At 61.1% G+C, this 115,032-nt stretch carries 92 protein-coding genes; 32 read left to right on the top strand and 60 right to left on the bottom strand.

Going from position 1 to position 115,032, the window contains the following annotated elements; genetic code table 11:
- Positions 1 to 187 precede the first annotated feature (187 nt).
- The 3 genes from FSO04_RS11455 to FSO04_RS11445 all read left to right on the top strand — a co-directional run bounded on the left by FSO04_RS11455 (position 188) and on the right by FSO04_RS11445 (position 6,096).
- The gene (locus tag FSO04_RS11455; RefSeq protein WP_154559799.1) at positions 188 to 2,944 is read left to right on the top strand and encodes a winged helix-turn-helix domain-containing protein; all 2,757 of its coding nucleotides are present in this window, start codon (positions 188 to 190) and stop codon (positions 2,942 to 2,944) included.
- Between the two features lie 332 nt (positions 2,945 to 3,276).
- A complete protein-coding gene (locus FSO04_RS11450) occupies positions 3,277 to 5,574 on the top strand; it encodes a PAS domain-containing sensor histidine kinase (protein ID WP_154559798.1) in 2,298 nt (765 codons plus the stop codon).
- Between the two features lie 129 nt (positions 5,575 to 5,703).
- Entirely contained in the window at positions 5,704 to 6,096 is a 393-nt protein-coding gene (locus FSO04_RS11445; protein ID WP_154559797.1) for a DUF3331 domain-containing protein, read from the top strand.
- A 48-nt stretch (positions 6,097 to 6,144) separates the two neighbouring features.
- Here the strand turns inward: FSO04_RS11445 and FSO04_RS11440 are convergent, their stop codons facing one another.
- The 6 genes from FSO04_RS11440 to FSO04_RS11415 form a co-directional block, all read right to left on the bottom strand.
- The gene (locus FSO04_RS11440) at positions 6,145 to 7,614 is read right to left on the bottom strand and encodes an alginate export family protein (RefSeq protein WP_154559796.1); all 1,470 of its coding nucleotides are present in this window, start codon (positions 7,612 to 7,614) and stop codon (positions 6,145 to 6,147) included.
- Complete coding sequence (locus tag FSO04_RS11435) at positions 7,611 to 8,555, bottom strand: VOC family protein (protein ID WP_154559795.1); 945 nt, start codon at positions 8,553 to 8,555, stop codon at positions 7,611 to 7,613. The genes FSO04_RS11440 and FSO04_RS11435 overlap by 4 nt, the downstream gene beginning before the upstream one ends.
- A gap of 157 nt (positions 8,556 to 8,712) precedes the next feature.
- Positions 8,713 to 8,949 (bottom strand): DUF1427 family protein, encoded by a 237-nt coding sequence (locus FSO04_RS11430; RefSeq protein WP_154559794.1) that lies wholly within the window; start codon positions 8,947 to 8,949, stop codon positions 8,713 to 8,715.
- 45 nt (positions 8,950 to 8,994) lie between these two features.
- A complete protein-coding gene (locus tag FSO04_RS11425; protein WP_154559793.1) occupies positions 8,995 to 9,393 on the bottom strand; it encodes a DoxX family protein in 399 nt (132 codons plus the stop codon).
- Between the two features lie 13 nt (positions 9,394 to 9,406).
- The gene (locus FSO04_RS11420; RefSeq protein WP_154559792.1) at positions 9,407 to 11,284 is read right to left on the bottom strand and encodes an amidohydrolase; all 1,878 of its coding nucleotides are present in this window, start codon (positions 11,282 to 11,284) and stop codon (positions 9,407 to 9,409) included.
- 106 nt (positions 11,285 to 11,390) lie between these two features.
- Positions 11,391 to 12,026: a hydrolase gene (locus FSO04_RS11415; RefSeq protein WP_154559791.1), complete on the bottom strand. Its 636-nt coding sequence runs from the start codon at positions 12,024 to 12,026 to the stop codon at positions 11,391 to 11,393.
- Positions 12,027 to 12,526: 500 nt separating this feature from the next.
- On the opposite strand from FSO04_RS11415, the gene poxB (FSO04_RS11410) reads away from it, so the two are divergent.
- Complete coding sequence (poxB, locus tag FSO04_RS11410; RefSeq protein WP_154559790.1) at positions 12,527 to 14,248, top strand: ubiquinone-dependent pyruvate dehydrogenase; 1,722 nt, start codon at positions 12,527 to 12,529, stop codon at positions 14,246 to 14,248.
- A gap of 51 nt (positions 14,249 to 14,299) precedes the next feature.
- Entirely contained in the window at positions 14,300 to 15,574 is a 1,275-nt protein-coding gene (locus FSO04_RS11405; RefSeq protein ID WP_154559789.1) for an MFS transporter, read from the top strand.
- Between the two features lie 51 nt (positions 15,575 to 15,625).
- Here the strand turns inward: FSO04_RS11405 and FSO04_RS11400 are convergent, their stop codons facing one another.
- From FSO04_RS11400 to FSO04_RS11370, 7 genes are all read right to left on the bottom strand, one after another.
- Complete coding sequence (locus tag FSO04_RS11400) at positions 15,626 to 16,870, bottom strand: acyl-CoA dehydrogenase family protein (protein ID WP_154559788.1); 1,245 nt, start codon at positions 16,868 to 16,870, stop codon at positions 15,626 to 15,628.
- A 91-nt stretch (positions 16,871 to 16,961) separates the two neighbouring features.
- Positions 16,962 to 17,726, bottom strand: a complete 765-nt coding sequence (locus FSO04_RS11395; protein ID WP_168435645.1) for an SDR family oxidoreductase — start codon at positions 17,724 to 17,726, stop codon at positions 16,962 to 16,964.
- A gap of 42 nt (positions 17,727 to 17,768) precedes the next feature.
- Positions 17,769 to 18,788: a phosphotransferase gene (locus tag FSO04_RS11390; protein WP_154559786.1), complete on the bottom strand. Its 1,020-nt coding sequence runs from the start codon at positions 18,786 to 18,788 to the stop codon at positions 17,769 to 17,771.
- Positions 18,789 to 18,810: 22 nt separating this feature from the next.
- The gene (locus FSO04_RS11385) at positions 18,811 to 19,485 is read right to left on the bottom strand and encodes a histidine phosphatase family protein (protein WP_154559785.1); all 675 of its coding nucleotides are present in this window, start codon (positions 19,483 to 19,485) and stop codon (positions 18,811 to 18,813) included.
- A 140-nt stretch (positions 19,486 to 19,625) separates the two neighbouring features.
- The gene (locus tag FSO04_RS11380) at positions 19,626 to 20,525 is read right to left on the bottom strand and encodes a LysR family transcriptional regulator (RefSeq protein WP_154559784.1); all 900 of its coding nucleotides are present in this window, start codon (positions 20,523 to 20,525) and stop codon (positions 19,626 to 19,628) included.
- 238 nt (positions 20,526 to 20,763) lie between these two features.
- Positions 20,764 to 22,473, bottom strand: a complete 1,710-nt coding sequence (locus tag FSO04_RS11375) for a thiamine pyrophosphate-dependent enzyme (RefSeq protein WP_154559783.1) — start codon at positions 22,471 to 22,473, stop codon at positions 20,764 to 20,766.
- A 246-nt stretch (positions 22,474 to 22,719) separates the two neighbouring features.
- A complete protein-coding gene (locus FSO04_RS11370) occupies positions 22,720 to 25,821 on the bottom strand; it encodes an ATP-binding protein (RefSeq protein ID WP_166618171.1) in 3,102 nt (1,033 codons plus the stop codon).
- Between the two features lie 311 nt (positions 25,822 to 26,132).
- Between FSO04_RS11370 and FSO04_RS11365 the strand changes: the two genes are divergently transcribed.
- Positions 26,133 to 29,099 carry an ATP-binding protein gene (locus tag FSO04_RS11365; protein WP_154559781.1) on the top strand — a complete coding sequence of 989 codons (2,967 nt, stop codon included), beginning with the start codon at positions 26,133 to 26,135 and terminating at the stop codon, positions 29,097 to 29,099.
- Here the strand turns inward: FSO04_RS11365 and FSO04_RS11360 are convergent.
- The 10 genes from FSO04_RS11360 to FSO04_RS11315 all read right to left on the bottom strand — a co-directional run bounded on the left by FSO04_RS11360 (position 29,096) and on the right by FSO04_RS11315 (position 41,008).
- Positions 29,096 to 30,760, bottom strand: coding sequence for a LuxR C-terminal-related transcriptional regulator (locus FSO04_RS11360; RefSeq protein ID WP_154559780.1), 1,665 nt, complete (start codon positions 30,758 to 30,760; stop codon positions 29,096 to 29,098). The genes FSO04_RS11365 and FSO04_RS11360 overlap by 4 nt on opposite strands.
- Before the next feature lie 318 nt (positions 30,761 to 31,078).
- Positions 31,079 to 31,477: a DUF3331 domain-containing protein gene (locus FSO04_RS11355; protein ID WP_154559779.1), complete on the bottom strand. Its 399-nt coding sequence runs from the start codon at positions 31,475 to 31,477 to the stop codon at positions 31,079 to 31,081.
- Between the two features lie 2 nt (positions 31,478 to 31,479).
- Entirely contained in the window at positions 31,480 to 32,070 is a 591-nt protein-coding gene (locus FSO04_RS11350; RefSeq protein ID WP_325063520.1) for an AraC family transcriptional regulator, read from the bottom strand.
- A 114-nt stretch (positions 32,071 to 32,184) separates the two neighbouring features.
- Positions 32,185 to 32,589: a Ros/MucR family transcriptional regulator gene (locus FSO04_RS11345; RefSeq protein WP_168435644.1), complete on the bottom strand. Its 405-nt coding sequence runs from the start codon at positions 32,587 to 32,589 to the stop codon at positions 32,185 to 32,187.
- A 220-nt stretch (positions 32,590 to 32,809) separates the two neighbouring features.
- A complete protein-coding gene (locus FSO04_RS11340) occupies positions 32,810 to 34,387 on the bottom strand; it encodes an MdtP family multidrug efflux transporter outer membrane subunit (RefSeq protein WP_233464815.1) in 1,578 nt (525 codons plus the stop codon).
- A 6-nt stretch (positions 34,388 to 34,393) separates the two neighbouring features.
- Entirely contained in the window at positions 34,394 to 36,586 is a 2,193-nt protein-coding gene (locus FSO04_RS11335; protein WP_154559777.1) for an FUSC family protein, read from the bottom strand.
- Positions 36,583 to 37,674, bottom strand: coding sequence for a multidrug transporter subunit MdtN (gene mdtN, locus FSO04_RS11330; protein WP_154559776.1), 1,092 nt, complete (start codon positions 37,672 to 37,674; stop codon positions 36,583 to 36,585). Before mdtN ends, FSO04_RS11335 begins: the two co-directional genes overlap by 4 nt.
- A 48-nt stretch (positions 37,675 to 37,722) precedes the next feature.
- Positions 37,723 to 37,959: a YtcA family lipoprotein gene (locus tag FSO04_RS11325; RefSeq protein WP_154559775.1), complete on the bottom strand. Its 237-nt coding sequence runs from the start codon at positions 37,957 to 37,959 to the stop codon at positions 37,723 to 37,725.
- Between the two features lie 131 nt (positions 37,960 to 38,090).
- Positions 38,091 to 39,812 (bottom strand): ubiquinone-dependent pyruvate dehydrogenase, encoded by a 1,722-nt coding sequence (poxB, locus tag FSO04_RS11320; protein ID WP_154559774.1) that lies wholly within the window; start codon positions 39,810 to 39,812, stop codon positions 38,091 to 38,093.
- A gap of 329 nt (positions 39,813 to 40,141) precedes the next feature.
- Positions 40,142 to 41,008 carry a pirin family protein gene (locus FSO04_RS11315; RefSeq protein ID WP_154559773.1) on the bottom strand — a complete coding sequence of 289 codons (867 nt, stop codon included), beginning with the start codon at positions 41,006 to 41,008 and terminating at the stop codon, positions 40,142 to 40,144.
- A gap of 102 nt (positions 41,009 to 41,110) precedes the next feature.
- Between FSO04_RS11315 and FSO04_RS11310 the strand changes: the two genes are divergently transcribed.
- The gene (locus FSO04_RS11310; RefSeq protein WP_154559772.1) at positions 41,111 to 41,995 is read left to right on the top strand and encodes a LysR family transcriptional regulator; all 885 of its coding nucleotides are present in this window, start codon (positions 41,111 to 41,113) and stop codon (positions 41,993 to 41,995) included.
- A 102-nt stretch (positions 41,996 to 42,097) separates the two neighbouring features.
- On the opposite strand, the gene FSO04_RS11305 is transcribed toward FSO04_RS11310, so the two are convergent.
- On the bottom strand, positions 42,098 to 42,520 hold the full coding sequence (locus FSO04_RS11305; protein ID WP_154559771.1) for a DoxX family protein: 423 nt from the start codon (positions 42,518 to 42,520) through the stop codon (positions 42,098 to 42,100).
- 48 nt (positions 42,521 to 42,568) lie between these two features.
- Positions 42,569 to 43,267, bottom strand: coding sequence for a pirin family protein (locus FSO04_RS11300; protein WP_154559770.1), 699 nt, complete (start codon positions 43,265 to 43,267; stop codon positions 42,569 to 42,571).
- A gap of 189 nt (positions 43,268 to 43,456) precedes the next feature.
- Between FSO04_RS11300 and FSO04_RS11295 the strand changes: the two genes are divergently transcribed.
- Positions 43,457 to 44,383, top strand: coding sequence for a LysR substrate-binding domain-containing protein (locus FSO04_RS11295; RefSeq protein ID WP_154559769.1), 927 nt, complete (start codon positions 43,457 to 43,459; stop codon positions 44,381 to 44,383).
- Positions 44,384 to 44,421: 38 nt separating this feature from the next.
- On the opposite strand, the gene wrbA is transcribed toward FSO04_RS11295, so the two are convergent.
- The 4 genes from wrbA to FSO04_RS11275 form a co-directional block, all read right to left on the bottom strand.
- Complete coding sequence (gene wrbA, locus FSO04_RS11290) at positions 44,422 to 45,021, bottom strand: NAD(P)H:quinone oxidoreductase (RefSeq protein ID WP_154559768.1); 600 nt, start codon at positions 45,019 to 45,021, stop codon at positions 44,422 to 44,424.
- Between the two features lie 439 nt (positions 45,022 to 45,460).
- Positions 45,461 to 45,745, bottom strand: coding sequence for a DUF4148 domain-containing protein (locus FSO04_RS11285; protein WP_154559767.1), 285 nt, complete (start codon positions 45,743 to 45,745; stop codon positions 45,461 to 45,463).
- A 193-nt stretch (positions 45,746 to 45,938) separates the two neighbouring features.
- Positions 45,939 to 46,622 (bottom strand): TetR/AcrR family transcriptional regulator, encoded by a 684-nt coding sequence (locus FSO04_RS11280; protein ID WP_154559766.1) that lies wholly within the window; start codon positions 46,620 to 46,622, stop codon positions 45,939 to 45,941.
- 270 nt (positions 46,623 to 46,892) lie between these two features.
- Positions 46,893 to 47,900, bottom strand: coding sequence for a zinc-binding alcohol dehydrogenase family protein (locus tag FSO04_RS11275; protein ID WP_154559765.1), 1,008 nt, complete (start codon positions 47,898 to 47,900; stop codon positions 46,893 to 46,895).
- A gap of 329 nt (positions 47,901 to 48,229) precedes the next feature.
- Here FSO04_RS11275 and FSO04_RS11270 point away from each other — a divergent pair, with 329 nt between their 5' ends.
- From FSO04_RS11270 to FSO04_RS11245, 6 genes are all read left to right on the top strand, one after another.
- Positions 48,230 to 49,018, top strand: coding sequence for an enoyl-CoA hydratase/isomerase family protein (locus FSO04_RS11270; RefSeq protein ID WP_154559764.1), 789 nt, complete (start codon positions 48,230 to 48,232; stop codon positions 49,016 to 49,018).
- A 34-nt stretch (positions 49,019 to 49,052) separates the two neighbouring features.
- Entirely contained in the window at positions 49,053 to 50,714 is a 1,662-nt protein-coding gene (locus FSO04_RS11265) for an AMP-binding protein (protein WP_154559763.1), read from the top strand.
- A 68-nt stretch (positions 50,715 to 50,782) separates the two neighbouring features.
- Positions 50,783 to 51,148 carry a VOC family protein gene (locus tag FSO04_RS11260; RefSeq protein ID WP_154559762.1) on the top strand — a complete coding sequence of 122 codons (366 nt, stop codon included), beginning with the start codon at positions 50,783 to 50,785 and terminating at the stop codon, positions 51,146 to 51,148.
- 38 nt (positions 51,149 to 51,186) lie between these two features.
- On the top strand, positions 51,187 to 52,209 hold the full coding sequence (locus tag FSO04_RS11255; protein WP_154559761.1) for an LLM class flavin-dependent oxidoreductase: 1,023 nt from the start codon (positions 51,187 to 51,189) through the stop codon (positions 52,207 to 52,209).
- Positions 52,206 to 53,315 (top strand): flavin reductase, encoded by a 1,110-nt coding sequence (locus tag FSO04_RS11250; protein ID WP_154559760.1) that lies wholly within the window; start codon positions 52,206 to 52,208, stop codon positions 53,313 to 53,315. The genes FSO04_RS11255 and FSO04_RS11250 overlap by 4 nt, the downstream gene beginning before the upstream one ends.
- A gap of 51 nt (positions 53,316 to 53,366) precedes the next feature.
- Complete coding sequence (locus FSO04_RS11245; protein WP_154559759.1) at positions 53,367 to 54,233, top strand: alpha/beta fold hydrolase; 867 nt, start codon at positions 53,367 to 53,369, stop codon at positions 54,231 to 54,233.
- 104 nt (positions 54,234 to 54,337) lie between these two features.
- Here the strand turns inward: FSO04_RS11245 and FSO04_RS11240 are convergent, their stop codons facing one another.
- Positions 54,338 to 55,114 carry an IclR family transcriptional regulator gene (locus FSO04_RS11240; protein WP_154559758.1) on the bottom strand — a complete coding sequence of 259 codons (777 nt, stop codon included), beginning with the start codon at positions 55,112 to 55,114 and terminating at the stop codon, positions 54,338 to 54,340.
- Positions 55,115 to 55,400: 286 nt separating this feature from the next.
- Between FSO04_RS11240 and FSO04_RS11235 the strand changes: the two genes are divergently transcribed.
- The 6 genes from FSO04_RS11235 to FSO04_RS11210 all read left to right on the top strand — a co-directional run bounded on the left by FSO04_RS11235 (position 55,401) and on the right by FSO04_RS11210 (position 61,822).
- Positions 55,401 to 56,492, top strand: a complete 1,092-nt coding sequence (locus tag FSO04_RS11235; RefSeq protein ID WP_154559757.1) for a porin — start codon at positions 55,401 to 55,403, stop codon at positions 56,490 to 56,492.
- A 249-nt stretch (positions 56,493 to 56,741) separates the two neighbouring features.
- The gene (locus tag FSO04_RS11230) at positions 56,742 to 57,581 is read left to right on the top strand and encodes an aldo/keto reductase (RefSeq protein ID WP_154559756.1); all 840 of its coding nucleotides are present in this window, start codon (positions 56,742 to 56,744) and stop codon (positions 57,579 to 57,581) included.
- A gap of 544 nt (positions 57,582 to 58,125) precedes the next feature.
- Positions 58,126 to 59,049, top strand: a complete 924-nt coding sequence (locus FSO04_RS11225) for an amidohydrolase family protein (RefSeq protein ID WP_154559755.1) — start codon at positions 58,126 to 58,128, stop codon at positions 59,047 to 59,049.
- Between the two features lie 33 nt (positions 59,050 to 59,082).
- Positions 59,083 to 59,967: an intradiol ring-cleavage dioxygenase gene (locus FSO04_RS11220; RefSeq protein ID WP_154559754.1), complete on the top strand. Its 885-nt coding sequence runs from the start codon at positions 59,083 to 59,085 to the stop codon at positions 59,965 to 59,967.
- A gap of 27 nt (positions 59,968 to 59,994) precedes the next feature.
- Positions 59,995 to 61,068 carry a maleylacetate reductase gene (locus FSO04_RS11215; RefSeq protein ID WP_154559753.1) on the top strand — a complete coding sequence of 358 codons (1,074 nt, stop codon included), beginning with the start codon at positions 59,995 to 59,997 and terminating at the stop codon, positions 61,066 to 61,068.
- Positions 61,069 to 61,138: 70 nt separating this feature from the next.
- Positions 61,139 to 61,822 (top strand): TetR/AcrR family transcriptional regulator, encoded by a 684-nt coding sequence (locus FSO04_RS11210; protein WP_166618170.1) that lies wholly within the window; start codon positions 61,139 to 61,141, stop codon positions 61,820 to 61,822.
- A gap of 75 nt (positions 61,823 to 61,897) precedes the next feature.
- On the opposite strand, the gene FSO04_RS11205 is transcribed toward FSO04_RS11210, so the two are convergent.
- From FSO04_RS11205 to FSO04_RS11170, 8 genes are all read right to left on the bottom strand, one after another.
- Entirely contained in the window at positions 61,898 to 62,845 is a 948-nt protein-coding gene (locus FSO04_RS11205; protein WP_154559802.1) for a hydroxymethylglutaryl-CoA lyase, read from the bottom strand.
- Positions 62,846 to 63,039: 194 nt separating this feature from the next.
- Entirely contained in the window at positions 63,040 to 64,794 is a 1,755-nt protein-coding gene (locus FSO04_RS11200) for an FAD-dependent oxidoreductase (protein WP_154559751.1), read from the bottom strand.
- Positions 64,795 to 64,913: 119 nt separating this feature from the next.
- The gene (locus FSO04_RS11195; RefSeq protein ID WP_154559801.1) at positions 64,914 to 66,650 is read right to left on the bottom strand and encodes an AMP-binding protein; all 1,737 of its coding nucleotides are present in this window, start codon (positions 66,648 to 66,650) and stop codon (positions 64,914 to 64,916) included.
- A gap of 111 nt (positions 66,651 to 66,761) precedes the next feature.
- Positions 66,762 to 67,550, bottom strand: coding sequence for an enoyl-CoA hydratase/isomerase family protein (locus tag FSO04_RS11190; RefSeq protein ID WP_154559750.1), 789 nt, complete (start codon positions 67,548 to 67,550; stop codon positions 66,762 to 66,764).
- Positions 67,551 to 67,614: 64 nt separating this feature from the next.
- Positions 67,615 to 69,354 (bottom strand): CocE/NonD family hydrolase, encoded by a 1,740-nt coding sequence (locus tag FSO04_RS11185; protein WP_154559749.1) that lies wholly within the window; start codon positions 69,352 to 69,354, stop codon positions 67,615 to 67,617.
- A gap of 258 nt (positions 69,355 to 69,612) precedes the next feature.
- Positions 69,613 to 71,016 carry an MFS transporter gene (locus FSO04_RS11180; RefSeq protein WP_154559748.1) on the bottom strand — a complete coding sequence of 468 codons (1,404 nt, stop codon included), beginning with the start codon at positions 71,014 to 71,016 and terminating at the stop codon, positions 69,613 to 69,615.
- Between the two features lie 96 nt (positions 71,017 to 71,112).
- Complete coding sequence (locus FSO04_RS11175) at positions 71,113 to 72,213, bottom strand: porin (RefSeq protein ID WP_154559747.1); 1,101 nt, start codon at positions 72,211 to 72,213, stop codon at positions 71,113 to 71,115.
- A gap of 347 nt (positions 72,214 to 72,560) precedes the next feature.
- The gene (locus FSO04_RS11170) at positions 72,561 to 73,349 is read right to left on the bottom strand and encodes an enoyl-CoA hydratase/isomerase family protein (RefSeq protein ID WP_154559746.1); all 789 of its coding nucleotides are present in this window, start codon (positions 73,347 to 73,349) and stop codon (positions 72,561 to 72,563) included.
- A 488-nt stretch (positions 73,350 to 73,837) separates the two neighbouring features.
- Here FSO04_RS11170 and FSO04_RS11165 point away from each other — a divergent pair, with 488 nt between their 5' ends.
- The 3 genes from FSO04_RS11165 (at position 73,838) to FSO04_RS11155 (ending at position 77,014) form a co-directional block, all read left to right on the top strand.
- A complete protein-coding gene (locus tag FSO04_RS11165; RefSeq protein ID WP_154559745.1) occupies positions 73,838 to 74,596 on the top strand; it encodes a TetR/AcrR family transcriptional regulator in 759 nt (252 codons plus the stop codon).
- A 219-nt stretch (positions 74,597 to 74,815) separates the two neighbouring features.
- Positions 74,816 to 75,421, top strand: coding sequence for an FMN-dependent NADH-azoreductase (locus FSO04_RS11160; protein WP_154559744.1), 606 nt, complete (start codon positions 74,816 to 74,818; stop codon positions 75,419 to 75,421).
- A 120-nt stretch (positions 75,422 to 75,541) separates the two neighbouring features.
- Positions 75,542 to 77,014 (top strand): MFS transporter, encoded by a 1,473-nt coding sequence (locus tag FSO04_RS11155; RefSeq protein WP_154559743.1) that lies wholly within the window; start codon positions 75,542 to 75,544, stop codon positions 77,012 to 77,014.
- Positions 77,015 to 77,080: 66 nt separating this feature from the next.
- On the opposite strand, the gene FSO04_RS11150 is transcribed toward FSO04_RS11155, so the two are convergent.
- The gene (locus tag FSO04_RS11150; protein ID WP_154559742.1) at positions 77,081 to 77,785 is read right to left on the bottom strand and encodes a Crp/Fnr family transcriptional regulator; all 705 of its coding nucleotides are present in this window, start codon (positions 77,783 to 77,785) and stop codon (positions 77,081 to 77,083) included.
- Positions 77,786 to 77,996: 211 nt separating this feature from the next.
- On the opposite strand from FSO04_RS11150, the gene FSO04_RS11145 reads away from it, so the two are divergent.
- Positions 77,997 to 78,764 (top strand): class II aldolase/adducin family protein, encoded by a 768-nt coding sequence (locus FSO04_RS11145; protein WP_168435643.1) that lies wholly within the window; start codon positions 77,997 to 77,999, stop codon positions 78,762 to 78,764.
- A 138-nt stretch (positions 78,765 to 78,902) separates the two neighbouring features.
- Complete coding sequence (locus FSO04_RS11140) at positions 78,903 to 79,946, top strand: 2-dehydropantoate 2-reductase (protein ID WP_154559740.1); 1,044 nt, start codon at positions 78,903 to 78,905, stop codon at positions 79,944 to 79,946.
- 414 nt (positions 79,947 to 80,360) lie between these two features.
- Here the strand turns inward: FSO04_RS11140 and FSO04_RS11135 are convergent, their stop codons facing one another.
- The 6 genes from FSO04_RS11135 to FSO04_RS11110 form a co-directional block, all read right to left on the bottom strand.
- Positions 80,361 to 81,854 carry an aldehyde dehydrogenase family protein gene (locus FSO04_RS11135; protein ID WP_154559739.1) on the bottom strand — a complete coding sequence of 498 codons (1,494 nt, stop codon included), beginning with the start codon at positions 81,852 to 81,854 and terminating at the stop codon, positions 80,361 to 80,363.
- A 63-nt stretch (positions 81,855 to 81,917) separates the two neighbouring features.
- Positions 81,918 to 83,348, bottom strand: a complete 1,431-nt coding sequence (locus tag FSO04_RS11130) for an amidase family protein (protein ID WP_154559738.1) — start codon at positions 83,346 to 83,348, stop codon at positions 81,918 to 81,920.
- Between the two features lie 52 nt (positions 83,349 to 83,400).
- On the bottom strand, positions 83,401 to 83,781 hold the full coding sequence (locus FSO04_RS11125) for a cupin domain-containing protein (RefSeq protein ID WP_154559737.1): 381 nt from the start codon (positions 83,779 to 83,781) through the stop codon (positions 83,401 to 83,403).
- Between the two features lie 73 nt (positions 83,782 to 83,854).
- Positions 83,855 to 85,147, bottom strand: a complete 1,293-nt coding sequence (locus FSO04_RS11120) for an NAD(P)/FAD-dependent oxidoreductase (RefSeq protein ID WP_154559736.1) — start codon at positions 85,145 to 85,147, stop codon at positions 83,855 to 83,857.
- 57 nt (positions 85,148 to 85,204) lie between these two features.
- Entirely contained in the window at positions 85,205 to 86,743 is a 1,539-nt protein-coding gene (locus FSO04_RS11115; protein ID WP_154559735.1) for a DUF3138 family protein, read from the bottom strand.
- Between the two features lie 35 nt (positions 86,744 to 86,778).
- Positions 86,779 to 87,900, bottom strand: coding sequence for a polyamine ABC transporter substrate-binding protein (locus FSO04_RS11110; protein WP_154559734.1), 1,122 nt, complete (start codon positions 87,898 to 87,900; stop codon positions 86,779 to 86,781).
- A gap of 289 nt (positions 87,901 to 88,189) precedes the next feature.
- On the opposite strand from FSO04_RS11110, the gene FSO04_RS11105 reads away from it, so the two are divergent.
- Positions 88,190 to 89,032, top strand: coding sequence for a helix-turn-helix transcriptional regulator (locus FSO04_RS11105; protein ID WP_154559733.1), 843 nt, complete (start codon positions 88,190 to 88,192; stop codon positions 89,030 to 89,032).
- Positions 89,033 to 89,137: 105 nt separating this feature from the next.
- On the opposite strand, the gene FSO04_RS11100 is transcribed toward FSO04_RS11105, so the two are convergent.
- The gene (locus FSO04_RS11100; RefSeq protein WP_154559732.1) at positions 89,138 to 89,992 is read right to left on the bottom strand and encodes a LysR substrate-binding domain-containing protein; all 855 of its coding nucleotides are present in this window, start codon (positions 89,990 to 89,992) and stop codon (positions 89,138 to 89,140) included.
- A gap of 105 nt (positions 89,993 to 90,097) precedes the next feature.
- Between FSO04_RS11100 and FSO04_RS11095 the strand changes: the two genes are divergently transcribed.
- Positions 90,098 to 90,802, top strand: coding sequence for a haloacid dehalogenase type II (locus FSO04_RS11095; protein ID WP_154559731.1), 705 nt, complete (start codon positions 90,098 to 90,100; stop codon positions 90,800 to 90,802).
- Between the two features lie 83 nt (positions 90,803 to 90,885).
- On the opposite strand, the gene FSO04_RS11090 is transcribed toward FSO04_RS11095, so the two are convergent.
- Positions 90,886 to 92,007 carry a branched-chain amino acid ABC transporter substrate-binding protein gene (locus FSO04_RS11090; RefSeq protein ID WP_154559730.1) on the bottom strand — a complete coding sequence of 374 codons (1,122 nt, stop codon included), beginning with the start codon at positions 92,005 to 92,007 and terminating at the stop codon, positions 90,886 to 90,888.
- Positions 92,008 to 92,320: 313 nt separating this feature from the next.
- Entirely contained in the window at positions 92,321 to 93,724 is a 1,404-nt protein-coding gene (locus FSO04_RS11085) for an aminotransferase-like domain-containing protein (RefSeq protein WP_154559729.1), read from the bottom strand.
- 181 nt (positions 93,725 to 93,905) lie between these two features.
- Here FSO04_RS11085 and FSO04_RS11080 point away from each other — a divergent pair, with 181 nt between their 5' ends.
- The 3 genes from FSO04_RS11080 to FSO04_RS11070 all read left to right on the top strand — a co-directional run bounded on the left by FSO04_RS11080 (position 93,906) and on the right by FSO04_RS11070 (position 97,779).
- Positions 93,906 to 95,315, top strand: coding sequence for a glycerate kinase type-2 family protein (locus tag FSO04_RS11080; RefSeq protein ID WP_154559728.1), 1,410 nt, complete (start codon positions 93,906 to 93,908; stop codon positions 95,313 to 95,315).
- A 1-nt stretch (position 95,316) separates the two neighbouring features.
- Complete coding sequence (gene eno, locus FSO04_RS11075; RefSeq protein WP_154559727.1) at positions 95,317 to 96,591, top strand: phosphopyruvate hydratase; 1,275 nt, start codon at positions 95,317 to 95,319, stop codon at positions 96,589 to 96,591.
- Positions 96,592 to 96,657: 66 nt separating this feature from the next.
- Positions 96,658 to 97,779 carry a tyramine oxidase subunit B gene (locus FSO04_RS11070; RefSeq protein ID WP_154559726.1) on the top strand — a complete coding sequence of 374 codons (1,122 nt, stop codon included), beginning with the start codon at positions 96,658 to 96,660 and terminating at the stop codon, positions 97,777 to 97,779.
- A gap of 90 nt (positions 97,780 to 97,869) precedes the next feature.
- Here the strand turns inward: FSO04_RS11070 and FSO04_RS11065 are convergent, their stop codons facing one another.
- The 10 genes from FSO04_RS11065 to FSO04_RS11020 all read right to left on the bottom strand — a co-directional run bounded on the left by FSO04_RS11065 (position 97,870) and on the right by FSO04_RS11020 (position 109,293).
- A complete protein-coding gene (locus FSO04_RS11065; protein WP_154559725.1) occupies positions 97,870 to 99,093 on the bottom strand; it encodes a trans-sulfuration enzyme family protein in 1,224 nt (407 codons plus the stop codon).
- Complete coding sequence (locus tag FSO04_RS11060) at positions 99,062 to 100,501, bottom strand: aldehyde dehydrogenase family protein (protein ID WP_154559724.1); 1,440 nt, start codon at positions 100,499 to 100,501, stop codon at positions 99,062 to 99,064. The genes FSO04_RS11065 and FSO04_RS11060 overlap by 32 nt, the downstream gene beginning before the upstream one ends.
- Positions 100,502 to 100,592: 91 nt before the next feature.
- Positions 100,593 to 101,471 (bottom strand): PhzF family phenazine biosynthesis protein, encoded by an 879-nt coding sequence (locus FSO04_RS11055; RefSeq protein ID WP_154559723.1) that lies wholly within the window; start codon positions 101,469 to 101,471, stop codon positions 100,593 to 100,595.
- A 149-nt stretch (positions 101,472 to 101,620) separates the two neighbouring features.
- On the bottom strand, positions 101,621 to 102,937 hold the full coding sequence (locus FSO04_RS11050) for an MFS transporter (RefSeq protein WP_154559722.1): 1,317 nt from the start codon (positions 102,935 to 102,937) through the stop codon (positions 101,621 to 101,623).
- A 66-nt stretch (positions 102,938 to 103,003) separates the two neighbouring features.
- The gene (locus FSO04_RS11045; protein WP_154559721.1) at positions 103,004 to 104,485 is read right to left on the bottom strand and encodes an aldehyde dehydrogenase family protein; all 1,482 of its coding nucleotides are present in this window, start codon (positions 104,483 to 104,485) and stop codon (positions 103,004 to 103,006) included.
- Positions 104,486 to 104,574: 89 nt separating this feature from the next.
- The gene (locus FSO04_RS11040; protein WP_154559720.1) at positions 104,575 to 105,381 is read right to left on the bottom strand and encodes an aspartate dehydrogenase; all 807 of its coding nucleotides are present in this window, start codon (positions 105,379 to 105,381) and stop codon (positions 104,575 to 104,577) included.
- Between the two features lie 132 nt (positions 105,382 to 105,513).
- Positions 105,514 to 106,422 (bottom strand): LysR family transcriptional regulator, encoded by a 909-nt coding sequence (locus tag FSO04_RS11035; protein WP_154559719.1) that lies wholly within the window; start codon positions 106,420 to 106,422, stop codon positions 105,514 to 105,516.
- 5 nt (positions 106,423 to 106,427) lie between these two features.
- Positions 106,428 to 107,144: a transporter substrate-binding domain-containing protein gene (locus FSO04_RS11030; protein ID WP_154559718.1), complete on the bottom strand. Its 717-nt coding sequence runs from the start codon at positions 107,142 to 107,144 to the stop codon at positions 106,428 to 106,430.
- A gap of 60 nt (positions 107,145 to 107,204) precedes the next feature.
- Positions 107,205 to 108,065 carry a fumarylacetoacetate hydrolase family protein gene (locus tag FSO04_RS11025; protein WP_154559717.1) on the bottom strand — a complete coding sequence of 287 codons (861 nt, stop codon included), beginning with the start codon at positions 108,063 to 108,065 and terminating at the stop codon, positions 107,205 to 107,207.
- Between the two features lie 28 nt (positions 108,066 to 108,093).
- Positions 108,094 to 109,293, bottom strand: a complete 1,200-nt coding sequence (locus FSO04_RS11020) for a pyridoxal phosphate-dependent aminotransferase (RefSeq protein WP_154559716.1) — start codon at positions 109,291 to 109,293, stop codon at positions 108,094 to 108,096.
- A gap of 273 nt (positions 109,294 to 109,566) precedes the next feature.
- Between FSO04_RS11020 and FSO04_RS11015 the strand changes: the two genes are divergently transcribed.
- Positions 109,567 to 111,006, top strand: a complete 1,440-nt coding sequence (locus tag FSO04_RS11015; RefSeq protein ID WP_233464812.1) for an aminotransferase-like domain-containing protein — start codon at positions 109,567 to 109,569, stop codon at positions 111,004 to 111,006.
- A 279-nt stretch (positions 111,007 to 111,285) separates the two neighbouring features.
- Positions 111,286 to 111,552: a hypothetical protein gene (locus tag FSO04_RS11010; RefSeq protein ID WP_154559715.1), complete on the top strand. Its 267-nt coding sequence runs from the start codon at positions 111,286 to 111,288 to the stop codon at positions 111,550 to 111,552.
- A gap of 105 nt (positions 111,553 to 111,657) precedes the next feature.
- Here the strand turns inward: FSO04_RS11010 and FSO04_RS11005 are convergent, their stop codons facing one another.
- Together FSO04_RS11005 and FSO04_RS11000 are read right to left on the bottom strand one after the other, a co-directional pair.
- Complete coding sequence (locus FSO04_RS11005) at positions 111,658 to 113,892, bottom strand: S8 family serine peptidase (protein WP_154559714.1); 2,235 nt, start codon at positions 113,890 to 113,892, stop codon at positions 111,658 to 111,660.
- Between the two features lie 48 nt (positions 113,893 to 113,940).
- On the bottom strand, positions 113,941 to 115,032 hold a 1,092-nt coding region (locus FSO04_RS11000), incomplete at its 5' end, for a phosphatase PAP2 family protein (protein WP_154559713.1).

Raw genomic sequence — 115,032 nt, 5'->3', positions numbered from 1 at the left:
GGCCTGGGGCACGCTTCAATCTCAATCCGGTACACGTATGGTCGCCTGGCGCGACGCGACCTACCATCCCCCAGATTGGGGAGAGTTCCCCCTCCCCCGACCCGGGGGATGCGCTTCTATAAACGGGGGGTGGCGGCAAGCACGCCTCCCAACAATTGGCTGGCTCAATACAATGGGTGACTGAAACATGCGTGTGACTGGAGAGACATCCGCGAGCGGACTGCACCTTTTCCTGGCAACGAAGATCGTTCCGCCGCGCGTGCCGGTGGATCTCATCGCGCGTCCTCGGCTCGCTGGCCTCGCCGAGCGCGCCGCGAACAAACGTCTCACCGTGATCAAGGCGCCCGCCGGATTCGGCAAAACTTCGCTGGCGCTCAGCTGGCTCGACCGGTTGCGCGCGAACGGTGCATTAGTGGCGTGGCTGTCGCTCGACACAGAAGACGATGACCCCGCACGCTTCCTCAACTATCTGGCGCACGCGTTACGACACGCCTGCGACAAGGTCGGCGCCGCGGCGATCAGCCTGACTGCCGACGCCGCATTCGTCCCGTTACACGCCGTCGTTTCCACGCTGGTCAATGAGCTTGTCGAAGTCGATGATGAGGTCGTCCTGTTTCTTGACGACTATCACCAGGTGAGCCTGCCGGCCGTACACGACGCGATGTCGTTCCTGATCGAAAAGGCGCCGCCTCATGTGCATGTGATCCTCTGCAGTCGCACCGATCCGCCGCTGCCGCTCGCGAGGCTGAGAGCAGGCGACGATCTGCTGGAAATCGATGGGTCGGTGTTGCGTTTCGACTTCGACGAAACGAGGCGCTTTGTCGAACGCACATTGCCCGGCACGCTGAACGCTTCGTACATCCAGACGCTCTTTGCGGGCACGGAGGGCTGGGCTGCGGCGCTGCGCATCCAGATGTCCATGCTATCGCGCAAGGATGGCGAGGCGGTTCGGGAGCGTGATGCGCCATCCGGTACGTCGCGGCCGTTCGCCGCCTATATCGAGTACATGTTCGAGCGCCTGTCCCCCGACATGGTCAGGTTCATGCTGCGCACGTCGATACTCGACCGGTTGAGCGCGTCGCTCTGCGAGGCGGTAACCGGCCTGCGCGCAAGCCAGCCTATGCTGGACGAAATCGCCGGAGGCCAGTTGCTGTTGCAGGCGCTCGACTCCAACGGGCAATGGTTCCGCTATCACCCTCTGATGAGCGAATACTTGCGGGCCCAGCTCGAAGCACAGCACGCCGACGAGGTGGCGGAACTGCATTGCCGCGCGTGCGCGTGGTATGCCGATCAGGAACTGTGGACGGAGGCAGTCAAACACGCGATCGCCGCGGGTAGCACGGATAACGCGATTCGTCTGATGGAGCGGTGTGCGATGGCGCTGGTCAAGAAAGGCGACCTGCTCACGCTACTCGACTTGCAGCGCCGCTTTCCCGCCGGTCTGGCCGGCGCACAGGTGAAGGTTACGCTGGCGATCGCCTGGGGCATGGCGCTCGCCATGCATTTCGAAGAGGCGCTCGCGATGCAGGATGTAGTCGAACATAATCTCGCGTCCGACACTGGCGCCGAAGCCAAAGACATCCGGCGCGAATGCCAGGCGATCCGCTCGGTCGTCGCGGGACTGCAGGACGATCCCGAGCGCGCACTCGTTATCGCTGAACCATGCATCGAGCGGCCGACCACCGATATCTGGACTACCAATGTGGCGTCCAACGTCGTGCGCTTCGCCCATTGGAAGGCCGGCAATCTCGAAGCGCTTTACGCAACGCCGTGGATGGCCTACTCAGCCGAAGAAAATCGGCGCAATCTGTACTCCTCGGTCTACCGGCAGTGCCTGCTGGGACATGCGGAAATGCAACAGTTGCACTTCGGACTTGCCGAACGGTATTTCACGGAATCGATGCAACTGGCCGAACGCCACGCCGGTCCCGATTCGATCTCGGTGGCGCTATGCGCACCGATGATCGGCCAGATCTGGTACGAACAAGGCCGGCTGGACAAAGCTGAAACGCTGGTTGCCGGGCTGATGCCGGTCATTGACGTTGCGGTCCTGCTCGATAGCGTGTTGATTGCCTACCGCCTCCTTATCCGGATCGCCGCCGCGCGTTCGGACGTGAGGCGGGCGTACGCATTGCTCGATCGTGCCCAGGCGCTGAGTTGCGAACGTCAATGGGACCGCATGACCGCCGCCGCCCTGGTTGAACGCACACGGCTTTATCTTGCGGAAAGCAGGATGGTCGAGGCGGCTGCCTGCGTCGCGCAGCTCGATCAGATGGCGGACTCCAACGCCCATCCTTCGCGTTCCATCTCGCTCGAGATCGAGAACTATCGTGCATTCGGAGCGGCCGCCGTTGCCGCGGCCCAACAGAGGACCGAAGAAGCCACCGCGGTGCTGGGCGCCGCGCTGCAGAGCGCCGAACGACAACATGCAGATTTCCAGGCGATACGCCTGCGAACCATGCTTGCGCTGATCTGGCTGGCAGCGAGCGAACGTGCCCGTGCGATCAGGATCTTTCGCGAAGTCCTGAAGGTCGCCGCGCCCGCAGGCGTGTACCAGTCCATTCTCGACGTGGGGCCGGACATCGGATTGCTGCTGGACGCCGTTCGTGAAGACATCAGGCATACAGGGAACGCGGAACAGACGGCGCACTCAAACGAGCTGAGCGCCTACGTGGATCATCTGCTCGACGGCGCGCGGATTCTCTATCAGCCAGGCGGCCACCGTCGACGCGATATCGAGCGCGGGTCGCTAAGTTCAAGGGAGCGCGAAATCGTCGACCTGATTGCCCGCGGACGGTCGAACAAGGAAATCGCAAATGTGCTCGGAATTGGCGCTGAAACCGTCAAATCTCATCTGAAAAGCGTCTTCGTGAAACTCGGCGTCGACAAGCGCGCTCAAGCTGTTGCGCGTGCGCGAGACCTCGGTCTTGTGGGTTCAGACTAGCCGCATGCCGAAGTAGCGACATGAATATGTAATGGCGCCATCCGATGCGACGTTTTAAATTAATCTTTTTTCCCTTATCTTTTTCCTGAGCGGCCTGATCGGCAGTTCCTGAAAAGGCACCCATCCGCAATGGTATGACCTATCTCCATTGCCTCGTACTCGATTCGTGCCACAACGGTGCGCACGATCAGACCTCGCGGTACGACACGAAATAACCATCAACCCTCTCCGCTCGCTTTGCGAGTTAGTGAGCTTTTCGCTGGAAAATCCCGGCATTGATGTGAAAATGTGGAGTACCACTATCCAATACGTCGACGAACTTCGAGGTTGACATGCTTACCGTGTTGATACCACGCTCGTCCCGGGTTGCCGCCCTCAGCGTTGCCATAGCCGGCGCGTCAGGCGTGGCAGGCTTACTCGAACCGGTCACGGGCTGCCTCGGCCTCGTACTGGTTGTTCTGGTCGCGCACTTTTTCGACCGCAGCTTTGGGCGTCTCGCCGCGAGTTTCGTCTCGCTTGGGATCGCCGGAACGATGTTGACTGCCGGTCACCCTCCTCTATCCTCCGGCTCGATCGGCCGCTGCGCCGTCGCAATCGGCGCGGTATGGTTTTGTGCCGAGCTGGTCTCCCGACGCCCCCGGCACATCCAACGGCCAGACTCAACGGCCCACTCGAAGGATGATGATTTCGATCACAAGGTTCGACAGGCGCTGACGGCAAGCGAGTCGAGAGAGTTGATCCGTGAACGGGAAGCGCAACTGAACTGGCTGACCGAGAATGTTCCCAGCCTGCTCTGGCGGACGGACGCTCATGGCCGCCTGGAATATATGAACAGGCGCACTGAGGATTACACCGGCCTACGGTTCGAAGAGCTGAGAGCGCGCGGCTGGCTTGACCTGGTGCACCCGGACGACGCTCCATCAACCCTTGAGGTCTGGGAAGATTCCCTCGCTAGCGGGAGGCCCTACGACTCGGTCCATCGGTTGCGCGCGGCCGACAACACATATCGCTGGTTTCAATGCAAAGGCACGCCCATGCGCGATGCCAACGGCGATATCGTGAGTTGGTATGGACTTTCGACGGATATCCACGAGCGGCAGCTGGCTCAGGAGGTTCTTCGCACGGAAGAGCTTAATTTGCGAAGACTCGTCGACGTATTGCCCGCGATGATCTGGCGAGCCACGCCGGAAGGAAAAGTCGACAGATGGAGTCGGCAAATGCTCGCCTTCATGGGAAAGACCGAGCAAGAATTCGACGGAGAAATGTTGCTTCGTCTCATCCCGGAAGCAGACCGTCTTCGTGTCCGCTCGCGCTGGCGGCAAGCTGTCTACGAAGGTGTGTCGTATCAGGACACGTACCAGGTTGCAGGCGCCGATGGGACACTGCGCTGGTATCTCGCTCGCGGCGAACCGTTTCGCGACGAAAGCGGACAGATCCTGCACTGGTTCGGCGTATGTACGGACATCGACGATCTCAAACAAACGGAAGCCGCGCTCGAACAGCGGGAGCACCAGCTACACGAACTGATCGAGACCATTCCCGCCATGCTCTGGAGCAATGACCCACAAGGGGGGCTCACTTACATCAATCGGAAAATCGTCGAATTCGTTGGTCTGGATCTTTCGCAGCTCGCGGGCGCCGGCTATCAGAAGACCTGCCATCCTGACGACCTGAACACCATGATTCAAGCGTGGACACACTCGGTCGAGACTGGCGAACCGTACTGCCACACCGCCCGGCTTCGCCGAAAAGACGGGATTTACCGGTGGTACCAGCACACGGGTGAAGCAATGAGGGACGCCGACGGCAACATTGTTCAATGGTATGGACTCAGTCTTGATATTGACGAACGCAAGCGTGCAGAAGACCGGCTCAGGCACACTCAGGCTGAACTTGCGCGGGCAACCCAGATTGCCACGGTCGCCGAACTCTCCGCCTCCATCGCGCACGAGCTCAATCAACCCCTCACGTCCGTTATCGCCAATGCGCAGGCTTGCAATCGGTGGCTCGCAGCGTCCCCGCCCAATTTGAGCGAAGCCAGGACTTCCGCGGAAAGCGTCGTTCGAGATGCCCATTCCGCCGACGAGACGATGAAAAGCATCCGTGCGCTGTTCAAGAGCCAATCATTCCAGAAGCGCAAGCGTAACGTGAAAGACATGGTCCTCGAATCCGTGCGGCTGCTACGGGAAGACGAAACCCGGCAAACCGCCGACATCGACCTCGATTTGCCCGATGGCCTGCCGCCGGTGTTCGTCGACCAGATACAGATTCAGCAGGTCCTGATCAATCTGATCACGAACGGAATAGAGGCCACGGAAAACTCGGGGCGCACACCGAAGATTCTCATTACCGCAAAGGCGCTTCGCGACGGGTCCGTGCTACTCGAGGTGGCCGATAACGGTGTGGGCATCGTGGGTGGCGACAGCATATTCGACGCATTCGTCACGACCAAGAGCACGGGAATGGGTATCGGGCTTGCAGTGTCCCGCTCAATTATCGAAGCGCATGAAGGTCGTCTTACTGCCGCCAATAATCAGGGCTACGGATCGACTTTTAGCGTCGTCCTGCCAGTCCTGAGCGAAGAAGCCGTGTATCCGGACGTCGAGATCAGTGGAGCGGCCAGTCGCTGAGCGAGGCATGGTGCTGGAGGGCGAATGAGGGACGCCCTCCACAATCATGTAATTGCGGCCCGCCAGTCTGCTACCTATCATCCAGTCAAGGTCGAGGGTTAGCTCTAACGAGAATCGAGGAACCGCATCATGCAAGCTCCCTTTGAAACAGACAGAACGTGGCAGTCAACAATGGCGCTCCTCTCGAACGAAGGTGAAACACAGGCGCCTGTTGTGTCCAGTTGCTTCCGCCCGAAGGGCAGCGAAAGCGACTTCCGCAAATGCGTCATCCGGGTGCTGGAGCGTCGCGGGCGCACCTCGGCAACGGTCGCGTGGAGCGACGCGACATCCTGTTGCTACGGCGAACAGCATTGGCGGCGCTGCGTTGCGAAGAAAGCCGGGGTTTGCGCCCTGAGTGGCCAGGCCATCACAAGAGGCAATGCCGTGTATCGACCCAAGCGGGTTCAACCTACACCACTAAACATCGAAGCGATGATTCTGGCCACGGTCCTCGAAGCGGTCTCTCTGGACGAAGGCTTCTGACGGTTCAGATCCGGTCGAAGCGTTGAGCGGACCCGCTCCTGTCATCGGTCACCATCCGAACTTCGCTTCGATGCCGAGATAGTCCGCATTGCGCGCCCCTAACGCGCGGATCGAATCGCCAACTTCGAAGTGCACCGCTTCCAGCGCGAGCGCAACGTTCGGGCTGACGAGCCAGTCGGCGCGAATCTGCGCATACATCCCTGTCCACCGGGTTCCCTTCCCCGTCGTGCCAGGCACCACGGCCATCCCCTGACCGTAGATCGCATCGGCTGTCGTCGCGCGCCACTGGAAACCGAGTGCCGTCAGTAACGTGAGCTTCGGCGATACCTTGAGGGTGATCGACGGCTTCACGTGAATCAGGTTGCTGTAGCCGGCGTAGCCCGCGAGCGTGAAGTAGTAGCCGTTCGGAAACAACGGATTGAAGGTTTCGACGCGGCCATCGCCGGGATGCCGGTCGCCCGATGCGCCGTCGATCTGCAAACCGACACGCGGCGAGCCCGCCACCGTTGCGAGCGTATAGCCGCCCAGCACCCCGAACGCCCACGCGCCGATGGTGTCCTTGCCGACGTGCCCCGTCTGTACCATCGATTCGGCATCCCAATCGAACGGCGTAACCTTGCCCGCGTAACGCACGTCGAATACATCGCGATGCTCGGTGCCTGCCGCATCGAGAAAGCGTGCGTTGTCGCGGTTGTAGCGCGACCAGTACGCTGACAGATCGCCTGGCCCCGTGTTCGCACGTTCCACGCGCACACCACTGAACGTGAGATGCCGGTTCGACACGTCGTCGATGGCCGTGACGTCGCGATTCTGCACGGGCTGCGTCATATAGCCGATGAAGCGCCACTTGTCGATTTCATAGTCGGCCCACAGCGCATCGAACGCCTGACGCACGTTCGGCCCGTCGCGCACCGAGACGAACCGCTGCAAGTCGAACGCCATCTCCTGCCGGCCGACGCGCGCCTTGAACGTGCCGCTGCCTACGCCATAGACGAACGCGACGAACGCCTGCTCGATGTCGAGCGGATTCTTGTCGACGGGCGAAACAGCATCCTTGCCGAAGGGCCGGGCATCCTCGAGTTGGAAAAACGCCTGCACATGCATGCCGATGCGCGCATCGGCATGCACTTCGGCGCGCTGGATGACGTAGCTGTCGGGCCGCGCGGCGCCGAGCCCGAAGAGTGGCGCGTTGTTCAGTTCGAAGCGTTCACGCAGAGTCGCGCCGAGCGACAGATAGGTCGACGGATCGCTGCCGGGCGAGATGTACTTGAGCGCATCGAACGGCTCGCGCGGCACGCACGGATTGGCCAGCGCCGACCAGTCTTCCTGCCAGCGGTTGAACGATAGCGCCGACGGCCGCTTCGCGGTGCATTGAGGCGCAGCGGCCACGCCTGCAACCGCATCCGCTGCGTTATCGGCGGCGAACGCGTTCACGCCCTCTGCCCATCCGCACACCGCGAGCACGGCGCAGGCAGCCGCCTTCGACGCCGCGTGCCTCAGTGAGCGACGCTGCATCATTTCGCCAGCTCGTGAATCTCGGCGACGTAGCCGCCGGGAAACTCGACCATCGCCGTACGCCCTTCAACTGTCCTGTTCGCCGGCGACAACACCTTCACGCCGACGCCCTGCGCCTTCGCGAGCGTCGCGTCGAGATCGGCGACCAGATAGCCGGTGACTTCGCGGCCGAACGGATAAGGCAGCTTGCCGTCGGTCACGAACACGAGCATGGTGCCGAAGCCGGACGTGATGCGTACGCGCCGGATCGTCTCGCCGGGCCGGCCGATTTCGCCACCGTCCGCGTGACGGTTGTCGGACACGACCTTGCCGTGCGAAAAGCGTACAAAGCGCTTGATGAAGTTATCCGCGGATTGCGCGGACGCATAGACGCGATTGTCGGGGACCGTCTCCAGCGGATCATACGAAGGCGCCTTCGTATGCCAATACAGTTGCATGTTCAGGCCGCCCGGCCACTGGATTACCGCGTCCTTGCCGATCGGATCGTCGAACGTATCCACGATCACGTCCGCGCCCGCAGCGTGCGCGGCACGAACGGCCTTGTCCATGTCGGTGACGAGATAGCCCGTGCGCTCGCTGCCGAACGGATACGGTATCGGCGTCTGGAATGCAAACACCGACAGCATGCCGACAGGCGTGCGCACGTATTGCGAAGCGGTCTTGCTCGGCGTCGGCGTGACCGTGAACACGGCGCGCGGCGAAGCGGTGCCGCCGAACGTCGCGATAAAACTGTCGACGAACGCGTCGATGTCCTGGCTCGCCACATAAACATGCGTCGTATCGTATTGCGGACCGACCGACACGACCGGCAGGCTCTTGCCTATGTTCTGATGATCGGCCTCGGCGAAAGCCGGCGAGCCGCTCAACGCCATGCCGAGCGCCGTGACAGACACAATCGAAACGACAGCGGCCCGCAACACTCGAACCGTCTTGACGGTACTCATAAAAAACACTCCTGGCTGGTAAGGGATGCCGCAGCGTTGTGCGGCACAATCAGATTCCGACCTTTGGCGTGCCCGTCCTGCGCACCAGCACAGCGAGCACGCACAACGCGACGAGCGGCAGCGTGCGCAACATCCGGTTGTGCGCCGCCTGCCGCGCCTATCGATCCTCGTTGCATAGCGGAGTCGGCTTGGTGCTGGCGACAGGCGGTGCACCTTGCGTTTGCGCATCGGGCGTGCGTATGCGCGCCTGCACGAACGGAATCGCATGCTCGCCAATCACAATGCCAAGCAACCCCGCAAGCGCAATCAGCGGAGGCGCGGGCGATTGCACGCGCACAAGGAAATACAGCAGGCCGACCACGAGGCCCGCACCCAATGCAATCAGATATGACATGGTTCACTCCTCACGCGCCGCGGCAAACGCGCCGTGCGCTCAGGCTTACCGCTGCCCGGACTGGGGCCGCAGCGCAATCCGGTAGCGTCCCGCACCGCCGATCGCGATGGTTCCGAACATGATCAGCAGCATCCACGCGAATTGCGCCTGGGCCAGCGTCCATTCGCGATGCACGAGGCTCAGCGCGACCACGCAGACGAGCATGATCGGCAGCGCGGCAAGCCGCGTCGCGATGCCCGCGATCATCAGCAGCGGGCACACGACCTCCGCGAAGATCGCGCAGCCTAGCGTCAGCGTCTTGCCGAGATGCAACGGGTCTTCGATCGCCTCGAACTGACTCGCGTAGTGGATTGCCTTCGGCAGTCCATGCACGAGCAGCACGAGCACGCTCGCGGTGACGCGCAGAAACAGCAGCGCCACATCGGGAGTGAGAAAACGCTTCATCGCCTGCCTGCTCCTAGAACGCGAAACAACTGCAGCCGAGCGCGCCCCAGAACGCGTTCGCGTCGCCAGCGGGCACATTGCTGCGCCATGCCCACGCATGCGCGTGACGATGCACGCCGCACAGGTTCACGCACGCGTCGTTGCACGACTGCACGAGCGGCGCCGCGGGACGATAGCGCGCATAGCCGCCGTACTCCGCGACGGGCGACCACGTGGGGCTAACGGGCAGCGCCGGCGGGTCGAACGTTTCGAACTCTTCGGCCGCGTAGACAATCCGCCCATTGACCGCCGTCAGCACCGAGCTCAGATGCCTGATGCCGTCTTCTTCCATCGTGAAATAGTCGTCGCTCAGCACCACGAAATCGGCAAGCTGGCCAGGCACGAGCGCGCCCTTCTTCGTCTCTTCATTCGAGAACCATGCGCTACCCACCGTATAGCGGCGCAGTGCCTCCATGCGATCCAGCCGATCCTGCGCGGCGTACATCAGCGTGCCGCCCACCGTGCGCCCCGAAACAAGCCAGTACAGCGAAACGAACGGATTGAAGCTCGCGACGCGCGTCGCGTCCGTCCCCGCGCCGACCGGCAGCCCGGCCGCGAGCATCTTGCGCACAGGCGGCGTATGCGCGGCGGCTTCGGCGCCATAGCGGGAAATGAAGTATTCGCCCTGATACGCCATCCGGTGCTGGACGGCGATGCCGCCGCCCAGTGCGGCAATGCGGTCGATGTTGCGCGCCGAAATCGTTTCGCAGTGGTCGAAAAACCAGCGCAGGCCGCCGAACGGCGTATCCTGGTTGACACGCTCGAAGACGTTGAGGAAACGTTCGATCGATTCGTCGTAAGTTGCGTGCAGCCGGAACGGCCAGCGATTTTGCACGAGCAGCCGCACGACGGCTTCGAGTTCGCTTTCCATCACGTCCGGCAGGTCCGAACGCGGCTCCAGAAAATCTTCGAAGTCCGCGCCGGAGAACACGAGCATCTCGCCTGCGCCGTTCATCTTCAGGAAATCGTCGCCGTCACCCGGTTTGGTGACCTTGACCCACCTCGCGAAATCTTCGATTTCCTTTTTCGCGTTCTGCGTGAACAGGTTGTACGCGATTCGCACGGTCAGCTCGTTACGCTTCGCGAGTTCCATGATGACGGCGTAGTCGTCGGGATAAGACTGGTAGCCACCACCTGCGTCGATCGCGCTCGTCACGCCAAGGCGGTTGAGTTCGCGCATGAACTGACGCGACGAATTCAACTGGTCGTCGAACGGCAGCTTCGGCCCTTTTGCGAGCGTCGCGTACAGCAAGCCCGCGTTCGGACGCGCAATCAGCATGCCGGTCGGATTGCCGCGGCGGTCGTGCTGGATCTCGCCGCCCGGCGGATTCTGCGTATCACGGTCATAGCCGACCGCACGCAGCGCGGCGGCGTTCAGCAGCGCGCTGTCGTAAAGATGCAGGATGAAGACGGGCGTATCCGGCGCGATCGCGTTGATCTCCTCAAGCGTCGGCCCGCGTTTTTCCGCAAACTGAAATTCGTTCCATCCACCGATAACACGCACCCATTGCGGCGCGGGCGTGCGTGCGACCTGCGCGCGCAGCATCTCGAGCGCGTCGCGCAGCGAGGGCACACCATCCCAGCGCAGTTCAAGATTGAAATTCAACCCGCCGCGAATGATGTGAAGATGTGAATCGTTGAGACCGGGAACGACCGTGCGTCCCTTCAGATCGATGCGGCGCGTGGACTCGTTCGCCCATTGCATCATGTCGTGATCGTTGCCGCTCGCAACGATCTCGCCCTTCGCGATGGCCAGCGCCGTCACGAACGAACGCTTGTCGTCCTGCGTCGCAATCTTGCCGTTATAGATCACCAGGTCCGCAATGCGGCTGGGCTGAATCGGTGCGGTCATCGTCGCTCTCCGTGATGTTTGGTCAGACGCGTTTCACGCGCGGCGAAAGCGGCGGCGCGCGTGAAACGCATGGCGTGGAGGAATTTCGTTGCGCGCTCAGCCGGGATCAGCCCGCCTTGTTCCCGTGTTCGCCGAAAATCTGCTTCGCGTAGCGCACGCCGATGCCATACGCGGTGTGCGCCTTGAAGATCTCCATGCAGCCGTCGTAGGTTTCGCCGCGCGCCCAGTCGCGTTGCAGTTCGCACAGGAACTGCACGGACGTCATCGGCACCGCACCCGCCTGGACGACGCGTTGTACGGCGCGCTGATGAGCTTCTTCTGTGATGTCACCGCAGGCGTCCGTCGGCACGTAGATTTCGAAGCCTTCGGCGAGCATCTGCACGCTCGGGAAAGCAACGCACACTTCCGTCCACAGGCCCGCGATCACGATTTTCTTGCGGCCCGTCGCTTTGATCGCGTCGCGAAAACCCTTGTCTTCCCATGAGTTCATCGACGTGCGGTCGATTGGCGTTTTCTCCGGAAACACCGACTGCACTTCCGGCAGCAGATGGCCGCTAAAAGAGTCGGCCGCGACCGTCGTCAGAACGGTCGGCACCTTGAAGAGCTTCGCGCTCTTCGCGAGGATCTGGACGTTGTGCAGGATGGTCGTGCGCTCGTGCGAGTGCGTGCCGAAAAACATCTGCGGCTGATGATCAATAAGTGCGAGTGCGCACGTGTCGGGTGTCAACAGTTCATAGGCCATGAGTAGCTCCATTTTTCGAGAGTGCAAGAGACCCGCACGGTTGCACGAAGGCAGCCGCGCCGGCGTCCGGTTAGTGGATGAGTCGAGTCGATGCTGCATCGGCCAGACGGATGCGACCGGCTTCCTCAGGCAACTTGAGCGCGAGTTTCACCGTGCCGCACGGGCGTTACAGCCTGGGTCTAACGTCCACAGCCGCAACATAAAGCGTTGTTCCCGAATGGGACATTGCATGTTTATGTAGTGCGGTAGCTCGTGGCACGTTCGAGTGCCCGGCCTCATTGCCCGACATGCGTCGAGCGCTGATTGACTCGCTGCGCCGATACCAGCTTCATGTAATAGCCGCCTCCAGGGTAGCCAACTACCATCCGGAACGTCGCATAACGAAACAGACTTTCCATCGTCCCATTTCAATTGGACGACGCGCTCACGCGGGATGCGTTTCTTTCGTCTGACCAGACCGCATCCGATCCGTAGCAATTCTTAATCTATGGAGATGTGAAATGGCAACGATAGCTGCCGACTACATGGTAGGTGCACTGGTAAACGCGGGCGTAAAGCGTGTATTCGGTGTGGTGGGAGATTCGCTGAATGGCTTCACGGATTCCCTGCGCCGGGAAGGTTCCATTGAATGGGTTCACATGCGGCATGAGGAAAGCGCGGCTTTCGCCGCCGGCGCCGAGGCGCATCTCACGGGGCAACTCGCTGTCTGTTGCGGGAGCTGCGGCCCGGGAAACCTGCACCTCATCAACGGCTTGTTCGACTGCCAACGCAGCGGCGTTCCTGTTCTCGCTATCGCCGCACATATTCCAAGTTCGGAAATCGGCATCGACTATTTTCAGTCGACCCATCCCGAAGTGCTGTTCAAGGAATGTAGTCACTACGTCGAACTCGTCACCCACCCCGACCAGCTGCCGCAAATTCTGGGCCGTGCGATCCGGACGGCCGTTGCGCGTAAAGGCGTCGCTGTTGTCGTCATACCTGGCAACGTGGCACTTGGGCCGCTCACAAAACCTGTGCCGAACTGGAGCGCACCGTCCGCTCCAATGATTCGCCCGGCGGACGCCGACATCGCGAAACTCGCGCTTCTGTTGAACCAGTCGTCGCGCGTGACCTTGCTTTGTGGAGCGGGTTGCAAGGATTCGCACGCGGAAGTTGTAGAACTCGCCCGCAAGTTGCAAGCGCCGATCGTGCACTCGCTGCGAGGAAAGGAGTACATCGAATACGACAACCCGTTCGATGTGGGAATGACAGGTCTTGTCGGGTTCTCCTCCGGGTACTCCGCGATGAAGAGCTGCGACATGCTCCTGATGTTAGGCACCGACTTTCCTTATCGACAGTTCTATCCGGAGGGGGTGACGATCGCGCAAGTCGATACAAGGGCAGAAGCCCTCGGCAATCGATGCCCGATCAAGCTTGGCGTATTGGGAACGGTCAAGGATACGCTCAGCGAACTTCTTCCAATGATTCGGGAGAATACGGACAGCAGCTTCCTGAATCGTGCGCTCGACGACTATCGCAAGGCGCGCGCGAATCTGGATTCGCTCGCTGAGCAGGAACCGGGCAGCAGCATCATTCATCCGCAATACGTGACCCGGCTCGTCAGCGAACTCGCCAACGAGGATGCCATCTTCTCCTGCGACGTCGGCACCCCCATCGCATGGACAGCCCGATATCTGAAGATGAACGGCAAACGGCGACTGGTCGGTTCGTTCAATCATGGCTCGATGGCCAACTCGCTCCTGCACTCGATCGGCGCGCAGGCCGCTTTCAGGGACCGGCAGGTGATCTCAATGTCGGGCGACGGCGGCTTCACCATGATGATGGGTGAATTTCTCACGCTGATTCAGGCAGGCTTGCCGGTCAAAGTCGTCGTGCTCAACAACGGAACGCTGGGCTTCGTGGAAATGGAGATGAAGGCCAGTGGCTTCGTCGATACGGGCTGCGACCTGAAAAATCCGAACTTCGCTGCGATGGCCAACGCGATCGGAATCAAAGGCATACGCGTCGAGCACCCTGCAGAGCTGGAAGGCGCGCTAAGCGAAGCGTTCGCCCATCCGGGTCCGGCGCTCGTCGACGTAGTAAGCGCACGTCAGGAGCTCGTGGTGCCTCCCACGACCACCGCCGACCAGGCTTACCACTTCGGGCTGTTCATGCTTCGCGCCGTCATGGACGGTCGAGGCCAGCAGCTCATCGACCTCGCAAAGGTCAATCTGTTCCGGTAGTGCAGTCCGCAAGCGTATAGGGACCGTTATCCACGCAATGGGAATCGAACCATGTCCAGCAAAATCGTCAGCACTGTAGATGTTCCATCCGAGCGCGAGCCCATCCACATGGGTTTCGTCATCGCCTGGCTTTTCTGTGCCGCGTTCTACTTCATGCAGTACATGCTGCGTTCCGCGCCGGGCGTGATGGTGCCCGAGTTGAGTGCGGCGTTCGCGCGCGATGCACTGGGCGTGGGCACGCTTGTCGGCCTGTACTACTACACCTATGCGCTGTTCTCGATCCTTTGCGGTGCACTACTCGATCGGCTCGGCGGCAAGGCGGTCATTCCGGCCGGCATCGTTCTCGTTGCTGTGGGGGCGGTCCTGTTCGGCCTGGGCAGCGTGGAGGCCGCGCAGGTCGGCCGCCTGCTGCAAGGCGCGGGTTCGGCGTGTGGCTTTATCGGCGCGGTGTATCTCGCCACGCACGGCTTTCCTCCCCGCTCTCTTGCGACGGCGGTAGGGTTCACTCAATGCTTCGGCATGCTGGGCGGATCCGCGGGTCAGTTCGCCGTTGCGCCGCTCATTCACGGCCTCATCACATGGCAGCAGTTCTGGTGGCTGTCCGGCCTCGTGATCTTTGTGATCGCGGTACTGGTGCTATTCGTGACGCCGGCAGGCCATGACGACAGCCCGGCCAGCCAGGGCTCGTGGATGAAGATGTTCGCGCCGTACAAGCAGGTGCTCACGAATCCGCAGTCCTACCTTTGCGGTTTCTGCGCCGGCCTGTTGTTCCTGCCGACTACGATTGGCGACATGATCTGGGGCATTCCATTCCTGCACAACGGTCTCGACGTCAGCTATGGAGAGGCCGTCAATCGCGCGAGCATGGTGCCGCTCGGCTGGGTGATCGGCTGCCCTCTGCTAGGCTACCTGTCCGATCGTCTGGGCCGCCGCAAGCCGGTGTTGATCGGCGGTGCACTGCTGATGCTCGTGTCGGGCACCGGCATTTTCTATCTGCCGGCCGGCGTGGCGCCGCCTTACGTGCTCGGCCTGCTGCTCGGCATCGGCTCCGGTGCGGCGATGCTGCCCTACACGGTGATCAAGGAAGTCAACCCAGACAACGTGAAAGGCAGCGCCAGCGGCGCGATCAATTTTCTGGTGTTCACGTTCAGCGCGTTGCTCACGCCCGTGTACGGCAAGCTGCTCGCCCACCATGCGAACGGCGGCACGGTGAACCTGTCTGCATTCCGGGCAGCCGGTTCGTGGCTGCTCGGTGGCATCGTGCTGGCCATGGTGCTCGCTATATTCATGCGCGAGACCGGACCGCGCGGACGCGCGAACGCGTGAGGACGCGCCAGGTTCCTCAACAAGGTCGAGCCTTGAACCTGGCGCTATCCGTTACACCGATGCCATCAGGTAAGGATTATTCTTCCCCGGCGCATAGGGCTGCGTCTTGAGTTCCATCCGCGCGATGCTCTGCAGGTGAACCTCGTCTGGGCCATCCGCGAAGCGCAATGCGCGGCCCCACGTCCAGCTATCGGCCAATGGCGTGTCGGGGCTCAACCCCATCGCGCCGAACACCTGCATCGCCCGCTCGCAAACGGCGGTGTGAACACTCGGCACGAGCGCCTTGATCATCGAGATCTCCTTGCGCGCATCCTTCGCACCCACGTTGTCGATCATCCACGCGGCCTTGAGAACGAACAGCCTCGCCTGATCGATTTCGATTCTGGACTTCGCGATCCACTCGGCGACTGTCCCGTGTTCGAACAGCGTCTTGCCGAATGCCGTGCGCGCCTGGGCCCGCTCCACCATCAACTCGAGCGCCAGTTCCGCGGCGCCGATCGAGCGCATGCAGTGGTGAATCCGTCCCGGCCCAAGACGCGCCTGCGCCAATGCAAAGCCGCTGCCCTCTTCACCGAGGAGATTCGATCGCGGCACGCGCACGCCTTTGAACTCGATCTCGCAGTGGCCTTCCGGCGCCACGTGATTGACCACCGGGATATTGCGGATCACCTTGACGCCGGGTGTATCGCGAGGCACGAGAATCATGCTCTGCTGACTGTGGCTCGGCGCGTCGGGATCCGTTTTGCCCATCACGATGAAGATCTGGCAATTCGGATGGGCTGCATTCGTGATGAACCACTTGCGGCCGTCGATGACATAGTCGTCCCCGTCACGACGAATCGACGTGGTGATATTGGTCGCGTCCGAAGAGGCCACCGCCGGTTCCGTCATCGCAAACGCCGAACGGATCTTGCCGTCGAGAAGGGGCTTGAGCCACTTCTCGCGCTGAGCGGGCGTGGCAAACATATGGAGCAACTCCATATTGCCCGTGTCCGGCGCATTGCAGTTGAACACCTCCGACGCCCACGACACCCGCCCCATGATTTCAGCCAAGGGCGCGTACTCGAGGTTGGTCAGGCGGGTACCGGGCTCGTCATCGCGCAGATGCGGCAGGAACAGGTTCCAGAGACCCTCTTCACGCGCCTTGTCCTTCAAGGTCTCCATAAAGGAAACCGGATACTGACCGGCACTCACTTCATCGTGCCATTGCCGGATGCGCGGAACGATGTGCGTGTCCATGAACGCACGCACCTGGGTGCGCAGCGCTTCGACTTTCGGGCTGTATGCAAAGTCCATTTTTACTCTTCCATAAGCTGATTGATGTCGTCGAGGTATTGGCTGACCGCGCGACCAACAGCGAGGTCAATGCCGTGCCTCGACCCCATGACTAGATCGTCAGTCCACCGTCGACGACGACACACTCTCCGTTGGTATAGCTCGCAGCATCGGACACCAGATACAGCACGGTACCCGCCATCTCGCGAGGTTCCGCATGACGTCGCAGCGGAATCTGCGACACCCAGCTCTCGTACGTGGCCTGATCTGCGAACAGCGCCCCTGCAAAGCGGGTTTTGGTCAGTCCGGGGAGCAGCGCATTCACCCGAATCCCCAACGGCCCGCACTCCTTCGCGAACGCCCGCGTCATGTTGACAACGGCGGCCTTGGTGATCGAGTAGATGCCCTGCCTGTCGCCTGGCTGCAAGGCATTGACCGAAGCCGTGTTGACGATCGCGCCGCCGCCGTTCTCCCGCATCAATTTGCCGGCCTCGACGGACATGAAGAAATAACCACGCAGATTGACTTCCACCGTCTTTTCGAAGGACGACAGATCGGTATCGAGAATGTGGCCGAAATACGGATTGGTGGCCGCGTTGTTGACGAGAATGTCCAGCCGGCCATGCCGTGCCCGAATATGCTGGAAGATCGCATGGATGTCCTCGAGACGCCCCACGTGGCACGGGTACGCTTCGGCGCTCCCGCCCGCCTCCTTGATTTCGCTTGCAACGGATTCACAATCTTCCAGCTTGCGGCTCGACACAATCACATGGGCGCCCTGCTCGGCGAGCAGTTTCGCAATCTCCTCGCCGATACCCCGACTCGCGCCCGTCACCAGCGCAATCTTTCCTTTCAGGTCAAACAAGTTTGTAGTCACGATCAGCATCCCTATTTCTACGTTCCGATTTCCTGCCTGTCTTCAGATCAGGTCAATGCCCATCTTCGCAAGCGCCCCGGCCATCTCCCCCACCTGCCGCGCTTTTTCGTTCGATGCGTTGCCGCTCAAGGCCCGCTTCTTCACGCCCTGTGCGATAGCGGCAAGCCGGAAGAAGCTGAACGCCAGGTAGAAGTTCCAGTTCTCAATCGACGAAATTCCCCGGAGCGCGCAATATCGCTCGACAATCGACGCCTCGTCCGGCACGCCCAACGCGTCTCGATTCAAGCCTGCGAGTCCGGCAATATGGCTGCCGGGCGGAAGCCGCAAACACATGCAGAAGTACGCGATGTCAGCCAGTGGATTGCCGAGCGTGGACAGCTCCCAATCGAGAACGGCGCGAACTTGGGGTGCATCGCGCATGAAGATGATGTTGTCGATACGAAAGTCGCCGTGCACGAGCGAAGGCTTTCCGGTTTCCGCCGGACAGTGCGCAGGCAGCCACTCGATCAGCGACTCCATGGCCTCCAATGTATCGGTCTGCGCGGCGCGATATTGCCTCGTCCAGACGTCGATCTGACGCTCGAAATAGTTGCCTGGGCGGCCGTAGTCGGACAATCCGGCTTCGTCGATATCCACGTCGTGGAGAGCGGCCATTGTGCCGAGCAGTGCGTCGTAGATAGCGCCGCGCTCCTCGGCGGGTACGTCGGGCAGCGCCGGGTTCCAGAAGATTCGCCCGTCTTCGTAGCTCATGAGGTAAAACAGGCTACCGATGACGTCACGGTCCTCGCAAAGGTGATAAGCACGGGCGACAGGGACCGGTGTCTGGCCAAGCGCCGATATCACGCGAAATTCACGATCAACCGCATGAGCCGCCTTGAGCAGGTCGCCGGGAGGTTGACGCCTCAGCACGTAGCTTCCACTTTGGGCCTTCAGGAGAAACGTCGGATTGGATTGGCCGCCGGAAAATTTCTCGACGGACAACGGCCCTTGAAACCCGGGCACGTGCGCCGTCAGATAACGTGTGAGATTTTCGATGTCGAATTGGAGGCTGGGGTAGTTCATCTAGCAGGAATCCGGATTGAGGTCAGCCGTAGGTGACAAATTCACGCCTCTCGGCATGTTCGAGATGCGGCACTGAATTGAAACTGACCAGCGACATCGCGTTGTCGTTAAAGACATATTGGCAAACGCTGCTGTTTCGAATCTGCAGGTTCAGTGCAATCGCGGTCGCGGCGGGTGTCTGCAGAACCTGCTGGGCAGTGACTGCGATCGGACCACCCGAACTCACCACCAGAACGCGCCTGCCGCCAGCCCGCTGGATATCGCTGCGCGCACGCTGGACACGCGTCTGGAATTGCTGCCATGTCTCTGGAACAACGCCCGGCAAGCGGTCATCGGCCCAGAGCTGCAGCACTTGCCGGAGCCCTTTGTAGAAGTCCTTTTTTGAACTGGTGACCGACAAACCTGACGGCAAACCCTCATCGCCGAGCGCCGCGAACAATGCCTCGAAATCGTATTCGTTCAAACCCGCGTCTTGCGCGAGCTCGACTTGGGGGCCGCCCATGGCGGCGAGAATGGCGTCGGCGGTTTGCCGATGCCGCTGCATCGTGCCAATGACAACGCGATCGAACCGCAAATCCGCCTGCGCGAAGTACTCGCCGAGCCAACTTGATTGGGTACGACCGGAGGGGGATAGCTCGTCATAGTTTTCAGCGCCGAAAGACGCCTGACCATGCCGTACAAGATAGAGTTCTGCCATGCCAGCCTCGCTTCAACATGGCTAGCAGAATACCCAGCGCCGTATCATTCAGGAAATTGATTGTTGTGATAGTCGGCTATAAATCCTCGTGACACCGGGCATGTATGCCCCGAATGTGCCACATGCCCCGTGGGTCCGAGCTACTGGTTCATTTCCAGCATGAGCCGGCCAACCTGCTCGCGCAGCCAACGATGAGCCGGGTCCCCGGTCACGCTTCGATGCCAGTAGCCATGAGACTGGAGATCCGGAAGATCGAACGGCAGCGCCAGGATTCGCGCGTCATAGCGCTTGAGGAGCACGAGGGGGGCCGTGAGGACGAGATCGGTTCGCATCGCGATCAACGGGGCGACCAGATAGTGTTGAACCCGCGTCTGAATCGATCGCCTGACGCCTAGCTTGGTCAGTTCCGCATCGACGAGACCCGATCCCTGGGGGCGGCTGGATACGTGGATATGGCCGAAGCTGAGGTAGTCGTCGATCGTCAGCTTCTTCTTCGTAAACGGATGGTCGTGACGCAGCATGCATGCATACCGGTCGCGGCCCAGCGGCTCCTGTTCGAGGTAGGGATCGTCAATCAGCGGGGCGTCGATTGCGAGATTGACCGCACCGCTGGCTAGCGCTTCCGGAACGTCCTTACGCGTCGTGAAGTAGCTCTCGATACGAATGCCGGGCGCCAGTCGCTGCAGCACCTCCTCCAGCGCGGGCAGAAGGAGCGCCTCCGTGAGGTCGGTCATGCTGAGCCGGAACGTACGCTCGGACGAGGCGGGGTCGAAGCGTCCTCCGACGTGAGTACTCGAGTCGAGCAGTTGCAGTGCCTCGCGAACCTGGCCGATGATGTTTTCCGAAACGGGAGTCGGCATCATGCCGGCCGACGTACTCACAAACAGCTGATCGTCGAATGTTTTGCGCATCCGCGCCAACGCATTGCTGACAGCAGGCTGGGTGATGAACAGCATCTCCGCTGCGCGCGTCAGGTTTCGTGTTCTGTAGACGGCTTCGAAGACAACGAAGAGATTCAGATCAACCTTTGACAGACGCATTTTCAAATTCCCCGACGCCACTCGAACTGTATTTTCGACTCCTCCTGTTCACGCGCACTTGTCGGCGCAAGGCGACGATCGGCGTGGTATCACGGAGCAACCCCGGCGAGTCTACTCCTGCCATGGCGAGACAGCCAAACAGGGGCATGAGGACGCTTCGCGCACGCTGATCCTTCGGTTCAGCGCGATCGCAAAGGCGGTGATCAACTCGCCCGCCGCCCCCCTGCTCCAGCAAGTCCTATAAATTTTCGCGGATCATGGCGAACACATCGGCGGACTGCCCCTGCAGCATGGCTTTCGCTGAATACAAAACCATTCCGTACGCAGCACCCCACTCGATCTTCGGCGGCATCACGAGTGTCATCGTGTCGACCTTGACGTTCAGAAGCGCCGGGCCGGGTTCGTTCAACCATGCGATGACGGCCTCTTCGAGTTCATCGGCCTTCGCCACCGTGCGTCCCCACAGGCCGATTGCCTCGGCGACCTTGCCGAAGTCCGGGTTTTGCAGGCCCGTATAGAGCGGGAGCATGCCTTCGGACTTCTGCTCGATGTCGATAAATCCAAGCTTGCCGTTGTCGAACACCACCACCTTGACGGGCAGCTTCTCCTGCACGAGCGTCATGAGTTCACCGAACAGCATAGCGAGACCGCCGTCGCCGGACATGGAGATCACCTGACGTCCAGGCTGGCATTTCTGCAGGCCCATCGACATCGGCAGGGCCGCCGCCATCGTGCCGTGGAGCAGACTCGAAAACACCCGGCGTTTTCCGTTCGTGTCGATATGCCGGTAAAGCCAGACCGTGGGCGTCCCATCGTCGGCGCAGAAGAGTGCATCGCTCGCTGCGTACCGGTTGATCAACTCGGTCAGGTAGATGGGCGGAATCGTTCCGCGGTTGGACGCAACGGCCTTCGACCGGTGAGTTTCCACTGCGCGTGCATGCCGCTCGACGAGCTTGTCGCGGAACTCGGTCGACGTACGCGGTTCAAGGCGCGGCAGCAACGCCTCCATCGTGGCCTTGATATCGCCAACCAACCCAAGCGTGACCGGATGCCGACGGCCGAGATGGTCGGGCGCCATGTCGATCTGAACGATTCTGGCCTTCTCCGGATAGAACTGCCGCCACGCGAAGTCGGCGCCCAGCAGCAGCAAGGTCTCGCATTCGGATACCGCCAGATAGCCTGCTTCGCCGCCGATAATGCCGGTCATGCCGACGTTGTACGGGTTGTCATGTTCCAGCGCGTCTTTTGCGCGGGACGTGTGCGCAATGGGTGCCTTGAGCCGCTCGGCAACCGCCATGATTTCGGCGTGCGCGCCACGGCATCCGGAACCGCCGTAGATCGCAATCTTCTCACCCGAATTGAGGATGTCAGCCACACGGTCGAGGTCTGCGTCACTCGGCCGGACCACCGGCACATTCGTGTGGACCGAATATGGGACGTTATCGCTGGCATCCGCATGGGCGATGTCAACCGGAACGATCAGCACGGCGACGCCACCCTTTGCAATGGCGGTCTGACAGGCAATCACGGTTTTGCGTCGCGCCTGCTCGGGCGTAATGATCATGTCGCAGAACACGCTGCACGATCCGTAGATCGCCTTGAAGTCGACTTCCTGCGGAAAGTTGAAGCCGAGTTCCTCGCTCGCGACCTGGGTTGCAATCAGGATGACCGGCGCCCGATTGCGGTTGGCGTCCACGAGGCCATTGATGAAGTGAAGGCTGCCAGGGCCGCAGCTTCCCGCCACGGCCGTGAGGTTGCCGGTCAACATGGCCTCGGCTTCGGCGGCGAACGCCCCCGCCTCCTCATGGCGCACATGGACCCACTCGATGTCGCTCTCGTTGATGTGATGAGCAATAAGATTCAGCGTGTCGCCCACGATCCCGTAGCAATGCTTGACGCCCGCCGAGGCGAGCGTATCCACAATGATTTCGGCAACTTTTTTACTCATCCCGGCTCTCCTGAAAGTGCTCCATGCATGAAATGATCCGCTGCCGATATGAACCGCGGGACCGGAGTTTGTCACTGCGGGTCGCGCTGATTCCATCGGTGGGAGGATTCACTTATCTTGCATCGACTCCTTGTCGGCCGATATCACCCTGCGGGGGGATTGGCGCCATGATGGCTCCCCCATGTCTCATGTCTCATGTCTCATGGCTAATACCTCATGCCTCATGTCCCACGTTTGAAGCATGTGTCAGCTTGTTGAAAGAGCGAGCAGACGCCGGCCGATCTGAGCGCCACGCGGCAAGGAATTCGACAGGCGCTCGAGCGTCGACATGAAATGGCGCTGTTGCACATCCGCCTGTTCGGCGTCGCCGCAGGCCTCGTGAATCGCCGCCGCCGTGCGGTGAAGCCGCCAGTCCGCCAGCGGGGTTTCGACGCCTTCCGTGGCCGCGAACGCGGCGTTGATGTGCTCGCGTGCAATGACCGGATCGCCACTCGCGAGCGCCTCTCGCGCGACGACTTCCCAGGCGAGCGCCTGCCACGTCCGGTCTTCGGTGGCGAGGGCGAGCTTGAGGAACGCCTCCCCGCGCGATCGCGCGGTGCGATGGTCGCCCGCCATCATCGCGGCCTCGGCGGCACCCCATTCGATTGCCAGTCGCCAGTACCAGTCGAACATGATGGGTGTAGCGTCCAGTTGCCGTTGCGCTTCAGCAAACAGCGCCGAGGCGCGTACGCCGTCCTCCAATCCAATATACGCGAGGCCCGCGAGCACGATGCACGCACGGTGTTGCACGGGCAGCAGCGCGCCGGAGTCGGCTTCGACCACTCGATCGGACGAGTTTGAAGCCGGCACAAAGCGTTCGTACATTTCAATGACTGACTCGTAGTCCATCGTGTGCACGAGCAACCAACCCCGATAGACCTCGAGTGTGCGGGCCGCAAAATAGTCGCCGTTCTCGTGAAACGAAGCCATACCCTGGTCGAACGATTCCATCGACCGCCCCAACTCTCCAAGGAAGAGATAAGCCCACGCAGTACCCAGCCGGACCATCCACGTCGCCCGCGCGAGGTCAAAGCCCGGATGTTCCACCGCATGCTCAAAGAGGATCTGGTAATTCGCCCGCACCGTGCCGAGCGCTTCGCGATAGCGGGTGGAAATGATGCACAGCATGCTGTGTTCCATATTCGCCCGGGCGATCAGCAAGGGATCCCCCGTCTCGCGCAGCGCACGCATCGCCGTCTCGCACTCAATCAGATCGGCATGCGACCAGCCGTCCGTCCAGATACGGCGTACGTAGGCACTCACGCGCACCAGCGCACTGACGCGCAGGTCGGGATGCGACGCGCTGAGCGCCAGCGCAACGTTTAGCACCTCGATGCAACGTTGCCTGTCGCTCCAGCTAAAGACGTAGGCCAGGCCGAGCATGGCGCGCAATTGCGCATCGAGCCGGCCAATCGTGCGTGCCTGCTCCTCCAGTTCGATCCAGGCGGCCTCGGCGCGCGGATCATGCGCGGCAGCGTAAAGCGACGCGCGCGCCTCGGCAAACTCAAAGCTTTTCAGTGGACGCAAATCAGCCGGCAACCTGGTGGTGAGCGAAGCGGCAAAGTCGAGAATCGACTGCGCCTCGCGATACGCAAAGCGAACCTTTGCGGTTTGCAGCGCCATGCGTAGATAGTCAATCGCCTTGAGCCAGTCTCTCGCGTCGGCGAAATGATGTCCGAGCTCGTATGCCACCTCCGCTCGCTGATCGCGAGCGTAGATCGCCTCGAGCCGTTCCGCGATTTGCCGATGCAAACGGGAGCGGCGAGTCAGCCCTTGACGTCCATAGAACGCGTGACGAATGAGCGCATGGTCGAAACAGAACATCGCCGCCGCTCCCCCGTCGGGTAAGCGCTTCACCCCGCAACGTTGAATGAAGCGTTGAGTGCGTGCCAGCGCCTCGCAGATATCGTCGAACTGCTCCGTCGACAGACCCGCGGCCTCGGCCACGGTCGCCGATGAAAAGCAGAGCCCTGCCACGCTAGCGGCCTCAAGCACATTCCGTTCGTCGGCACCGAGGCGCCGGATTCTACCTTCGAGCGCCCGGGTTATCGTGTGTGGCGCTGCCGCGCCGATCGTCGCGAGAGGCGCCAGCGGCCGCCAGCCCGTCGCTGTCTTGCGGAGCATGTTGCGCTCCACGAGATCGGCAAGGGTCGCCCGCATAAACAGTGGATTGCCGCCGCAACGTTGCGCGATGAGATAGGACAGCTCTTCCTCGGCAGGGTCGATGTGATCGCGGTCTGTCAGCCACGCAACCACCGCATCGCGAGGCAACGGACCCAGCGCCAGCTCCCGGCATAAGCCTCTCAGCGAAAGCTCGTGGTGCAGTTGCTCGATGGGGTGTTCGGCCAGCGCCGCCTCGTCCGGCCGGTAAGTGACGACGACCATCAGGCGCAGCGCGCCTGGCTGGCGCGCCAGCGCCGCCAGAAAATCGATCGTCGAGTAGTCGGCCCAATGAAGATCTTCGAATATCAGAAGCAGCGGTTGCGTCTGCGTCAGAGCGCTCAGCAAGGCTCGGATCTCCCGCAGCATGCGTTCGCGCGACGCGTGAGGAAGCTGCCGATGCAGGGACTCGCGCACCTGACTCGCCACCTGACCCGGGAGCTGCCATGCCCACGTGGGCGCCAGCGTCACCAGCGCTGTCACGACTTCGCTGCCGCCGGTTCCCTGGCAAAGTTGGCCGAGCGCCTGCAGAACCGGATAAAACGGCTCCGCGCCCCCATAGCCCTCGACACAATGCCCTTCGGCAACCCACGCATCCTCAGGTCCGGACCGTTGGGCGGCAACGAACCGCCTGAGCAACGCTGTCTTGCCGATGCCCGGTTCACCTGCAACCACCACGATCTGAGCGTTTCCGCATCGGGCCTGGTCCATTGCGGCACACAGTTGCCGCAGTTCGCTCGTGCGTCCGGCAAAGCGGCCGAAGCTCTCCTCGCTTACGGCTGGCGCAAGTTCCGTTGCAGGGATCTCGACCGGCGCGACGAAACGATAGCCGCGTCCGCGCAGCGTTTCGATGTAGCGAGGGCGCTGCGCGCTATCGCCGAGCCGTGTCCGGATCGTCTGTATGTGGCTCTTCACGACTTCGGGCTGCACGTGCACGTCGGGCCACACGGCTTCGAGCAGCGCGTCATGGGTAATCAGCGCACCGCGATTCTCGATCAGAAACCGCAACACGCCGAAGGTCTTGCGCGTCAGGTCGATCCGCTCGGGTGTCGTGCCGGAAGAAGCCAGCCGCCAAAGACATTCGTTCGTCGTATCCAGACGAAAGCCTTCGAAACTGATCGACGATAACCTGCTCGAATGAGCCTTCATGCCAACCTTGCTCCTCATGCCTTTAGCCAACCCTCTGAAGAACAAACGCGCCCGCCTGCCAGGGCGAAACGCACACATTTCCCGTCAGGGTAAGGTGTTCGAAATCCGGAAGGGTGATTTTCCGGTCCTGATTGTGTAATGGAATGCTTCACTCAGCATGACCGACAGGTGCAGTATAAAATCGCGGCAACCAAGTCGGGTTGCAGCGCCATCGGAGAACCTAGGTGATCGATTTCCCACCCTTTCGGCTGGATCGAGTGAATCGATGTGTCTGGCAATGTGCGCCCGACGGCACGAGCCGGAGGCTCACGTTGGCGCCGCGCGCCTACGACATGCTGCAATACCTGATCAACCACGCCGGGCGGCTCATCACCCACGAGGAATTCCTCGATGCGCTCTGGCAGAACGTGCATGTCCAGCCCGAAGTGCTGAAGGCCCACATGCTGACCATCCGCACGGCGCTCGGCGACGATCCCGCACGTCCAAGCTTTATCGAAACCCATCGCGGCCGCGGCTATTGCTTCATTGCGCCGCTCTCCGCCAGTTCCAGCACTGGTCCGCGCGAGGCGGACCAGCGCAGCCATGGCGGATTCGTCGGCCGCAAGCAGCAACTGAACCGCTTGAAGACGCTGTTCGACGAGGCACGTCATGGTGCATCGCGCATCGTGTTCGTGGCGGGCGAACCAGGCATCGGCAAGACGACGCTCGTCAATCGGTTCCTGGACTCGCTCGATGGCGATGCCACGGTGTTGACGTCGCTCGGGCGCTGCGTCGAAGGCTACGGCGGCATCGAGCCTTACTACCCGGTGCTCGACGCGCTGACCCAGTTGACCCGCAGCGAAGCGGGCCCGATGATCACCCGCACGCTCGTGTCGATCGCACCGACCTGGGCGCTCCAGATGCTGGGATCGGTGCCGCAGCAATACCGCGCCGAGCTGCAGCATCAGGTGATCGGCGCGGCGAGCGGGCGCATGTTGAGAGAGATCTGCGAATTCCTCGAAGCGCTCTCGCTTGAGCGGCCGCTCGCGCTGGTGTTCGAAGACCTGCATTGGTCCGACTATTCGACGGTCGACATGCTGTCCGCGCTTGCCCGCCATCGCAGCGGCGCACGTCTGATGGTGATCGCCACGTACCGCCCGGAAGACGCCGAACTCGCGCAACACCCGTTGTGCCGGCTGAACCGCGATCTGGGGGTGCAGAAGCTGTGTCACGACATCGTCCTGGAACCCTTGACCGAAGGCGCCATCGCCGAATATCTGACGGGCGGCCCGCGCGACGCCCGGCTCGACAGCGCGAACGGCTTCGCTCAGCTCGTGCGCGAGCGCTCCGGGGGTAACCCGCTGTTCATGGTCGCGACGCTCGATCACCTGGTCGAACAAGGCATCGCGCAATCGACGCCCGAGGGCTGGAAGCTGCATCTGTCGCCCTCGGAAGTGCGGCTGGAAGTGCCGCTCACGTTGAACCAGGTCATCGAGCATCGCATCCAGCGGCTGACCGACGACCAGCAACGCGCGCTCGAAGGCGCGAGCGTCGCCGGCCTCGCGTTTAGCGTGACCACTGCGGCGCCGGCCGCCGCCTTGAGCCACGAGCATTTCGAGGATATCTGCGAGGCGCTCTGCCGTCAGGAAAGCTTTATCCGGCGCGAGCCGACGTCTGCGCTCGAGGACGGGTTCGCCGCGAGCACCTATGTGTTTCGCCACACGATGTACCGGCAGACCTTCTACGAGCGGCAGGGACCGCTGCGCACCGTCCGCTCTCATCTGCGCGTCGCCGAGGCGCTCGAGGCGCTGTTCGCACCCGAGGAGCGCGGCGGGGTCGCCGCCGAACTCGCCCAGCACTTCGCCGCCGCGAAACGTTGGGAACGTGCGCTCGGCTATCTGCGCATTGCGATCCAGACGGCGAAGAAACGTCTCGCCTACAACGACGCGCTCGCGGTCCTCGACCGCGCGCTGATGTTCGCGGCCAACCTGCCCAGTGAAGCCCGCGCGGCGGCGGAAACGGAATTCCTCGAAGGCCGTGCTTCGATCTTCGCGGCGGCCCACGACTCCCGCGCGCGGGAAACCTGCGAGCAGCTCGCGGAGCGTGCCGCGCAGCACGGCCTGATCGATATCCAGAGCCGCGCGCTGATGAGCCTCGCGTACACGTATAGCTGGCGCGACCAGTTGCGCTGCAGCCAGATCATCGACGAAGCACTCGCGCTCAGCGACCGGCAGACCAACCCGCAGCAGCAGGCCCGCACCCGCATCAGTTGCTACGTATGGCGGATGTGGGTGCGCGGCTGGTGCGCCGAAGACATCGTGCGGTGCGAGGCCGCGCTCGTCCCCCTGCGCGCCGGTGACGATCCCTACACGACCGCCTGGTCGCTGTGCGAATACTCGATGGTCTTGCTCGTGTCGTCGCGCTACCAGGAAGCCCAGGACACCATCCTCAAAAGCTACCGTTTCCTCGTCGAGAACGACGAAAACCGCCCCGAGTTCAACATGGCACGCGCGACCTGGATGGTCCATCTGGGTGTGCCGTGGACGCAGCTCTATCTCGGCGAATTCGGCCGCGCGCAGCGCGAGTTCGACAAGGCAATCGCGATGTTCGCGCACAACGGCAACCCGTACGGCGCGGACACGCTCACGCTCTATCGCTGCTGGGTGCAATTCCACGCGATGGATTTCGACGCGATGCTGCTAGCCTGCACGCAGGTGCTGGCCGGCAAGTCGCCCGAGCCGGGCAGCGGCAAATCGATCCTGCCGGCCGAATACCGGCTCTGCCTGCTGCTGACCGGGCTCGCACAGCTCGGCCTCGGCGATACGCGCGCCGCACGCGACGCGCTCACACAGGTGATGCAACGAATGGACGCGCTGCCGGTGATCTTCGACTGGTACTGGCGTCTGCCGCTCGAATGGGGGCTCGCGGGCGTCGCACTCGAGGAGCGCGATCTCGACGCAGCGATCACGCATGCCGACCGTCTCGTCAAACTGGCGACCTCGATCGAAGAACGCACGTGGCAGGGCTTCGCGTGGGAGATGCGCGCGCGGGTCGCGTGCGAACAGCATGACGCAACCCATGCGTTGCGCTGCGTGCAGCATGCGCTCGACGCGATGCGGGGTTACCAGACGCCGCTCGCGGACTGGCGCATCCATCGCACGGCTGCCCGCGCCTGCGAGTTGGCCGGCGACACGCAATCGGCCGACTACCACGCAGCACTTGGCCGGACGATGAAAGACGCGCTCGCGGCAAAGCTGCCGTCGGGCCATCGTCTGCGCGAAACATTCGAAGCGGGCTAGTCGCCGGCGTGCCCGCATCCGGATAACCGGACGAGACCCAGACGGCTCGCCAGCGTCACCGCTTCGATCCGGTTCCTCACCGACAGCTTCGTGTACAGATGCTTGGCGTGCGACTTCACCGTCTCGGGCGCGATGCACAGCCGGATCGCAATCTGCTTGTTGGTCAGCCCACGCCCCATCAGTCCGATGATCACGCGTTCACGCTCGCTGAGACCCATGGCGGCCACGGACCGTGCGATGTCCCGCGCCGTATCGCACTCCGGTTGCGCATGGGCGGCGCCCCGCCGGCGTCGCGACATCAAGGCGGCTGCGTAGGGAAGCAGCTCGCGGACATCCCCGGCGGGCACGATCGACCCGCGCACCATCCCGTCGATCAGTTTCGCCACGCGCTCGCTGCAGTCGACGAGCGTCTGCTGCAGTCCCGCCGAAGCCGCCTGCTTCAGCAGCGTGACGAGCGCCTCGACCGCTTCATCGCGCAGACCGGCGACCAGCAACGCTTCGATCAGCAACAGCGCGATCGTCACCGCGCCGTATCGATCGCGCCTCAGGACGGTATCGCAATGGAGCTGCCGCAGCGCTGCGAGATCGACCGCGGCGGATACCTCGATGGGTGCCTGAGGGAACGCCAGAGCGGATGCCTGGGAGAGCGTCTGAGCGCATGCTTGTGAATGCGCCTGTGCGAGCGCAAGCCGTGCCTGCGCGAGTACGTGGTAGCGCGCGATCTCGAAGCGCGCGCTGCTGCTCGCCGCGCCGCATTGCCCGGCCAGCATGGCGAGCCGTTGTGCGCAGAGCGCCGCCTGGTCGATGCGATCCGCGGCCACGTGCAGCTCGACCTGCTGCGCGAGGCTGGCGGCGCGCAGCCGCGGCCAGTTGCGCTTCATCCCAAGCGCGTCCGCCTCGGCCAGCAGCAGGAGCGCCTGTCCCGGTTGCCGCCGGTTCGCGGCGATGCGGGCAAGCAGTCCGTAAGCGCGCACCGCGCCTTCGATCGCACCGCCCTGCCGGATGCCCGGCAGCCGCGCCGCGACCAGCGCCTCGCTCTCGTCGACGCGGCCCTCCTCGTACAGCACCTGCGCCATCACGCAGGCGGGCAGCGCGTCGATTGCCGCCGGACCGGCCCCGAAACGGCGCACGACATCGAGCGCGTCGTCGGCCAGCAAGCGCGCGGCATTGAAATGCATCTGAGCGAATTCGACCGCGGCATCAAGCGCAAGGTCGAGCATCGCGGTGATCGCGCGCAGCCGGCCCGGCTGCCCGTCCGGCGCGCGGCGTTCCACCGCGTAGAAACTCTCGGGGTCGCCCAGGCGCAAGTAAGCGCAGCGGCACACCGTCAGCGCGACATGCGCGGTGGGCGTTGCGGTGCCGAGCCGCAGCGCGGAAAGCGCAGCGGCCAATGCGGCTCCCGCGTCGTCCTGCAGCAGGAGCGCCGCGGCCCGAACGGCCGCGATCTCGCAACGCACAGTAACCGCAACCGGGCCCGTTAGCGGACCGACCTGCCCTTCAATCCGCTGCGCGCTCAGCAGCGCCTCGGCGGCCTCGCCGCGGATCACCATCTGCCACGCGCGCGCAAGATCCGGATGGATGCGCGCTGCACTTACCGCAGGCCGTTCCCGGCCGACGCGCGCCAATGACTGAACTTCGGACTGAACTTCGTCGGCATACACCGGCCCAGGCGGCACGACATGAAGCGCCCGCGTCACAAGGGCGTCGGACTGCCCCCGCGGCGGCACCGCGCGGGGTTGAAGATGCCCCGCTTCCTGATGAATTTCGCAGACAAATGCCTCGTTCATTCCTCGCTCCGTCGGACACCCGCTCGTCACAATCGCTGGACGAACGCAGTACCGTCCAGACTAGAGATGACCGTCCGGAAAAGCGTGATGATTCGGTTCTTTTTCGGTAAAGGATGGGTTGTTGTCCGGTATTGCACGGACTGAAACCGAAACGAAAGCGATCAATACCGGGATTTGTAATACGGCCAACGATCAGCCGGATGACACGCGTTCGACCTCGGAGGCCAGCATCATCGCGGCCGCGTTGACGGGCCTCGGCCGCCCCTGTCGCGGACGATAGACCGCGTCGCCGGCCTTGATCGGCGCACCCGACAACGCGCAGCGACCGCGCCGCCTCGAGACGCCCACCCGCCACAACTGGTCGCCGTAGCGGCAGGACGTTGCATCGCACCAGTACACGACCACCACCTTCGTCGAAACACGATCGAGCACGCGCACCACGCATTCGCGGCACGCGTCGGTTGGCGCACCCCGCACCTTTACTGCTTCGACGCGCGGCGCCAGCCGGCTCGCGGCCCACTCCCACGAGCCCCCGTCGAGCAGGCGCAACGCGGCGCACCAGCAAGCATCATCCGCCAGGTCGGTCTGCATGATCACGCTCCGGTGTCGCGGCGGCGCGGGTCGATAGCCACCGCTGGCTCCACGAGCGGCTCCTCGTCCCGCATGCGGGTCCGCCAGCTATTGGGCGGCTCGCCGACCATCCGCCCGAAGACGGTCGTAAAGTGCGCATGCGATCCGAAACCACAACTGAGCGCGACGTCGAGTACGTTGAGCGCCGACGAGCGCAGCAGCATCTGGGCATGCTCGATCCTGCGCCGCAGCAGATACGCGTGCGGCGAATAGCCGGTCGTCGAGCGGAACTGCGCGGCGAAATGCATGCGGGTGAGTCCAGTGCTGGCGGCGACATCGGCAAGTCCGATCGGCTGTGCGAGATTCGCTTCGATGAAGTCGAGCGCGCGCCGCAGACGCCACTGCGGCAGCGACGCCGCGCGCCGCGCGGACGGCCGCGTTTGCTCAGCAGCCCGCGCCACGAGCCGCGCGACGATCGCATCGCAGACGCTGTCTGAGTGGAGCCGATGAGACGCGTCGGCGACCGGCTCGGCTTCCTCGAGCGCGGTCCCGCCGTCGGCGGCGAAATCTGCCACCTCGTTGCCGCACGCTGCATTCGGTGTCTGCGTGAACATGTGCGCCTCCGCAGGGCGTAAGTCGACGGCCTCTATCTTGCGCAGTCTGGCGGCGGCGCGACATCCCCTCATCGGGTGAGCACGACGGACGCGGCATCCCTCGTTTGTGCGTTGTCAGGCGCCGCGACGCGGTTTGATTGCGCCCGCGGGATGGCGCTTCGCAATCGACGAGCGCAGCGCGGAATAGGCCGGCGCGACCATCGGGTAGTCGGCCGGCAGGCCCCACTTCGCGCGGTATTCGTCAGGGGTCATCGCGAAGTGGCGCTGCAGGTAGCGCTTGAGCGACTTCAGCTTGCGTCCGTCTTCGAGACAGACGAGATAATCGTCGCGCACCGATTCCTCGATCGGCACCGCCGCCCGCTGCCGCGCGGCCGGTACCGACGTCGTGTGCAATGCGGCTAGCGCCGCGTAGGTGCTCCAGATGAACTCCGGCAGGTCGGCTGCCGGCAACGGATTGCACGACACGAAGCTCGCCACGATTTCGGCGGTGAGTTCGATCAGATTGACGTCCTGCGTCACGACCGGCCTCGACGGATCAACGGCTCCGGGTGGAGCAGCGGCGTTGCCCGAAGTGGAGTGCGGATTTCCGAAGCATCATGATTCTTCATGACCTGGCTCCATGGCTGGCGGGTCATCGGTCGCATTCGCGTCGGCAGGCACGGCGATCCCTCCCCCGACAGAGGGTCGGCACGCTCGCGTGGGCGACCGGCAGCCGCAACGAAGCCGGCGTGCTCGCCGCCTAGGGCTTGTTCGTGCTGGTCGACGCCCCCGGCAGGTCGTCGCTGCGATAGCCGCCGCCCAGCGCGCGGGTCAACACGATGCCCGCTTCGATCTCGTCGCCGGTAAGTTGCACGAGTTCGAGGCGCCCAGCGATGACCGGCGCCTTCGCCTGCATCGCGCTCGTCCTGTCGCCGAGGCCGGTCTGGTAGCTCGCCTCGGCACTGTCGCTCGCAAAGCGCAACGCGTCGATCCGGTCACGCTGCAAATGCGCGCGATGATCGAGGTCGTCGATCTGGCTGCCGCTCTGCGCGACGTCGCGCACCGCGTCGAGCACCGCCTGGTCGTACTGCTCGATCAGCGTGTTGCTCGCCGTGCGCGCGCCGTGCAGGTTCGCGTTCAGGCGGCCGCCGTCGAAGATCGGCAGCGTGAGGCCGGGAATGAGGTTGATCTGCTGGCTCGAATGCAGGAACAGGTCGCGCATTCGCAGCGCGTTGAAACCGAAGAACGCGGTGATGTCGAAGCTCGGGTAGAACGCGGCCTTCGACGCATCGATCTTGTCGAACGACGCCTGTACCAGCCAGCGCATTGCCTGCAGATCCGGGCGCCGCGCGAGCAGCTCATACGACAGCGTCGACGGCAGTGAGCCCGATGGCGCCGGCAACGGCACCGGCGCGATTGCCGGCAGATCGTCGGGACCGACGCCCGCCAGCGCACGCAGCGCTTCGCGCGCGTGGACGATCTGCTCTTCGCTCGAGGCGATCTGCTGGTCGATTGCGAGCACCTGCGAGCGCGCCTGGGCGGTCTGGGTCAGCGCTTCGAGGCCGCGTTCGTGCCGCGCCGATCGCGTGTCGAGCTCGAACGCGCGCACTTCACGAAGCTGGCGCAACAGATCAAGGCTCGCGTAAGTGATCTGGATGCTGTAGTAAAGCTGCGCGACGCCTGCCGAGAGTTCGAGTTCGGCCTGCGCCGCCTCCGCGCGCCGCGCGTTCTGCTCGCCGATCGCCGCGCGCACGAGGTCGCGCTGCTTGCCCCAGATGTCGATGTCGTAGTGCGCGTCGACGCCCACCAGCCCGGTCCAATACCACGGCCCAAACGCTCCGATCGCCGGATCGTGCGACGCGTACGCGCTGAGGAACCCGTGACCCGAGACATGCTCGCGATCGGCTTCCGCCAGCGCGGACATCTGCAGACCGGCCGCCGCCTGGATCAGCTCGACCTGCGCGTGGGCTTGCGAGACGTGCTCGCGCGCAATGGCGAGCGAAGGCGCATGCGCGAGCGCCAGCTCGACGAGCGTATTGAGCTGCGGATCGTGATACTGCTCCCACCAACGTGCAGACGGCCAGCCTTCGTTGGCCAGATGGATGTCGTCGGCGAGGCGGATCTGCTGCGGCGCGATCATCGCGGCGGGCGGACTATCGTGGTGAATGATCGCGCATGAGGCGAGCAATGGCAGCGCTAGAGACGCGAGGCAGTGGTTGAGCAGTCGTGCGGCTGGTCGTGTGGCCAATCGTACGGCCGCCATGCGCGTCTGGCGCCACAGGCTCGGTAAGTGCGGTAAGCGCAACACGCGGCGCAGGATGCAAGCGAAGTGCGTCATCGCCGATCACCCCGCGCTCGCGAATTCGCCGGACGCACGTTCGTCGGGCAACCAGCGTGGCAACCCGGCGAGCGCCGCGTCAATGCGTTGCGCGAGCCGCTCCAGCGTTTGCTCACCTGCCGTCCCCGCTGCGCCTGCCGGCGGCAGTGCGGCGCGCAATCCGCTCGGGTCGAGCCGCGCCGGCGTCATCGCGGCTGGTGGCTCGGCCGTGAGCTGTGACGCGTATCGCTCCAGCGCATCCGCGACATCTGACTGAAACTTCGCGGCGCGCTGCATCGGTGCGCTTGCCGACGCATTGATCATCGCCTCATGGTGAAACGCTTCGAGCGCGACAAGCATCGCACGGCTCTGCGCGAGCACCGTCTGCGACAGCAGCGCAATACGTGTCGTCTCTCCCTCGCGCCAGTCGGGTTCGAGCGCGACACGCGCGAGCGCCATCTCGCAATCCGCGACCATGGCCCACGCTTCAACCACCGCTGCAGAATCCGTCGCGCGTGGGCCGCTCTGCACCGCCTTCGCCTCGATACGCGCCAGCGCCGCGATCCTGCGCAATATCGACGTCAGTTGCGTACGCAGGCCATCCGCTTCGCGCTCCGGCCACATCGACATCTGGATGAAGGTGGCCACGCCGACACCCAGGACGATGCCGACGATCCGGTCGCGGATCTCGGTGAGATCCGACGGCGGCGAGAACGATTCGAGCAAGGCCAGCGCAAACGTAAACATGATCTGGATTCCTGCATAGCTGATCCGCTCGGATCCCGCCGCCACCCAGGCGCCGAGCGCGATCACGGGCAAGCTCATCAGCAGCAGCCCCGTCACGCTTTCCAGTTGCGGAATCACGAACGCGACCATGAACAGCGCCAGTGCACTGCCGATCAGTGCACCGGTGAGCCGCAGCACGCCCTGACGGCTCGACGCGCCAAGGCTCGGCAGCGCGACCACGAGACACGTCAGCATGATCGTGTGGATACCTGGCCAGTTCACCGCGTTGTAGAACACATAGCAGATCAGTACCGAGAACAGCGTACGCAGCGCGAAGCGCGCGTAACGCGGATTCGCGAAGACGTCCGGTTCGGGCTTCGCGGAAGGCGCCGCCGCTTTCGTCGCCTGCTCCGCCTTCGCCTCTTTCGCCGCTGCACTGCCGGCGGGCGTATCTTCCGGTGGCGTCGGCGCGACGGCACCCCGCGTGGCCTCGGAGAACGCGTTGAGCGCGCGTTGCATCGCGTCAAGCGCGGGTATCGAGGTCAACACCGACGCCTGGCGCGATGCGCCCCAATGCCGCCATTGCAGGTTGTCGCCAATCGCGTGATCGAGCGACACGAGTTCGTCCTGCACCACGCGGATGGCATCGATCTGCCCGGCGTCGTGCGCGACTGCATGCTCAGGCAGCACCGCCGCAGCTTCGAAGATGCGCGATACCACGGTCACGCAGGCCAACCACGCCGAGGCATCTTCCTCGCTGTAGTGATGACGCATGGTCGAAAAACGCAACAGCTTCTGCAACGCGAGTGCGCCGCGCTCGAGATCGAGCGCGCCAATGTGCACGGCCGGCGCATTCGTGTCGATCATGACCGCGAGCCGCGCACGGGCCGTCGCGAGCTGCCCTTGCATGGCGGCGCGCAACTGCTGCTCCGGTTCAGCTGGCAGAAACAGCGTGTTGATGATCAGCGACAGCACAACTGCGTAGTTGACCGCCACCCACACCCACAGACAGGCACGCACCAGCGCTTCCGCGTTATCGGTCCGATCGACAAAGGTCTGCGCGTAAATCACGATCAGCGAGACGAGAAAGAACACCAGCCCCAGTTTCGCCACGGCTCGCATCAGATAAGCGCTGCAAAAAAAGATGGCGCTTGCGACGATGATGCGCAGCAGCGGGTAGTCGAACGTCAGCTTGAAGACGCCGATGATGCAGGCGATCGCGCAGGTCGTGCCGATCACGGCCAACAATGCGACAAGGCGGGTCAGCACGATGTTCGACTGCGTGACGAAAAACACCGCGATCAGCGACAACGCCACCTCGGGCACCCGCAAGGTCATCGACACGACAAGCACGATCGCGCAGCCGAGCACGCTGCGCATGGTCAGGTTGGCGCGCCCCGGAAACCCGCCAAGCTCCGAGAGCAGGAAGCCTGCCAGTTGCCCGAGCGGCCGCGGCCACGCGAGATGACGCCCGACGCCGTCGAGCCCGCTCATGACGGCGCTCCATTGGGCGTCGCGCGAGTGTCACGATTATCGCGACGTTCGGGCTGCAGCACAGCGACAGCGGACGTGCCAATCCGGAACATCTGCGGATCGGGATGATCGACCAGTATCTTCACCGGAAAACGCTGTGAGACGTGCACCCAGTTGATGCTGCGCTGAATGCTCGGCAGACCGTTCGCGGTGCCGCCGCCGTCCGGCGGATCGACGCCGAAGCCGATCGAGTCGACCGAGCCGCTGAAACGGATGCGCGTATTGCTCATCAGGTAAACGGTCGCGCGGGTGCCGGGCCGGATGTTGCCGAGCTCGTTCTCGCGGAGATTGGCGATCACGTACCAATGCCGCGTATCGATCAGCGTGAAGACGGGTTTTTGCGCGGACACGAATTGCCCGACGGACGTGCGCAACTCGACGACGCGGCCATCGAACGGCGCACGCACGGTCGCGTATTCCAGGTTGAGTTGCGCCGTGGAGATTTCAGCCGTCAGCACCGCGCGCTGCGCGACCAGCGCGGCGACGCTGCTGACCGCCGCCTGCGCCTCGCGGGCCTGCGCCTGCGCGGCCGCAAGCTCGGCGAGCGCCGAGCGTTGCGTGGTGCGCGCGCGCTCCAGATCGTCGGCGGAAATGTAGCCCTTGCCGATCAGCGGCTCCATTCTCGCCAGCGTGTCTCCCGCCTGCTTCGCGGCGGCCTGGGCACGCGCGACCGACGACTTCGCCGCTTCGGCACTGAATCCTTGTGCATTGACGGTGCGCTGGGTCAGCGGAATCTGCGCATCGAGTTGCGCGAGCGCCGCCTGGGCGCGCTGCAACGCGAACTGATACGGCCGCGGGTCGATCTCGAACAGCAGATCGCCCTGCTTCACCGCCTGGTTGTTGCGCACCGCAAGCGTCACGATCTTGCCGCTGACTTCGGGCGAGACGCCGATCGTGTCGGCGTACGCATAGGCGTCGTCGGTGCGCGGCACGGTATCCACGCGCCAGATCACGGCGATGAGCGCGATCACGGCCAGCGCGATCAGCAGCATGGCGGGCCAGGTTCGCGGACGCTGCTTTCCTGCGTCCGTGCTTTGGGCAGCAGTCATGGTCACACGGTCAGCTAAAGGTTAAAGGGATCAAAAGGATCAACGGCGTTAAAGGTTGAAGCCTGCTACCCAGAGCGCGATGGAAAACAGCACCGTCAGCGCCGGATAGACGATCGCAGGCGGCGTGAGCCAGGCGCCGCGGCCGCTTCGCGAAAGCAGCACATGCACGCATACGACCAGCAGCACGCCGCCCACGATACAAAACAGCCAGTCCGGAAAATACGCGCCCAGCACGCCCACCGACGGCGCGTCGCTACACGCTGTCAACGTCGCGCACGACATCATGACCGTCCATCCATGGCGCCTACGGCGCACACCACTCGACATCGCCGTCTCTCCCTGATGGCAGGCAATGAAGCATTACGATTCAACTGCACGCGCGATCCGGGCGCACCGGAAACACCGGATGCCAAGGTTCAGCGCGTCAGGTTCACTTTCGCGAGATCGATCAACTCGCCGCCACGGCCGTCCATCACCGCCTTCATCATGAAGAGGCCGAAATGCCAGGCTTCATCGACGGTGGTCTTCGGCGGCATGATCAGTTCCTGGCGTGCGCTGACGACGTCGACGAGCGCGGGCCCGTCGCGGGCAAGCGCTGCCGTGATCGCGCCTTCGAGTTCCTGCGGTTTCTCCACGCGAATGCCCTTCACGCCCATCGCTTCGGCCATGCGCGCGAAGTTCGGATTGACGAGGTCGGTGCCGGTATCGACGAAGCCCGAGGCGCGCATTTCGATCTCAACGAAACCCAGCGTGCCGTTGTTCAGCACGATCACCTTCACCGGCAGCTTCGCCTGAACCAGCGTGATGAAGTCGCCCATCATCATCGTGAAGCCACCGTCGCCGGACATCGAGATCACCTGGCGGCCGGGATACGTGGCCTGAGCGCCGATCGAATGCAGCATTGCGTTCGCCATCGAGCCGTGATTGAACGAACCGATCAGCCGGCGCCGGCCGTTCAGCTTCAGATAGCGCGCCGTCCAGGCGATCGGCGTGCCGACGTCGCAGGTAAAGATTGCATCGTCAGCCGCGAGCTGGCTCACGAGCCGCGTCACATACTGCGGATGGATTGTCGAGCTCGACGGATTGCTCTCGGCAAGCGAGTCGAGATCCTTGCGCGCCTTCTGATAATGCGCGAGCGCGCTGTCGAGATGCGACGAATCGGTTTTTTCCTTGAGGACCGGCAGCAACGCGGCGAGTGTGTCCTTGACCGTGCCGACGAGACCAAGATCCAGCGAACAGCGGTTGCCGAGCGCTTCGGGACGCACGTCGATCTGCGCGATCGTGGCGTCCTCCGGATAGAACTGCCGGTAAGGAAAATCGGTGCCGAGCAGCAGCAGCATGTCGCACGCCTTCATCGCGGCGTAACCCGACGCGAACCCCACCATGCCGGTCATACCGACGTCGTATGGGTTGTCATGTTCGATGTGCTCCTTGCCGCGCAGCGAGTGCACGATCGGCGCCTTCAGGCGCTTCGCGAGCTCGACCACTTCGTCGTGCGCGCCCGCGCAGCCGGCGCCGCACATCAACGTCACGCGCGATGCCGCGTGCAACATATCCGCGAGGCGCGAGATCTCGTCGTCGGCCGGACGCAGCACGGGCGGTGCCGACGGCACCAGCCAGGGCGCAACCTTGGCGGTCGTCGGCGACAGCGCGACGTTGCCCGGAATCACAACGACCGCCACGCCGCGCCGTCCGACCGCGGCGCGCATTGCGCGGGTCAGGATCTGCGGCAACTGGTCGACGTGCGACACGAGTTCCACGTAGTGGCTGCACTCCTTGAACAGGATTTCCGGATGCGTCGCCTGAAAGTAGTCGATGCCGATTTCCGAGCTGGGTATGTGCGCGGCGATCGCGAGCACAGGCACGCCGCTGCGGTGGCAGTCGAATAGTCCGTTGATCAGGTGCAGGTTGCCCGGTCCGCAACTGCCGGCACAGACCGCCAGTTGACCGGTGAGATGCGCTTCCGCACCGGCCGCGAAGGCAGCGCCTTCCTCGTGCCGCACATGGACCCAGTCGATCTCGCCGGAACGCCTGAGCGAATCGGAGATGCCGTTCAGCGAGTCGCCAACAACGCCGTAAATGCGCTTCACGCCGGCCTGTCTCAGGGCATCGACCAGATAGTCCGCTGCCGTGGTCATGATGCCTCCTGCCGACGCGCGCTAACGGACGTAGCCGCCCCCTTGGGCGGCAGCGAACCTGAATGAGCGTGGGGGTAATTCACGATGCGCCTCCTTCTCCCGGTGACGGGGCGTGCAGGCACATGTGCCGGCGGCCACGGTTTAACTTCGACCATGGTGTCGCGGCTCGTCCGGGCGTGCTTTAGGATTTGCACGGTGACGTATTGAATTCGCGTGAACCGGCGGCGCACCGATCTCGCAAGCAAATCGTGCCCGCCGGGGTTACCGTGACTTACCTACCGTCACGGGGATCCACATGCACGACGGGCACGCACTCCGTCGATGCCCGCTTACCGGGCGCGGCGCTGCGTGGCCAGATCGCGACCGATGCGGCGAATCTCGGCCTCGCCCTGCGCAAGCGCGTCTGCGTTCGTATGCACCGAGTAGTAGCCGAGCACCAGCGGATAGGGATGCTTGATCGCGGAGCCGATGACGAACGACGTTGCTTGCTCGGCATGCAGCTCGATGGGCGCCCCGTCGGATTCCTCGAATACGGCGAGCTCCCCTGCCTCGATCGGCTCGGATGCGTTCAACCGCCCCTTGTCGATCGCCAGCCACGAGACGTTGTGTCCGGCAGGCGGCACGTAGCGCCACGTCTCCCCAGCGTTCAGTTCAACATGGAAGTAGTTGATGCCTTCGGGCGCGCGGATATCGCTCGTCGCCGACCCGTGGCGGCCGATGATGACGCGGACCGGTCCATCCCGCTGGACCTCGGCCGGCGAAATGTACTGGCTTTCCGCCGGCGAGTTCTCCTGCGAGGGCGGCAGCGCGACCCAGAGTTGAAAGAGGCGTACCGCTTCGCCCGGCAATACGTTTCCGTCGTGCCAGACACCATTGCCGGCCTTCATCCATTCGAGGCCGCCGGCGAGAAGTTCGCCACTCTTGCCGGTCGTGTCTGCATAGGAAATTCCGCCACTCAGCACGGTGGTGAGTGTTGCGAGACCCGAGTGCGGGTGCATCCCGAACATCGGCTTGCCGGTCGGCACGACCACGGCGTGATCCAGGAACACAAAAGGCTTGATCAACTCGCCGATGTCGGAGGGACTGGCCAGGCGGTTAATGCCGCCGTGCGCACTGCCAGTGGTGCGAAATGCAATGCGGCGCGGGGCCAGCGTTGTCTCTGGAGTCGGGTTGAGTACGGCTGTGTCGGTGTTCATGGCTCTGCCTTAAGAAAAACGCGATACACGTAAGGTAAGATCTTGCACTCCATCTGAAAAGCCTATATTTTTAGATTCTAGATATCGTTTGGAGCGATGGATATGCTTGACGGCGTAACGCTGGACCAGCTTCGGACCTTCATCGCGGCGGTCGATGAAGGCAGCTTCTCAGCAGCCGGACGCAAGCTCCGGCGCGCGCAATCAGTGGTTAGCCAGACCCTTGCGAATCTCGAGGCACAGCTCGAGGTGAAGCTGTTCGATCGCACGGCCCGCTACCCGCAGCTCACCGATGCAGGCAAGAGCTTGCTGCTCGACGCCCGTTCCGTGGCGGACACGATCGATGGTTTCAAGGCGCGAGCACGCGCGATGCGAGAGGGTCTGGAGCCCGAACTCTCCGTCGCGATGGACGTGATGTACCCCATGGATAGTTTGACGCGCGCGGCGGCTCAGTCCCAGAAGGATTATCCGCACACGCCACTGCGGCTTTATGTCGAAGCGCTGGGCGGTGTGATGAAGCTGGTGCTCGACCGGATCTGCAACATTGGCGTGATCGGCACGCTGCCGATCGTGACGGATGAACTGCAGGTCGAATCCTTGCGCGAGCTGAAACTGGTGACGGTCGTCAGTCCCGCTCATCCGCTCGCAAATACCCGGGGCCTCATTTCCGCTGCCGCAATCAAGAAGCACGTGCAACTCGTACTCAGCGACCGAACCGCATTGTCCGCGGGACGCGAATTCGGCGTGCTGTCCGCCTCGACGTGGAGGCTCGCGGATCTGGGGGCCAAGTATGCATTCCTGAAGGCCGGCCTGGGCTGGGGGCATATGCCGCTGCACATGATCAAGGAAGATCTCGAGAGTGGCACCCTGGTGGCGATTCGCATTGAAGGCCTGCCGCGCGATGTAGCGATGCCGATGAAGGTTGTTTACCGCAAGGACGCGCCGCCGGGGCCGGCCGCTCGCGCCTTCATTGCACAATTGGGGAAATAAGCGGTATGGCGGCTGCCCGCTGGCGTTCCTGCGAGCGCCGATCCCGGTGAGACGATCCAGCCGGTCAACTGGTCAGCCGGTCGTCTCAGCGGATCAGACTTGTCAGCTCGCGTTCACAGGCGAGACACGCAAAGCTGTCCGGCCGGTGAGCGCGTCCAGGCTGAACGCGCCGGCGCCGAACCAGGTGATTTGCAGGAGACCACCGGCCATCATCACGTTCTTGAGGAAGTGAATCATCTGGTTTTGATCGGCGAAGTTGTGGTGAAAGAACAGCGCGGTGACCACACAGAACACCGCCATCCCCAGCGACACGGCGCGAGCCCGGTAGCCCGACAGCAGCAGCAGGCCACCGCCCAGCTCGGTCAGCACGGCAAGAATGAATGCGAGTGGCGGCACGGGCAGACCCATGGCCGCGATATAGCCAACCGTCGCGCCGTACGCCGCGAGTTTGCCCAGCCCGCTCATGACAAACGGTGCACCGATCAGAATACGACCCAACAACGGAAGAAATTTAAAACGTTCCATGACTAACTCCTAAGATGAATTTACGCAGGTGGATTAAGAGAAAGGGAATTAGCCGGCGTCCACCATCACCAGCTCGGAATCTTCAAGAGCAGAAATCTGTGCCGCGGCGACTTTCGTAATCGCCACGCCGTCCAGCGGCCCAACGGGCTCGCCATTCACTTCGATGCGTCCCGAGGCCACGACGAGATAGGCGCGACGCGCCGGACTCAACTCGTATCGAACGCTTTCGCCTGCCTTCAGCATTGCGCCGAACACACGCGCATTGGCACGAATCGGCAGCGCACCTTCGTCGCCCGCGAACCCGCTGGCCAGGACTACAAAGCGCCCTGAGCGGTCGCCTCTTGGAAACGGCTTGGTGTCCCATGCGGGTTCGCCACCGGCTTTACGAGGCAACAGCCAGATCTGGTAAACCTTGAGCGGCACTTCGCCCTTGTTGAATTCGGCGTGGCGTATGCCCGTGCCGGCGCTCATAACCTGGACATCGCCTGCGTGGATCGTTCCTTCGGATCCCAAAGTGTCTCGATGCCCGAGCAGGCCCTGGCGCACATAGGTGATGATTTCCATGTCACGATGCCCGTGCATGGGAAAACCGCTGTCAACCGCGATCTCGTCGTCGTTCCACACAATCAGGGGACCGAGAGCGGCATGGTCGGGATTGCCGTCGGCGCTCACCGCGAAATGGTATTTCGCGCGCAGCCAATCCCGGTTCGCCGTGTCCAGTGATTCCCAACGTCTGTGTGTGAGCATGTCCATCTCCGTTTTCCGCCGCCGCCAATGCGACGCTTGTCACCTGTGCGACCGACCGAATTCAGCGCTGATACAAGTGATGCAGGTGATGGGAAGAATGCTATATTCGCAATGAACTCGCGCATATCTCCTACAATGAAACGCTTCATTGCCACCAATAGAACGATCAGAAGGAGTTGAAGTCCGCCTATGAACGCAATCACTGACCTCAACGATCTTCGGCTCTTCGCAGAGGTGGTCGAGCGTGGTAGCTACACGGCGGCCGCGCGCGGCCTCGGCCTGCAGACGTCGAAACTCAGCCGGCGCGTTCGCGCACTGGAAGAAGAACTTGGCGTTCGCCTGCTCAATCGCACCAGCAGGAGCCTTTCCCTGACGGAGACCGGGCGGCAGTTCCACCAGCATTGCCTTGCACTGGTGGCGGAAGCCAAGGCCGCGAAAGAGATCGTGGAGCGCACGCGCTCCAAGCCGCAGGGCACCGTCCGTATCGCCTGCCCCGTGGCCTTGCTGGAGTCCGGCATCTCAACGATCATCGCGCGATACGTAGAGGACAATCCTGATGTCCAGGTCCTGCTGGATGCAACCAACCGCCGCGTGGATGTCGTCGAGGAAGGCCTGGACTTTGCCATCCGGGTCAGGCTGCCGCCGTTGGAAAATACCGACCTCGCCGTCCGCCAGTTGGGCTTGTCGATCCACATTCTGGTTGCCAGTCCCGAACTGGCCGCGCGCCATTCGATGCCCAGTTCGATCGATTCCGTAAAGGAATGGCCCACCCTCTCCATGGCAAGCAGCAACGAGCGATTCGTGTGGAATCTGGTTGACGCTGAGGGGCGCGTGACCTCATGGGCGCACCAGCCTCGCCTCGCCACCGACGACCTGGCAAGCCTTCGGGTGGCGGCGATATCCGGCGTCGGCGTGGCCATGCTGCCGAGGGAACTGGTTGAGGCCGATATTCAGGCCGGCCGCCTGCAGCACCTGCTGCCAGGTCTGGCTAGCACGCCGGGCCTTGTGCATGCGATCTTTCCCACGCGCCGAGGCATGGTTCCCGCCGTGCGTCACTTGCTCGATGCGCTCGTGGCCGGATTCGAAGCCGTGTCGGCCAGGCAGGGATCTGCCTGACCGTCTCATGCGCGTCAACGGTGCGAATAGCCTGACGTTCAGCCAAACAGCTTGTTGGCCGTCCGGGCGATCAGTTCGCCCTGGTGACGAGCGCCGGCGAGCTCGATCGCGCTCGGCTGGCGTTGACCTTGCCCACCGGCGATCGTCGTGGCGCCGTACGGCGAACCACCGACGATTTCATCCAGCGTCATTTGCCCCTGGTGGCTGTATGGCAGGCCGACGATGGTCATGCCGAAGTGCAGCAGGTTGGTAATGATCGAGAACAGCGTCGTTTCCTGGCCGCCGTGCTGGCTCGCCGACGACGTGAACGCACCGCCGACTTTGCCATTCAATGCACCGCTCATCCAGAGGCCGCCGGCTTGATCCAGGAATGCCGCCATCTGCGATGAGACGCGCCCGAATCGGGTCGGCGTGCCGACGACAATAGCGTCATAGTTGGCGAGCTCGGCGACGGTCGCGACCGGCGCTTGCTGATCGAGTTTGAAGTAGGCGGCCTTGGCCACCTCCGCCGGCGCGGTCTCGGGCACCCGCTTGACGTCGACCGTGGCGCCCGCGGAACGCGCCCCTTCGGCGACGGCATCCGCTAGCGCTTCGACATGGCCATACGAGGAATAATATAGAACCAGAACTTTCGACATTTCGATCTCCTTCCTATATCTGCGTGATACCACTGTGGGAAATGATGTGCGCCGGACAACGCGCACGGTGTTGCAGTAAGCGCCGATCCGGGTGAGACGATCCGCCCGGTCAGGCGGTCGTCTCAGCGGATCCGTGTTCTCAGTTCGCGATCAGCGTTGCCGCACGCGAGCCTGCCCTACCGGAGCGCGCGCCATGACGAGCACCCGAAATGAAATGATGACTCGACCTGAAGGCTACGACCGAAATGCTTATGCGCATAGCTCCACGGCTGCAACGAATCGTTGCTTTTGACAGAACGACAAGAATTAATCAATGCATCCGAATGATGGCTTGCAAACGCCCATAAAGCAAAACGGCTGAGTCTTTCCCACCGATACAGGTGGGAAAGACTCAGCCGCAAACTACGCGATTCTCGAGAATCGCGTCTTTACATCAACATTACATACCGCTTGCTGCGCCCGAACGGGACGTCCCGTCAGCACCACCACCGTAACCCGAGACAGGGGCTTGGGCTGCGGCATTCTGCGCCGCGACTTTTGCTTCAGCTGCCTGAATGTTCTCGGGGTAGTGAATCCAGTCGTGCGGGTCGTAGCCAGCTTTCTCGAGCTGGGCCAGATCGGCGCGCACCTGCGCACGGCTTACCGGCTGACTGGACTGTGCGAACGACGCAACCGGTGCTGCAATAAGGGCAGCAATAAGAACCATCCTGGTGAACGACTTCATGGTGACCTACCTCAACGATTGTTTTAGTTGCAATACAGAGCAGCTTCGCTGCCATGGCTGCACGCAGTCTAAAGGGCAAAAATCGTTAGGGTAAGTACTAGTTTTCGAACTCTCTATTGCTGATGCGGCAACAATCGGCCGACGTCGCCGTCGAGCATGCGAACGAGGATGATGCGACCTCCTCCCTGCGTGCCTACAGCATCACGTAGCTCTTGATGATGTGGTCGACCAGGGTCGGCAGACGCTGAGCGATCCGCCGGGAGTCGCTGCCTGATTTGAAGTTGCTTGTTGTTGCATTTTCCCAAAGCATCATCAACGTATCCGCCAACGCCTCGGCATCTACTGCATTTGCGGCAATAGCCAGCCGCATCAATAGTGCCCGAAACTCCCGGCTAAGCTTCGCACGCGATAGCCTGACAGGATGATCCTTGTCGACGAACTGTACCGCCGGCAATTGAGGCTGCCCTGGCTGACGACTACCGGAAGCCAGTTCGACGGCGACATCGATAAAGAGTTCGAGCAAGTGTTGGACGGGCTCCTCGCCGGACCGATGTCCGGCTTCCCGCCATTGGGCACGCTCACGATCACAAAGCAGGTCGGCATAAGCTTGTAGAAACGCCTTACGTGACCCGAAAATCCGATAGATGTGCCGCTTACCCAGCCCCGTTTGATCGGCAAGCCGATCGAGATTCAACGACTCGACCGGCTCGCGATAGAAAAGCGCTACTGCGGCTTCAAGAATGGTGTTCCGGAGATCGTCCGTTGCAGCCTGCGGAAGTCTGCTGTTCTTTCGACGGATCGCGGACCGCCCAACTCGCAATGAGTCGGGTTCACGTTCGTCTTGCTGAGCAAATTCATCCACCAATGCTTTCCACATCGTTTAGCCATCCTTTGTGTCAGCAGCCGAACCGGCATCGACGACTGTTGCAGCGGTTCTTCTAACAAAGCATTTTTGCGAATCACGCGTGATCGACCCGGGAAGCATCACCTCGTACGCCATGTCGCTCTACGCACGCCTCGCCGCATTACTATACGATTGGAAAATATAATGTCAAGTGTGGTTAACACCCTGCAAAACCGTGGTGGTTAAAGCCGGAATCATGACGCGGCGCTGACCACGCCACGCGAAAACGACACTCGACAATCATTACTGGAAGCCTTCCAGCACGGTCTTCCCGATAGCCTTTCCTGTTTCGATCCGTTCGTGGGCACGGCGAAGATTCGCTGCAGTCAAGGGCCCTTCCACGTGCGTGAGTGTCGTCTGCAGCAGGCCGGCGTCAACCATCTCCGACACTTCTTTCAGCAAGCGGTGCTGGGCATCCATGTCCGCTGTCTGGAACAGCGACCGGGTAAACATCATCTCCCACGAAACCGTGATGCTCTTCGGCTTGAACGGCGCAATGCTGTCGTCGAAGTTGTCGATCAGCGTGATATGGCCTTGGGGATTCAACGCACGGGCGAGACTGGGGGCGCTACCGGGCATGGAAGTAATCGCCCCGATATAGTCCACGCCATCGAAGCCGATTGCGTGCAGCGCTTCGTCGATAGGCTTGCTGTGGTCGGCAACGTGCTTCGCACCGAGCTTCTTCACCCACTCGACAGTTTCGGGCCGGGACGCAGTGGCGATGACAGTGAGGCCCGTGAGGCGGTTCGCCAGTTGGATCAACATGGAGCCAACGCCCCCTGCTCCGTTCAGAACGAGCAGCGTGCCGCCAGGTGCGCGCAAGCCACGCGGCACCTTCATGCGGTCGAAGAGCATTTCCCATGCAGTTATCGAAGTGAGCGGCAAGGCCGCCGCCTCGGCGAACGACAATGAGGTGGGCTTGGGCCCGACGATCCGCTCGTCGACGAGGTGAAACTCCGAGTTGGTCCCGGGGCGATCCATCGCGCCCGCATAGAAGACCTCATCGCCAGGGCTAAAGAGCGTGACCTCGCTTCCCACCGCAACGATCACGCCTGCCGCGTCGTAGCCCAACACTCTGGGCAGCGGACTCTCCGAAGGATCTTCCCAGCGACGGCGCTTCACATCGACAGGATTCACCGACACGGCCTTCACGGCGACCCGCAAATCGCGTGGGCCCGGTTCCGGCATCGGGAGTTCGAGCTCGGTCAAAACCTCGACGCCACCCTTTGCTTTATAGCCAATCGCCTTCATTACATTCTCCAATGTCGCTTATGCCGAACTTTTTCGGCCAAGCCATGCGAAGCGCAGGTCAAATCGCTAGCCACTGAAATTGCCGATGGTTTGTGGTTTGACCCGTCTGGAATCCTATCTCCACAACGGTCGCCCGCCAGTGTCCTGAATGGCAAAGCACCATTGCGCGCGGCAGAACGTCATCAGCGAATGGTTGACACGTCTCCGCCAGCATCCTAATATACAACAATGCTGCACGCATTCACTATTGTTGAATATATGCAGTGCAGTGCCTGGCAGGAGACATCGAGCTTTTTACGATCGCCATCATTTATTAAGGATTCCTTTCAATGGAAAGCATCTACTTTGAACGTCGTCAGAACGTAGGCCATATCGTATTGGCCAATCCTCCCTCGAATCTCATCGCGGCTGATTTCGCTGACTGCCTTGAGAAGGCCGTTCGGGAAGCCAGCAAGGCCGATATCCGGTCGCTCCTGATCCGCGCACAAGGCCCCGATTTCAGCAAAGGCGGCGACGTCCTCGATTTCATCGACAAAGATTTCGATGACTGGCGGACGTTCATATCGCAGATTCACCATACCTATCGGTCAATCGAATCCCTCCAGATCCCGACGATTGCCGCCGTGCGCGGCGCGGCATTCGGTGGCGCATTCGAACTGGCTCTCGCTTGCGACTTCATCGTCGCAGCGGAGAACGCCACCTTCCGCTGCATTGAAGCATCCGTTGGCTCGGCGCCTGTCGCGGGCGGCGTGCAGCGCCTGGCGGAAAGAGCCGGTCGTGCATTTGCAGCGCGCTACGCAATGCTGAGCGAACCCATGTCCGGCGCGACCGCCGGTCGGCTCGGCGTTGCCGCCTTCGTCGTCGGCGAAGATGAGGTCGAGAATGTTGCCGACGATCTCGCCATCAAACTTGCGAACGGCCCTACGCGCTCGTATGGCGCCATTCGCGCCCTCCTCAAGGCATGGGCAGGCGGCGGTGTGCCCGGTGCGGACTCGCTGATCCTGGACCTCACCATGGGGCTGCACATGACGGAAGACGCCAGGAAAGGACGAACTGCACGCGCAGAAGCCTTCGCTCGAGGCGAAGAACCGGCTCCGGTGGTATTTGTCGGCAAATGAGCCGTCAGTCAGGCGCATTGCACGGAAGATACCGATGAACACACTTTCATATCAGCGCGGAGCACGTTTCCCGGAGCTGATCGACAAAACCATTGGTGATTCATTCGATGAGATCGCTAGCAAGATGGGCGAGCACGTCGCGGCAGTCAGCCGGCATGAAGGGATCCAGCTAAGCTACGGCGAACTTCGCGAAAAGTCGGACCGGCTTGCGGCCGCGCTTCTCGAGGCAGGACTCAAGCCGGGCGACCGGATCGGAATCTGGTCCCACACGAACCTCGCCTGGCTGCTGCTGCAGTTGGCCACGGCAAAGGCCGGGTTGATACTCGTCAACATCAACCCGGCATATCGGACCTCGGAGCTGGAGCATGCGCTCAACCTCGTGGGGTGCAAGGCCATCGTCACGATGGTCCGGTACCGGTCGAGCGAGTACTTGAACATGTTGCGGGAGCTGGGAAAAGCCCGGCTGCCGAGCCTTGAGACGATCTGGTGGATAGACGACCCGGACTGCCCGGACGAAGCCGGCGCGCAACGCTTCTCCGACCTGCTCCGCTCCGGCAATGCAAACAGCGCAAAGCTTCAGGACGTACGCCGCACCGTGCGCCCGGACGACGCCGTCAACATCCAGTTCACCAGCGGGACGACGGGACTTCCCAAGGCCGCTACGCTGAGTCATCGCAACATCCTGAACAACGGTTTCTTCGTGGGCGAGTGCATGAAGCTCACCCACGCGGATCGAGTCTGCGTCCCGGTTCCGATGTACCACTGCTTCGGCATGGTGATGGGTAATCTGGCTTGCCTGACCCATGGCTCGACGATCGTCTACCCCGCCGAACGCTTCGACGCCGAAGCCGTTCTGGAGACCGTTCAGGCAGAAAAATGCACAGCGCTGTACGGCGTGCCGACCATGTTCATCGCGGCACTCAATCACCCGCGCTTTGCGGAGTTCGATATGAGCAGCCTGCGCACCGGCATCATGGCCGGTTCTCCTTGCCCTATCGAGATCATGAAGCGGGTTGTCGGCGAAATGCATCTGCCCGAGATCACGATCGCATACGGCATGACGGAAACGAGTCCCGTGAGCTGCCAAAGCATGACGGATACGCCAGTCGAGCGGCGGGTATCCACGGTCGGCCAGGTGTTGCCTCACCTCGACGTAAAGATTGTCGACCCGCTCACCGGCCAGACCGCGGAGCGCGGCCACACCGGCGAGCTTTGCACCCGCGGCTACTCGGTCATGCTTGGCTACTGGAACCAGCCCGACCGGACGCGCGACGCAATCGACGCCGAAGGCTGGATGCATTCGGGCGATCTCGCCACGATGGATCCGGACGGCTACGTCAACATCGTCGGCCGCATCAAGGATATGGTCATCCGCGGCGGTGAAAACCTGTATCCCCGCGAGATCGAAGAGTTTCTGTATTCCTGCCCAGGCGTGCTCGACGTGCAGGTGGTCGGCGTACCGGACCAGCATTTCGGCGAAGAACTCTGCGCATGGATCGTCGTCAGGCCGGAGTCGGTTCTCGACGACGAGGCAGTCCGCGACTTTTGCAAGGGCCGGATAGCGCATTACAAGGTTCCCAAATACATCCGCTTGGTCGACTCGTTTCCGACCACCGTGACGGGAAAAATCCAGAAGTACGTGATCCGGCAAATCATGAGCGACGAACTTGGACTGAAAGAACAGCACACAGCGTGACGCGCCTCGGCATCGAGGTCACATCGGGTCAGATCAATCCCGCTATAACCATTTACCGGAGTGCCGCCATGGCAGAAGTTGACGTACAAACCATCTATTTCGTCGCGAAGGATATGGCCAGGCTGGAAGATTTCTATGCATCGGCGCTGGGGATGCCTGTCCAGTTTCGCGACGAGAACAAGTGGACTCAATTTCGTCTGCAGCGCAGCGCATTTGCACTCAGTTCGGCCGAGGAAGCGGCAGAAGGAGCCGTCGGGGCCGTCCCCGTCTTCCAGATCGCCGGTGAGGCCCAGGACGAGGTCCGGCAGAAAATCCTGTCCGCGGGCGGCCAGCAGCTCGCGCAGCGCGACATGGGCACACACGGCGTCGTTACCACCTACCAGGATCCGGAAGAAAACATCTTCCAGGTATTCAGCAAATCTTCGACACATTAAGTCAGAAGATCACACATTTCGCACTTACTGGAAAAGCCATGAAATTCGGTATATTCGACCAGAACGATCGCAATGGACTGCCTATTCATAAGCAGTACGAAGACAGGATGCAAATTATCGAGCTTTACGACAGGCTCGGTTTCCATGCCTATCATATGTCGGAACACCATGCGACCACGCTGAGCGCTTGCCCGTCGCAAAGCGTGTTTCTTGCCGCTGCTGCACAGCGCACCAAGAAACTGCGCCTGTCGCCGCTCGTCTACATTCTCCCGATCCACCACCCGGTCCGTCTCGCCGAAGAAATTTGCATGCTCGACAATCTGAGCGGCGGCCGCCTGGAGTATGGCGTGGGCCGCGGCGCCTCACCCCACGAAATCGAGGCACTCGGTATCGACGCGGCCACGGCTCAGGCCAGATACGTCGAGTCGTATGAAATCATCAAGCGGTATTTGAGTTCGGATACGCTCGACTATAAGGGGACGTTCTGGCAATTCAACGACATGCCGATCGAACTCAAGCCGCTGCAGACGCCCCCTCCGACCTGGTACGCGCTGGCATCGCCGGAGTCGACGGTATGGCCGGCCCAGGAGAAGATGAACATCGTGTGCGGCGGCCCGGTCCAGCGAGTCAGAGCCATCACCGATCGATATCGCGAAGAATTCGCCAAGCGGCATCCGTCCGCCGCTGAGCCGCTCATCGGCGTGAATCGCTACATCGTTGTCGCGGAAACGGACCAGGAGGCGATGAAAATTGCCTCGCGGGCATGGTCGGTGTTCCATCCGAACTTTTTCAAGCTCTGGAAGAAGCACGGGACGGAACCGGTCAACCAGAAGCTTCCGCCGACGATCGAGCCGCTCGTGGAATCGGGCCTGGCCGTAGTGGGCCGGCCGGAAACCGTGCGTGAAAAGCTGCTGGAGCAGGCGCACGAAGGGGCATTCAACTACCTCATCGGAACGTTCATGTTCGGGGACATGTCCGTCTCCGAAGCGAAGACCTCTATCGGCCTGTTTCACGAGTCCATCATGCCGGCGTTCAGCGAGTCGCAAAGGGTTCTGTCATGACCGGAAGCACTGCGTTAGACGAGGCGCGTCCTGCCATCAGGACGTTCGAGAAGCGTCAGTTGAGAGACGTGCTCGGGTCCTTCGTAACCGGCGTCACCGTGGTCACCACGCTCGATGGCGAGGGGAAAATGCACGGCCTCACCGCCAATTCGTTTTCCTCGGTCTCGCTGGATCCGCCTCTCGTCCTGTGGAGCCAGGCGACCTCTGCGGGAAGCCATACCGCGTTCAGGGACGCCGAGCGCTTCACCATCAACATCCTGGCTGAACACCAGTACGACCTCGCCAATCACTTTGCGACCCGGTCGCCGGACAAATTCGCCGGCGTCGACTATGACCTGGGGGTCGACGGACTGCCGCTACTGCGCGATTGCAGCGCATGGTTGGAGTGCAAGGTGGTCTCCCGCTTTCCGGGCGGCGACCACGTGATTTTTGTCGGGTCGGTGGAATGCATACGCCAGAGCACGCGGCGCCCGCTGGTATTCGGCGGTGGACAATATCTGGTTGCCGACCCGCACGACCTCGGCCGCGCGCCGATCGGAACGGCGGGCACGATGAAATCGCAGCCACATGCAGTCCGGCTGGCCAGCCGCGCCATGTTGCGGCTCGCGCATACGCTGGACAAGACACTTGCGCTGGCAGCGTGGGGCAATCACGGTCCCACGGTGATCGCATGGCAAGCCGCAACCACGCCTGTGGCCGCCGATCTGCCGCTTGGGCTCGTGCTGCCGGTAACGTCTTCCGCTTCGGGCCTGGCGCTGGCGGCGTTCCTTCCGCACGAAGCCGTCGATCGATTTGTGACAGCGGAACTGCGTGACAACGCACGACAAGCGTCTGGCGAAGTGCTCCCCACGGCGGAATCGCTCGCAAGCGTACTTGAATCCGTCAGGGCCTCGCATGTCGCGACGAGACGCCCCGCCCCGTTTTATGACGACCGCGTGCTCGCCAACGCCATCAGCGTGCCCATTCTTTCCCCGAGCGGAATGGCCGTGCTGGCACTGACGGCGATAGGCCCAGCCGAGCATTTCGATGCCGCGGCCAATGGTCCTTGTGCAGAAGCTCTCAGGGCCGCCGCGCATGAGATCTCCGCTGGATTGAGAGACGCGTGAATTGGCATTTGCCTAAGTTAAAGCGACTGATATATCGGCCAGACTTCAATCATGACTGAAACAGAAAGCCATCTACTTGAATCCTCGTTGCCCGCCGTCGAACTGGCACTAGTGAATCTCCCCACACTCGGCGACAAACGGGTCATCACGTATCGCACTGCCGGTGACGAGCGCGCGCCCGCCATCGTGCTGCTGCATGGTATTGGCTCGAGTTCGGCGGGATACCGCGCGCAGCTCGCCGCACTTAGCAGGAACCATCGGGTGATTGCCTGGGACGCTCCCGGCTACGGACAAAGCAGCCCCTTTGCGATCAGCACGCCGGCCGCCACGGATTACGCCGATGTACTCATGGCCCTACTGTCTGCGCTCGGCATATCGCGTGCAACCGTCGTAGGCAGTTCATGGGGTAGCGTTATCGCCGCAACGTTTGCGGCGCGGTATCCGTCGGCTACGCGCGCCCTTGTATTGAGCGCGCCCAATGTTGCACGAGGACATCTATCCGGTGAGGAGCGCGACGCGGCACGAGAAGTTCTGATGCGAAGCGCAGCGGCACAATCGATCGAGGCACGCGCCGCCGTGGTCAATGCTCTGATCGCTCCGAACGCCGGCCCCCTGGTTCGCGCGGTCGTATCCCGGCTAAGAGACGCGGTGACCCCTACAGGCTGGGAACACGCCGTAGACATGCTCTTCTCTGCGTATACACCATCCGTCGTTCCTTCGATCGCAGCGCCGATCTCCGTCATTGTCGGCAACCTGGACCGCGTCGCTCCGATTGACGACCATTCGCAGCCGATTCACAAGGCTGCTCATGGTTCGACACTCCACGTGCTCAATGGGATTGGCCACATGCCGAAGCTTGAAGCGCCGGAAGCGTTCAATTCCATCGTGTTGGCCGCTGCGCAAGTCGGGACAGACTGACGGAAGGATGACTGCGATGAGCAAGCCGCGGCCCTCGTGCTAGCACGTCCGTGGCAATCGTCCGCCGAAACAGATGACGCGCATCGGTATTGAGCGCCCGGCTACTACCCAATTTTTCTGGGGACCTTGCCGCCCAGTGCAGCCGTAGCTCGAACCGCGCTATCGAGTAGCGCCTTTATCTCTTTACCGTCAACGTCCGTGTTCAGTGTTGCAGGCGATCCGATGAGACTGATGGCAAATCGGAGATCGCCGTCCCTGTCCCAGATAGGGGCCGCGACAGACACGTAACCCATATCCCCGCGATGAACCGTTGTGAAGCCACAGTTGCGCAATTCAGCGATCGCTTCTTCCCGCAAGGAAGCCGGAGTCCATTCCTGTCCCGCAGACAGTTCGCGGCTGATGAGATCGTCGGTACGTGCAGGCTGAAGGCAGGCAATGAACAGCTTTCCCGCAGCAGTCGTAACCAGCGGAATCAGGCCTGTTCTCAGCTCGAGAATACTTCGCGTCTGCCCCTCCTGCTTGAAGAGACTAACCGGCCCATCTTCGGTCCATGCGGTGACGGCCGCGCCACTCAGTGTTGCTTCCCGCAAAGCGACCACCTCACGACGCACGATATCGAATCCGTCCAGTTGATTGATCGCGCTCATCCCCAAAGCAAGCGACGCCGGCCCGAGCTTGTAGCACCCCGGTTTTTCATCCGGCGACGCAAGCCCGGTCCGCACCAGACTAATCATGTAGTTGCTCGTCGCGCTCGGCGACAGTTCGGACAGCGCAGCAATTTCCTTCAGAGGGAGTGCTCGCTCACTCGTCTGCAACGCCGAAAGGATTCGGAACGCAATCTCGACAGACTGAATGCCGCGCCTCGCAGTCACATTGGTCATTTTTCAACCTATGGAAGTGATAAAAAATCGCCGCCCCGGGTTTCCACGGACGGCCGTCATGTTGACACGTCAAGGGGGCGGCCCCTATAGTGTTCAACATAGATTATGTCATTCATTATTGTTGAACGCAACACCAGCAAGTTAGGGCGATCAGAGGCAAGCGAGCAGTCGGAACAAAACGCTTGACTCTTTAGCCCCTCATTTCATCAGTAGTACATATTTCATACGCTCCCCTTTATTCAAATAACTTTCTTCAGAAAAGTAACAACCGGTTCGGAGACAAGGCATGGCAATTTTTGGACGGACGATGGCAGGCGCGCTCGTCGCACTTTCTGTGACCAGTGCCGCCAACGCGCAATCCAGCGTTACCTTATATGGGATTGCGGACACTGCAGTGCAGTACATCAGCAACGTCAGAGGACACGCCCTTGTCCAGGAGGGAAACACGCACGCACCCGACATTTTCGGCTTGAAGGGAGTTGAGGATCTCGGCGGCGGGATACGCACCATCTTCGATCTTCAGAACGAGTACCTACTGAACAATGGCCGGGCACTTGTTCCTGGAACCTTATTCAACAGAAAGTCGTATGTCGGACTGCAATCGGACAGCTATGGCACGTTGACGCTCGGTCACCAGCCGAGCTTCATGTATGACATTCTGTCCAACTATCAAACGCCCTTCCTCCTCGGCAACATTCTCACGCTTCACCAAGGCAATCTGGATGAAATTGCCAACTTTTTCCAGTTCAACAATGCGGTGAAATATGTGAGCCCGACCCTTGGCGGGTTCTCCTCGGGGGCGGAATTTGCATTTGGCAATGTGGCCGGCAATTTCAGCGAAAGCAGGAACTACTCTTTCTTTGTCCAGTACAAGGGAGGGCCGCTGAGTCTGGCAGCCACGTACGCGAACGAGAACAACCGCTTTCTGGAGCTTTCCAGTTTTATCGGCCTGCCGTCGTTCTTTGGAACGTCACTTCCGCAGGCCGAAGGCGTTGTCGCCAACAAGCTCGTCAATTGGGGGCTCGGCGCGTCGTATCAGTTGAAAAATGTGCTTCTACACGCCACGTTTACGCAATCGCGCATCACGTTGGCGACTGGCCGGGGTAACGCCAACACCGTTGACGCCGGTGCGAACTGGACCATCGTGCCCGATGATGTCCTCTCGATTGGCGGATGGGTGGAAAATCTCGACGGCGGAAACTGGAAGACCATTACCGTCTCGAATGCTTACATCCTGTCGAAAAGAACTACTGTCTACCAGCAGGTGACCTACCAACACGCGTCAGGCGCCAATGGCTTCGCTTCGCTCGCGGCCGCAGGCGTGGCATCCGGTCGGTCCACGACCGGCATCTCGGTTGGTATTCAGCACAACTTTTAGCAGTGCAACGCTAACCTCGACTGGTGGTACGTTCGTTTGGCAGTGCAGCCTCAGGCTGACTCCCACAAACATGTGCAATTGGTCGAAGGAATCCTGCCGGATGTGTATCGTCTCTGACGATAGGTTGCATCGAAATGTATAGGCTTCTTTCCGGGCATGCAATCGCGTACCTTTCCTTTGACGAGATCACACGCCGAGCGGCGGCTTCTTTCACGGCCGCCGCCCGGCACTTAGTCTATGAGGAATAGCATGCAGAACGTCCATGCCGGTAACGCGGCCATTCCGGCCATAGGCTTTGGCACCTACGGGATGACTGGCGACGACATCTATCGAATGATTCCTGAAGCCCTTCGTGCCGGCTTCCGTCATATCGACACCGGGCAAATCTACCGTAACGAGGCAGAAATCGGCGACTGCGTCGCCGCATCCGGCATCCCAAGAAGCGAAATATTTCTGACGACCAAGGTCTGGGTGAGCAACTACTCAGCAAGACACTTCGATGCGTCCGTCAACGAAAGCCTGCGCAAGCTCAAGACGGACTACATCGACCTGCTCCTGCTGCACTGGCCAGGGGGATCGGATGTGCCTCTCGCCGAACAGATTGGGGAGCTCAATGAGGTCGTGCGTGCCGGCAAGGTCCGGCACATAGGCGTCAGCAACTTCAACCGCGCACAGATGACCGAAGCGATCCGGCTCTCGGCGGCTCCATTGGTCACGAATCAGTTCGAATACCATCCGTATCTGAACCAGTCCTTGCTCATCAAAAGCACACGCGAGGCTGGGCTTGCCGTGACAGGATATTGCGGCATGGCGGTTGGCCGCGTGTTCTCGGACCCAACTCTCAAGGAGATCGCCGCTCGCCATGACAAAACCATCGCCCAGATCGTCTTGCGGTGGCTTGTTCAACAACGCGGCGTTGTGGCGCTTTCGAGAACCACGCGGATCGATCGGCTGGCACAAAACCTGGCGGTATTCGACTTCGAGTTAGATGACGCGGACATGGCCGCAATCCACGCATTGGCGACGACAAACAGCCGAATTGTCGATCCGCCCGGTCTTGCCCCGCGGTGGGATAGCACGGGCGTTTAACTGTCTGGTCTCTGGCGCGAGACAGAAAACGAAACAGCGGGTTCAATCATGGTCGGCACGCAGCGGTGACTGTGCAGTGCACAGGTCGCGCCAGCGGAACCGATCGTCTGCACGTTGCCTTCTTTATCATTTCGACTTCCTGATCGATATGGGTCAGCCTGAAACCTGCCCGTACTGGCGTGGGTTATCCACCATAGGTGCTGCAGTTTGACGCCTCCACGCTGGCGTCAGGAATCATGAATCGAGCCGACATCGGCCCAACGAAACCCGCAATGGGTTGATTCGTGGGTCCATAGTATGGTCGCATACCTTCACGCGTGCATCTCCTGAATTGCAAAGCATCATTGCACTTGATGAAACGTTAAGACACCCTTCAATCCGCACCGGCGCATGTGACATCGCATCAATCCAACCGGAAACACGTCGGCGATTGCATCGCTCACTAAACTTTGCAAACGTAAAAAATAACGTATAAGATGGATCTACGCCGAGGAGGGAATGCCCCCGCCCGATGCTAAAGAATTCTTCATAGGAGACAACGGCCATGCCGAAGCGAAAAATTGACACGCACCAACATTTCCTGCCGAAGCTCTACGTGGACGCGGTTGGGCTGGACTTGCTGAATGCGGCGATGCCGGGCGGCGTGGCCCCAACCTGGTCCGTCGAGGCAGCCCTCGCGATGATGGATGAAAACGGAATCGACGAGGGCATCCTGTCGATCTCATCCGGCCCGACACTTCCGGATGCAGCCACGCTGCTGAGAAAATGCAACGACCACGCTGCGGAACTCAGAACCCGGCATCCTGGACGGTTCGGTTCCTTCGCGAGCTTGCCGCTGCCCGACATCGACGCCTCTCTGAAGGAAGTCAGCTATTGTCTTGACGTGTTGAAGGTTGATGGTTTCATTGTCTTTACGAACTACGACGGACGGTATCTGGGGGACGAGCATTTCACGCCGCTGTGGGAAGAATTGAACCGGCGCGGGACGGTGGTTTTCGTTCACCCCAACCAGCCGCCTCACGATGTGCCGTCGGTCGCTCCTGCGTCCGTGCTCGAGTTTCCCTTCGAGACGACACGTACGGCCACCAGCCTGATCAATTCAGGGGCGATGAGCCGCTTCAGGAACATCCGGTTTATCCTTTCGCATGCCGGGGGGACGCTGCCGTTTCTCGTCCCTCGCATCGCCCTGTCAATTTCCATGATGCCCGCGGTGGCCGAGCGCGTGGGCGACACGTTGGCGGCGGTCCGATCCTTCTACTTCGACACGGCACTTTCCGCCGGCAACGCGCCCCTCAGTGCGCTGGCACAAGTGGCAGACCCCGATCACATTCTCTTCGGGACGGACTTCCCGTTCGCACCGGTAAGCGCAATCCGGCAGTTCGGGAAAGTTCTCGATAATATCCACATTCCCGGCATTGAGATGGACAAGGTGTACGGAGACAATGCTGCCCGGTTGCTTGCGCGCTAACTGTATTGCGAACGCGGAGTTCAAGGAAAAACGATGCGTAATATCAACGAAGACACCATCACCCAGGCGGTGCTCGCGGCAATGGCCGGCTGTAACAACGACAGGCTGCGCACCGTAATGACCAGCCTTGTCCAGCATTTGCATTCGTTCGCAAGAGACGTGAAGTTGACCGAAAGTGAATGGGCATACGCCATCAACTTCCTCACCGAGGTTGGCCATATCACGGATGAAAAACGCCAGGAGTTCGTACTTCTGTCCGACACGCTCGGCTTGTCGATGCTGGTTACAACGCAGAACAACCGCAAGCCGGTCGAATGCACGGAAGCAACCGTTCTTGGTCCCTTCTTTGTTGCCGGTGCTCCCGAGTACAGGAACGGTGACGATATCTCCAACGGCGCAGCGGGTCTTCCCTGCTTTGTTGCCGGCAGCGTTCGGGGTCTTTCGGGAGAACCTGTCGCCGGGGCAGCGATCGAGGTCTGGCAATCCGATGAAGACGGGTACTACGACGTGCAGTACGGAGACTCGCAGGATCCAAACGTGGAGTTTCAAGCACGTGGTCGCTTGCAGACGCTGCCCGACGGGCTCTTTCATTTCCGCTCGATTCTCGCCGAGGCCTATCCCATTCCGCACGACGGGCCGGTTGGTCGAATGCTAGATGCGCTCGGACGCCATCCGTGGCGGCCAGCCCACCTGCACTTCTGGATCACGGCGCCAGGGTACGAGCCGTTGATTACGCACGTGTTCCGCAACGGGGACAAGTATCTCGATTCGGACGCCGTATTCGGCGTGCGCTCAACGTTGATCGTCGACTGGGTCGAGCACTCGCCGGGTATCGCGCCGGACGGCACGGCGATGGACACCCCGTTTTATACGCTCGATTACGACTTCGTTCTCAACCCTGCGGTACACGGGTCATGAACGGGCACATTCTCGCCGGAACCCGCCATGTCACCATCTGAATTCGTCTATAACGGGCGCGGCACGCGTGTCGTCTTCGGGTGCGGCTCACGCACCCACATCGAACGTGAATTGCACACGCTGCAAGTACGCCGCGCTCTGGTTCTGTGTAGTCACGAACAACGCACATTGGGTGTATCAGTTGCCGATCAGTTGGGTGTGCTCGCAGCGGGTGTCTTTGATCGAGCTGCCATGCACGTGCCGGTCGAACTGGTCACGGAAGTACGCACGGTTGCCGCGTCGCTGGATGCCGACTGCCTCATCGCCGTGGGCGGCGGCTCCGCAATCGGCCTCGCGAAGGGTCTTGCTCTCGAGACAGGTCTGCCCATTCTCGCCGTGCCAACCACCTACGCCGGCAGTGAAATGACGCCCATATTCGGGTTGACCGAATCGGGCCTGAAACGGACGGGCACGGATCTGCGCGTATTACCCAAAACGGTGGTCTACGATCCGGACCTGACCCTGACTTTGCCGGTAAGCATGTCCGTGACCAGCGGCATCAACGCAATCGCACACGCGGCAGAAGGTCTGTATTCACGCGATGCCAATCCTCTTACCAGCCTCATGGCCGAAGAAGGCATCGCGGCGCTCGCGCGCAGCTTACCCAAAATCGTCGCCCAGCCGAACGACCCATCCGCACGCGCCGATGCGCTTTATGGTGCCTGGCTTTGCGGCGCCGTGCTCGGAAGCGTCGGCATGGCGTTGCATCACAAGCTATGCCATACGCTCGGCGGCAGTTTCAATCTGCCGCACGCACCCACCCATACCATTGTGCTGCCGCACGCCCTGGCGTACAACGCAGGCGCTGTGCCTGATGCGATGAGACGGATTGCGCGGGCGCTCGGGCACGACAGCGCTGCACAAGGTCTGTACGAACTCGCGCGCGCAAACGGTGCGCCCGTTGCGCTGAAGGAGATCGGTATGCTCGAAGAACAACTCGACCAGGCGGCCGACATTGCCTGCAACAACGCCTACTGGAATCCCCGCTCGCTAGAACGCGGAGCAATTCGCGCTTTACTGCAGCGCGCATTCGACGGTAGCGCACCGATTGATGGCTTGTAGAGCGAGTTTCGTCCGGACCAATGATCCAGACACTCATTATTCATTTCAACGTGTCGCAAGGTATTCGCACATGCCGTCACACACACTTTCTGAGGCAAGAGATATCCGGGCACGTCGCCCGGTTGAACTGAAGCGTACTGAACAGCTTCGCGCGCAGGAAACGCGTGCGGCCATCTTAAATGCGGCCCTTACTGAATTTTCATCAAAGGGTTTCGAGGTCGCGAGTATTCGTAGCATTGCAGAGCGGATTGGAATGCAACATCCGCTCGTTACCTACCACTTTCGTTCCAAAGAGATTCTGTGGCAGGCGGTAGCCGAATATGTATTCGAACGTGTCCGGCAAGAACGCGATGCAAGTCTGTCCAGCCTCGGTCCGGCTAGCGCGGTCGATCGGCTCAAGCTGGCATATAGGGCGCTATTTCGATTCACTGTCGCGTTTCCCGAGTTTCACCGCTTCATACTTCAGGAATCGCTAGGTTCCAGCTCGCGGCTGCAATGGCTCGCCGATGCTTTCCTGAAACCGCTGATCGGCTGGTTGCTTCCGCAAATCCGCGCCGCTCAGGAGGAACACGCACTACCCAACGTCGAGCCTATTGTTTTCCACTATATGTTGATTAGTCTGACGTCGACCCTCTCGAGCTTCGGTCCGGAATTTTCGGCGACCAGTGATCTATCACCGTCCGATCCGGCGCTGGCCGAAGAATATTGGCGCACCGTGGAGCAGCTCGTGTTTGGAGCATTTGCGTCACGCTAGGGGGGCCGCATCCCGCAACGCGGTATTTGCGCCGACGCCCGCTCTAAACGGGCGATCTCCGTCGACACAACAACATCAATTGAGCGCCTTGCGCGCCATCAGTGCCTTACCCGCGCGCGCACCATTCTCCCGGCCCATTTGCTGACTCACCCAATCGCCAATCGAAACGACGGCGTCCAGGTCAATGCCTGTTTCGATCCCGAGGCCATCTAGAAGGTAGAGCAGATCTTCCGTAGCAACATTACCGGTTGCGCCTTTGGCATAGGGGCAACCGCCCAGTCCACCAACGGACGCGTGGAACGTTGTCATTCCGACCTGAAGGGCACCGAAGATATTTGCCAATGCCTGCCCATAGGTATCGTGAAAGTGGCCAGCGAGACTTGCCAACGGAAACTCCCTGGAAGCGGCCTCAACCACTCGCTGAACCTGGTGCGCCGTGCCCACCCCAATGGTGTCGGCAATATCGATTTCGTCACACCCCAGATCGCGAAAGCGCCTGACCATATCGACGACGGCATCAACGCTCACCGGCCCCTGGTACGGACATCCGAAGGAGCATGAAATGCTGGCGCGCAATTGCAATCCCGTTTCTTTCGCCATCCGCGCGACCGGCGCAAAGCGTTCGAGCGATTCCGCTACAGAACAATTGATGTTGCGAATGGAAAATGCTTCGCTCGCGGCACCGAAAATGACGACCTCGTCGACCTTGCTCTCAATCGCGGCCTCGAGCCCTCTCATGTTGGGTGTCAGCGCTGCGTACGAGACCCCCGCTGCGCGATCGATCCCAGCCATGACTTGCGCACCGTCGGCCATTTGCGGAATCCATTTTGGCGACACGAAGGACGCAGCTTCGATTCTTCGTACGCCGGCGCCAACGAGTCGATTGACCAGTTCAATCTTGGTGTCCGTTGGTATGAACGTGCTTTCCGCCTGCAAACCGTCTCTAGGCCCGACTTCGACAATGTGTACGCGCTTTGGAAGACCGCTATCCGTGCCCTGCCTCCAACGTTCCTGCTGATTCATTTGAAACTCCATTTCGTGGCGAAGGTCCACCCTCGCGACGTGGGGCACGATTGCGACACCGCAGAAACGGTTCCATCACGAGTGGGCCCACATGCCTGCGGCGAGCAAGACTAACGGTGCCCGACGAATTGTTCATGCGTCCCGCCGTCGACCCGCAATCACACGAATCCAGGCGAGACGCTCGCTTCTAGTATTTACTTCGAGAGCACCTGTCCCAAGGCCCGGCGAAGTTCGGCTGCCGGATCACTCGGCAAAGTAAGGCTACGCCACGCAACATGATGGTCCGGGCGGGTCAATACGCAACCACTGTCGCCGATTTCACGCACGCGAGCCCAGTCGCCCGTGTGGTCCGCATAGGCCTGCCGCGGACCAATTACGTGTACGTCAATCTTCAACCCCAGCTCCTCACCGACTTTTGAGGCGGCCTCAACCCATGCTTCGCCGCCCAGACCGGTGAACAGCACGAATCGCCCATGTCCTGCGAGGTCAAGCGTGGAGTGTTGGCGTCCACGAGCGTCGAAAACCCAGGCATGAGGCAGACGCGCACCCGGCCATGTCGTCGCCTGGTAATAGAGCTCACGGTCGCGCGTGAACTCCGGTTCGGTTTGCCCATCGGTCACCGCAGCGCTCGAGCGATAGCGTTGATTCATCTCTACGCCCTGGGCGTCCAGTTCATATCGCTTGAACGCCAATGCTTCCCGGATTTCGTCGCGCTGTTTTTCGGCGGCCGCCGTGGACCCGCTTCGAGCATGCATATTCGCTTGCAAGACCTCGCCGTCGTTCGATTTGTCGATTCCAAGCGCGCTATAGAGCGGAGCAAATTCGGCAATCGACTGGTTCGCGCGGGTTACAACCTGCTTGGCGATCGGCGCACGCTCGGCCGAATAGGTATCCAGAAGCGCTTCACCCGCGCGCCCCTTGATGACTTCCGCGAGCTTCCATGCGAGGTTAAACGCATCCTGAATCGACGTGTTGGAGCCCAACCCGCCGGACGGTGGGTGCCGGTGGGTCGCATCGCCCATGCAGAACACTCTCCCTTCCTGCATGCGGGTCGCGTACATGTTGTTCACTGTCCAGGTATTCGCACCCAACAGTTCGATCTCGAGATCCGGCTTACCCACGAGTTGGCGTGCGATCGTGGTGGCCTTTGCCTCGTCCACAACCGGCACCGGTTCGTTGATGTCATAGCCCCAAACGATCAACCACTCGTGCCACGGCCGAACCATCCGGATCAGGCCCATCCCGATACCGCCCACTTCTGCACCCGGTTGCATGATTGGGTACAACACTGCCGGGCGGTGTGCGACGAATTCAGACAGGTCCGCACGGAACCAGATGTTCATCGATCCCCGCACACCCATCTGCCCTTCGAAAGGCAGACCTGCGTCCTTTGCGACCTTGGAATTCCCGCCGTCCGCGCCGATCAGGTACTTTGATTTGACCGTGAACTCCTCCCCGGACAATCGGTCACGGCAGCGCGTGAGAACACCCTCGTCAGTTTGCGTATGACTCAGATATTCCGTGCTCATCCGCGCTTCAGTTCCTCGCGAGCAAGCCGTTTTGAAAAGCAGCGGCTCCATGAACGTCTGCGGCAAATCGTTCATCTTGGTCGGACTCGACAATTGACGTTCCGCTCTTGAGAGCGGATGCAGTCCCCAACTGGGCACCCGGCCAATCTCCTCACCGGTCAGGCTTTCGCAGAAAACCGTTCCACCCATCAGATCCTGATCGGTCGCGTGCAGGTAGGCCTCCTGCTCCACCTGCTGGCCGAGGTCGCGCAGGACCTCCATGGTGCGCAGGTTCGTGATGTGCGCCCGCGGCGTGTTGGCCAGCCAGCGATACTGGTTGATGACCATGTTGTCGATACCGTACGTCGAAAGCAGCGCGGCACTGGCGGAGCCGGCAGGCCCCGTTCCGACGATGAGTACGTCCGTGGTTATTTCATACATTCGACACCTCCAATTGTCATGCCTTCGTGCCTCACCGTTTCCGTGTAGTTCGGATAACTAATTCAAGGTGAGTGTACGAGTCTCTGTTTTTACGATCCTGTCCGGTTTTCGCTAACCTGTCAGGCAGTCTTGTGCTCGGTCAGATTGAGATAGCGGATCATCTCCTCACGCATGGCGAACTTCTGTACTTTTCCCGTAACAGTCATAGGCAGTTCGCTCACGAAGCGAATATATTTGGGTACCTTATAGTGCGCGATCTGTCCTCGGCAAAAGTCTCTGATGTCCTCCTCAGTCGAACCTTCGCCTTTTCGAAGCACGATCCAGGCGCACAACTCCTCGCCGTTCTTCTCATCCGGCACGCCGAACACCTGCACATTCTGTATTTTTGGATGCCTGAAGAGGTATTCCTCAACTTCGCGGGGATAGATATTCTCTCCCCCTCGAATCACCATGTCCTTCAACCTTCCGACGATGTTGCAATATCCGTCGGCGTCGATCGTTGCGAGATCACCCGTATGCATCCATCCGTCAACGATGCTTTCGCGCGTTTTTGTCTCGTCTTCCCAGTACCCCTGCATCACCGAGTACCCTCGTGTACAGAGTTCTCCCGTCTCGCCGACCGATACAGTCTTACCGTCGAAATCAACGATCTTGACTTCGAGATGAGGTTGAATCCGCCCGACCGTTGTCGTGCGCTTATCGAGCGGATCCGTGGTTCCGCTCTGAAACGATACGGGGCTGGTCTCCGTCATGCCATACGCAATGGTGACCTCTCGCATATTCATCCTGGTCACAACCTGATTCATTGTCTCGACCGGACAAGGCGATCCAGCCATGATCCCGGTCCGCAGACTGCTCAGATCAAACGATGCAAAGTCCGCGTGCCCCAGTTCAGCGATAAACATGGTCGGCACCCCGTGAAGTGCAGTGCAACGCTCTTCCGAGACGGCTGCGAGAGTCGCGCCGGCGTCGAATCCTTCGCCCGGGAAGACCATCTGAGCGCCAACCGACACGCACGCCAGTACGCCGAGCACCATGCCGAAACAGTGGTATAGCGGGACAGGAATGCACAGTGAGTCGGCTTCGGACAGCTTCATTGCCATGCCAACAAAGCGTGCGTTGTTGATGATGTTTCGGTGCGTCAGCGTTGCACCCTTGGGGCTGCCGGTGGTGCCGCTCGTGAACTGGATATTGATCGGGTCCTGAGAAGAAAGTGTTTGCTCGACGGTGTCGATTACCTCACGCCCTTCGTCTCGAAGAATCCCCTCTCCGCGCTGCATGACCGTGTGGAACGACATGACGCCCGATACGCGCCAGTCACCCACGGAGATCACCGTGCGAAGGTCCGGCAGACGTTCGACCTTCAACTCGTCCGGCTGCTGTGACGCGAGTTCAGGCGCAATGTCGAGCAACATCGAAATGTAGTTCGACGTTTTGAAACTCTCGGCGGTGACGAGCGCCTTGCATTTCACTTTCCGCAGCGCGTACTCGAGTTCCGACACACGATAGGCGGGATTGATGTTGACCAGCACGGCACCGATGCGCGCCGTCGCGAACTGCGTGAGCAACCATTCGAACCGGTTGGGAGACCAGATGCCAACGCGATCCCCTTTTCCTATTCCCAACGACAGAAGCCCTGCGGCAAGCTGATCGACATGATCGTCAAATTCGCTCCATGTCCACCGTACAAGTTGCTCCCGGAATACCACAGCTTGCTGATCAGGAAATCTGCGTGCTGTTTCCCTCAGAAACTGGCCGACTGTAGACTCGCTCAACGGAACGTCCGTCGAACCCCGTACGTAGGCAACGCCATCGGCAGGCGCTTCGAGCGTAAGGGAACCGGGTAAAGTGTGCATGAAGCCATCCTCCATCGTTACTGCGCGTTTCCGTCAAAAATTCCGCTGAACGGAGTTATCTAGCGATTGCAATGCCGTCGGCCCCTGTCGAAGGCCGACATCGAAAACGCTTCATTTCCCGTGAAAAACCATCTCGCCCGGTTCTTCATCACGATCGAACGCCTCGGCTGTGTTGGCAAAACCTCGCTTGGCGTCCGCAGTGTTGTACAGGTCCATGCACACATCCAGCATGGTGGCATCCGCACCGGGGATGCCGCCGCTTGACCACACCTTGAGCAGGGTGCGCGTCGCTGCGTACGAAAGCGTCGGACCGTCGGAGAGCTGCGTAATCAGCTCGGCAGCAACACGTTCGAGCGCATCGGGTTCAGCCACGTGCGTTGCAATCCCGAGGTCCCGGGCCACGCTGCCGGGAATCGCCTCACCCAGCATCGCGAAACGGGACGCGTTGCTGCGCCCCACTCGCTCGGCCAGCCGCTGCAGCGCTCCTGCAATGGGAAGCATCGCCGTCGTGACCTCGACGCATCGGAACACGGCGTCGGTTGACGCCACAATGAAGTCACAGTTCAACGCGAGTTCAAAGCCGCCGCCGAAAGCCAGACCCTGCACCACCGCTACCGTCGGGACGCGGAGCGCTTCGATTGCGCGATACGAAGTGTTGATTTCCGCGACGAAGGTGCGAAACCAGTTCAAGTCCTTTCCCGGCCATTCGCGAACCTCGCCACCGAGACTGAAGTTGGGCCCTTCGGCCCGAACGACCAGTACCCGGATGTCGCTTTCGCTGGCTTCATGAACCGCCTGCCGGAGACACTCTGCAAACCGTGCATCGAGACGGTTGTACGGCGGATTCGCCAGAACGATATTCCCGACCTTCCCGTCGCGCTCAAAACGTATGCTTTTCATCGCCTAACCTCACTATTCAGTCAGATTCACCGAGCGCCTGTGACGCTCGGGAATGTTTCGTAATTCAGGAGTTCTCTTGATTCAACGGAATGATCGGAAGAAGCAGATGTGAAGGACGATCCGCGTCACGGTAAACCTTGTGAGTGACCGTGTTGCTGCTGGTGACGTGATACGGAATGTATTCGACATCGGTCATCGCGCCCGTTCCTGTCGGCACGTCCATGCTGCAGATCTCGATACAGATCCGATGGCCGGCCTTGAACTGGTTTGCCGTTGCGAGCACCTGGATTTCATACTTGACGATCTGGCCAGGTGTGACAGGCGAGATCGACTCTTTCGTCAATTTGTGGAACGGCTCCGCAGGCGTGGATCGGGCAGGATCCGTTGCACGGTATGACGCTTTCAGCCAGCCGCGGGTAAGTTCGCGCTCAGGTAGCGTCTCCGGCACCGACCGTTCGCCGACGCGTGCAGTAACCACCGATACGTCCGGACCGACGTCCTTGAGTACGACAATCCAGTTCGTATCCGTCTGATCAATCTCAGCATAGAGCGTCAGCGAAATCGGACCCGCCACCAGTACGTCCTGCGCAAGCGGCTCAGTCATGTAACGCAGGCGTTCAACCTTGGACGTCTTTTTGAGCGGCATTTGCGTGAAGACATCAGGTTCCCGATGCGCGTTGCCAACCTCCGCTGAAGGTCGAGGGGCGTCTGTGGAAAGCTGCTCCCAACCTGAAAGGTAGTACTTCGCCCATTGCGTCTCCGGCAAAGGCCAGTCACTACCCGTTCGCCATTCGTTGGCGCCCATCACCCAGTAACGGACCGGCGGTTCGTTCATGATGCCGGTATCGATACCCTTCAACCAGTAGTCGTACCAGCGAATAACCTCGTCGTGATACTGATGGAATGGCCGCTCCAGATGCGCAGGGCCCGTAAAGATCAGCTTGCGCGGCTGTTTGACATTGCTGAAGTAATGCTGCGCGCCAAGCCAGTGCAATTTGTACGTGTAAGCGTAGGCGCCAGAGCCGGTATAGAACGGCACCTTGATCGACTTGAAAATTTCCTCGGCTCGTTCGACCGTCCCCTCCGGCTCCCACGGGTTCGTCATGATGTGGTACATCACCCCTGTGCGCTGCCCCTTCTGCGTCAGGATGTTGTACAGATTGATGTACATCTTGTAGTCGGGATTGCGCATGGCCGCGCGCCAGAGTTCCTCTTGCGCTTCAGGTAACGTACCCGGCACACCGCGCGGCTCATGCACCGTGCTGAAAACGTCAAGCAGGTACGGGAACGTGTGAATGACGCCACCGGGATTGAAGTCCCGAAACCCGAACATCCCGCCGTATGCGCTACAGGCGTCGTACGGAAAAATTGCCTTGAGCGCGGGGTGGCCCTGCGCCGCCGCACGCCATTGTTCACCCGCAAAACCCGAGATCCCCACCATGCCGACCTTGCCGTCGGACCACGGCTGCTGCGTGATCCATTCGATCATGTCGTAATGGTCAGTATTCTCCTCGCCGTAGTGGCCCTCCGACTTTGCGGAGCCGCGCGGTTGCGCAATAACGTGTACATAGCCATTGGCGATGAAGCGGCGAGTGTCCCCGGCTTCTATCGGCCCGAACCAGAGCGGCGCATGGGCGGGCTGTGGGGGCAAGACATCCGCAATATCCGGACCCTGGAGATCCTTGTTGTGCAGCGCTGAAGCGTACAGCACGGGATACTTGCCATCCGCATCCGGTCGATAAACGTCTACCGCAAGACGGGTTCCGTCCCGCATCGTTACGACGATGTCGCGTTCTTCAATCATGTCTCCTCCTTCGTTGGCCTGTTCGGCGTCAACAGACGGCCGTCTCAAGGCCGAAAATTTGCTTTACCCGCCGACATGCGCTTTTGCGTTCGCTCATCGAGAGCCGCACGATCAGGCAGGTTCCGTAATTCACTATACTTCACGTCCGTAAAGTATGCAAGACGAACGACGTGCCAAAAAATAAAAGTTTGAATCCCAAATGAATTGCGCCCGAGGAACGGCTACGTGTCCATAACCGCGCGTGCTAGCGCCATACCGTCACTGCGTGGTGCTGTTCGGCAACGGTGGATCATCCGCCGATCCGGTACTGATGTCCGCCACGTGTTCGGTCAGCGATCGCCGTTGTGCAGAGAGCACTCGGGCCATGACGATCATGCATACGCAAGCCATCAAAAGCGGTATCGACAACAACGCACATGTGAGCAGGTACGGAAAACCCGATATGACGATCAGGCCAATCAACGACGAACCGACAATCGACCCGAGCCGTCCGATCGCAACGTTCCAGCCACCGCCAGACGCACGCAGCGCAGTTGGATAGAAAATGCCCGGAATGGTGTTGACGCAGATCAGCGGTCCTCCAACAGCTATGCCGGACAGGAAGACCACGCCCGCGTGCCACTGGGTGGCTTCGGAGATGCCCAACGCGACGACAAGCAGCGAGCCTGCGCCGAACGCCACGGAAACGACCGATGCCACGTTATAGCGACGAACAAGGATGGCGAATAGAACCGCGCCGCCGAGCGCACCGAACTGGAACATCGACGATACTTGCGAGGCGTCGTGCATCGATAGCCCCACCTGCTTCAGGTGGGTCGGCATCCAGCTTCCAATCAGAAAGAACACCAGATAACCCGCAAACTCCGCAAGCCACGTCAACACGGTGCCGAGCCGGTATTTCGCGCTCAACAGCGCCCTGCTTCCGCTTATCGATTCACGCGTTTCGGCGATGAATAAATGCATTCCAGAGCAGTCTAAAGACGGAAACACTTTGCCGAGAATTCGCTGCGCCTCGTCATTGGACCTTCGACTGGCCACGACGTAGAGCGGCGACTCGGGGACTTGCCACGCAAACAAGGCAACGACCCCAAGCGGCAAAAGACCACTCAGTACCAGCATGCCTCGCCACCCCAACGTCCCGATAGCGAGAGACGTGACCAAACCAGCGGCTGCCGCACCGAAAAGGAATCCACAGTAAGTCGATGCGAGCATCGCTGAGCGTGAACGGTCGGGGCTATATTCCGCGACGATCGCCGACGTAGCCGGCATCGCTGCTCCGATGCCGAGACCGGTTATGAAGCGCAAGGCAATGAGCTGAAATATCGACTGTGCTTCGCTCGACATCACACCCGCGATGCCAAACCATGCGATTGCCACGATGCTCACCGTTCGACGACCGACTCGGTCAGCCAGCGTTCCTCCAACGATCGATCCAATCAGTAAGCCGGTTAGTCCAAAAGCCACCAGAGGCGAAAGAGCGGCGCTCGATAGCCGCCAATGCTGGCTAATCGCAGGCGCGATAAAACTGATCACAATGGTGTCGAAACCCTCGATCGCCGTTGCCGCGAAGCAGATGAGGAACACCGTCCACTGCTTACGCCCCATAGGCATATCGTTAAAAATCTCGCGCACATCCCGCTGGGCATAGCCTATGCTATTCATCGCATTGTCCTTGATGATCGGTCACCTGGTTTCGGTGTCAATCGGGTGTCAATCGGGTTTCACTTGTCTCTCGACAGCAACGACATCACCTGTTCGTTAAAACCGGTGACGAATTCCAACTCGCAACAGACCCTGCGTTTGTCCACTCGACGGTGAAGGAATCAACGTGATCTGCGCGCGAGTCGCCGAACCCGCCGCTTTCAGCAGTTCAGCCGCAAAGTAAATGTCCGTCCGCTTCGAGAGGAAATAGTTGGTGTAGAGATCGATTGCCCGATAGATTGGCGTCGCGGAGGTCGCATCCACTTTGCCGTGCGTGTAGATGTACGCCGCACCTGCGAGCAGAAAGGGCGTAATGAAGTAGCCGACGTTGCCCTCGTAGTTGTCAAACCGCACGTTACTGCCAAGAAAGCCTTTCTTGAATTGCGTCGACGTGTACGTGAAAGCAATTGAAGCGCTGCCGAGCTTGTACGATGCACCTACCCCTGCGATGGATTCGCTTTGCGCGTTCTGCACGTACGGGGCATAAATGATGTTTCGCGGTGTGATGCTATCGAATGCGGCAGCAAACGGATTCTTGATGATCGTATAGGCAGCCGCAACATACAGTGGGAAGCTAATTCCGTTGTAACTTAGTCCCACCGACGTCACGCTATTCGTGGAGAATTGTCCGGGCTGCCCACCAAAGCTATAGAGCGCACCCAATGTGAACCCTGCTATTTTTGGACTGGCGTATTTGACCGAGTTGTTGATGCGTATGCTCCCTCCAACGTTGTCAACGTCACCGGCGTGAGCGAAGTAGACCGCCCAGTTCAAACCGGCTGCAACGGGGGAAAGCATTTCGGCGACTTCCTCGTATTGACGCCCAAGCGTGAACGTCCCATACGGGCTTGAGATTCCAACGTACGCCTGGCGGCCGAACAGACGCCCATTGTTCGACAGGTTTCCGCTGGACACGTCAAAGCCGTTTTCCAACGTGAAGACTGCTTTGTAACCTCCACCCAGATCTTCGGCGCCGCGCAGCCCCCATCTGGACAGTGATCCACCTCCGCTCTGAAGCAACCAGCCTGAATGTCCGTTCTGATTGCTTGTGTAGGTCAGGCCTTCATCCAGCAGACCGTACAGTGTCACTGAACTTTGCGCGTACACCACCACAGGCGTGACACAAAAAAGCGCGGCGGCCAAGGACAATCTCTTCATCTCCAGTCTCCTTTGTCATTTTGAACGCACTACCAAACGGCACATCGAAGGTGCTGAAAGAAGGATATGTCTAAATTTTCCACTCGTATAGTTTAATTTGGATAGGAGTATCCCCAGGTATGCTTCGCCTGATGAATGAAGGGAACGGGTACCCGACTTCACGCAAGGACCTGGAAGGAGATTGAATCTGGCAGCCGATCAGATCGGGAATCGATGGCGACGTCGCGCAGTAGCGACTTTACGAGGACGCCAACTGGCAGAGGAGATGGGGATGTACGGACCGCACGAGATAACAGCATCTCAGTTCAGGACTTTTGCGGACCTTCCCTGAGACGAGATTTTTATCTTCAGGTCGATGCCCTTCTGGGCGATTCAGAGTTTGCGATGAATTGTGCGACTCGTTCGGAAAACGCTTTCGTCGACGCGCATCGCAGGAAAGCATGTTTTTCCTGTTCAAGATGGCGCTCAAGGTTATCTTCGGCCACCATCCCAACAAGCGATTTCATTTCTCTGACCGCCGCCACGGGTACATCGATGACTTTCCGCGCGAGCGCCAGCGTAGTGTCCTGCAAGGAAGCGGGTTCGGCAATGCTCTGGACGAGCCCTAACTGTCCAGCCTCGTCCGCACTCAATGAGTCGCGCGTCAACAGGATCTCCAATGCCCTCGCCGCTCCCAATCGACGCGCCAGATGAAACGACAGGCCACCGTCGCTGGATGTTCCCAGCTTGGCGTAGCCGACGACAAAGCGCGCAGTGCTCGACGCGACCACCAGGTCGCACGCCATTGCCAGCGAAAAGCCCGCACCTGCTGCCGCCCCTTGAACGCTAGCGATCACAGGTATCGGCAAGCGCCGCATCGCCACAATCGTGGCGTGCAGTGCGGTAATTAACGATTCGAGGTAGGAATCGGAACGCTGCAGTCCGTCGAAGATCTGGCGAAGCTCGCCGCCGGCTGAAAATATCCTGCCCGTGGCTTGAAGTATCACTGCGCGATACTTCGACGCCCCCTCAATCTCGCGGAGGGTGCCCAGCAGTTCATCGCAGAACGCCTTGTCGATCGAGTTCGCGCGTGCTTCGTTCACCAGCGTAACGAAGGCGATGTCGTCACTTGATGTCAGCGTGATTTTGCTTTCCATCTGTCCTTGATCCGTGAATTAAATCTGTAGTCGGATTCAGTTCTGTCGTCGGCCGGTCAGAATACCTGGACCAGTCAAGTTATCTTCATTATACTTTACGATGTGTCAATTTAAAAGGAAATTGAGCGGCAAGGAGCGTCGGATCGACTGAGCATGCGGCATGTGCGGTGCAATTTTTGTCTGACGATTAGGCACCTCTTTAGCCTCGTGATTTTTGCCGGACCAACGGCATGCCTTGCCTCGCTTGAAGTTGTTGGCGCATCAGGCCGGCGGTCGTTAAATAGTGTGTTACTGTGCCGGCCAAATCGACTGTGCTCAACGGGTTCAGCGCGGCCAGGCTTCGGCGGTAAGTGTGTGATACCGTTGCGAAGCCTGCCTTCGTTGACGGTCGCGGCCTGCTGAGCCTACCCGGCGTTGGTCTGTCTGAAGGCGGAAGGCACCGGAGCACAGAAGCAACGCAATAACGAATTTCCCAATCGAGAAACCAAATGGCGGACAGCGCAGGTTCCAAGAACGTTGGTAACAAAAGCAGACCAACCGAACTCAAACGTGCAGAGCAGCAGCGGGCGCAGGAAACCCGCGCCGCGATCCTGAACGCGGCACTTGCCGAATTCGCCACGAAGGGCTTTGAGGCTGCGAGTATTCGTAGCATCGCGGATCGCATCGGCTTGCAACATCCGCTGATCACCTACCACTACCGGTCCAAAGACGTTCTCTGGCAGGCGGTGGCGGAGTTTGTGTTCGAACGCATTCGCCAGGAATGGGACACCAATCTGACGGATACGCCCCCTACCATGGCAGCGGATCGGGTAAAACTTGTGTACCGCTCGTTGTTCAGGTTCACGGTGGATTTTCCCCAGTTTCACCGCTTCATGCTGCAAGAGTTCCTCGTGTACAGCCCGCGTTTACAGTGGCTCGCCGACACAGTGCTCAAGCCATTGATCAACTGGCTAATTCCACAGATTCGCGCGGCGCAGGATGAAAACACCTTGCCCAAAGTCGAACCGATCCTCCTGCACTACCTCATGATCAGCCTGACATCGACGCTGTCTGGATTCGGTCCGGAAATGCTGGCGACCAGCAATGTCGCGGCGTCCGATCCAGCCGTTGTTGATGCGTATTGGCAGATGGTCGAGACACTCGTCTTCAGCAAACAGGCGGAGACGCCATGTGCGGACAAGGCCGAATCACGTTCGGGCAAGTCGGGTAGTCGACCCCGCGCATCCGCACGCGTGAAGAGCAGCTAAGGTATCCCGCGCTACTCCCGGGTTATCCCTCTCACTGGCAACGACTCGCGCATCCGCGAGTCGTTCGCGCCTTAAACTGATCCTCCTCTACTCCGCCAGGCACATATCTACTAAAGCGATGGGTTTCATCTGAAAATATAGGCTATCCAGATTACAGGTCGGAGCCTATCGTGCGGATTTCCGGCAGACGTTTCGTCTGCCACTTCGGAGATCATTTTCATGAAACTGCTACACGTAGATTCCAGCATCCTCGGACAAAGCTCCGTCAGCCGCGATCTGTCAGCGGAAGTCGTCGCGACTTTCCGGACCCGCCATTCCGACCTTACCGTCACTCGTCTCGACCTGGCCGCCACGCCGATCGGCCATCTGACGGCAGCGCACCTCGCGGCCGCGCAGGGCGCTCCGGTCGACGAGGCATTGAAGTCCGACGTCGCCTTGGGACAGGTCGCGCTCGAGGAGTTCCTGGCCGCCGATATCGTGGTCATCGGCTCGCCGATGTACAACTTTGGCGTGCCCTCCCAACTGAAGGCCTGGATCGACCGCATCTCGGTCGCCGGGAAGACGTTCAGCTACGGTGAGCACGGCCCGGTCGGACTGGCCGGCGGCAAGAAGTTGGTTATCGCCTCGTCGCGCGGTGGTGTTTACAGCGAAGGCTCGCCCGTCGCCTTCTTCGATCATCAGGAAACCTATCTGAAGGCCGCGTTCGGCTTCCTGGGCATCACGGATATCACCTTCATTCGCGCAGAAGGCGTGGCGATGGGTGAAGAGACACGCAGTGGGGCCATCGCCTCGGCGAAGAAAGCGACCGCCGCGCTCGCCGCGTGAGATAGCACCGCCATCAACGGGTTGCCGATCGGGTTTCCGAATCGTGCCGAGTGATGGCGCGTCCGGTATCCGCTTGGACCCGCTTGCGCCCGATCGACCAACGCAAAAAGGAGCCCCTGCATGACCCATTCCATCCACGGCAACAAACGCTGGCTGGCGCTGATCGTTCTGTGCCTCGGCGTGCTCATGATCGTGCTCGATACGACGATCGTGAACGTTGCCTTGCCGTCGATCGCCGCGGACCTCGGCTTTACCGAAACCTCGCTGGTGTGGGTGGTCAATGCGTACATGCTCACCTTCGGCGGCTGCCTGCTGCTGGGCGGACGGCTGGGCGATCTCTACGGCCATCGCAAGCTGTTTCTCGGCGGCATCACGCTGTTCACGCTGGCGTCGCTCGCATGCGGCATGGCGAATTCGCAAATCCTGCTGGTGGGCGCGCGTTCCGTGCAGGGTCTGGGCGGCGCAGTCGTCTCCGCGGTCTCGCTGTCGCTGATCATGAATCTGTTCACCGAACCGGGCGAACGGGCGAAAGCGATGGGTATCTACGGTTTCGTCTGCGCGGGCGGCGGCAGCATCGGCGTGTTGCTCGGCGGTCTGCTGACCAACCTGCTGAGCTGGCACTGGATCTTTCTGGTCAACTTGCCGATTGGCATCGCCGTCTACGCGCTGTGCGTCGCGCTCCTGCCATCGGCACGCGGCCATGCTCATGGCGAACGGCTCGACGTGGCCGGTGCGGCCACAGTCACCGCTTCGCTGATGCTGGCCGTGTACGCGGTAGTGAATGGCAACGAGGCAGGCTGGACCTCGGCGCAAACGCTCGGTCTTCTGTTCGCCGCGCTCGCGCTGCTGGCCGTATTTCTCGTGATCGAAGCGCGCGTGCAGCATCCGCTGATGCCGCTCGGTCTGTTCCGCTTGCACAATGTCGCGACTGCCAATGTGGTTGGCGTACTGTGGGCGGCGGCGATGTTCGCGTGGTTCTTCATCTCCGCGTTGTATCTGCAGCGCGTGCTCGGCTACCGGCCCCTGCAGGTCGGGCTCGCGTTTTTGCCGGCCAGTCTGATCATGGCGTTCTGTTCGCTGAGCCTGTCGGCGCGCGCGGTGATGCGCTTCGGTCTGCGCGCGCCGCTTGCCGCCGGGCTGCTCTCTGCAGCGTGTGGCCTCGCGTTGTTCGCTCGCGCACCGGTTAATGGCAGCTTTGTGCTCGACGTGCTGCCCGGCATGATCCTGTTCGGCTTCGGCGCGGGCATTGCATTCAATGCGCTGCTGCTGGCCGCCATGAGCGACGTCGATCCGAGCGACTCGGGTCTCGCGTCCGGTATCGTCAATACGTCGTTGATGATGGGCGGTGCACTTGGACTCGCGGTGCTCGCAAGTCTCGCGGCCGCGCGCAGCGACGCGATGCAGGCTTCTGAAAGCGCCGTGGCGGCGCTCAATAGCGGCTACCACGTGGCGTTTCTGTTCGGTGCCATCCTCGCGGCGGCGGCCGGCGTGCTGGGCGGTTTGTTGTTGCGTCCTGGGCAGCCAGGCGGCGCCGGCGAACAGGACAAAAGAAGTCCGGTGGCCGCAAAAGAAGAAACCGCCGCGACCTCGTGACGACGGTGACAAAAGCGCATTCATAAGTAACACGCTCACCCACGCCACCACGAACCGTCGTAACAGTTACGAATTGGGATCGCCGAGACTGGCCGCGCGCAATCGGTCGAAATCGAGAATGGTGATTTCCCCGGATTTCAGGCTCACTATGCGTTGACTTTCGAGGTTCCTGAGCAACTGATTCGTGGTCTGTCGCGAGAGCGACACCATCGAAGCCAGGCTGTCTTGCGAGACCCTTATCCTGCTCTGCGAGGCATTGAGACCGCCATAACCTCCGGCGATCATCAGCAAACGGTTGGCCACGCGCTGTGCCGCGGGCAACAGGGTCATCGCTTCGGCATTCTCGAATGAAACCCGAAGTCTTTGCGCCATCAGCAACGCAAAATCTCGCCAATAACGGGGCGTGGAATCGAGCAGGTTCTGCAGCGCGGCCCCGGGCACGTGCAGCAACAACGTCCTGCTGACGGCAGTGGCGTCGTTCGGCCGCGGCAGCCCATCGAACATCGAGATCTCCCCCACCCATGCAGTCGGTCCGAGCACCGCGAGCAACGCCTCTTTCCCATCCATCCCGACTGTGCCGATAGCGAGCGCGCCGCCCAGCACGGCGTACAGGCCGTAAGACTGTTCACCACGCCGATACAGGAATTGGCCCTTGTCCAGCGTGAGCAGGCTGGCATGGCTGATCAGATAGTCCCGCAACTCGACAGGCAGGCCCCGGAACCATGGGGTCGTTTCGAGTTGTGACCGGTAGCGGTGCAGGCTGGATTCCATGGGCGCGTCGACCTGTCGGGTATCCGACAGATTTTAGGCGGGTTCGCGAACATCATGTGGATTCGCATCGGACGACGCAATGACTTTGGCCCTTGCTGCACCTGCAGCGTCGCAGGCGCAAAATGAGCGATTTCGCAGGGCGCTATTCAGTGTTGTTCCGGGTTATTCCAGGTTGTCCCATTGCTTGAACCATCGAATAAGGAGTGTCGACGTGGCCTCATCTGCTGTCAGTCTGAAGAACGACGTTTCACCTGCCGAATGGGAAGCGCGAGTCAATCTCGCGGCCGCGTACCGTCTCACGGCGCTGTTTGGGTGGGACGATCTGGTGTTTACCCATATCTCGGCACGCGTGCCAGGCCCCGAACACCATTTCCTGATCAACCCATACGGGATGATGTTCGACGAAATCACCGCCTCTTCGCTGGTCAAGATCGGCCTCGACGGCCGCAAGGTTGCCGAATCGCCGTATGACGTCAATCCGGCCGGCTTTACGATCCATAGCGCCGTGCATGCGGCACGCGAAGACGCCCATTGCGTAATGCACACTCACTCGGTCAACGGCGTTGCCGTGTCGGCGCAGGAAGCGGGATTGCTGCCGCTCTCCCAGCAGTCCCTTGGTGTGCTGGCGTCGCTCGGCTACCACGACTACGAAGGCATCGCGCTCAATGAAGCCGAGAAGCCCCGTCTCGTTCAAGACCTCGGAAGCAACACTTATCTGATGCTGCGCAACCACGGCCTGCTGACGGTTGGCGCGGCGCCGGCGGACGCCTTCGTCGCCATGTACTTCTTTGAAGCAGCCTGCATGATTCAGGTGCGCGCCCAGTCAGGCGGCGGCAAGCTCACGCCCATCCCGCAGCAAATTCTCGCCGGCATCAAGGAGCAGATCCGGATGGCGACGCGGGGCCTCACGCCCGGAGCGCTGGTGTGGCCTGGGCTGCTGCGTCGGCTCGATCGCCGCAACCCTGGATATGCCGACTAGCGCAGTCCGTTCGCGAGATGTCCGGCGCACGAGGGCATATGCCGGGCAAACAGCGTAAGCATGTATTACGCGTCATAGACCGCGTTTGCCGATTTAACGCAACGCGGATGTAATCTGGTAGGTCACGTGAGAACCTGTATGGCAAAGATCTTTATCTACGGTGCCGGCTCTATTGGTTGCTATGTCGGCGGACGGCTTCTTGCCGGAGGGAGCGACGTCAGTTTCATTGGACGTGCACGCGTGGCCGACCAGTTGCGCAATCAAGGCATCACGCTGTCGCGGCACGACGATAGCCGCTGGCATGCCCCGTCGGAACGCATCGACGTATCGACGGACGCGGCAAGCGCCGCCGCTGCCGATCTCGTGCTCGTCACCGTCAAGTCTGCCGCGACGCCCACCGCCGCGGCCGAACTGGCGAACGTGCTACGCCCCGGCACGATCGTCGTGAGCTTCCAGAACGGCATTGGCAATGCGGACGTGCTGCGCGCCGCGCTGCCACAGCACACGGTGCTGGAAGGGATGGTGCCATTCAATGTCGTCGAACGCGGCCCGGGTGCGTTTCATCAAGGTTCAGCGGGAGAACTGGAGATCAGGCATACGCCGGCCATGCAGCCGTTCGTCGAAGAATTCAGGAGAGCGGGTCTGCCGCTGATCCAGCACGCCGACATGTTGCCGGTGCAGTGGGCGAAGCTGTTGCTCAATCTCAACAATGCCATCAACGCGCTGGCGAACCGGCCTTTGAAGGAAGAGCTCTCGCAACGCGCCTATCGGCTTTGCCTCGCGATGGCGCAGAAAGAAGCGCTCGCGCTGCTGAAGCGGGCCGGCATACGACCGGCCAGAGTGACGCCGCTTCCAGCCACGTGGATACCGCGTGTTCTCAGCGTGCCTGATGCGTTGTTCGAACGGCTGGGCCGCACGATGCTGACGATCGATCCGCTCGCGCGCTCGTCGATGTCCGACGACCTGGCGGCCGGGCGCGCCACGGAAATCGACTGGATCAATGGCGAGGTCGTGCGTCTCGCCCAACGCCTTGGGCAAACGGCACCAGTCAACGCACGGCTATGCGAACTCGTGCGCGAAGCCGAGCGAGCCGACGTGCGCCCTTCATGGTCAGGCGAAGCATTGCTGGCTGAGATGCGGGCCGCGGCGCATACCACCTTGCCATTGCCCGCAAAAATCTGAACGCCGGCGCACACGCACAAGGTCGCGGCCATGCCATCAATGGAGTAGATTGATGTCTTGGTCACGCCCCCCGGCGTCTGACTTGGGAGAGAACCATGAAAAGTCGTTACGCGGTTTCGCTGGCAGTCGCTGCAAGTCTTGCTGTGTCATTCGCTTTCGCCCCGGAAGTCGTGGCACAGACAGGCACCCCCGGGACGAAGCAGATGCAGGACACGCAACGGAAAGCCGAACAAAAGGCTCATAGCGCAGGCAAGAAATCTCACCACAAGACCACTCCCCAGAAAGTCGCGCCTCAAAAGGCCGGAAGCACCGAGGCGGCATCCGCCCCTTAGTTTCCGGTTGTCAGCCGTTGCGGGGGGCTCAGCGGGCTATTAGATCGCGCCGAAAAACTTTCGGTGCGAGCCTGAACATCACCTAGCGCAGCCGCACGATCGTCGACTTCAACTCCGTATATTTCTCGAGCGCGTGCAGAGACTTGTCGCGGCCGTTACCCGACTGCTTGTAACCGCCGAACGGAAAATTCATGTCGTCGGCCCCTTCGTTGTAGCCGTTAATCCAGACTGTTCCTGCGCGCAGGCGCCTCGCCACCTCGTGCGCAGTCGCCAGATCGCCCGACCATACGGCAGCCGCGAGGCCGTATTCAGTGTCGTTTGCGATGTGCACCGCTTCGTCGACGTGATCGAACTCGATCACGGACAGAACCGGCCCGAAGATTTCTTCCCGGGCAATCTTCGCATCCGGCTTGACCTCGAACACGGTCGGTTCGACATAGAAGCCGCCGGTTTCCTCCCTGACTCGCGCGCCGCCCGTCACAAGCCGGCCTTCCCGGCGACCTGCGTCGATATAGGCCGCCACGCGCTCGAACTGGATACGGTCGACGATAGGTCCCATCGTCACCGACGGATCAAGCGGATGACCCGGCTCATAGGCATGTGCCGCAGCGGCCACCTTCGCGACGAACGCGTCCTTGATATCCCGGTGCACGAGGAGCCTCGAACCCGCCGTGCACACCTCGCCCATGTTGAAGAAAATCGCGTCGGCCGCCGCCTTCGCTGCGCGATCGAGATCGGGGTAATCAGGCAGCACGATGTTCGCTGACTTACCCCCGAGTTCGAGCCACACGCGCTTCAGATTGGATTGCGCCGCGCATTCCATGATCTGCCTTCCGGTCCTCGTCGAGCCGGTGAACGCGATGCAGTCGACGCCGTGGTGCAGCGCGAGCAACCTGCCTGGTTCGGCGCCACCCGGCACGACGTTGAATACACCGGGCGGCAGGCCTGCCTCGTGCGCCAGGCGGGCGACGCGAATCGCGGTGAGAGGCGATTTCTCCGATGGTTTGAGAACCACACTGTTACCGACAGCAAGCGCCGGGGCGAACTTCCACGCCGCCATCAGCAGTGGAAAGTTCCATGGCACCACCGCAGCGACGACACCAACGGGCTCGCGTGTCACGAGGCCGACGAGATGATGGTCGGCCGGCACGATCTCGCCGCCCATCTTGTCGATCGCCTCGGCATACCATTCGACACAGTGCGCTGCAGCCGGTATGTCGATGGCCGTGGTGTCGCCGATCGGCTTGCCCGCATCGAGCGTTTCGAGCAAAGCCAGCTCCTCGAGGTGCTCACGCATCAAGGCAGCCCAGCGCAGCAGCACGGCCTTACGATCGCGTGGATTCATGCCCGCCCATACCTGCGTGTCGAATGCCCGCCGGGCCGCCGTCACGGCCGCGTCGACATCCGCTTCACCGCAGTCAGCGACCTGGACCAGCACGCGGCCATCGATCGGGCTCACACAGGCGAATGTCTTTTCGCTGTGAGCGTGGCGCAGCGCACCATCGATAAATGCACGCCCTTCGATTTCCATGCCGGCGGCTTTATTCTGCCAGTCTGAGAAAGTTTTCTTATTCATCAGGATGCCTATATTCACCATTGTTTGACAGGCACACCACGTGCCTCGTTACCTGTCCTCGTCTCAACCCGCGAAACGCGTCGCCGAACCGACTGGATCGATCGGTGTGCAAATTCCCGCGCGCGCTTCGATCACTTCACCCGCGGCGAGACACAGCGCCTCCTGAAAGCGGCCGGCGACAAGCTGAACGCCCATCGGCACACCGTCGCGCACGCCGGTCGGCACGGACAGCCCCGGCAATCCGAGCAGCGCGGTCGCGATCAGCGGACTCTGCATGTCGAGGATGTGCCGCATCGCGTCGTCGCCGCGCTGGTCCTCGTCGATCGCGAAAGGCTGCGCGCATGAGACCGGCATCAGCAGCAGCGGATAGCGCTCGAAGAAATGCTGCCAGTCGCGTAACAGCCCGGTGCGTCGCGCCAGACCGTTCATGTAGCCAGCCAGGTCGAGCGGCGCGGCAAGCCGGCGCTGGCTGCCGAATGCCGTACGAATCGCGTCGTCGCCATGCTGCATGATGACGTCGCCGAGACCACCCCTCGCTTCATTAGTGACGAGGTCCAGCCATAGCGCGCTCGCTTCGGTCATCTGCGGTGGGACGGCTTCTTCGACGATGCAGCCCGCCTCCTCGAGCCAGCCTGCCGCCTGCCGGATCGCGTCGACGACCGCAGCGTCGGAACGGAGGCCCGGCAGTTCCGTACAGACGGCGACACGCGCAGGAAGCGGCGCGCGCTGGCCAGGCGGCTCTACCGGCATCCACCATGCGTCGCGCGGATCACCGCCTGCCATCGCCTCCAGCGCAATGCGCAGGTCGCCGACCGTTCTCGCCAGCGGTCCCTGCACCAACGCGAGCTGGACAGCAAGCGTCCGGTCTTTTACCTGCGTCGGGTTGTACGCGGGTACGCGGCCGGTGCTCGGCCGCAGTCCCGCGACACCGCATGCGTAGGCCGGGTAGCGGATCGAGCCGCCGAGGTCATTGCCGTGCGCGATCGCGCCGATACCAGCGGCAACCGCAGCCGCTGCCCCGCCGCTGGAGCCCCCCGGCGTTAGCCGCGGATTCCATGGATTCAGCGTGCGGCCATGCAGGTCGTTGTCGGTGAACCAGCGATATGAGAACGCCGGTGCGTTACTGCGGCCGATCACGATCGCGCCAGCCTTGCGCAGGTTCGCGACCACAGGGCTGTCCTCCCCCGCGACGAGATCCTTGAACGCGCTCACGCCGTTAGTCGTCGCGCGGCCAGCCATATCGACATTGATCTTGACCGTCACCGGCACGCCGTGGAGCGGTCCGACCGGCTCGCGCCGCGCGATCGCCGCATCGGCCTGCGACGCGGCCAGCAGTGCGCTGTCGGCCAGCACGTCGACAATCGCGTTGATGCGCGGATTCACATCCTCGAGCCGCCGTAGACAACTCTGCGTGAGTTCCGCCGACGACACGTCGCGACGCGCGACGCGTTCGACCATTTCCGTAGCGCTCAGACGCCACAAATCCTGAGTCATGTCATGCTCCTGGTTGATTCCGATGATTGACGTTGCAAGTCGAACTGTCGCGCTATGCGTGGGACGGCTCGACTTGCGGGGCGTGCGACGCATAGATCTTCCTGCACGCCTCCACGACCTCCCAGGTGCCGCGAAAGCCCGAGGGAATTACGAAGCGATCCCCGGCGCGCAGCACCTTTTCGCTCCCCTGCATGTCACGCACGATCACCACGCCACTCAACATCTCACAGTACTCGGATTCGTCGTACTCGATCGTCCAATGGCCGGGCGTGCTCTCCCAGATGCCGGAACTGAACTGTCCGCAAGCACTGATGTAGTGATGCGTGAGCGTCTGCATCGGATTGCCGGCCAGCAGCAGCCCGCGCGGCACGCGGGACTGGGTCAGATCCGCGGGGTCCCGCATCAGGTCCACGATATGGGTGATGTCTGTCATAAGCGCCTCGAAGGTGTGCAATGTTCGATTCAGGTCGGTTGCCGCGCGGCCGGACGAACCGGCTGGCACCGGCTCAAAACGCGTCCATCATCCGGTGCCAGGTCATCGCGAGCATCAGCATCGGCGAGCGCAGCAGGCGTCCGCCCGGGAAGTCGCGGTGTCGGATCTTGCCGAACAGGTCGAAGCGGGCCGCCTGCGCATCGATCGCTTCCGCAATGAGCCGGCCCGCGAGTCCCGTGACGTTCACGCCGTGCCCGGAAAACCCTTGTGCGAAATACACGGTCGGCTCGAGGCGGCCGAAATGCGGCGCGCGATTCATCGTCGCGTCGACGAAGCCGCCCCACGCGTAGTCGATCTTCGCGTCAGCGAGCTGCGGAAACGTCTTGAGCATGTCCCGCCGCATGGCGGCGGCGAGCTCGCGCGGCGTGCGGGTCGAGCTGCTCGCCTTGCCGCCCCACAGCATCCGGCGATCCTTCGTCAAGCGGAAATAGTCGAGCGCCGCATTGCAGTCGCTGATCGCCACATCCGTTGGCATCGGATCGCTCGCCCTTGCGTCGCCGAGCGGTTCGGTCGCAATGAGGTACGTCGCCACCGGCATGATCTTGCGCGCAAGCGCCGGCGCGAGCCGGCCGAGGTAGGCGTTACCCGCGAGCACGACGTAGCGCGCGTCCACCTGCCCGCGCGCGCTCGTCACGCGATGACCTTGCGCGGTCTTCCCGATTGCCTGCGCGCTCGTGTCCTCGTGGATCGACACCCCCGCGTCACGTGCCGCGCGCGCCAGGCCGAGCGTGTAGTTGAGCGGATGCAGATGACCGCTGCCGTCGTGGTGGAGCCCACCCAGGTAGCGATCCGAAGCGACGACCTGACGCATCTCGTCACGCTCGACATACCGGTACCCGCGATAGCCGAAGCGCAACTCGGCGGCTTCTGCCCAGGCACGCAGCGCGTCGACATGGCGCGGCTTGTTTGCCGCGGTCAGGTAGCCGAACGTCAGGTCGCAATCGATCTGATGCTTCGCGACCCGCTCCTTGACGAGCTCCACCGACTCGAGCCCCATCGCCCAGACGCGCCGCACGTCTTCTTCCGGCATGAAGGACGAGAACGTATCGATGTCACACGAATAACCCGCGATCAGCTGGCCGCCGTTGCGGCCGCTCGCGCCCCAGCCGATCTTCGACGCCTCGAGCAGCACGATCGAGTAGCCGCGTTCGGCGAGATTGAGCGCAGTGGAAAGGCCTGTGAGCCCACCGCCGATCACGCAGACGTCGGCGGATACCGATGCATCGAGCGTTGGATGAGACGTCCGGTCGTTCGCGGTAGCCGCGTAATAGGACGGGACGTGCGTCTGATTTTCAAACTTGAGCATGACAAAACCTCGCGATCCGCAGCGGCCCTGTTTCCTCAGGCCGGCGCCGGCATCGCATCAGAAAGAATAGAGGAATTGCGCGGCAAGCAGGTCGTTCGACCTGGCATACGTACCGTCATTGCGCAGGAACACCTGACGGTTCGCCCAATCGTGCCGGTATTCGACCTTCACAGTGATCTGCTGGGTCGGATAGAACAGCAGGTCGAGCGCGGCGTCCTGGCGCGTCGCGCCCTTGCATTCGAAGCCGTGATTGCTCGATGCCCCGAGGCAATTCACGTCGATGCCGAAGCCGTTATACGGATCCATCCCGTTGCCGTTGAGGGCGATCCCACCACCCCCGCCACCGTTCTTGCTGTCAACCAGCAGGTCGTAGCGCGCCGTCACGCCCATTCGCCCGATCACCGGCAGCCTGAACTTCCGATGCGCGAGCAGCGACAATCCGTACCACTGCGCCTGGCCGCCGTTCCACGCGGCATTCTGCTGCTGGCCGTAGTCGATTTCGGCGTTGTACTGGACGTCGGCCAGCGCGTACGTCATATCGGCTTCGGTGAAGAAGAACGTGCCGTAGCCGTTCGGCGCCTGGCCGCCCCAGCCGTAGCTGACCGAGCCTGTCGATGGGTCGATCGCGCTCGGCAGCGTCTGCCGGCCGATGCTGAACGAGCCGCCGACGTCGAGCTGGCTGCCGCGCAGATAGTCCACCCGCGCGCTGAACGTCGGCATGCGATTGCTCGTCGTGATCGGATCGCCGAACGCGTTCGTGCCGGTCTGCGTCACCGAGCCGGCGGTGCGGAACTGCTCGTTGCCGAGCACGAACTTCCATGCCCATTGGTCACCGGTGTAGTTGACGCCGGCGCCGATCGAGCTGCCCGGATCCGAGAAGTCATACAGCAGGTTGTGCGTGAGCGTCAGCATCTGGTTCGACTGCTGCATCTCGTAGCCGCTCAGCCCCGGCATCAGTCCGGCGACGACCGACGTGGTCGGCGTCAGCGGCACCGTCGCGATCGCGGTATTCAAAATGTTGAACCCGCTTTCGCTGTGTTCGTTCATCAGGTACATCCCGGCGCCCCGGTTTGGCATCAGGGTCACCTCTACGGAGGGCGCCATCGGACCGACGCCGAACATCTTCTTGATATCGAGGTACAGATCGCCGAACGTGCTGTTGTAGTACTGGTATGCGTTCTCGTGGTTCGCAAACTGGAATGACGACGTGCCTGCCGCTCGGTTATACAGATAGGTAGGATCGATGTAGCCGGTCACCGACAGCCCCGCGATCGGGCCGGTCCGAGCGGCGTCGGTCAGCGCGTCGACTTTCAGCTGCTGGTTCGCGGTCTGCTGCTTCAACTCGGCAACCTCGTCGTTGGTCAGCACCGCCGGCGCCTGGCCGTAGTCCGCCGACGACGGATCGGCAGCGGCCGTGCGCGCCGGCGCCGGCGTGGACACGGGCTTCGCGGCAAGCTGCGACTGCAGCCCTTTGACCTCCTGCTGCAGCGCAGCGAGTTGCCGCTGCAGCGCCTTGATCTGATCGCCGGTCGGACTCGCTGCGGCCAGCCCCGGCAGCACCCCAGCCACCAGCACGCTGATTAACCTCTTCTTCATGAAACGTCCCTCTGTTGTTATTTGCTTCGGATTCCTCAACCACCCGACTTCAACCGCAGCCACAAACGGTTCTGCAGCCGTGTGATCTCCGCGCTTATCGGCATCGCGAGCGCCATTCTGGCGAGCACGCTGTCAGGCAGGTAGACGTCCGGATCCTGGGAGATCTCCGGTTTCACGAACGGGCGTGCGGCCTTGTTCGCGGTCGGATAGGCAATCTCGTTCGTGATTGCCGCGTTGGTCTTCGGGTCCTCAATGTAGTTGATCCACTTCAACGCCGCCTCGGGATTCGGCGCATCCTTCGGGATCCCCATCACGTCGAACCACAGCAGGCCGCCTTCCTTCGGATTCACGTAGCGGATCTGGTATCCGTGTTTCGCCTCCACCGAGCGCCGACCCGCGAGGCTGACATCGCCAGACCAGCCGAGCACCACGCACACGTCGCCGTTCGCGAGATCGTCCGCATAGCCCACCGAATTGAACTGCGTGATGTACGGACGAATCGTCTTCAGCACCTCGTAGGCCGCCTGATAGTCCGCCGGGTTCTTGCTCTCCGGATCCTTGCCCATGTATTGCAGCACCGCTGAGAATGCCGCGTCAGGCGCGTCGAGCAGCGACACGCCGCAGCCCTTCAGTTTCGACACGTTCGCCGGATCGAACAGCAGCGCCCAGCTATCGGTCGGCGCGTTGTCGCCAAGCCGCTTCCTGACCGCCTCGACGTTGTAGCCGACCCCCGTCGTGCCCCACGCCCACGGCACACCGTACTGGTTGCCCGGATCGGCCTTCGCGACCATCTTCATCAGCGCCGGGTCGAGGTTCGCAAGGTTCGGGATCTTCGACTTGTCGAGCTTCTGGTAGACGCCCGCCTGGATTTGCCGCGCGAGGTAGTTCGACGTCGGCACGACGATGTCGTAGCCGGAACTGCCGGTGAGCAGCTTGGTCTGCAGTGTGTCGTCGCTGTCATAGCTGTCGTAGCGCACCTTGATGCCGGTCTGCTTCTCGAAGTTCGGCACCGTGTCCTTCGCGATGTACTCGGACCAGTTGTAAACGTTCAGATTGGTGTCGCCGGCCAGCACGGACTGGCTAGCCGCGAACGCGAGGCTGGCTGATGCGGCGAAGACGATCCTGATGACCGGGCAGCGACGAAAACGGGCACGCATAGGAAATCTCCTGATAGTGTGAATTGGCCGCTCCGACCCATGCGGATGCCGCCGGTAAGCAAACTCGTCAATGCGTCGCGAGGCGATCGTCGACGTGCGGACTGAACGCCGTGTCTCCTTCGGTTCAGCTTGTAGAGCACTGTAAAGATCGTGGTACGGGTCGTCTGTCCCGGGAACAAAGGACAAGCTTCATCGCCGATAACGGTGGTTTGGGTGCATTCCCGTGTAGGCATGGGGAATTTGTCGTGGTACCAGTAGCGCCACCCAGAATTAACCGAGAACAGAAGTGATGAACGCCGCGCCCCCTTCCCCGGATCTCCAGCTCAGTCAGGTCGCGTTCGTGACCGAGACGTTGGGCGACATCGCGCAGGCCGTCGGCGCTCCGCAGTTCATGCAGGTCGTGTATGAAAGTCTCGTGCGCTTCGTCGACTTCGACGCGGTGCATCTGGATTACGAACGCGTGTCTCCGTCCGGCCAGCGCAGCATCGGATGGATCGGGAGCTTCGGCCGCGATCGTGAGCTTGTCGAACAGGTGATGCGGGACTATTACCGGAGCTACGCGAGCGAGGACGCGACCTATGAGGGAATCGCAGACAGGCGCGATGTGCAGTTGATCCAGATCTCCGCGCAGAAAGTCGCGAGCGAGCTCCGGCATCTGTTCTTCGACATCGGCAACATCCACGATGAATGCGTGGTCTTCGGCGTGACGAACGGCACGCGATACTCGATATCGATGGCGCGCTCACGGCGCCTGCCGTCGTTTTCGCTGAAGGAGTTGAGCCTGCTGAAACAGTTCGCGCACGTCGTGCTGCCGCTGGCGGCGGTGCACAAGCGGCTGATCGGCGCGATCTCGCCGGACGACGGCCGCCCGGATACGTCGGACAACAATCTGCTCGCGCAGTGGCTTCCGCAATTGCACGGCAAGCTGACGTCGCGCGAAACGCATGTGTGCTCGTCGTTCATCCAGGGAATGACAACACCGGCGATCGCGCAATCGATGGGACTGAAGCCTTCGACCGTCGAGACCTATGCGAAGCGGGCGTTTGCGAAGCTAGGTGTCGATTCGCGGCGGCAGTTGATGGCGCTCGTGCTAAAGAGCGCACCGCTGCGGTATGGCAGCGATGGGGTGTAGTGGAAAGCGTGCAACCCGGGCTGATCCGGAAGCATTCGGCTCGCGATAAGCGCTACCGCGCCCCGCCCGGATCGCAGCGGGCACCTAAGCGAACTCATGGCTCACTCAAGCCTGTCTAACCTTCTGCGTCAGAAAGTCGACCAGATCCTGCTGCACCGTGTCGAGCACGTCGCCTGCGCCGACCAGCGCCAGTTCTGTTGGTGGCAGTGGCGGCATATCAGTGCATATTCGATGCTCGGGCAAAACCGCCGACCTGGGTAACACCGTGATGGCCAACCCTGCGGCAACGGCAGCCTGAATCCCCGTGAGACTTTGACTGCCGAACGCTACTCGCCACGCACGCTTTGCCTTGTCGAGGCTGCGAATCGCGCGCTTCCGGTAGATGCATCCGTCGGGGAAAAGCGCAAGCGCAATGGGCTCATCCGAATCCGGTTTCGGCGACACGGTGTCCCGGCCGCGTACCCAGACAAGTGCCTCTGGCCACGATGCGAAGCAGTCGCCACTACCAGGTTCGCGTTTGACGAGAGCAATATCAATTTCGCTGGCGGAAAGCTTTTGCTGCAAAACCGCGCTCATGCCCGCAAACGTTTCAAGTCGCGCATCCGGACGGATTTTCAGAAAACCGGAAAGCATCGCTGACATACGTCGCGCGTCGAAGTCTTCCGGAACGCCTATCCGCACCGGCGAAAGCTGCACATCTCGCCGGAGCGCCTCCTGCGCCTCCTGAGACAGAGCCAGTAACCTGCGCGCGTACTGCGTGAGCAATACGCCATGCTCGGTGGCAGTCACATGGCTACCGGTGCGGTCTCGAAGAAGCAACGGTCGCCCAACGGATTCTTCGAGTTTGCGCACCTGTTGGCTTACTGTCGATTGCGTGCGATGTACGCGTTCACCGGCACGAGTGAAACTGCCCTCATCAACGACGCAAATCAGCGTCTTCAGCAGCTCGAGGTCAAACATGATTCGTCATTTACCTTTTAACTAAGGATCAGCAGTTTATTTAATTTTCCAATATAGAGCATTCAGCCTATCCTGCAAGACCTTCTCTACTAGACGGAGTCAATGATGTCACTGAAGGGTACGCGGCGGCCGACATGGCTGACTTTTGACTGCTACGGCACGCTCATCCAATGGGACGAAGGTTTGCTTGCTGCAGTGCGAGAGATACTGGGTAGTCGCGGGGCGACTGAAGTCGAGGCGTCCAGGTTTATCGAGGTGTACGACCGGCATGAACATGCGCTCGAACAAACGCCGCCGCATCGCTCCTTTCGGGACGTCTCGGGCCAGGGGTTACGTCTTGCGCTGGAGGAGTTCGGGCTCGACGGCAGCGAAAAGGACGCCACGGTGCTCACATCGCGAATTTCGGCGATGCCGCCGTTTCCCGAAGTCGTCAGCGCGCTCGGGGAGCTGAAGGCGATGGGGTTCCGTCTTTGCATCGTGTCGAACACCGACGACGACATCATTGCAGGCAACGTCGCACAACTAGGTGGTCATATCGACCGCGTGGTGACCGCACAGCAGGCAGGCGCATACAAGCCCGCACCACGTTTGTTCGAGTACGCTCACGAATTGCTCGATGTATCGAAGGACGATGTCGTCCATATCTGTGCCAGCCCGCATCTTGATCACTCCGCGGCACGAGACATCGGATTCCGGTGTGTCTGGATAGATCGCGGCACGGGTCGGAAGCTACTGCCGGATTACACACCTGAGGCTACACTCAAGACGCTGGACGAAGTGCCACAGCTTTTCGCGACACTTGGCTGGTAGTCGTTTCGCTGAATACAAAACGAGCGGCTTCTCGCCGCTCGTTCGCTGTTTTTGAGGTTTTTGCGGAGCGTTTTTGCCGAGCTTCAGCGGATCGGATTGAGGGCGTCGCCCGACACCTTGTAGACCGTTACCGGCGCGTCGATCCACTCACCGGTCTTGTCGAAAGCCACTCTTCCGACCAGGGTCGAGAATTGCGTCTGTTTAAGCAGCGGCACGAACTTCTCAGGGTCGGTTGAATTCGCGGCTTTAATGGCTTGTGCCACAACCATGGTTGCCGAGTAGAAAGCCGGCGAGTAGATATCGTTCTTCGCGCCGAACTTCTGTTCATATCGGGTCGCAAAATCGGCACCGCCCTGCAATGTGGCCAGCGGCGCGCCGCCTTGAGCGCAGTATCCCCGGCCATCCAGCGATCCTGCAGCGAGCTTCGGCATGTCGACGGAGCAGATGCCGTCGCCGCCGAGAATCGGAATCTCGAGCCCTAACTGTTTGGTCTGTCGTCCGATCGAAGCAGCCTGCGCGTAGTAGCCGCCGTAGAAGATGACGTCCGGACGTTCGGCTTTGATGTGAGTCAGGATCGCGTTGAAATCGGTGGCCTTGTCGTTCGAATACTCCCGCCCGACAATCTCGAGACCATTCTTCTTCGCCGTGGCGACGAATACATCGGCGACTCCCGAACCGTATGCGGTGCGATCATCGATCACTGCCGCGCGCTTCGCGTGAAGCACGTTCGCGGCGTATTCGGCCATGCGCGCGCCCATCACATTGTCGCTGGCGGCGAGACGAAACACATACGGAAAGTTCTGCTGGGTAACAGCCGGGTTCGATGCCGCGCCGGTGATCATCGGGATGCGCGCATCGTTATAGATACGCGATGCGGGAATCGTCACCCCGGAGTTGTAGTGGCCGATGACCGCTTTCACTCCCGAATCAACCAGCTTCTGGGCGACGGATACGCCGGTCTTGGGATCCGCTGCATCGTCCTCCGACACCACGGCGAACGTGACAGCCTGCCCGTTGATGATCATCGGCTTGCGGTTCAGGTCTTCGACCGCGAGCCGGACACCTCGCTCATCGTCCTTGCCGAAATTCGACTGCCCTCCCGTCAACGGACCTGCAACGCCCACCTTGACGACTTCCGCTTGCGCAGTCATGCAGATGGTGGATAGCAATGCAGCGAACAAGGCCGAAGTCTTAATACCGTCCATGAATCTTTCTCCTCGCAGTGATCGATTGGTAACCGGCTCTCGCATCATGTGATCCGATATCCGCATTCACTTCTATGGAGCGCCTGCGCCCCAGAAGTCTGCGTATTCTTTTGGTTCAAATTGCCACGCGACATGCACACTCGCCGACGCGCCCCCCTACCTGTGCAGTTAGTAAGACCTGCACAGTTGCTGGGGTGTTTTGCTGGAGCAGAATTGCGCCGACGGGATGGAGACGGACAAGGCTGGTTTCGCGAACGGCATTGGCTGGCCGCCAATACCGTTCCGGAAAGGACGCTACTGTGAAGCGAAAACGTTAACGCGCAACGGTTTCCGCCAGGAAAGAAAATAGCCGGTCGAAGTTGCTATGCGCCACGTTGAATCGCAACCAGCCCGTCTTTACGCGTCCGCCGTAAAACAGATGTCCTGGCGCCAGCAGGATACGTTTGTCGAGAGCGCGCTCGGCCAGTTCCGCCGAATCCAGCTCGACGCCAGCCGGCCTCGCCCATACGAACATGCCGGCACGAGGCTCGCAAAAGATCTCAAACCCGATTGCTTCGAGCCGGCGACAGACCCGTTCCTGAGCGGTTGCGAGACGCTCTCGCAACTGTTCCGTCTGTTTGCGAAAATGCCCTTCTGCCAGTATCGCGCTCACTAGCCGTTCCGTGACGGTTGGCGTCGACATGCCCGACACCAGCTTCTGATAGAGCAGACCTTCGAGGATTCCAGCCTCTGCGACCACGAAACCGACGCGCAGACCCGCGCCGATTGTTTTGGAGAAGCTGCCGATATAAATGACGTGTTTCAGTTGATCCATCGAAGCCAGCGTCACGTGCGAACCTTGCACCAGGCCGGCGGAGACATCGTCCTCCACGATCAGGCAGTTGTGGCGTTCCGCAGCTTTTAGCAATTTGAAGGCCGCCGCGGAGCTGTAACTCGCTCCAGTGGGATTGTGAAGCCGGCTATTCGTGAAGTAGACCTTTGGACGGCGCGTTTCGAGCACCGTCTCCATGACGGAAATGTCGGGTCCGGTAGGCGTCATCGGTATCCCGATGCTTTCGACCTCGCGCAAGCGCAAGGCAACGAGCAGGTCGCTATAGCACGGCTCATCGACCATGACCGCGTCGCCCGGTTGGGTGAATTGGCGTATGACAAGGTCTAGCGACTGATTTGCGCCCAGCGTCGTCATGACCCCGCCGGCATCCACCTCGATTTCATAGTCCGACAGCTGTCGGGCTATCTGTTCCCGCAATGGCTCGTACCCCCGCGCGTGCCCATAACCCAGCAGGCTCTCCGGCTGCAACGCGAGTTGTCTGAGCGCCCGCGCGAGACCATCGCTGTCAAACCATGGCTCCGGAAGCCAACCGGCTCCTGCGTAAATCGCCCCTTCATCCGCGCCGAGAAAGTTTCGCAATAGCCAGCCATTGGTCACGCTCTCATCGAGCCTTTCGGCGACTTTCCGCGGCGCGTTGTGGCTCCGCTCAGAGACGTAAAAGCCCGATCCGCGCCGCGCTTCCAGTACGCCCTGCGCGACCAGCCGATCGTAGGCCTCGACGACCGTGAAGGTCGACACACCGTGCGCCCCGGCGAATGCACGGATGCTCGGCACGCGCACACCTGGTCTCCAGCGCTTTTCAGCAACTTCATTCATCACCCCGGCCACGATCTGCACGGTAAGCGGCGTATCCGATCGGGAATCCAGCGTCAAAACGGGTTTCATCGTGGCCACACAGGGGAAGAACTCGGACGGACGACTAAAAATGTGTAGAGGTGCCGGGCCCTCTACAGCTATCTCGCGACCCCACCAAGTGTACATGTATCTGTGCAGGCCATTTGCCTAAATTGATGGCCATCCCGCCCGACTCTCTCTGTGGCGACAACTCTCACTGTCTTTCCTCAGCATGAACAAGATACGAAATGCAAACGCGATCCTCTCGCAAGGCGACTCGCCCTCCAGACAAGTCGTGCTCGAGATTGCCGATCGCACACTCGAGCGCCTGGACAGCTATCGGCGGATCAGAAACATCATGCGCATGGACGGTACCGTGTTGCATGTTGGAACCCGCTCATGGGATCTATCGCTGAAGCGCAACGTGTACCTGATCGGGGCCGGCAAGGCCTGCAATCACATGGCCATGGCGGTAGATCATGTGTTGGGAGACTTCCTGACCCAGGGGATCGCGATCGTAAAGATCCTGGAGGAAACCGATCGATTCAACAGGACCGAAGTCTTCGTGGGTGGACACCCGCTACCCAACGAAGAAGGCCACCGCGCTTCCAGGAAAATTATCGAACTCGTCGATCAGGCTGGGCCCGAGGACCTGTTCATTGCGGTGATCAGCGGCGGCAGTTCAGCACTCATGTCGTGCCCGATCGAGGGCATTAGCTTGCAGGATGAGATCGATACCACCGACGTGCTGTTGAAATCCGGCGCGGGTATTTACGAAATCAACGCCGTGCGTCGTCACATTTCGGCCTTGAACGGCGGCATGCTAGCGAAGCGCATTCAGGACGTAGGCGCCGAACTGATCGGCTTCGGTATCAGCGATGCGGTGGGCTCGCCTGCCACGGGCGATATCGCCGTGCCCTATCCGGCGTATAAAAGCACGCCGATCGGCCCCGACATGACGACGCTCGACGATGCGCGCGCAACGATCGTCAATCGCAATGTCGCCGAGCGGTTGCCTGCAAGCGTTGTCGATTATCTGATGAACGCCGGCCCTGAAGCGGAAACGCCCAAAGCGTTTCCCGACAACACCTACTTCCTGCTCAACACGCTGCCGGATTCCTGCATCTACGCCAAGGAAATCTGCGAGGAGATGGGTCTTCCGGCCATGATCGTTTCGTCCTTCCTCGAGGGCGAAAGCCGTGACGCCGGCACTTTCTTCGCTTCGATTGCGCGCGAAATCCAGACATACGGCAACCCGCTCAAACCTCCTTGTGTGCTTCTCAGCTCCGGCGAGGTTACGACGCTGATCGACGACAACAGCGTGATCAAAGGCCATGGTGGCCCAGGCCAGGAAATGGCCGTGAGTTTTGCCATCACGGCCGCGAGGACAAAGGGCGCGTGCCTGTTATCGATCGATAGCGAAGGCACGGACGGCACAGCGAACGTCGCCGGTGGCATTACCGATTCCACCAGCTTCAAGGCTGCGGCCGACAAAGGAATCAGCCTGTACCAGGCGCTGCGTGAGCACAGTTGCTTCGAGGCGCTCGATTCGATTCGCTCCACTGTTTTTACCGGTAACACCGGCACCAACCTGTGCGACCTGAACATCCTTTACATTCCTGAGCCGAAGGCGGGTGAATAACATGGAAGACAGGATCGCATCCGTCCGGGCCCAGCAGATCATCGACTGCAAATGCCGCCCCGCTGTCGAAGTCGAGATCCGCACCGAGAGCGGTGCAATCGGGCTGGGCGCCGCGCCCACTGGCACTTCGGTGGGCATGCACGAATCGTTTGTGCTGCGAGACAACGACCCGTCGACCTACAAGGGGCTAAGCGTTCATCAAGCCGTCAACAATGCGGTGAACGTGATTGGTCCGGCGCTCATCGGCATGAACGTGTTCGATCAGCGAGCCATCGACGGAAAAATGATCGCCCTTGATGGCACACCCGACAAGCGTCGTCTCGGGGGCAATACGATCTACTCGGTATCGGTTGCAGCTTTCCGCGCCGCGGCGGCCGCGCTCTCGACTCCGCTTTACAAGCACATTGCGGGTGGCGACATCCGAACGGTGCCCGTCCCCTGTTTCAACGTAATCAACGGCGGCCGATGCGAAGGACTGACGCAGGCATTCAATGAGTTCCTGATTGTTCCCTACGGCACTGATCACGTCGATTCGTCCATCGAGATGGCCGTCGCCGTGTTCCAGAAGCTCGCGGACGTGCTCACAGACTACCTGGGACATAAGCCACAGGTTGCCAGCTCCTATGGCTATGCCGCGCCGTCAGACGACCCTGAAACGATCCTCGCATTAATGCAGAAGGCCGTTGACGCGTGCGGCTATACAGGCCGGATCGCCTTCGCGCTCGATTGCGCGTCGAGCGAGATGTACAACAAGGAGACCCATACCTATCTGCTGAAAGGCAAGTGGGTGTCGTCGGACGAACTGATCGCCTACGCCAGGTACCTGACGGAAACTTTCCCCCTTATTTTCATGGAGGATCTGCTCGACGAGAACGATTGGACCGGCTACGTCAAGGCGGTTCGCGAACTCGACCGCACCATCGTGCTCGGCGACGACCTGACCGTGACCAACCCTGCCTTGCTCAGGAAAGCTTACGAACTCCGCGCCGTGAGTGGTTTCGTACTCAAGCCCAATCAGGTCGGCACGATCACTGAGGCGCTGGACGCTTATCGATTTGCAGAAGAACACGGAATGATCGCGGTGCCATCAGGCCGCTCCGGTGGCGTCGTCGATGACGTCGTGATGGACTTCTCGGTCGGCCTCCAGGTGCCGTTTCAAAAGAACGGCGCGCCGCGTTCCGGAGAACGCATCGAAAAGCTGAACTTCCTGATGCGTGCCAATGCACGCAGCCCCGGTTGCCGCCTCTATGACATCTCGCCACTTCTTCGGTTTTGACGCGCGCTGCTGATGTTTGAAACCCGCCGATATGCCACCCCACTCACTTCGAAAAGGTGAACTCAAATGTATCCGAACATCGACTTTCTCTATCTTTCAGAGCCGGACATGATCACAGCCGGCGTACTGGATGCAGCGCGTTGTGTTTCTGTCTGCGAGGAGACCTTCAGTCTTCTTGGTAAAGGCGATTACCTCATGGGCGGCGCCAATCACAACAATCACGGCCTGAACATCGTCTTCCCGAAAGAGACGAAGTTTCCCAACATGCCGGTGGCGGGACCGGACCGGCGATTCGCCGCCATGCCCGGCTATCTGGGTGGACGCTTCGATGTCTGTGGCAATAAATGGTATGGGTCGAACCATGCCAATGCGGAGAAGGGATTGCCGCGCTCGATTCTGACCATGATGCTCAACGATAAGGACACAGGGGCGCCACTGGCTCTTATGTCGGCGAATCTTCTGAGTGCGGCGCGAACCGGAGCTGTGCCTGGCGTCGCAGCGAAGCATCTGGCCAACAAGGATTCGAAGACCGTATCGGTTATCGGCTGCGGTCCGATCAACAAGGCCTGCTTCACGGCAATCATGACCCAACTCGGCGCGGTCGAGAAAGTCATCTGCTTTGACGTTTTCCTGGACAAGGCGAACGAGTTCGCCGGCTGGGTCGAGGAAAAATACCGTATCAGCGCCATCGGCGTCGACGAGGCTGAACAAGGCTTTCGTGATGCGGACGTCATCACGGTCGCGGCCTCGCGCCTGAAGCCGCTCTACTTCAAGGATGAATGGATCAAGGAAGGGGCGACCATCCTGGTGTCGGGGCCGTTCAATACAGACGAATTTTTCCTGACCGATTGCAAGATCGTTTTCGATCACACTCCCTTGCAAGAGGCGTATGTCGAGGATGCCGACGCGTCCGGGAACAAAGACGCCTACTACAGCGGTGTGATCGGCGGCCCGTTCTACCGGTTGATCGATGCCGGCAAACTGCCCGCGCTGGCGGATTCGACTGGCCTGGGCGACGTCGTCAATGGCAATAAGCCCGGGCGAGAAAATGCGGAAGAGCGAGTCATTTTCATTGCCTGTGGCATGGCTGTTTTCGACATCAGCTGGGGTTTTGAAATTTACAAGAATGCAGTGCGGCAGGGAATTGGCCAATCGCTGAATCTTTGGAAGAAGCCCAGCGCGTTGTGAGTTGACCGAACAAGGTAGGCGCGGCTTCAGTGGGGGCTACCGGCCCCTTGACGATGTGCTACCGTCAGCCACTTTCCAACGCGTTGCCAATCAGGCGAACGTCTCGTCGAGCGCCGCCTTGATATCCGCAATCAGATCGGCTGGGTCTTCGAGACCAATCGACAGACGCAGATGACCATATTCCCGGAAAACGTCCGGATAGCGCTCCGATCCGCCCCGTCCCGCCTTGCCGACGTGCACGATCAGGGACTCGTCGTGGCCAAGCGATACCGCCGAGGTAATGAGACGCAGGTTGGCCACGAAGCGATTCTGTATCTCCGGTTCACCTTCGACGGCAAAAGCCATGACAGCGCCGTATCCCATGCCACCAAACTGGCGCGACGCAAGCGCATGCTGAGGATGGGAAGGCAGTCCCGGAAACGCCACAAATTCAATGCGCGAATCCTTGTCGAGGAATTCGGCGACCCTCTGCGCGGTAGACACGTGCTGAGCCAAACGCAGTGGCAAGGTCACTGAGCCTCGCATGATCAGCCACGCATTGAAAGGCGAGATTGAACCGCCCACATCGACAAGCGCATCGGCCTTCAGACGGCGAATCGGTTCCGTACGCCCGATCACGGCTCCGCCCATCGCATCGCCGTGCCCGTTTATGTACTTCGTCAGCGCATGAACCACGAAATCCGCGTCATGTTCAAGGCCGCGAAACATCGGCGGGGGCGTGAACGTCGCGTCGATCGACAGCATGGCGCCAGCATCGTGTGCGAGCTTTGCAAGCGCCGCCACATCTGCCACCTTCGTGGTCGGATTCGCAATCGTTTCGGCATGAATCAGTTTCGTGCTCGGGCGTACAGCGTCGCGTACCGCAGCGAGGTCGCTGATGTCCACGAACGTCGCTTCGATACCGTACCGTTGCGGAAGCAGCTCACTGAAAAGACGCCAGACAGCCTCATACGTTACATCGCTGACCACGACATGATCGCCACTCTTCAGAAACGTGAAGAAGATCGCATGCAACGCAGCAACGCCCGTGCTGAAAACGGCTGCATCCTCACCGCACTCCATTGCGGCGAGCTTACGCTCGAGGCAAAGCTGATTGTGGCCAGAATTGCGGGTGTAGAACAGCGTTTGAGAATCCGACCAGTCGAGTGAAGACGGGTCATCGGGCAACTGGTACGAGTTCGCCATCACGATCGGCGTACGGATCGCGCCCGTCGTGGCGTCAACGACGTTCCCGGCATGCACGGCCTGACTGGCGAAAGAAAGGCTTGCCGGTTCGTCCTTATCAGGCCGTTGCTGACTGTTCATGGTTGCCATATACCGCCTTCCTGATGCACACGACCTTCGGTTGAGTCATTTCCTCGTACGCAAATCTGACACCTTCGCGGCCGAGGCTTCCGTACTTGAATCCCCCAAATGGCATGGCGTCGAATCGGTAGTCCGATGAATCGTTGATCATGACGCCGCCAGCGTCCAGTTTGTCGGCTGCCTTGAGCGCGGCATGCAGATCATTTGTGAAGATGCCCGCATGCAGACTGTATTCGGAGCTGTTGGCGAGCGAGAGTGCTTCATCCAGTGTCTCAATCCGCTGAAGAACGACAACCGGGCTGAATACTTCCTGCTTCCACAGGTCGCATTCGAAGCTGACGTCCTCAAGTACCGTTGGTGCGTAAAGCGAACCGTCCTGAGTATTGCCGCACAGCAGTGCGGCTCCCTGACTGAGCGCGGCATCCACCACGCGTTTCGTGCGAGCCGCTGACTGAGCCGTGATCATCGGCCCGACGTCCGTGTCAGGCAACGCGGGATTGCCCGTCTTGAGCACTTTGGTGCCGGCAACGAAACGCGTCCTGAACGCGTCATAGATGGACGACTGAACCAGAATGCGTTGCGTGCCAATACAGTTCTGGCCTGCGGCCCAGAACGCTCCTGACACACACGACGTAGCAGCGTCCTCAAGGTCGCAGTCGTTCAGAACGATGACGGGTGCATTACCGCCCAGATCCATCGCAAGCTTTTTGAGGCCTGCGGAACTGGCTATTCTCTCTCCGGTTGCGAATCCACCGGTAAACGAAACCATTCTGACGTCCCGGGATGAGACGAGTGCTTCGCCGAGCGCTGCGCCACCCGTCGCGACCGACACGACGTTCTGTGGCATGCCGGCCGCCACCAGATATCCGACGAGCTTGATCGCCGATAGCGGCGTGAGTTCGGACGGCTTGAGAACGACGGCATTGCCGCCGGCAATCGCCGGGCCGAGCTTATGCGCAACCAGGTTGAGTGGATCGTTGTACGGCGTGATCGCAACGATAATGCCGAGCGGTTCCCGGGTGAACCATCCCTGGCGGTTTTCCGATCCACCATACGCATCGAACGGCACGACCTCACCTGCGTTTCGACGTGCCTCATCGGCGGATAGCTTGAGGGTGTTCACACACCGCAGCACTTCTTTCCGGGCCTGCTTGATCGTCTTACCCGCTTCCGCGACGATGAGATTCGCAAATGCGTCCCCATCACGCTCCACGAGCGATGCGCAGGTCTCGAGCACGCGAGAGCGTTCATGACGGGACAGGCTACGGCAAACGCGCGCGCCCTCCTTCGCGGTCTGGATCAGCACTTGCGCGCCTTCCGGCGGAATGTTCACGACCGTGCCGACTTCGACGCCATCGAAGGGATTGGTGACCGAGATAAAGCCGGGCAATGAGTCAATGGGGAATTCGGAATTCATTTCGAAGCGCCTGCGTCCTTTCTTGCGAATGGGGAAAATTTCAGAAGCCAACGCGCAAACCGTTTCAGCGCGTCTCGCGTCCGGTCCCTGTCTAGAGCGTAAGCGAGCCCTCCACAGATGTGACGCAGGAACCGCCCACGCGCACATTTCCGTTCGCATCCACGCTAACCTTGATTCGCCCATCTCGACCGACGCATCGTCCCTGAGCCGCCACGTAATCTGTTCCGCCGGGCGGCAACAGTCCACGCTGCCACTGGAAAGCCGCCACGCTGCCGTTGCCGCTTCCGCAGACTGGATCCTCCTCCACGCCACAGGACGGCGCGAAGGTACGCACTTCGATTGCCGCATCGTCTCCATGCTCGCGCGGGCCGAATACGGTCAGGCCCGTGACGCCCAGGCGGCGCTCGAGCTCCGCCAACCTGACGAAATCCGGCTTAAGATTGAGTACGGTAGCGGCATCGTTCAGATGCGCCACGATCCAGATGGCGCCGACATTCACGATGCCTGGCGCAGTCTTCTGGTCCACTTTGCAGCCGAGGATCAGCTCCAGTTCCGCCACATCTGCGGCCTGCAGCGGGTCCAGCTTCGCGGGTGGCAGATTAAACGTGAGCTGGCGGTCTGCGCCTCGCTCCTCGAGCGTCAATTCGACGAGGCCGATGCCGCATTGTTGAATCAATCGACCGCTTTCGCGCGGTGTGACACGCCCCGCTTCCACGATGGCGTGAGCACTACCCAGAGTCGGATGTCCGGCGAAGGGAAGCTCGCTACGCGGCGTGAAGATCCTCAAGAGATAGTCGGCCCCGGCTGTTGTGGGCGGAAGGACAAAGGTCGTTTCTGACAGGTTGGTCCAGCGCGCGACGGCCTGCATCGCGTCAGTAGTCAGGCCCTCCGCGTCCAGTACCACGGCCACCGGATTGCCGAGAAGCGGCTTCGCGGTGAAGACGTCAACCACTTTATAAGATCGTTTCATGTTCGCCTCGTCTGACTCGCGTGGACATCTGGGTACTCTTTGGATGCAAGTGCAACACATACATCGTAGCGCGTGCAGCCCAACCATAACAGTCACAGTTTTTCGCCCATTCGACCATTACAATTTCGCCCAACGGGAATGGCAAACGCTCACCGGTTGACGACCCGCTTCGGCATTGCCAGCGCCAGCGCGCAACCCAGCAGCAGGCAGATACCGAACGTGATGACACCCGCGCCCACGCTATGTGTCCGGTCTTTCAGCCAGCCAAGGAAATAGGTACTCGCGAAGCCTCCAAGATTGGCAATCGAGCACGCGAATGCAATGCCGGCTGCTGCTGCCGTGCCGCGAAGAAACGTTGACGGAAGCGCCCAGATCACCGGCATCGCCGCCGCGGCCCCGGCGTTTGCCATCGAGAGAAGGATGACGATGGCGGCCACGCTCCCCGGAAAAAAAGCGCTTGCGATCAGGCCAAACGCTGAGCACAGCAAAGGCACGGCGACATGCCAGCGACGCTCCCGGAACCGGTCGGAACTGATCCCGGTTAGCAGAACCATGACAACCGCCAGGCCATTGGGGATCGCCATCAGCGCACCGATCTCGATCGCACTCTTCGCGCCGGCATCGCGCAGCATCGTGGGCATCCAGAAACTTATCGAATAGAAGCAGAGCAATACGCAGAGGTCGAGGTAGCCCACCACCCATACTTTCGGATTGGTAAACGCCTGCGCCAGCCGATGCTCCTTCTTTTCCTCCCGATCGATTCCGATGTCCCGCTTGAGCCTCGTGAGTTCGGCGGCGCTGAGAAAACGCGCGCCCTGATGCGTTTTCGGCAGGAAGATATAGACGAGCACACCAAGCAGAACAGAAGGCATTGCTTCCAGCGCGAACAACCACTGCCAGCCTCGCAGGCCGTGCACGCCGTCAAAGATCGACAGGATCCAGCCTGAAAGCGGCGCGCCGATCAGACTCGACAGCGGCAAGCCCACCATGAAGAGTGCGACGATCCGGCCACGCCGCGCGTCGGGAAACCAGTAGGTGAGGTAAAGCAGTGCGCCGGGCAGGAACCCGGCTTCCGCCACGCCCAGCAGGAAACGCACGAGATAGAACTGCCCCGGCGTCTTCACGAACATCGTCAGCCCGGAAAGCACGCCCCATGTGACCATGATGCGCGCGATCCAGAAGCGGGCGCCGATTTTCTCGAGCATCAGGTTGCTGGGCACTTCAAACAGGATGTAGCCGACGAAAAACAGTCCGGCACCGAGCCCGTACACCGTTTCGCTAAATCCGAGTGAATCGAGCATCTGCAGCTTGGCAATGCCTACATTCACGCGATCCAGAAATGCGGCAAAGAAGCATAGACCCAGGAATGGGGCGAGCCGCCATGTGAGCTTGCGATAGAGACTGCGCCCGGTCGGAGCGTCGTCTTCAAGATCACAGGAGGGAATGTTCAGGGGAGACGTCGACATGTTGAATCCTGGAAGAGGACATGGAAGACGCGCTTCGCAGTCTTCAGCGAAACGCGCAACCTGGCTTCACGAATAGTTGATCACGAGCAGCTTGATTTCCGACATCTCGTCCATCGCGTACCGTGTGCCCTCACGGCCGGTGCCGGATTCCTTCCAGCCGCCGAAAGGCATGTTGTCGATGCGATAGATCGGCACGTCATTGATCATCAGGCCGCCGACATCCCATTTCTCCAGCGCCCTGAACGCGCGCTGCAGGTCTCGCGTGAACAAGCCACCCTGCAAGCCATAGCGCGAATCGTTGGCGCGCTCTACAGCTTCATTGAATGTGCGATAGCTGTTGAGCGTGAGTACAGGTCCGAAGATTTCCTCGTCCTCGACCAGCATGCCCCGTTGAGTATCCGCCAGCACGGTCGGCTGCACGACTGCGCCGACACGCGGGCCACCAGCCAGCAGACGCGCGCCGCCGGTGAGCGCTGCGTCTATCCAGCCCTGGATGCGGATAGCCGATTTCTCGTCGATCACCGGACCTACGTCGATGCGCTCTTCCATCGGATCGCCGACCTTGCACGCGCGTACCTTGTCGAGCAGCCTTGCCTCGAACTGAGCCCGTACATTCTCGTGCACGAGAATGCGCTGTACACCAATGCAATACTGTCCACCGAACACCACGCCGCCACGAACACACCGCGCCGCCGCGAGGTCCAGGTCCGCGTCTTCCGCCACGATCACCGTGCCGTTGCCGCCGAGTTCAAGCGCGACTTTCTTGTGGCCTGCAATCGACTTGATATGCCAGCCGACCTTGGCACTGCCCGTGAATGTCACCATGGCGAAGCGGTCGTCCCGGACCATCGACTCCGCGAGGGGAATACCGCAGTGACACACCTCCAGCGCACCGTCGGGCAGGCCCGCATCGCGCATGACCTCCTGCAGCAAAAGACTGGTAAGCGGCGTTTGCGGCGCAGGCTTCAGCACGACGGCATTACCTACCGCAATCGCCGGCGCGACTTTGTGCAGGACGAGATTGAGCGGAAAATTGAACGGCGAGATCGCCAGGATGAGGCCAATCGGAAAGCGTCTTGCAATACCCACACGACGGCGCATGCCCGCCAGTTTGTCGAGATCGAGGCGGGACAATTCCGTAGCGCTGCCGCTGGCATCGGTGGTCTGGTATTCGAAAACGCCCGCGTCGATATCGAGCGGTACTTCTTCACCATGACTGCGCCGTGCTTCGGCAGCCGCGTTACGCAAGTTGAAGATGCCACGCGAAACCTCTCCTCGCGCATCGTACAAGGGCTTGCCCGACTCCGCCGCGATCGTACGCACGAACTCATCGCGCCGTGATTCAATCAGGTCCGCCGCGCGTTGCAGAATATCCGCGCGTGCGAATCGAGGCAGTTGGCGCATGATCTCGAACGCGGCTTGTGCACGCTCGATCGATCGCTCGACAGCGTCAGCATCGGCAATCGGCATATAGCCAACCACAGCGCCGTCATAGGGGCTGCGCACAGCGTTGGTGGGTTGGGTTTTCGTCTCAATGTCATATTTCATTTGGCATCCTTATCTATAATCGGTGCTTCTACTCACGGCCGCTCACTTCGAATCCGTGTGAAGGTTCCAACGAGGAGTGTTCTCGCCGGCTATGCGACGACCAGGGTCTGGTTGAGGTCTGCGATCGCACGCACGAGACTGCACGGCGCCAGCATCGAGGTTTTCGGATTGCTCGGCAGGGTCTTGCCCGTGACCGCAATATCAATGTGGCCAAAATCGCCTTCGGCCCTGATCCGGTGCGTGTTGCCGATTGCAAGCGGATCGACGTACAGCACCACCCTGGTCCGATCGAAGCCGACGCCGCCCAGCGCGACCGCGGCGGCCACGTTGGCGTTCTGCGGAAAGAGGCGCGCCGCATCTCGCGCCGTGCCTTCATAGATGGCTGTCGGCGTTTTGATGTCGTCGAGCACAACCAGCGCTTCGGCAGGCGTGCCCCGCCAGGCGCCCGGTGCCTTGTGCGATTCATAGCGCACCTCGCGCAGGCCGGCGAACTTCGCCGCGCCAAGCGCATCGAGCCCGCCCAGCGCCCCGGAGGGAATGCGCAGACGTGCCCCTGCGACGGTCGCGCTGTCGATCAATAGCGTCTCGAGCGTGGGATCCGCCAACGCACCGACTGAGGCGACGAGCATGTCGTGCCCCGCCGCCAGGATGGACGGGCCCAGGTTACGCAACGCTTCGTGGCCTGCACATTCGACGACGAGGTCGAGATCGCTATCAAGGAAGTCATCAACGCTATAGACAATCCGCGCGTCGGCGTCGAGCGCCCTGCGCGCTCCCTCGCGATGTGTGTCCCGTTCATAGACAGCCACGACACGAACGGCGGGTACGTGCCGGCTCAGCAGGTCGTACAGCAGGCTGCCGATGGCGCCGCATCCTATCAATCCAACATTCATCATGTCCCTCACTCGGTTCGTGGTGCCCGGGCTCGGCCCCACGTGATGAATGCATTAGATGGGATACAAATTTCCCGGGGAAGGTGCTCGAAGTGACGTCTATCGTCACAAAAACAGAACACTGGGGGTGCCTGGTCAGGGAAACTGGCGACCTGTTCTGAGACGCCGGATCAGAAGGTCGAGGAAACGCTGTGCCGCGACCGACAGTTGTCCCCCGCGAAAGCTGATCACGTCAATGGTCGCCGACCCGGAATTGCGCTCGTCCAGCGGTACTGCCCGCAACCATCCGTGAGCCGTCTCCTGCTCGAGGGTGAGTGGCGGCATGAAACTGACAAGATCCGATTGCCTGACGAGGTTCTTGATAACCTGCAGTGAGTTCGCTTCAATCGCAACCTGAAGCGCGACGTTCGCCCGTTCGGCAGCTTTTTCGATCAGATAGCGAATGCCGAAGGTCCGCGCCGGCAACGCGACTCTCACATTACCCAGTTCAGACATGGACACTGTTTTCCGGCCGGCGAGTGGATGCTCCGGCCGGCATATCATCTGCAATGGCTGGATTGAGCGGCCATGAAGATTGATGTCGTCGCGATTGAGGACATTGAATGCCATGCCAATCTCGGCGCGATGATCGACGAGGGCGTCGACAATCTGTGCGGTTCCGCAGACCTCGAGATGGACAGCGATACCCGGGTGGTCACGCGAGAACTCCGTGATCAGGTCGGGCATGAAGCTATGCACGGCAGCTTCAACCAGCGCGATCCGGACCACACCATGGCGCAATGAGCTCAGGTCGTCCATTGCAGCGTGCAACTGCTCGACGTGGCGCGTGTTGGCGTTCACGTAGTCGAGCAATAGCTGGCCGGCTGCGGTTAGCGTCGCACCGCGCGGTGAGCGGTCGAACAGCGCCGCGCCGAGTTCCTTTTCCAGGTTGCTGATCTGCTTGCTGATCGCGCTGGGTGCAACGAAGAACGTCTCTGAAGCATGTCTTAACGAACCCGTGCGCGCAACTTCGGCGAAATACCTGAGTGACTGGGGCTGGATCATTCCGCTCAGGTTGCGCTGACGCTGTCGAGTTCCGTCTGTGTGAGCCCGTACTTCGCCATTCGGGCACGGTGATCAGCCGAACCGAGGTACTTGCGAAGTTGCTCATTCACCGCCTGCAGAAGGTCAGGATTGCCCTTGCTGAACGAGAACGCGCCGACAGGTGCTCTGCCATCCTTGCTCGTTTCGTGCGCCACCACTTCCAGTTCCTGATTTGCGCTGGCAAGAACACGGCTGCCAACTGCCGTGCTCGCGTAGGCGTCGATTTTTCCCGCGAGCAGCGCGTCGATCGCTTCGGTTTGGCCCTTGAACGCCACTATCTGGCTATCGCTCACGCCGACCGACTTTGCAGAGTCGAGCTGAACCGTCCCAGCAACGATTCCAAGCCGCGCGTCGTTGCGCGCCGCAACGGCCGCGTAGCTCGTCAGCGCTTTCGGATTGCCCTGACGAAGCAGGAAGCCGTCGCCCAGCGCCCAGACCGGCACGCTGAACGCAACGCGCTCGGCGCGCTCGGCGGTCACGAAAATGGGTACGTTCATGTCCCACCGGCCTTCCTGCACACCAGGCAGAAGTTCTTCGAACGAGGTCAACTGATGTTCGATGGAGGTCACACCGATCGCCCGAAGCACCACCTCGGCCAGTTCGATGTCGGCGCCCGTCGCCGAATGATCTTCACCCGTCCAGTAGAACGGCGGTTCCTCGAGATACGCGATTCTTACTTTCATAGCTGTGCTCCACATGTCCAGTAGTTAAGATTCCGGTCGCCCGCCCTTGGGCGTGGCGATTCATTTGTGCGTCGATGACACAGCTGCCTGAACCGCGCAGCGCTGCGAACCGAGCCCCTCGATTCCGCAAGTAATGACGTCGCTTTCCTTCAGATAGTCTGGCTTCGGTTTGTTGTACGCAACGCCGTGAGGCGTTCCAGTCAGGAGGAGATCGCCGGGCAACAAGGTCATGAATTCACTTAGATGGGCAATGATCTGGCTGACGGAAAACACCATTTTTCCGGTACGGCTTTCCTGCTGGGGCATTTCATTTTTTTGCAACCAGATCCTGAGATCGAGCGACGCGGGAAGGTCGTCCAGCGTGACCAGCCAGGGCCCGAAAGGAGCGAAGGTGTCCGCGCTTTTCGCCTTGCTCCACTGCCCTCCGCGCTCGAACTGCCAATGCCGCTCAGTGACGTCGTTGGCGACAGCCACGCCAGCGATGAACGACGCAACCTCCTCGGGGCGAACGTTGAGCGCCACGCCGCCCATGACCACCGCGAGTTCGACTTCCCAATCGACCGCTTTGGCAGTCGCCGGAATCACAATTGGGTCAAATGGTCCGCTCAGCGCAGTCGGAGACTTGAAGAACACGAGCGGCTCCTGCGGCAGTTCAAAACCGGTTTCCTCAGCGTGATCCGCGTAGTTCAGTCCCACGCATACGATTTTGCCCGGCGCTGCGATTGGACTGCCCAGGCGGGAGGCTGGAGGCGCTTCCGGTAGCCGCGAAAGATCAGCCCGCAATATTTCGCTCAAAGAGCTTGCCTCCAATGCGCTCCCTGACCAATCACGAACCAGGCTGCTGGCGTCGCGTACCGTTCCGGAGGCGTCGAGAATACCTGGTCGCTCGTCACCAGGCGGGCCAAATCGGACAAGTTTCATCGTGATGTTTCCAACCTATGCCGACACGTCATGCCGTAGCGGCGTCCATGACCGTTGAAAGTGCTGACAGTGCGGGTCCGAGACGCGCGGGCGGCAGGTAGCCAAATCCCAGCCGGAATACACGGCTGCTTTCGCCAAACCATGCGCCGGATGCCAGTTGCAAATCGTGACCCGGCAGCAAATCCCAGAAGCGCGCGACAGCAACGTCGTCGAATGCGTCGGCGCGCAGGCGCAGGCAGCATAACGCGCCGGCGTCAGGACGCACCCACTCGATGCGCTCGTGCTCGCTCTCGCACCAAAGCGCCAGTTCCTGGAGCGCAGCGGCGAGCAAGCGGCGTCGCGGTGCAAGCACGCTTTCCCTGTTGCGCAGAAGCGCTGTGGCGAGCGTCTCGTCGAGTACCGATCCGGAAATCACGGTGTTCATTTTGGCGACGGCCAGACGCTCCCGTAGATCCGCGTTCGCCACCGTGAGCCACCCGGTGCGCAGGCCCGGCGCGCCGAGCGCCTTCGACACCGACGCGCCGGTGACGATACGTGGATCGAGTCCCGCGAAACTCTCGAGCGCCGCATTGTCGCCATAGGTGGCCTCCCGATAGGTCTCGTCGATGAAAAGTATCGCGTCCGGAGACCGCTTTTTCATCAGGACGAGGAGCCTCTCGACGTCGGCACGGGACGTCTGGATACCCGCCGGATTCTGTGGCGAAGCGATGCTGATCAGCTTCGTTTTCGACGACAGACTTGCCTCGATCTGGTCCAGGTCCAACCGATAGCCATTCTCGAATGACAGCCTGATCTCGCGGACGCTAACGCCGGCGCCGAGCAGGCAATCACGGCTCGGCGGAAAGCATGGCGTCGCGAGGACAGCCTCGTCGCCCGACCGGCAAACTTCGAAAGCGAGAAGAAACAGACCGAGCGCGGTACCTTGTGTCGTGATGATCTGCTCGGCTGGAACCTTGCAGCCCTCGGCAATTGCCTCGCGAAGCGCGACCGAACCGGCGGATGTGCCATAGCCGAGCTTCAGATTGCGGATATCCTCGAGCCCCGCCAAAGACAAGAGTTCGCCGAGCGTCAGGTCCTGCGACGTACTCTCCGCCAGGTTGAACGGCCGGTTCACATTAAGAAGTGAAATGATCTCGTTGCGAGGAAATCGCCCGCGCCACGACTTGGGACTCGATTCGCTGAAGCCAGCCTGTTGTCGTTCGTCGAGATTCTGTTGAATACCCTGCATGCTTTTGCCTTGCATTTGCTGTGAATTGTTTGTCAGACGATCCGTTGCAAGCAGCCAAACAGCCGCTCCAGCCCGGCCCCGACAGCAGTTTTCGCTGTGCACGGCACCCCGGCTCCTTCAGACGCGATCGCAACGCATGCATCGTAGCGCTCACCCACCGACCATAACAGTCACAATTTTCTGCGAAATGGACCATCACAATTCCTCTTGGCGAGCCGCGGCGCCGGGTCGATAATCGTGGTTTACACCGATTACACCGTTATGAGCCCTTCCATGGACATGGACACGCCCACTCCGTACCGCTACGAGCGCCTGGCTGAGCTCATCGTCGGCATGATCGACAATGGCGCGCTCGCGGCGGGCACGCGTCTGCCATCCGTGCGCGCGGTCAGCGAACAGCACAGCATCAGTATCTCCACGGTGTTACAGGCGTATCGCCTGCTCGAGGATCGCGGCATTCTGGTCGCGCGGCCGCAGTCAGGCTTTTACGTCGCGGGCTCGCGCCGCGGCGCGCTCGCGTTGCCATCGATCTCGCGGCCGCGCGCGAAGGCGTCGACCGTGTCGATCAGCGGCGCCGTCGCGGGACTGCTCGAGCACGTGTCGAACCCGGCGCTGGTGCCGCTCGGCTGCGCCGTACCCGACGCGGCGCTGCTGCAATCGAAGCGGCTCGACCTCGCGCTCGCGCGTGCCGCACGTCAACACGGCACGCGCTACAACATCTATTGCGCGCCGCAAGGCGATCCGCGCCTGCGCCGCGAAATCGCAAAACGGGCGATGCACTTCGGACATGCGCTGTCGCCTGACGACCTGCTCATCACGAACGGCTGCACCGAGGCATTGACACTCGCGCTGACCGCTGTCGCGAAGCGTGGTGATTCGATTGCGATCGAATCACCCACTTACTTTGGCCTCCTCCATACTCTCGAAGTGCTGGGCCTGAAGGTCTTCGAGCTGCCCACCGACCCGACGCGCGGCATCGACGTCGACGCGCTCGCCCGTCTGCTCGATACGGAACCGGTGGCCGCCTGCGTACTGTCGTCGAATTTCAACAACCCGCTTGGCTGCGCGATGGCCGAAGCCGACAAGCGCTCGCTCCTTGCTCTGCTCGCGCGGCATGCCGTGCCGCTGATCGAAGACGACGTCTACGGCGACATCCACTTCGGACGCGAACGGCCCAAGCCGTTCATCGCGCTCGACGGCGGCGCCAATACGATCTACTGCAGCTCGTTTTCGAAGAGCCTTGCACCTGGGTATCGGGTCGGCTGGATTGTGGCGGGCGCCTATGCGCAGCAGGTGATGGAACGCAAGCTGGCTTTCAGCCTCTGCTGCCCCGTTCTGCCTCAGGTCGCGCTCGCGGACTTTCTGGAGAGCAGCGCATACGACGCACACTTGCGCGGCGTGCGGCGCATCTTCGAAGAGAACCTCGGGCGCATGACGCGTGCGATCGAGGCAAGCTTCCCGACCGACACGAAAGTAAGCCGGCCAGCAGGCGGCTTCATGCTCTGGCTGGAACTGCCGAGGCGCTTCGACTCGCGCGCGCTCTTCGACGAAGCGCTCGAACAAGGCATTTGCTTCGCGCCCGGTGACGTCTTCTCCGCAAGCCGGCGCTTTCGCAATTGCCTCAGGCTGAGCGCCGGGCATGCCTGGGACCATCGCATCGAAGATGGCGTCCACCGGCTGGGACGGCTTGCGCGAGCGTTGCTCGAGGGTTAAGCGCCTCGTGTGCGCGGACACCCGACCTCAGCTCTCCCGTGCATCGCTGGCGCAATGCTCCATCACTTCGAAGAGCGCCCCCGTCTATCACCAATGCCATATAGCCGAGCCCGCGCCCGACACACATACTGCAATCAACCTAAGCGTCTCTGCAACCTCGCCCGATCGCACTCACTCCGTTCCACGGAGCGACCCGCTTTCTCCCTGGACACGGCGCACATCGGCGCTTCGGTTCGGCGCAGCGGGTGCATGCGCCGCCATTTCGAAAGGAGAGTCAAAATGAAGACAGCACTTTTACTGGTCAGCGGCGTGCTCTGCGCGTGCTCATGGCAGGCAAACGCGCAGGAAACCACCGCGCAACAGCCGCCGACGGCAACCGAAATCCTGAACAGTTCGCAAGGGTCAGACATGTCGACCAACTCGATGTCGGGCGGCGCCGCGATTCAACAAGGCAAAACCCGTGCCGATGTCTATCAGGACCTCGTGCGCTCGCAGCACAACGGAGAAGCGGCAAGGCTCCAGCAGCTTTTCAAGGGAGGTCAATGATCTTTCTGTCCGCTCCGGAGCGCGGCAGCGGACGCACGTGACGCAGGCGACGCACGACGGGGGCCGGGGTGAACAAGACTCGGTCCTCCTCGCGCTATGGCCTCGCTACAGCTTGATACCTCTTTTCTTCCAGCGCGGCGAAGGCAACCTGCCGGAGCCTGCCCGAATCTCAAGCAGACGCGGCACATAGGCATGTTGACCGAGCGGCACCGGTGGTGGATTCAACGTGCCGAAGCATGGGCCTAGCAGGTGAGGGACCGCCGCGACCTGATCTGGATCGAGGGAATTCGCCTCGGTTTCAATCCACACGCGAGCGGAAGGCTGAGGCGTGAACGTATTGGGCTGCAATCCATTCGCGTACTCGATGATTTTTTGCCGCGCCAGCAAGCGGGCCACCTGCGGCGCCGCGGCGCTGGTTCCGCTCAACGCAACGAGGCAGCCGCTGCGCGTACTCGCGCTCAGCACGCCTGCGCACGCGACGGAGTCTTCGCTGACCGCCGCCGCATCCGGACCCGATCGCTGCGTCGCCAGAAGAGAAGGTCCGGTCGATGAGTAGGTCGCAGCGCGTCCGTCAGTCCTGCGATAGGCACCGACCACGACGGTGTGCTCGCCAGTCGCAATGGAACTCAACGTGCCACTACGCTTGATCCACGTCGACGGATTGCCTTCGTCGAAGTCCCGCACGTGGGCCCCAAAAACAAACCGCTTGTACGCCAGATCCTCGAAGCGCGACTGGCGCCCTCGCAGTGGATAGCCGTAGGCCGTTTCATTACGCTGTACCCACGCGTGAATCTCCAGATCGTCACTCGACCCGTTCGTCAGCGTCACGGTCCAGTTGCCCGCCGGCGCCGGATCGCGCTGCGGATGATTCATCGTTGTAGGGGCGAGTGCGATCAGGATCATCTTGCAGTCCCCCGTGGCGACGCGATCCAGATAGACCGCCGTGCACAGCACATTGCGCCCCGGTTGCCACGTGTAGAGATTCTCGACGGGAAACGCGGGGCTCGTGCCTCCTTCCGGAGGTGTGATCTGAACAGTCAGATTGGATGCGTCGACATTCTTCGGCAACCATATCTCAAGAAAACCGGGCGTGGCGCAATCGGGCAGGACACGCCACGTAAGCGGGCTCGACGTTCCTTTCTCGAGCTTGAGTTCCGCATGACAGCGCAGCATGTTGCTGTTTCCCGCGGGTACGACGATCGATAGATCGCGATGCAGACCGATCAGTTCATCCATCGCGCTTTCAATGATCGAACTGCCGTCGTGCGGACCCGCCATATAGCCGTAGCTCAGGTTGAGTACAACCGAGTACCCCGCGCCTTCGGCAAGATCGTCGGCGCGACGCAGGAGGTAGCGGATCGCGTCGAGTGCATGAACGGCGAACCAGAGCCCGGACGTGTCGCGAATCATTCGCCCTGCCGTCCTGAACTGGACGCACAGGATACGCGGCGGTTGAACCGTTCCCGTCCGCTCCCCTTCCAGGGTCAACGCGGCGGCCTCGATCTTGTTGTGCCTCACGCCGCACGCGAGATCCATCACCTCGGTGCCGTGCGCCCAGCGTTTGCGCGCGCCGACGTAACCGTTGAGCCGATACACGGCGTCTTCATCCACGAGTCCTTTGGTCACGCACTGATTGAGCAAGCCGTTTATGTCGGCGCCGGCTAGCTCACGCCCGTAGTGCACGCCGAGTGATGCCACCGCTGCGTCATCCTGGTTCCAGAAGTATTCGATACGGGTCAACGGAATATCGGCGACGGAACGAAAGCGTTCGTGAGCGAACGCCAGACCGTCGTCCATGACACCCATGAAGACGGCGTGCGGCGCGTCAGTGGCCGCTGCGCCCGGTTGAACGACGGGACCGAAGATGGGCTGCGTTCCCGGCATGGACGCTTCGGAACCAGGAGCCACAGACTGCACCGCGTCGCCAGGAGCGATCGGCATCCCGAGTTCAAAGCGCTTCACGACACCCTTCATGGCGCCATCGATTTCGGTGAAGAACTGCTTTGTCACGATCGCAGTCAGGAAGCGCGACGCTTCCAGATCATGCGGCGGAAAGCGATAGACGGTCGATACTTGAATCCAAGTCTTCCACGCGGCATTCGCGTTTTCCAGACTCTCCGCGAACGTCTGCGCGGTAAGGGGCGGAGCGCCCGCCACTGGCCAGTGCGCTTCCAGTTCAAGGATGACGCGCACCCAACCGGTGGGTTGCCCACCGAGGTGAGCAAACGCCGTTGTGTCCGCCCACGCCAGATAGGGGTCGGCGCGGGTGCTGTTAGCGGCGCGTCCGATCCAGTTGAGACCGCTCCACGCGCCGCCGCCCGCCAAAGATTGCCAGCTCATATGCCACCTCGTATGCCACCCTTTCTGCACGCATCGACACGCTTACGGCTAACGCGTGTTCTGGAGACTCTTACCCGTCCACTCGCTCGCCGCTTGGTTCCATAGCCACCACAGAATGTCGGATCCATCCACGGCCGTTTGCGCAGCGTCCCAGTCGATGAACGAGAAGTAGGCCCGCACCTGTGGCGCGGTCATGGCCGGATTGTTCAGGATATAGGCAGCGACATCGGCGTCGCTCAGCGGCTCGTGATAATCGAAATCCGGATTGCCGTGCGGACCGTTGGCGTTGATACCGTTGCCCTTGAAATAGCGCGGAGTAATCATGCCGTTGCCGCCAAGCTTCGGCTTGCACCGCGCGACAAAGTATTCCCCGAGTGAAGTACCGAGCACGTGCCCCGCAATGCTGTCGATCGGAAAATGCACACCCGCCACCGTTCGATTCACCGCGACGCGGTACGCCTGCCTCATCGCCTGCTGACGGAATACGGAGTTGGGCTGCGCATTGAACAATGCGCACAGCACTACCGCGATAATGAACGCCTGAGTCGAATGGCCGCTCGGTAGCGAGCCATGCCCCGGCGTCTGGATCATCGGCTGCACCTGGGTCGAGTACTCGATGGCCCTTTGCGCCGCTATCGCATGCTTGAAGCGAATTTCCGCGAAGATTGCGAACCGCACAGCGGCATCGAGCAGTTCGAGCGTCTTCGGCGTGCGGCTCGGGTGCAGATAGATGAGGGTGCTCCAGAATGCCACTTGTGGGCCCATCTGACACAGTATCTCAGCGGCGCGGTCCTCGCGCAGGTCCGAATAGAAGTCCAGCCAGTCGAGTTGTTTCGTGAAAACGGCCACGTCCGGGCGGCTCAAAGAGACGACTTTCACGTCCGCGCCGCCTGACGCGGCCCGATGAGACAGCATGGCGGTGTAAGGGTCGGGAAACGAAAACTTCAGACTGGTCAGCAGTTCGAAATCGAACACCGTCGCGCGCACCCAAGGTTCCCATCGCCACAGTTGAGCGGGATCGTCGAGCGCAGGCGGCTGCGGTGTGGTGAGATCCTGCAGTTTCTGATTATCTTTGTTGAGCGTCACCAGCTCCGGAGTCCGCCAACTGCCCACTATCCCGTCGCGGTGTCCCATCAGCGC

This window comes from Paraburkholderia madseniana, from assembly GCF_009690905.1.
In the GTDB taxonomy this organism is placed as follows: domain Bacteria; phylum Pseudomonadota; class Gammaproteobacteria; order Burkholderiales; family Burkholderiaceae; genus Paraburkholderia; species Paraburkholderia madseniana.
The sequence above is the reverse complement of the archived record's forward strand: the minus strand, read 5'-3'. Positions and strand labels throughout refer to the sequence as shown.

Bases quoted from the DNA above. Each gene is read 5' to 3' on its own strand.
- FSO04_RS11455 (WP_154559799.1), top strand. From the start codon at position 188: ATGCGTGTGACTGGAGAGACATCCGCGAGCGGACTGCACCTTTTCCTG.
- FSO04_RS11450 (WP_154559798.1), top strand. From the start codon at position 3,277: ATGCTTACCGTGTTGATACCACGCTCGTCCCGGGTTGCCGCCCTCAGC.
- FSO04_RS11445 (WP_154559797.1), top strand. From the start codon at position 5,704: ATGCAAGCTCCCTTTGAAACAGACAGAACGTGGCAGTCAACAATGGCG.
- FSO04_RS11440 (WP_154559796.1), bottom strand. From the start codon at position 7,614: ATGATGCAGCGTCGCTCACTGAGGCACGCGGCGTCGAAGGCGGCTGCC.
- FSO04_RS11435 (WP_154559795.1), bottom strand. From the start codon at position 8,555: ATGAGTACCGTCAAGACGGTTCGAGTGTTGCGGGCCGCTGTCGTTTCG.
- FSO04_RS11430 (WP_154559794.1), bottom strand. From the start codon at position 8,949: ATGTCATATCTGATTGCATTGGGTGCGGGCCTCGTGGTCGGCCTGCTG.
- FSO04_RS11425 (WP_154559793.1), bottom strand. From the start codon at position 9,393: ATGAAGCGTTTTCTCACTCCCGATGTGGCGCTGCTGTTTCTGCGCGTC.
- FSO04_RS11420 (WP_154559792.1), bottom strand. From the start codon at position 11,284: ATGACCGCACCGATTCAGCCCAGCCGCATTGCGGACCTGGTGATCTAT.
- FSO04_RS11415 (WP_154559791.1), bottom strand. From the start codon at position 12,026: ATGGCCTATGAACTGTTGACACCCGACACGTGCGCACTCGCACTTATT.
- poxB (WP_154559790.1), top strand. From the start codon at position 12,527: ATGGCAACGATAGCTGCCGACTACATGGTAGGTGCACTGGTAAACGCG.
- FSO04_RS11405 (WP_154559789.1), top strand. From the start codon at position 14,300: ATGTCCAGCAAAATCGTCAGCACTGTAGATGTTCCATCCGAGCGCGAG.
- FSO04_RS11400 (WP_154559788.1), bottom strand. From the start codon at position 16,870: ATGGACTTTGCATACAGCCCGAAAGTCGAAGCGCTGCGCACCCAGGTG.
- FSO04_RS11390 (WP_154559786.1), bottom strand. From the start codon at position 18,788: ATGAACTACCCCAGCCTCCAATTCGACATCGAAAATCTCACACGTTAT.
- FSO04_RS11385 (WP_154559785.1), bottom strand. From the start codon at position 19,485: ATGGCAGAACTCTATCTTGTACGGCATGGTCAGGCGTCTTTCGGCGCT.
- FSO04_RS11380 (WP_154559784.1), bottom strand. From the start codon at position 20,525: ATGCGTCTGTCAAAGGTTGATCTGAATCTCTTCGTTGTCTTCGAAGCC.
- FSO04_RS11375 (WP_154559783.1), bottom strand. From the start codon at position 22,473: ATGAGTAAAAAAGTTGCCGAAATCATTGTGGATACGCTCGCCTCGGCG.
- FSO04_RS11370 (WP_166618171.1), bottom strand. From the start codon at position 25,821: ATGAAGGCTCATTCGAGCAGGTTATCGTCGATCAGTTTCGAAGGCTTT.
- FSO04_RS11355 (WP_154559779.1), bottom strand. From the start codon at position 31,477: ATGCAGACCGACCTGGCGGATGATGCTTGCTGGTGCGCCGCGTTGCGC.
- FSO04_RS11350 (WP_325063520.1), bottom strand. From the start codon at position 32,070: ATGTTCACGCAGACACCGAATGCAGCGTGCGGCAACGAGGTGGCAGAT.
- FSO04_RS11340 (WP_233464815.1), bottom strand. From the start codon at position 34,387: ATGACGCACTTCGCTTGCATCCTGCGCCGCGTGTTGCGCTTACCGCAC.
- FSO04_RS11335 (WP_154559777.1), bottom strand. From the start codon at position 36,586: ATGAGCGGGCTCGACGGCGTCGGGCGTCATCTCGCGTGGCCGCGGCCG.
- mdtN (WP_154559776.1), bottom strand. From the start codon at position 37,674: ATGACTGCTGCCCAAAGCACGGACGCAGGAAAGCAGCGTCCGCGAACC.
- FSO04_RS11325 (WP_154559775.1), bottom strand. From the start codon at position 37,959: ATGATGTCGTGCGCGACGTTGACAGCGTGTAGCGACGCGCCGTCGGTG.
- poxB (WP_154559774.1), bottom strand. From the start codon at position 39,812: ATGACCACGGCAGCGGACTATCTGGTCGATGCCCTGAGACAGGCCGGC.
- FSO04_RS11315 (WP_154559773.1), bottom strand. From the start codon at position 41,008: ATGAACACCGACACAGCCGTACTCAACCCGACTCCAGAGACAACGCTG.
- FSO04_RS11310 (WP_154559772.1), top strand. From the start codon at position 41,111: ATGCTTGACGGCGTAACGCTGGACCAGCTTCGGACCTTCATCGCGGCG.
- FSO04_RS11305 (WP_154559771.1), bottom strand. From the start codon at position 42,520: ATGGAACGTTTTAAATTTCTTCCGTTGTTGGGTCGTATTCTGATCGGT.
- FSO04_RS11300 (WP_154559770.1), bottom strand. From the start codon at position 43,267: ATGCTCACACACAGACGTTGGGAATCACTGGACACGGCGAACCGGGAT.
- FSO04_RS11295 (WP_154559769.1), top strand. From the start codon at position 43,457: ATGAACGCAATCACTGACCTCAACGATCTTCGGCTCTTCGCAGAGGTG.
- wrbA (WP_154559768.1), bottom strand. From the start codon at position 45,021: ATGTCGAAAGTTCTGGTTCTATATTATTCCTCGTATGGCCATGTCGAA.
- FSO04_RS11285 (WP_154559767.1), bottom strand. From the start codon at position 45,745: ATGAAGTCGTTCACCAGGATGGTTCTTATTGCTGCCCTTATTGCAGCA.
- FSO04_RS11280 (WP_154559766.1), bottom strand. From the start codon at position 46,622: ATGTGGAAAGCATTGGTGGATGAATTTGCTCAGCAAGACGAACGTGAA.
- FSO04_RS11275 (WP_154559765.1), bottom strand. From the start codon at position 47,900: ATGAAGGCGATTGGCTATAAAGCAAAGGGTGGCGTCGAGGTTTTGACC.
- FSO04_RS11270 (WP_154559764.1), top strand. From the start codon at position 48,230: ATGGAAAGCATCTACTTTGAACGTCGTCAGAACGTAGGCCATATCGTA.
- FSO04_RS11265 (WP_154559763.1), top strand. From the start codon at position 49,053: ATGAACACACTTTCATATCAGCGCGGAGCACGTTTCCCGGAGCTGATC.
- FSO04_RS11260 (WP_154559762.1), top strand. From the start codon at position 50,783: ATGGCAGAAGTTGACGTACAAACCATCTATTTCGTCGCGAAGGATATG.
- FSO04_RS11255 (WP_154559761.1), top strand. From the start codon at position 51,187: ATGAAATTCGGTATATTCGACCAGAACGATCGCAATGGACTGCCTATT.
- FSO04_RS11250 (WP_154559760.1), top strand. From the start codon at position 52,206: ATGACCGGAAGCACTGCGTTAGACGAGGCGCGTCCTGCCATCAGGACG.
- FSO04_RS11245 (WP_154559759.1), top strand. From the start codon at position 53,367: ATGACTGAAACAGAAAGCCATCTACTTGAATCCTCGTTGCCCGCCGTC.
- FSO04_RS11240 (WP_154559758.1), bottom strand. From the start codon at position 55,114: ATGACCAATGTGACTGCGAGGCGCGGCATTCAGTCTGTCGAGATTGCG.
- FSO04_RS11235 (WP_154559757.1), top strand. From the start codon at position 55,401: ATGGCAATTTTTGGACGGACGATGGCAGGCGCGCTCGTCGCACTTTCT.
- FSO04_RS11230 (WP_154559756.1), top strand. From the start codon at position 56,742: ATGCAGAACGTCCATGCCGGTAACGCGGCCATTCCGGCCATAGGCTTT.
- FSO04_RS11225 (WP_154559755.1), top strand. From the start codon at position 58,126: ATGCCGAAGCGAAAAATTGACACGCACCAACATTTCCTGCCGAAGCTC.
- FSO04_RS11220 (WP_154559754.1), top strand. From the start codon at position 59,083: ATGCGTAATATCAACGAAGACACCATCACCCAGGCGGTGCTCGCGGCA.
- FSO04_RS11215 (WP_154559753.1), top strand. From the start codon at position 59,995: ATGTCACCATCTGAATTCGTCTATAACGGGCGCGGCACGCGTGTCGTC.
- FSO04_RS11210 (WP_166618170.1), top strand. From the start codon at position 61,139: ATGCCGTCACACACACTTTCTGAGGCAAGAGATATCCGGGCACGTCGC.
- FSO04_RS11205 (WP_154559802.1), bottom strand. From the start codon at position 62,845: ATGAATCAGCAGGAACGTTGGAGGCAGGGCACGGATAGCGGTCTTCCA.
- FSO04_RS11200 (WP_154559751.1), bottom strand. From the start codon at position 64,794: ATGTATGAAATAACCACGGACGTACTCATCGTCGGAACGGGGCCTGCC.
- FSO04_RS11195 (WP_154559801.1), bottom strand. From the start codon at position 66,650: ATGCACACTTTACCCGGTTCCCTTACGCTCGAAGCGCCTGCCGATGGC.
- FSO04_RS11190 (WP_154559750.1), bottom strand. From the start codon at position 67,550: ATGAAAAGCATACGTTTTGAGCGCGACGGGAAGGTCGGGAATATCGTT.
- FSO04_RS11185 (WP_154559749.1), bottom strand. From the start codon at position 69,354: ATGATTGAAGAACGCGACATCGTCGTAACGATGCGGGACGGAACCCGT.
- FSO04_RS11180 (WP_154559748.1), bottom strand. From the start codon at position 71,016: ATGAATAGCATAGGCTATGCCCAGCGGGATGTGCGCGAGATTTTTAAC.
- FSO04_RS11175 (WP_154559747.1), bottom strand. From the start codon at position 72,213: ATGAAGAGATTGTCCTTGGCCGCCGCGCTTTTTTGTGTCACGCCTGTG.
- FSO04_RS11170 (WP_154559746.1), bottom strand. From the start codon at position 73,349: ATGGAAAGCAAAATCACGCTGACATCAAGTGACGACATCGCCTTCGTT.
- FSO04_RS11165 (WP_154559745.1), top strand. From the start codon at position 73,838: ATGGCGGACAGCGCAGGTTCCAAGAACGTTGGTAACAAAAGCAGACCA.
- FSO04_RS11160 (WP_154559744.1), top strand. From the start codon at position 74,816: ATGAAACTGCTACACGTAGATTCCAGCATCCTCGGACAAAGCTCCGTC.
- FSO04_RS11155 (WP_154559743.1), top strand. From the start codon at position 75,542: ATGACCCATTCCATCCACGGCAACAAACGCTGGCTGGCGCTGATCGTT.
- FSO04_RS11150 (WP_154559742.1), bottom strand. From the start codon at position 77,785: ATGGAATCCAGCCTGCACCGCTACCGGTCACAACTCGAAACGACCCCA.
- FSO04_RS11140 (WP_154559740.1), top strand. From the start codon at position 78,903: ATGGCAAAGATCTTTATCTACGGTGCCGGCTCTATTGGTTGCTATGTC.
- FSO04_RS11135 (WP_154559739.1), bottom strand. From the start codon at position 81,854: ATGAATAAGAAAACTTTCTCAGACTGGCAGAATAAAGCCGCCGGCATG.
- FSO04_RS11130 (WP_154559738.1), bottom strand. From the start codon at position 83,348: ATGACTCAGGATTTGTGGCGTCTGAGCGCTACGGAAATGGTCGAACGC.
- FSO04_RS11125 (WP_154559737.1), bottom strand. From the start codon at position 83,781: ATGACAGACATCACCCATATCGTGGACCTGATGCGGGACCCCGCGGAT.
- FSO04_RS11120 (WP_154559736.1), bottom strand. From the start codon at position 85,147: ATGCTCAAGTTTGAAAATCAGACGCACGTCCCGTCCTATTACGCGGCT.
- FSO04_RS11115 (WP_154559735.1), bottom strand. From the start codon at position 86,743: ATGAAGAAGAGGTTAATCAGCGTGCTGGTGGCTGGGGTGCTGCCGGGG.
- FSO04_RS11110 (WP_154559734.1), bottom strand. From the start codon at position 87,900: ATGCGTGCCCGTTTTCGTCGCTGCCCGGTCATCAGGATCGTCTTCGCC.
- FSO04_RS11105 (WP_154559733.1), top strand. From the start codon at position 88,190: ATGAACGCCGCGCCCCCTTCCCCGGATCTCCAGCTCAGTCAGGTCGCG.
- FSO04_RS11100 (WP_154559732.1), bottom strand. From the start codon at position 89,992: ATGTTTGACCTCGAGCTGCTGAAGACGCTGATTTGCGTCGTTGATGAG.
- FSO04_RS11095 (WP_154559731.1), top strand. From the start codon at position 90,098: ATGTCACTGAAGGGTACGCGGCGGCCGACATGGCTGACTTTTGACTGC.
- FSO04_RS11090 (WP_154559730.1), bottom strand. From the start codon at position 92,007: ATGGACGGTATTAAGACTTCGGCCTTGTTCGCTGCATTGCTATCCACC.
- FSO04_RS11085 (WP_154559729.1), bottom strand. From the start codon at position 93,724: ATGAAACCCGTTTTGACGCTGGATTCCCGATCGGATACGCCGCTTACC.
- FSO04_RS11080 (WP_154559728.1), top strand. From the start codon at position 93,906: ATGAACAAGATACGAAATGCAAACGCGATCCTCTCGCAAGGCGACTCG.
- eno (WP_154559727.1), top strand. From the start codon at position 95,317: ATGGAAGACAGGATCGCATCCGTCCGGGCCCAGCAGATCATCGACTGC.
- FSO04_RS11070 (WP_154559726.1), top strand. From the start codon at position 96,658: ATGTATCCGAACATCGACTTTCTCTATCTTTCAGAGCCGGACATGATC.
- FSO04_RS11065 (WP_154559725.1), bottom strand. From the start codon at position 99,093: ATGGCAACCATGAACAGTCAGCAACGGCCTGATAAGGACGAACCGGCA.
- FSO04_RS11060 (WP_154559724.1), bottom strand. From the start codon at position 100,501: ATGAATTCCGAATTCCCCATTGACTCATTGCCCGGCTTTATCTCGGTC.
- FSO04_RS11055 (WP_154559723.1), bottom strand. From the start codon at position 101,471: ATGAAACGATCTTATAAAGTGGTTGACGTCTTCACCGCGAAGCCGCTT.
- FSO04_RS11050 (WP_154559722.1), bottom strand. From the start codon at position 102,937: ATGTCGACGTCTCCCCTGAACATTCCCTCCTGTGATCTTGAAGACGAC.
- FSO04_RS11045 (WP_154559721.1), bottom strand. From the start codon at position 104,485: ATGAAATATGACATTGAGACGAAAACCCAACCCACCAACGCTGTGCGC.
- FSO04_RS11040 (WP_154559720.1), bottom strand. From the start codon at position 105,381: ATGATGAATGTTGGATTGATAGGATGCGGCGCCATCGGCAGCCTGCTG.
- FSO04_RS11035 (WP_154559719.1), bottom strand. From the start codon at position 106,422: ATGATCCAGCCCCAGTCACTCAGGTATTTCGCCGAAGTTGCGCGCACG.
- FSO04_RS11030 (WP_154559718.1), bottom strand. From the start codon at position 107,144: ATGAAAGTAAGAATCGCGTATCTCGAGGAACCGCCGTTCTACTGGACG.
- FSO04_RS11025 (WP_154559717.1), bottom strand. From the start codon at position 108,065: ATGAAACTTGTCCGATTTGGCCCGCCTGGTGACGAGCGACCAGGTATT.
- FSO04_RS11020 (WP_154559716.1), bottom strand. From the start codon at position 109,293: ATGCAGGGTATTCAACAGAATCTCGACGAACGACAACAGGCTGGCTTC.
- FSO04_RS11015 (WP_233464812.1), top strand. From the start codon at position 109,567: ATGGACATGGACACGCCCACTCCGTACCGCTACGAGCGCCTGGCTGAG.
- FSO04_RS11010 (WP_154559715.1), top strand. From the start codon at position 111,286: ATGAAGACAGCACTTTTACTGGTCAGCGGCGTGCTCTGCGCGTGCTCA.
- FSO04_RS11005 (WP_154559714.1), bottom strand. From the start codon at position 113,892: ATGAGCTGGCAATCTTTGGCGGGCGGCGGCGCGTGGAGCGGTCTCAAC.